Annotated in this window: 117 protein-coding genes and 1 tRNA gene (1 of these 118 cut by a window edge); 66 read left to right on the forward strand and 52 right to left on the reverse strand. The window is 64.3% G+C overall.

Going from position 1 to position 109995, the window contains the following annotated elements; genetic code table 11:
• Positions 1-27: 27 nt before the first annotated feature.
• Both phbB and J3474_RS16215 read left to right on the forward strand, forming a co-directional pair.
• Positions 28-750 (forward strand): acetoacetyl-CoA reductase, encoded by a 723-nt coding sequence (gene phbB, locus J3474_RS16210; RefSeq protein ID WP_013831536.1) that lies wholly within the window; start codon positions 28-30, stop codon positions 748-750.
• A gap of 165 nt (positions 751-915) precedes the next feature.
• Positions 916-1155: a ribbon-helix-helix domain-containing protein gene (locus J3474_RS16215; RefSeq protein WP_207094874.1), complete on the forward strand. Its 240-nt coding sequence runs from the start codon at positions 916-918 to the stop codon at positions 1153-1155.
• 160 nt (positions 1156-1315) lie between these two features.
• On the opposite strand, the gene J3474_RS16220 is transcribed toward J3474_RS16215, so the two are convergent.
• Both J3474_RS16220 and murA read right to left on the reverse strand, forming a co-directional pair.
• Positions 1316-1540, reverse strand: coding sequence for a hypothetical protein (locus tag J3474_RS16220; protein ID WP_207094875.1), 225 nt, complete (start codon positions 1538-1540; stop codon positions 1316-1318).
• A 67-nt stretch (positions 1541-1607) separates the two neighbouring features.
• Positions 1608-2891 (reverse strand): UDP-N-acetylglucosamine 1-carboxyvinyltransferase, encoded by a 1284-nt coding sequence (gene murA / locus J3474_RS16225; protein ID WP_013831534.1) that lies wholly within the window; start codon positions 2889-2891, stop codon positions 1608-1610.
• Between the two features lie 145 nt (positions 2892-3036).
• Here murA and J3474_RS16230 point away from each other — a divergent pair, with 145 nt between their 5' ends.
• On the forward strand, positions 3037-3918 hold the full coding sequence (locus tag J3474_RS16230; RefSeq protein WP_013831533.1) for a UTP--glucose-1-phosphate uridylyltransferase: 882 nt from the start codon (positions 3037-3039) through the stop codon (positions 3916-3918).
• A 70-nt stretch (positions 3919-3988) separates the two neighbouring features.
• Here J3474_RS16230 and J3474_RS16235 read toward each other — a convergent pair whose 3' ends face one another.
• The 4 genes from J3474_RS16235 to J3474_RS16250 form a co-directional block, all read right to left on the reverse strand.
• Positions 3989-4603 carry a lytic transglycosylase domain-containing protein gene (locus J3474_RS16235; protein WP_041558638.1) on the reverse strand — a complete coding sequence of 205 codons (615 nt, stop codon included), beginning with the start codon at positions 4601-4603 and terminating at the stop codon, positions 3989-3991.
• 110 nt (positions 4604-4713) lie between these two features.
• Positions 4714-5805: a phytase gene (locus tag J3474_RS16240; RefSeq protein ID WP_242528443.1), complete on the reverse strand. Its 1092-nt coding sequence runs from the start codon at positions 5803-5805 to the stop codon at positions 4714-4716.
• Positions 5805-8567 carry a TonB-dependent receptor gene (locus J3474_RS16245; protein WP_207094876.1) on the reverse strand — a complete coding sequence of 921 codons (2763 nt, stop codon included), beginning with the start codon at positions 8565-8567 and terminating at the stop codon, positions 5805-5807. The genes J3474_RS16240 and J3474_RS16245 overlap by 1 nt, the downstream gene beginning before the upstream one ends.
• A gap of 207 nt (positions 8568-8774) precedes the next feature.
• Positions 8775-8849: transfer RNA gene (locus tag J3474_RS16250), tRNA-Thr, on the reverse strand.
• A 128-nt stretch (positions 8850-8977) separates the two neighbouring features.
• On the opposite strand from J3474_RS16250, the gene J3474_RS16255 reads away from it, so the two are divergent.
• From J3474_RS16255 to J3474_RS16295, 9 genes are all read left to right on the forward strand, one after another.
• Positions 8978-9139, forward strand: coding sequence for a hypothetical protein (locus J3474_RS16255; RefSeq protein ID WP_173364722.1), 162 nt, complete (start codon positions 8978-8980; stop codon positions 9137-9139).
• Between the two features lie 135 nt (positions 9140-9274).
• Positions 9275-9967, forward strand: coding sequence for a 2,3-diphosphoglycerate-dependent phosphoglycerate mutase (gene gpmA / locus J3474_RS16260; RefSeq protein ID WP_013831529.1), 693 nt, complete (start codon positions 9275-9277; stop codon positions 9965-9967).
• A 31-nt stretch (positions 9968-9998) separates the two neighbouring features.
• Positions 9999-10454 (forward strand): 5-(carboxyamino)imidazole ribonucleotide mutase, encoded by a 456-nt coding sequence (gene purE, locus J3474_RS16265; protein WP_174888124.1) that lies wholly within the window; start codon positions 9999-10001, stop codon positions 10452-10454.
• Positions 10455-10512: 58 nt separating this feature from the next.
• Entirely contained in the window at positions 10513-11571 is a 1059-nt protein-coding gene (locus tag J3474_RS16270) for a 5-(carboxyamino)imidazole ribonucleotide synthase (RefSeq protein ID WP_207094877.1), read from the forward strand.
• Positions 11572-11585: 14 nt separating this feature from the next.
• Positions 11586-12071, forward strand: a complete 486-nt coding sequence (locus tag J3474_RS16275) for a dihydrofolate reductase (RefSeq protein ID WP_207094878.1) — start codon at positions 11586-11588, stop codon at positions 12069-12071.
• 11 nt (positions 12072-12082) lie between these two features.
• Positions 12083-13015: a bifunctional riboflavin kinase/FAD synthetase gene (locus J3474_RS16280; RefSeq protein ID WP_013831525.1), complete on the forward strand. Its 933-nt coding sequence runs from the start codon at positions 12083-12085 to the stop codon at positions 13013-13015.
• Positions 13016-13240: 225 nt separating this feature from the next.
• Positions 13241-16108, forward strand: coding sequence for an isoleucine--tRNA ligase (gene ileS / locus J3474_RS16285; protein WP_207094879.1), 2868 nt, complete (start codon positions 13241-13243; stop codon positions 16106-16108).
• Positions 16109-16116: 8 nt separating this feature from the next.
• Entirely contained in the window at positions 16117-16623 is a 507-nt protein-coding gene (gene lspA / locus J3474_RS16290; protein ID WP_007012678.1) for a signal peptidase II, read from the forward strand.
• A 4-nt stretch (positions 16624-16627) separates the two neighbouring features.
• Positions 16628-17044 (forward strand): DUF3035 domain-containing protein, encoded by a 417-nt coding sequence (locus J3474_RS16295; protein ID WP_007012677.1) that lies wholly within the window; start codon positions 16628-16630, stop codon positions 17042-17044.
• A gap of 104 nt (positions 17045-17148) precedes the next feature.
• On the opposite strand, the gene J3474_RS16300 is transcribed toward J3474_RS16295, so the two are convergent.
• On the reverse strand, positions 17149-18483 hold the full coding sequence (locus J3474_RS16300; RefSeq protein WP_041558636.1) for a hemolysin family protein: 1335 nt from the start codon (positions 18481-18483) through the stop codon (positions 17149-17151).
• Positions 18484-18678: 195 nt separating this feature from the next.
• Here J3474_RS16300 and J3474_RS16305 point away from each other — a divergent pair, with 195 nt between their 5' ends.
• The 6 genes from J3474_RS16305 (at position 18679) to J3474_RS16330 (ending at position 24073) form a co-directional block, all read left to right on the forward strand.
• Complete coding sequence (locus J3474_RS16305; RefSeq protein ID WP_013831521.1) at positions 18679-19353, forward strand: OmpA family protein; 675 nt, start codon at positions 18679-18681, stop codon at positions 19351-19353.
• Between the two features lie 164 nt (positions 19354-19517).
• On the forward strand, positions 19518-20765 hold the full coding sequence (locus tag J3474_RS16310) for a murein hydrolase activator EnvC (RefSeq protein ID WP_207094880.1): 1248 nt from the start codon (positions 19518-19520) through the stop codon (positions 20763-20765).
• A 144-nt stretch (positions 20766-20909) separates the two neighbouring features.
• Positions 20910-22274, forward strand: coding sequence for a S41 family peptidase (locus J3474_RS16315; RefSeq protein WP_207094881.1), 1365 nt, complete (start codon positions 20910-20912; stop codon positions 22272-22274).
• A 28-nt stretch (positions 22275-22302) separates the two neighbouring features.
• The gene (locus J3474_RS16320; protein WP_207094882.1) at positions 22303-22809 is read left to right on the forward strand and encodes a disulfide bond formation protein B; all 507 of its coding nucleotides are present in this window, start codon (positions 22303-22305) and stop codon (positions 22807-22809) included.
• A 22-nt stretch (positions 22810-22831) separates the two neighbouring features.
• Positions 22832-23356, forward strand: coding sequence for a demethoxyubiquinone hydroxylase family protein (locus J3474_RS16325; protein WP_007012671.1), 525 nt, complete (start codon positions 22832-22834; stop codon positions 23354-23356).
• 120 nt (positions 23357-23476) lie between these two features.
• Positions 23477-24073, forward strand: a complete 597-nt coding sequence (locus tag J3474_RS16330) for a hypothetical protein (protein WP_007012670.1) — start codon at positions 23477-23479, stop codon at positions 24071-24073.
• Between the two features lie 109 nt (positions 24074-24182).
• Here J3474_RS16330 and fabI read toward each other — a convergent pair whose 3' ends face one another.
• The 3 genes from fabI to J3474_RS16345 all read right to left on the reverse strand — a co-directional run bounded on the left by fabI (position 24183) and on the right by J3474_RS16345 (position 26998).
• Entirely contained in the window at positions 24183-24986 is an 804-nt protein-coding gene (fabI, locus tag J3474_RS16335; RefSeq protein ID WP_207094883.1) for an enoyl-ACP reductase FabI, read from the reverse strand.
• The gene (locus J3474_RS16340) at positions 24983-25966 is read right to left on the reverse strand and encodes a YihY/virulence factor BrkB family protein (RefSeq protein WP_013831517.1); all 984 of its coding nucleotides are present in this window, start codon (positions 25964-25966) and stop codon (positions 24983-24985) included. The genes fabI and J3474_RS16340 overlap by 4 nt, the downstream gene beginning before the upstream one ends.
• Before the next feature lie 72 nt (positions 25967-26038).
• Positions 26039-26998 (reverse strand): DnaJ C-terminal domain-containing protein, encoded by a 960-nt coding sequence (locus J3474_RS16345; protein WP_207094884.1) that lies wholly within the window; start codon positions 26996-26998, stop codon positions 26039-26041.
• Positions 26999-27242: 244 nt separating this feature from the next.
• Between J3474_RS16345 and pdxH the strand changes: the two genes are divergently transcribed.
• Complete coding sequence (gene pdxH / locus J3474_RS16350) at positions 27243-27869, forward strand: pyridoxamine 5'-phosphate oxidase (protein ID WP_013831515.1); 627 nt, start codon at positions 27243-27245, stop codon at positions 27867-27869.
• Between the two features lie 16 nt (positions 27870-27885).
• Positions 27886-28827 (forward strand): cation diffusion facilitator family transporter, encoded by a 942-nt coding sequence (locus J3474_RS16355; RefSeq protein WP_041559173.1) that lies wholly within the window; start codon positions 27886-27888, stop codon positions 28825-28827.
• 10 nt (positions 28828-28837) lie between these two features.
• Here J3474_RS16355 and J3474_RS16360 read toward each other — a convergent pair whose 3' ends face one another.
• Entirely contained in the window at positions 28838-29980 is a 1143-nt protein-coding gene (locus tag J3474_RS16360) for a serine hydrolase (RefSeq protein WP_207094885.1), read from the reverse strand.
• Between the two features lie 32 nt (positions 29981-30012).
• Between J3474_RS16360 and J3474_RS16365 the strand changes: the two genes are divergently transcribed.
• Complete coding sequence (locus tag J3474_RS16365) at positions 30013-30384, forward strand: hypothetical protein (RefSeq protein WP_207094886.1); 372 nt, start codon at positions 30013-30015, stop codon at positions 30382-30384.
• Between the two features lie 12 nt (positions 30385-30396).
• On the opposite strand, the gene mnmA is transcribed toward J3474_RS16365, so the two are convergent.
• Positions 30397-31587: a tRNA 2-thiouridine(34) synthase MnmA gene (gene mnmA, locus J3474_RS16370; protein WP_207094887.1), complete on the reverse strand. Its 1191-nt coding sequence runs from the start codon at positions 31585-31587 to the stop codon at positions 30397-30399.
• 136 nt (positions 31588-31723) lie between these two features.
• Between mnmA and J3474_RS16375 the strand changes: the two genes are divergently transcribed.
• The 6 genes from J3474_RS16375 (at position 31724) to J3474_RS16400 (ending at position 39158) form a co-directional block, all read left to right on the forward strand.
• On the forward strand, positions 31724-32056 hold the full coding sequence (locus J3474_RS16375) for a hypothetical protein (protein ID WP_041558632.1): 333 nt from the start codon (positions 31724-31726) through the stop codon (positions 32054-32056).
• Between the two features lie 2 nt (positions 32057-32058).
• Positions 32059-32358 carry a DUF1153 domain-containing protein gene (locus tag J3474_RS16380; protein ID WP_007012660.1) on the forward strand — a complete coding sequence of 100 codons (300 nt, stop codon included), beginning with the start codon at positions 32059-32061 and terminating at the stop codon, positions 32356-32358.
• 300 nt (positions 32359-32658) lie between these two features.
• A complete protein-coding gene (locus J3474_RS16385) occupies positions 32659-33858 on the forward strand; it encodes an efflux RND transporter periplasmic adaptor subunit (protein WP_207094888.1) in 1200 nt (399 codons plus the stop codon).
• Between the two features lie 9 nt (positions 33859-33867).
• Positions 33868-37308: an efflux RND transporter permease subunit gene (locus J3474_RS16390; protein WP_207094889.1), complete on the forward strand. Its 3441-nt coding sequence runs from the start codon at positions 33868-33870 to the stop codon at positions 37306-37308.
• Between the two features lie 96 nt (positions 37309-37404).
• Complete coding sequence (locus J3474_RS16395; protein WP_207094890.1) at positions 37405-38625, forward strand: DUF445 domain-containing protein; 1221 nt, start codon at positions 37405-37407, stop codon at positions 38623-38625.
• The gene (locus tag J3474_RS16400; protein WP_207094891.1) at positions 38616-39158 is read left to right on the forward strand and encodes a GNAT family N-acetyltransferase; all 543 of its coding nucleotides are present in this window, start codon (positions 38616-38618) and stop codon (positions 39156-39158) included. The genes J3474_RS16395 and J3474_RS16400 overlap by 10 nt, the downstream gene beginning before the upstream one ends.
• Before the next feature lie 81 nt (positions 39159-39239).
• Here the strand turns inward: J3474_RS16400 and J3474_RS16405 are convergent, their stop codons facing one another.
• The 3 genes from J3474_RS16405 to sucC form a co-directional block, all read right to left on the reverse strand.
• Complete coding sequence (locus J3474_RS16405; RefSeq protein ID WP_207094892.1) at positions 39240-40169, reverse strand: electron transfer flavoprotein subunit alpha/FixB family protein; 930 nt, start codon at positions 40167-40169, stop codon at positions 39240-39242.
• Positions 40170-40171: 2 nt separating this feature from the next.
• Positions 40172-40918, reverse strand: coding sequence for an electron transfer flavoprotein subunit beta/FixA family protein (locus tag J3474_RS16410; protein ID WP_207094893.1), 747 nt, complete (start codon positions 40916-40918; stop codon positions 40172-40174).
• A 236-nt stretch (positions 40919-41154) separates the two neighbouring features.
• Positions 41155-42354, reverse strand: a complete 1200-nt coding sequence (gene sucC / locus J3474_RS16415; RefSeq protein ID WP_013831504.1) for an ADP-forming succinate--CoA ligase subunit beta — start codon at positions 42352-42354, stop codon at positions 41155-41157.
• A gap of 174 nt (positions 42355-42528) precedes the next feature.
• Here sucC and J3474_RS16420 point away from each other — a divergent pair, with 174 nt between their 5' ends.
• Both J3474_RS16420 and J3474_RS16425 read left to right on the forward strand, forming a co-directional pair.
• Positions 42529-43323 (forward strand): 3'(2'),5'-bisphosphate nucleotidase CysQ, encoded by a 795-nt coding sequence (locus J3474_RS16420; RefSeq protein ID WP_013831503.1) that lies wholly within the window; start codon positions 42529-42531, stop codon positions 43321-43323.
• A gap of 17 nt (positions 43324-43340) precedes the next feature.
• A complete protein-coding gene (locus J3474_RS16425; RefSeq protein WP_041558631.1) occupies positions 43341-43520 on the forward strand; it encodes a hypothetical protein in 180 nt (59 codons plus the stop codon).
• A gap of 6 nt (positions 43521-43526) precedes the next feature.
• Here the strand turns inward: J3474_RS16425 and J3474_RS16430 are convergent, their stop codons facing one another.
• The 4 genes from J3474_RS16430 to J3474_RS16445 all read right to left on the reverse strand — a co-directional run bounded on the left by J3474_RS16430 (position 43527) and on the right by J3474_RS16445 (position 46606).
• Positions 43527-43952, reverse strand: coding sequence for a 23S rRNA (pseudouridine(1915)-N(3))-methyltransferase RlmH (locus tag J3474_RS16430; RefSeq protein WP_207094894.1), 426 nt, complete (start codon positions 43950-43952; stop codon positions 43527-43529).
• Positions 43953-44076: 124 nt separating this feature from the next.
• Positions 44077-44475: a ribosome silencing factor gene (gene rsfS, locus J3474_RS16435; protein ID WP_369799491.1), complete on the reverse strand. Its 399-nt coding sequence runs from the start codon at positions 44473-44475 to the stop codon at positions 44077-44079.
• A gap of 113 nt (positions 44476-44588) precedes the next feature.
• Positions 44589-45353, reverse strand: a complete 765-nt coding sequence (locus J3474_RS16440; RefSeq protein WP_013831501.1) for a nicotinate-nucleotide adenylyltransferase — start codon at positions 45351-45353, stop codon at positions 44589-44591.
• Positions 45317-46606 (reverse strand): glutamate-5-semialdehyde dehydrogenase, encoded by a 1290-nt coding sequence (locus J3474_RS16445; protein WP_207094895.1) that lies wholly within the window; start codon positions 46604-46606, stop codon positions 45317-45319. The genes J3474_RS16440 and J3474_RS16445 overlap by 37 nt, the downstream gene beginning before the upstream one ends.
• Before the next feature lie 294 nt (positions 46607-46900).
• Between J3474_RS16445 and J3474_RS16450 the strand changes: the two genes are divergently transcribed.
• Both J3474_RS16450 and J3474_RS16455 read left to right on the forward strand, forming a co-directional pair.
• Positions 46901-48049, forward strand: coding sequence for a peptidoglycan DD-metalloendopeptidase family protein (locus J3474_RS16450; RefSeq protein WP_207094896.1), 1149 nt, complete (start codon positions 46901-46903; stop codon positions 48047-48049).
• Position 48050: 1 nt separating this feature from the next.
• Entirely contained in the window at positions 48051-48461 is a 411-nt protein-coding gene (locus J3474_RS16455) for a polymer-forming cytoskeletal protein (RefSeq protein WP_207094897.1), read from the forward strand.
• A 52-nt stretch (positions 48462-48513) separates the two neighbouring features.
• Here the strand turns inward: J3474_RS16455 and J3474_RS16460 are convergent, their stop codons facing one another.
• From J3474_RS16460 to J3474_RS16475, 4 genes are all read right to left on the reverse strand, one after another.
• Complete coding sequence (locus tag J3474_RS16460; RefSeq protein WP_207094898.1) at positions 48514-50199, reverse strand: long-chain fatty acid--CoA ligase; 1686 nt, start codon at positions 50197-50199, stop codon at positions 48514-48516.
• 127 nt (positions 50200-50326) lie between these two features.
• Complete coding sequence (locus J3474_RS16465; protein ID WP_007012643.1) at positions 50327-51028, reverse strand: DUF1013 domain-containing protein; 702 nt, start codon at positions 51026-51028, stop codon at positions 50327-50329.
• A 203-nt stretch (positions 51029-51231) separates the two neighbouring features.
• A complete protein-coding gene (locus J3474_RS16470) occupies positions 51232-51849 on the reverse strand; it encodes a glutathione S-transferase family protein (protein WP_207094899.1) in 618 nt (205 codons plus the stop codon).
• A gap of 57 nt (positions 51850-51906) precedes the next feature.
• Entirely contained in the window at positions 51907-52908 is a 1002-nt protein-coding gene (locus J3474_RS16475) for an NAD(P)H-quinone oxidoreductase (RefSeq protein WP_207094900.1), read from the reverse strand.
• An 87-nt stretch (positions 52909-52995) separates the two neighbouring features.
• Between J3474_RS16475 and J3474_RS16480 the strand changes: the two genes are divergently transcribed.
• From J3474_RS16480 to J3474_RS16495, 4 genes are all read left to right on the forward strand, one after another.
• Entirely contained in the window at positions 52996-53214 is a 219-nt protein-coding gene (locus J3474_RS16480; RefSeq protein WP_007012640.1) for a DUF1192 domain-containing protein, read from the forward strand.
• 125 nt (positions 53215-53339) lie between these two features.
• Positions 53340-55712: an ATP-dependent Clp protease ATP-binding subunit ClpA gene (gene clpA, locus J3474_RS16485; RefSeq protein WP_007012639.1), complete on the forward strand. Its 2373-nt coding sequence runs from the start codon at positions 53340-53342 to the stop codon at positions 55710-55712.
• A 180-nt stretch (positions 55713-55892) separates the two neighbouring features.
• Complete coding sequence (locus J3474_RS16490; protein ID WP_207094901.1) at positions 55893-56312, forward strand: group II truncated hemoglobin; 420 nt, start codon at positions 55893-55895, stop codon at positions 56310-56312.
• An 85-nt stretch (positions 56313-56397) separates the two neighbouring features.
• Positions 56398-57045, forward strand: coding sequence for a YoaK family protein (locus J3474_RS16495; protein WP_013831492.1), 648 nt, complete (start codon positions 56398-56400; stop codon positions 57043-57045).
• Here J3474_RS16495 and J3474_RS16500 read toward each other — a convergent pair.
• The 6 genes from J3474_RS16500 to J3474_RS16525 all read right to left on the reverse strand — a co-directional run bounded on the left by J3474_RS16500 (position 57029) and on the right by J3474_RS16525 (position 63391).
• On the reverse strand, positions 57029-57310 hold the full coding sequence (locus tag J3474_RS16500; RefSeq protein ID WP_041558630.1) for a DUF167 domain-containing protein: 282 nt from the start codon (positions 57308-57310) through the stop codon (positions 57029-57031). The genes J3474_RS16495 and J3474_RS16500 overlap by 17 nt on opposite strands.
• A complete protein-coding gene (locus J3474_RS16505) occupies positions 57310-57873 on the reverse strand; it encodes a gamma carbonic anhydrase family protein (RefSeq protein ID WP_013831491.1) in 564 nt (187 codons plus the stop codon). Before J3474_RS16505 ends, J3474_RS16500 begins: the two co-directional genes overlap by 1 nt.
• The gene (locus J3474_RS16510) at positions 57870-60083 is read right to left on the reverse strand and encodes a fused MFS/spermidine synthase (protein WP_207094902.1); all 2214 of its coding nucleotides are present in this window, start codon (positions 60081-60083) and stop codon (positions 57870-57872) included. Before J3474_RS16510 ends, J3474_RS16505 begins: the two co-directional genes overlap by 4 nt.
• Positions 60084-60093: 10 nt before the next feature.
• A complete protein-coding gene (locus J3474_RS16515) occupies positions 60094-60669 on the reverse strand; it encodes a GNAT family N-acetyltransferase (RefSeq protein WP_013831489.1) in 576 nt (191 codons plus the stop codon).
• A complete protein-coding gene (gene hemB, locus J3474_RS16520) occupies positions 60662-61657 on the reverse strand; it encodes a porphobilinogen synthase (RefSeq protein WP_207094903.1) in 996 nt (331 codons plus the stop codon). Before hemB ends, J3474_RS16515 begins: the two co-directional genes overlap by 8 nt.
• 72 nt (positions 61658-61729) lie before the next feature.
• Entirely contained in the window at positions 61730-63391 is a 1662-nt protein-coding gene (locus J3474_RS16525) for a M23 family metallopeptidase (protein WP_207094975.1), read from the reverse strand.
• 166 nt (positions 63392-63557) lie between these two features.
• Here J3474_RS16525 and J3474_RS16530 point away from each other — a divergent pair, with 166 nt between their 5' ends.
• The 5 genes from J3474_RS16530 to J3474_RS16550 all read left to right on the forward strand — a co-directional run bounded on the left by J3474_RS16530 (position 63558) and on the right by J3474_RS16550 (position 68166).
• A complete protein-coding gene (locus J3474_RS16530) occupies positions 63558-66122 on the forward strand; it encodes a helicase-related protein (protein WP_207094904.1) in 2565 nt (854 codons plus the stop codon).
• Between the two features lie 29 nt (positions 66123-66151).
• The gene (locus tag J3474_RS16535) at positions 66152-66445 is read left to right on the forward strand and encodes an RNA-binding S4 domain-containing protein (protein ID WP_013831485.1); all 294 of its coding nucleotides are present in this window, start codon (positions 66152-66154) and stop codon (positions 66443-66445) included.
• 19 nt (positions 66446-66464) lie between these two features.
• Positions 66465-66803: a ferredoxin FdxA gene (fdxA, locus tag J3474_RS16540; protein WP_007012628.1), complete on the forward strand. Its 339-nt coding sequence runs from the start codon at positions 66465-66467 to the stop codon at positions 66801-66803.
• Between the two features lie 325 nt (positions 66804-67128).
• Entirely contained in the window at positions 67129-67662 is a 534-nt protein-coding gene (locus J3474_RS16545; protein WP_013831484.1) for a CarD family transcriptional regulator, read from the forward strand.
• A 144-nt stretch (positions 67663-67806) separates the two neighbouring features.
• The gene (locus J3474_RS16550) at positions 67807-68166 is read left to right on the forward strand and encodes a hypothetical protein (protein ID WP_376706540.1); all 360 of its coding nucleotides are present in this window, start codon (positions 67807-67809) and stop codon (positions 68164-68166) included.
• An 18-nt stretch (positions 68167-68184) separates the two neighbouring features.
• Here the strand turns inward: J3474_RS16550 and J3474_RS16555 are convergent, their stop codons facing one another.
• Positions 68185-69150, reverse strand: coding sequence for an L-threonylcarbamoyladenylate synthase (locus J3474_RS16555; RefSeq protein WP_207094905.1), 966 nt, complete (start codon positions 69148-69150; stop codon positions 68185-68187).
• A gap of 91 nt (positions 69151-69241) precedes the next feature.
• On the opposite strand from J3474_RS16555, the gene J3474_RS16560 reads away from it, so the two are divergent.
• Positions 69242-70066 (forward strand): DUF815 domain-containing protein, encoded by an 825-nt coding sequence (locus J3474_RS16560; RefSeq protein WP_207094906.1) that lies wholly within the window; start codon positions 69242-69244, stop codon positions 70064-70066.
• A 10-nt stretch (positions 70067-70076) separates the two neighbouring features.
• Here the strand turns inward: J3474_RS16560 and J3474_RS16565 are convergent, their stop codons facing one another.
• Positions 70077-71540: a sorbosone dehydrogenase family protein gene (locus J3474_RS16565; protein WP_207094907.1), complete on the reverse strand. Its 1464-nt coding sequence runs from the start codon at positions 71538-71540 to the stop codon at positions 70077-70079.
• A 62-nt stretch (positions 71541-71602) separates the two neighbouring features.
• On the opposite strand from J3474_RS16565, the gene J3474_RS16570 reads away from it, so the two are divergent.
• Both J3474_RS16570 and J3474_RS16575 read left to right on the forward strand, forming a co-directional pair.
• Positions 71603-72085, forward strand: a complete 483-nt coding sequence (locus J3474_RS16570; RefSeq protein ID WP_207094908.1) for a GAF domain-containing protein — start codon at positions 71603-71605, stop codon at positions 72083-72085.
• A 136-nt stretch (positions 72086-72221) separates the two neighbouring features.
• Positions 72222-72833 carry a glycine zipper 2TM domain-containing protein gene (locus tag J3474_RS16575; protein ID WP_207094909.1) on the forward strand — a complete coding sequence of 204 codons (612 nt, stop codon included), beginning with the start codon at positions 72222-72224 and terminating at the stop codon, positions 72831-72833.
• Positions 72834-72947: 114 nt separating this feature from the next.
• Here the strand turns inward: J3474_RS16575 and J3474_RS16580 are convergent, their stop codons facing one another.
• From J3474_RS16580 to J3474_RS16605, 6 genes are all read right to left on the reverse strand, one after another.
• Positions 72948-73934 (reverse strand): ParB/RepB/Spo0J family partition protein, encoded by a 987-nt coding sequence (locus tag J3474_RS16580; protein ID WP_174888121.1) that lies wholly within the window; start codon positions 73932-73934, stop codon positions 72948-72950.
• Positions 73931-74707, reverse strand: coding sequence for a ParA family protein (locus J3474_RS16585; RefSeq protein WP_007012619.1), 777 nt, complete (start codon positions 74705-74707; stop codon positions 73931-73933). Before J3474_RS16585 ends, J3474_RS16580 begins: the two co-directional genes overlap by 4 nt.
• Complete coding sequence (rsmG, locus tag J3474_RS16590) at positions 74704-75345, reverse strand: 16S rRNA (guanine(527)-N(7))-methyltransferase RsmG (RefSeq protein WP_207094910.1); 642 nt, start codon at positions 75343-75345, stop codon at positions 74704-74706. The genes J3474_RS16585 and rsmG overlap by 4 nt, the downstream gene beginning before the upstream one ends.
• Positions 75342-77189 carry a tRNA uridine-5-carboxymethylaminomethyl(34) synthesis enzyme MnmG gene (gene mnmG / locus J3474_RS16595; RefSeq protein ID WP_207094911.1) on the reverse strand — a complete coding sequence of 616 codons (1848 nt, stop codon included), beginning with the start codon at positions 77187-77189 and terminating at the stop codon, positions 75342-75344. The genes rsmG and mnmG overlap by 4 nt, the downstream gene beginning before the upstream one ends.
• Before the next feature lie 69 nt (positions 77190-77258).
• The gene (mnmE, locus tag J3474_RS16600; RefSeq protein WP_207094912.1) at positions 77259-78536 is read right to left on the reverse strand and encodes a tRNA uridine-5-carboxymethylaminomethyl(34) synthesis GTPase MnmE; all 1278 of its coding nucleotides are present in this window, start codon (positions 78534-78536) and stop codon (positions 77259-77261) included.
• A 44-nt stretch (positions 78537-78580) separates the two neighbouring features.
• On the reverse strand, positions 78581-78850 hold the full coding sequence (locus J3474_RS16605; RefSeq protein WP_013831472.1) for a DUF6489 family protein: 270 nt from the start codon (positions 78848-78850) through the stop codon (positions 78581-78583).
• Between the two features lie 120 nt (positions 78851-78970).
• Here J3474_RS16605 and J3474_RS16610 point away from each other — a divergent pair, with 120 nt between their 5' ends.
• Genes J3474_RS16610 through J3474_RS16620 form a run of 3 tightly spaced genes read left to right on the forward strand, consistent with a single transcriptional unit; the run spans position 78971 to position 82267 of the window.
• A complete protein-coding gene (locus J3474_RS16610; RefSeq protein ID WP_207094913.1) occupies positions 78971-79672 on the forward strand; it encodes a dienelactone hydrolase family protein in 702 nt (233 codons plus the stop codon).
• Between the two features lie 17 nt (positions 79673-79689).
• Positions 79690-81276 (forward strand): FMN-binding glutamate synthase family protein, encoded by a 1587-nt coding sequence (locus J3474_RS16615; RefSeq protein ID WP_207094914.1) that lies wholly within the window; start codon positions 79690-79692, stop codon positions 81274-81276.
• A 22-nt stretch (positions 81277-81298) separates the two neighbouring features.
• Complete coding sequence (locus tag J3474_RS16620; protein ID WP_207094915.1) at positions 81299-82267, forward strand: quinone oxidoreductase; 969 nt, start codon at positions 81299-81301, stop codon at positions 82265-82267.
• Positions 82268-82287: 20 nt separating this feature from the next.
• Here J3474_RS16620 and J3474_RS16625 read toward each other — a convergent pair whose 3' ends face one another.
• The 4 genes from J3474_RS16625 to hemE all read right to left on the reverse strand — a co-directional run bounded on the left by J3474_RS16625 (position 82288) and on the right by hemE (position 86023).
• Positions 82288-82992: a YjbE family putative metal transport protein gene (locus tag J3474_RS16625; RefSeq protein WP_207094976.1), complete on the reverse strand. Its 705-nt coding sequence runs from the start codon at positions 82990-82992 to the stop codon at positions 82288-82290.
• Positions 82993-83025: 33 nt separating this feature from the next.
• A complete protein-coding gene (gene rho, locus J3474_RS16630) occupies positions 83026-84282 on the reverse strand; it encodes a transcription termination factor Rho (RefSeq protein WP_013831467.1) in 1257 nt (418 codons plus the stop codon).
• A gap of 219 nt (positions 84283-84501) precedes the next feature.
• Positions 84502-84945 (reverse strand): CopD family protein, encoded by a 444-nt coding sequence (locus J3474_RS16635; protein ID WP_013831466.1) that lies wholly within the window; start codon positions 84943-84945, stop codon positions 84502-84504.
• Between the two features lie 46 nt (positions 84946-84991).
• Positions 84992-86023, reverse strand: a complete 1032-nt coding sequence (gene hemE, locus J3474_RS16640; protein WP_207094916.1) for a uroporphyrinogen decarboxylase — start codon at positions 86021-86023, stop codon at positions 84992-84994.
• A gap of 339 nt (positions 86024-86362) precedes the next feature.
• On the opposite strand from hemE, the gene J3474_RS16645 reads away from it, so the two are divergent.
• The 10 genes from J3474_RS16645 to J3474_RS16690 all read left to right on the forward strand — a co-directional run bounded on the left by J3474_RS16645 (position 86363) and on the right by J3474_RS16690 (position 92857).
• Positions 86363-87208 (forward strand): pyruvate, water dikinase regulatory protein, encoded by an 846-nt coding sequence (locus J3474_RS16645; RefSeq protein ID WP_013834565.1) that lies wholly within the window; start codon positions 86363-86365, stop codon positions 87206-87208.
• Between the two features lie 25 nt (positions 87209-87233).
• On the forward strand, positions 87234-87818 hold the full coding sequence (locus J3474_RS16650; RefSeq protein ID WP_013834564.1) for a Maf family protein: 585 nt from the start codon (positions 87234-87236) through the stop codon (positions 87816-87818).
• Complete coding sequence (aroE, locus tag J3474_RS16655; protein WP_207094917.1) at positions 87815-88687, forward strand: shikimate dehydrogenase; 873 nt, start codon at positions 87815-87817, stop codon at positions 88685-88687. The genes J3474_RS16650 and aroE overlap by 4 nt, the downstream gene beginning before the upstream one ends.
• Entirely contained in the window at positions 88684-89283 is a 600-nt protein-coding gene (gene coaE, locus J3474_RS16660) for a dephospho-CoA kinase (protein ID WP_013834562.1), read from the forward strand. The genes aroE and coaE overlap by 4 nt, the downstream gene beginning before the upstream one ends.
• Positions 89284-89336: 53 nt before the next feature.
• Positions 89337-90020: a DNA polymerase III subunit epsilon gene (gene dnaQ, locus J3474_RS16665; protein ID WP_013834561.1), complete on the forward strand. Its 684-nt coding sequence runs from the start codon at positions 89337-89339 to the stop codon at positions 90018-90020.
• A gap of 25 nt (positions 90021-90045) precedes the next feature.
• Positions 90046-90615 carry a ribosome hibernation-promoting factor, HPF/YfiA family gene (hpf, locus tag J3474_RS16670; RefSeq protein WP_007012601.1) on the forward strand — a complete coding sequence of 190 codons (570 nt, stop codon included), beginning with the start codon at positions 90046-90048 and terminating at the stop codon, positions 90613-90615.
• 126 nt (positions 90616-90741) lie between these two features.
• Positions 90742-91203, forward strand: coding sequence for a PTS sugar transporter subunit IIA (locus J3474_RS16675; RefSeq protein ID WP_207094918.1), 462 nt, complete (start codon positions 90742-90744; stop codon positions 91201-91203).
• A 1-nt stretch (position 91204) separates the two neighbouring features.
• Positions 91205-91690, forward strand: a complete 486-nt coding sequence (locus J3474_RS16680) for a PaaI family thioesterase (protein ID WP_013834559.1) — start codon at positions 91205-91207, stop codon at positions 91688-91690.
• Between the two features lie 3 nt (positions 91691-91693).
• Positions 91694-92023, forward strand: coding sequence for a DUF1491 family protein (locus tag J3474_RS16685; protein ID WP_013834558.1), 330 nt, complete (start codon positions 91694-91696; stop codon positions 92021-92023).
• Between the two features lie 195 nt (positions 92024-92218).
• Positions 92219-92857, forward strand: coding sequence for a cell wall hydrolase (locus J3474_RS16690; protein ID WP_013834557.1), 639 nt, complete (start codon positions 92219-92221; stop codon positions 92855-92857).
• A gap of 33 nt (positions 92858-92890) precedes the next feature.
• On the opposite strand, the gene xth is transcribed toward J3474_RS16690, so the two are convergent.
• The 3 genes from xth to J3474_RS16705 form a co-directional block, all read right to left on the reverse strand.
• Positions 92891-93664: an exodeoxyribonuclease III gene (gene xth, locus J3474_RS16695; RefSeq protein WP_207094919.1), complete on the reverse strand. Its 774-nt coding sequence runs from the start codon at positions 93662-93664 to the stop codon at positions 92891-92893.
• Between the two features lie 37 nt (positions 93665-93701).
• On the reverse strand, positions 93702-94034 hold the full coding sequence (gene erpA, locus J3474_RS16700) for an iron-sulfur cluster insertion protein ErpA (RefSeq protein ID WP_013834555.1): 333 nt from the start codon (positions 94032-94034) through the stop codon (positions 93702-93704).
• 106 nt (positions 94035-94140) lie between these two features.
• On the reverse strand, positions 94141-94566 hold the full coding sequence (locus tag J3474_RS16705) for a CBS domain-containing protein (protein ID WP_013834554.1): 426 nt from the start codon (positions 94564-94566) through the stop codon (positions 94141-94143).
• Between the two features lie 135 nt (positions 94567-94701).
• Here J3474_RS16705 and J3474_RS16710 point away from each other — a divergent pair, with 135 nt between their 5' ends.
• Complete coding sequence (locus tag J3474_RS16710) at positions 94702-94995, forward strand: hypothetical protein (RefSeq protein ID WP_013834553.1); 294 nt, start codon at positions 94702-94704, stop codon at positions 94993-94995.
• A 9-nt stretch (positions 94996-95004) separates the two neighbouring features.
• Here J3474_RS16710 and J3474_RS16715 read toward each other — a convergent pair whose 3' ends face one another.
• The 4 genes from J3474_RS16715 to J3474_RS16730 all read right to left on the reverse strand — a co-directional run bounded on the left by J3474_RS16715 (position 95005) and on the right by J3474_RS16730 (position 98076).
• Positions 95005-95394: a ferredoxin gene (locus tag J3474_RS16715; protein ID WP_013834552.1), complete on the reverse strand. Its 390-nt coding sequence runs from the start codon at positions 95392-95394 to the stop codon at positions 95005-95007.
• Between the two features lie 66 nt (positions 95395-95460).
• Positions 95461-95919 carry a DUF2497 domain-containing protein gene (locus tag J3474_RS16720; protein ID WP_013834551.1) on the reverse strand — a complete coding sequence of 153 codons (459 nt, stop codon included), beginning with the start codon at positions 95917-95919 and terminating at the stop codon, positions 95461-95463.
• Between the two features lie 82 nt (positions 95920-96001).
• Positions 96002-97459, reverse strand: coding sequence for a TolC family outer membrane protein (locus tag J3474_RS16725; protein ID WP_207094920.1), 1458 nt, complete (start codon positions 97457-97459; stop codon positions 96002-96004).
• Positions 97460-97461: 2 nt separating this feature from the next.
• On the reverse strand, positions 97462-98076 hold the full coding sequence (locus J3474_RS16730; RefSeq protein WP_207094921.1) for a protein-L-isoaspartate O-methyltransferase: 615 nt from the start codon (positions 98074-98076) through the stop codon (positions 97462-97464).
• Positions 98077-98293: 217 nt separating this feature from the next.
• Here J3474_RS16730 and J3474_RS16735 point away from each other — a divergent pair, with 217 nt between their 5' ends.
• The 3 genes from J3474_RS16735 to J3474_RS16745 all read left to right on the forward strand — a co-directional run bounded on the left by J3474_RS16735 (position 98294) and on the right by J3474_RS16745 (position 101978).
• Complete coding sequence (locus J3474_RS16735; RefSeq protein ID WP_207094922.1) at positions 98294-99817, forward strand: fumarate hydratase; 1524 nt, start codon at positions 98294-98296, stop codon at positions 99815-99817.
• Positions 99818-99922: 105 nt separating this feature from the next.
• Positions 99923-101230, forward strand: a complete 1308-nt coding sequence (locus J3474_RS16740) for a sensor histidine kinase (RefSeq protein ID WP_207094923.1) — start codon at positions 99923-99925, stop codon at positions 101228-101230.
• Entirely contained in the window at positions 101217-101978 is a 762-nt protein-coding gene (locus tag J3474_RS16745) for a LytTR family DNA-binding domain-containing protein (protein ID WP_207094924.1), read from the forward strand. The genes J3474_RS16740 and J3474_RS16745 overlap by 14 nt, the downstream gene beginning before the upstream one ends.
• Positions 101979-102104: 126 nt before the next feature.
• On the opposite strand, the gene J3474_RS16750 is transcribed toward J3474_RS16745, so the two are convergent.
• Positions 102105-102413, reverse strand: a complete 309-nt coding sequence (locus J3474_RS16750; protein WP_041559165.1) for a UrcA family protein — start codon at positions 102411-102413, stop codon at positions 102105-102107.
• Positions 102414-102704: 291 nt separating this feature from the next.
• On the opposite strand from J3474_RS16750, the gene J3474_RS16755 reads away from it, so the two are divergent.
• From J3474_RS16755 to J3474_RS16765, 3 genes are read left to right on the forward strand one after another with little or no spacing between them, the layout of a single operon-like run.
• Positions 102705-102974 carry a hypothetical protein gene (locus J3474_RS16755; protein WP_013834545.1) on the forward strand — a complete coding sequence of 90 codons (270 nt, stop codon included), beginning with the start codon at positions 102705-102707 and terminating at the stop codon, positions 102972-102974.
• A gap of 36 nt (positions 102975-103010) precedes the next feature.
• Positions 103011-103865 (forward strand): diacylglycerol kinase family protein, encoded by an 855-nt coding sequence (locus tag J3474_RS16760; protein WP_013834544.1) that lies wholly within the window; start codon positions 103011-103013, stop codon positions 103863-103865.
• A gap of 10 nt (positions 103866-103875) precedes the next feature.
• Complete coding sequence (locus tag J3474_RS16765; RefSeq protein ID WP_013834543.1) at positions 103876-104736, forward strand: metallophosphoesterase; 861 nt, start codon at positions 103876-103878, stop codon at positions 104734-104736.
• A gap of 154 nt (positions 104737-104890) precedes the next feature.
• On the opposite strand, the gene J3474_RS16770 is transcribed toward J3474_RS16765, so the two are convergent.
• From J3474_RS16770 to J3474_RS16780, 3 genes are read right to left on the reverse strand one after another with little or no spacing between them, the layout of a single operon-like run.
• Positions 104891-105604: a GIN domain-containing protein gene (locus J3474_RS16770; protein WP_207094925.1), complete on the reverse strand. Its 714-nt coding sequence runs from the start codon at positions 105602-105604 to the stop codon at positions 104891-104893.
• Between the two features lie 25 nt (positions 105605-105629).
• Positions 105630-106196 carry a DUF1700 domain-containing protein gene (locus J3474_RS16775; RefSeq protein ID WP_013834541.1) on the reverse strand — a complete coding sequence of 189 codons (567 nt, stop codon included), beginning with the start codon at positions 106194-106196 and terminating at the stop codon, positions 105630-105632.
• A complete protein-coding gene (locus J3474_RS16780) occupies positions 106186-106545 on the reverse strand; it encodes a PadR family transcriptional regulator (protein WP_013834540.1) in 360 nt (119 codons plus the stop codon). The genes J3474_RS16775 and J3474_RS16780 overlap by 11 nt, the downstream gene beginning before the upstream one ends.
• 251 nt (positions 106546-106796) lie before the next feature.
• Between J3474_RS16780 and J3474_RS16785 the strand changes: the two genes are divergently transcribed.
• The 3 genes from J3474_RS16785 to J3474_RS16795 form a co-directional block, all read left to right on the forward strand.
• Positions 106797-108155, forward strand: a complete 1359-nt coding sequence (locus tag J3474_RS16785) for a hypothetical protein (protein ID WP_207094926.1) — start codon at positions 106797-106799, stop codon at positions 108153-108155.
• A 180-nt stretch (positions 108156-108335) separates the two neighbouring features.
• Positions 108336-109676 (forward strand): M48 family metalloprotease, encoded by a 1341-nt coding sequence (locus tag J3474_RS16790; protein ID WP_207094927.1) that lies wholly within the window; start codon positions 108336-108338, stop codon positions 109674-109676.
• 66 nt (positions 109677-109742) lie between these two features.
• Positions 109743-109995, forward strand: partial view of a DsbA family protein gene (locus J3474_RS16795; RefSeq protein ID WP_007012576.1) — the start only. Its footprint extends 434 nt past the window's final position; only the first 253 of its 687 coding nucleotides appear in the window; it begins with the start codon at positions 109743-109745; the stop codon falls past the right edge of the window.

Below are 109995 nucleotides of genomic sequence, written 5' to 3' on the forward strand. Positions count from 1 at the left end.
GAGCCAAACTCATGCGAAAGGCACTCTATGGCACGCGTTGCAATCGTTACTGGCGGAACTCGGGGTATCGGAGAAGCAATTTCACTCGCATTGAAGGATCGCGGGCATAACGTCGTTGCGAATTACGCGGGCAATGATGAAAAGGCGAAGGCTTTCACGGAACGGACTGGCATTCCAGCATATAAATGGGACGTAGGCGACCACGAGGCCTGTCTCGAAGGTTGCGCGCAGGTCGCCGAAGAAGTCGGCCCGGTCGACATCGTCATCAACAACGCCGGCATCACCCGCGACGGCGTTCTCCACAAGATGAGCTTCGAAGACTGGAACGAGGTGATGCGAATCAACCTCGGCGGTTGCTTCAACATGGCCAAGGCCACCTTCCCCGGAATGCGTGAGCGCGGTTGGGGCCGTATCGTCAACATCGGCTCGATCAACGGCCAGGCCGGTCAGTACGGCCAGGTCAACTATGCCGCCGCCAAGTCGGGCATCCACGGCTTCACCAAGGCGCTGGCGCAGGAAGGCGCCAAGTACGGCGTAACCGTCAACGCCATCGCCCCCGGTTACATCGACACCGACATGGTCGCGGCCGTACCGCCACCGGTGCTGGAAAAGATCATCGCCAAGATCCCGGTAGGCCGTCTTGGCCATGCCTATGAGATCGCCCGCGGCTGTGCGTTCCTCTGCTCTGAGAACGCCACATTCGTCACCGGCTCGACCCTGAGCATCAACGGCGGCCAGCACATGTACTGATCCGGCTCTTGCGGGACGGCCGGCCTTCGCCGGCGCGTCCCGCACGACGTCTGCGGTTCGGGTGCCCTCGGGGAAAACCCGGAGGGCTGCCGCGAATGGCGCGCCATCCCGCGACCGCGCCGGGAACCGATGGTTTTCATCGAACCGAGCAACTAGGGTCGCGCGATGTCCTCCCCCTATCATCCCCCCATCAAGCGATCGGTCGAGATCGCCGGGCACAAGACCTCGATCAGTCTCGAGCCGGTATTCTGGGACTTGCTCAAGGACAGGGCCGCAGCGGAAAAGATCCCGGTGAATGCCCTTATCGCCCGTATCGATGCCGAGCGCCTCGAAGCCGAAACGCCCCCGGGGCTGGCCAGCGCCGTGCGGGTCTGGCTTGCACTGAACTACCGGCGCACGCCCTAGCCTCTCCCAGCCGCACCCCATTTCGCGTTCCTGCGATTAGTGAGGGCACCTAAGCCTTCGGGCATGCCCATGCGCAGAACGGCAAAGGGCGGCAACCTTGCGGCACCGCCCTTCGGATACCTCCCGAGTGCCATCGGGAGAAGTTGTTTCACGTGGAACTTCAGTAATTTGCCGGGGGGTCGCTGGCAGGGAAGCTCTCGTCGCTGGCCTCGTCCACCTTGTTCCATGTCGACGGCCGATTCGTCATCGCACTCGGCCCTGCTTCGCGAACTTGCGAGAAATTCTCGTCGCCACCGGCGTAGGCCGTCTCTTCCTTGTCGCGTGTCGCGTATTTGTAGAGCGCGTAACCGGCCGCGCCGGCTGCAGCCATCTTGATCAGGCCCATTGTTCAACTCCTCTCGTCTATACAAGGAAGTAATGCATGGGCACTGGCAGTGGTTGCAGCCTGCGGCTCAGTCGCCGCCGACCCGTTCGACCTGAGCGCCGACCAGAGCAAGCTTTTCCTCGAGCCGCTCGTACCCGCGATCGAGGTGATAGAGGCGGTGCACCTGGGTCTCGCCCTCGGCTGCCAGGCCGGCAATGACGAGACTCATCGAGGCGCGCAAGTCGGTCGCCATGACTTCGGCCCCGGTCAGCCTGGGAACGCCGTGGACGATGGCCGTGCGGCCCGAAGTCTCGATATGCGCGCTCATGCGGTTGAGTTCGGGAACGTGCATGTAGCGGTTCTCGAAGATCGTCTCGTTCAGAACGCTGGTACCCTCGGCCCGGCACAGCAGCGCCATGAGCTGGGCCTGCATGTCGGTGGCGAAGCCGGGATAGGGCGCAGTGGACAGGTTGACCGGGCGCAGCTTTCCGTCGGACGCAACATGGATGCCGCCCGCGCGCGGCTCGACGGAAACGCCGGCATCGCGCAGTGCCTGCACGGTCGCTTCCATTTCCTCGATCCGCGCGCCCTTGAGCATGACTTCGCCGCCAGTGATCGCCGCGGCGCAGGCATAGGAGCCGGCCTCGATGCGATCGGGCATGACCATGTAAGTGGCACCGTGCAGGCGCGGCACGCCATGAATGGTGAGGTCGGAAGTGCCGATACCCTCGATCTGCGCGCCCATCGCCACGAGCAGGTTGCACAAGTCGACGATTTCCGGCTCGCGCGCGGCATTGTGCAGCGTCGACTTGCCGTTCGCAAGCACTGCCGCCATCAGCGCGTTCTCCGTCGCACCGACCGAAACGACCGGGAACGAATAGCGGCCGCCGGGCAGGCCGCCGTCGGGCGCGATCGCCTTCACGTAGCCTGCAGCCAGTTCGATCTGCGCGCCGAAAGCCTCCAGCGCCTTGAGGTGCAGGTCGATCGGGCGATTGCCGATGGCGCAGCCGCCCGGCAGCGATACGGTGGCCTCGCCCATGCGCGCCAGCATCGGCCCGAGGACGAGAATCGACGCGCGCATCTTGCGCACGAGGTCATAGGGGGCGACCGAGCTGGTGATGCGCGTCGCCTGCAGGGTCATGACGCGGCCGAAGTCTTCCGGACGCGATCCGGCGATCATCGTCGAGACGCCGAACTGGTTCATGAGGTGCTGGAAACCGTCGATATCCGCCAGACGCGGCAGATTGCGCAGGGTCAGGGGTTCGTCGGTCAGCAGCGCGCAAGGCAGCAGCGTAAGCGCGGCGTTCTTGGCACCAGATACGGGAATCGTTCCGGAAAGGCGCTTTCCGCCTTCAATGATGATCTTGTCCATTTATTGCCATTTAGTGGAATTCGTCAGGGCGGCAAGCATCGCACGCAACCTTCCGGTCGCCGAAGAATTAGGCTTACTCATGTTGCACTGCCACATCCAAGGCGCTTTAATCGGCCTGCAACAAAGCGAGGCGAAGACTTAGTCCATGTCAGACAACAATTTCCGCAAGCCCGTCCGCAAGGCCGTCTTTCCTGTTGCCGGTCTGGGCACGCGCTTCCTGCCCGCCACCAAGGCGATCCCCAAGGAACTGCTTCCGGTGGTCGATCGCCCGCTGATCCAGTACGCCGTGGATGAGGCGCGCGAGGCGGGGATCGAGGAGTTCGTCTTCGTCACAGGTCGCGGCAAGACCGCGATCGTGGAGCATTTCGATACCGCCTACGAACTGGAAGCGACGATGAATTCGCGCGGAAAGTCGCTCGATCCGCTGGATCCGACGCGCATCCAGCCGGGCAATCTGGTCACCGTGCGCCAGCAGGTGCCGATGGGACTGGGCCACGCGATCTGGTGCGCGCGCGCCGTCGTTGGCGACGAACCCTTCGCGATCTTCCTCCCCGACGAGCTGATGTACGGCTCACCCGGCTGCATGGCGCAGATGGTCGAGGCCTACAACAAGGTCGGCGGCAACCTCGTCTCGGTGATCGAGGTCCCGCATGAGGAAGTCTCGAGTTACGGCGTCATCGCGCCGGGCGAAAGCAAGGGCAACCTTACCGAAGTGAAGGGCCTCGTGGAGAAGCCCAGGGCAGAAGACGCCCCTTCGAACAAGATCGTCTCCGGCCGCTACATCCTCCAGCCCGAGATCATGGGCCTGCTCGCCAACCAGGGCAAAGGTGCAGGCGGCGAAATCCAGCTGACCGATTCGATGGCCAAGCTGATCGGCGAACAGCCTTTCCACGCCGTGACTTTCGATGGCCGCCGCTTCGACTGCGGATCGAAGGTCGGCTTCGTCGAAGCGACCCTCGCCATCGCGCTCGACCGTGAGGACATGGGCGCCGAAGTGCGCTCGATGATGCAGGCCATGCTCGGCTGAGAGACAGGACGGGCGCGCTGCAGCTGCGGCGCACCGCCTAGGCCGTCACGGCCTGAACCGCCTAGCAGATTTACTGGCGGACCGGATCGGCCAAACGCGCCATGATCGCCGCGACATAGGCCTGCGTCTCGCGAATGCGCGGGATGCCACCGGCCTGCTGCACGCGCATCGGCCCTGCATTGTAGGCCGCCAGCGCCTTCTCGATATCGCCGCCGAAAGCGTCCAGCTGCATGCGCAGGTATCGCGCCCCGCCTTCCAGATTCGCCATGGGATCGGCGGCATCGACCCCCATCTGCCGCGCGGTGCCGGGCATGAGCTGGGCGAGACCGCGCGCGCCGACGGGGGAAACCGCCTTTTCGTTCCAGCGGCTTTCCTGCCAGACCACGGCTTCGAGCAGGCTGGGGCTGATGTCGTACTTCGCCGCCAGCTCGGCCACGCGTGTCCGCCAGCGCGAAGGCCCGGCGGCATCGAGGGCATGGGTGATCGACTGGGGCTCCAGCCCGGCGTCGAGATGCTCGGGAACCGCGAGTGCTTCGCCGGCCAGGGCCTCCTGCCCGGGAAGCTGGACCGGACCGCCTGCAATCCAGGTGAAGCCGCCCTCGCCCACTTGCAGGACATCGGCGCAGGCAACGCCCGGCATGGCCAGAAGCGCGGCACCCAGGGCAGCACTGATCGCATTACGCATGTCCAAAGGTCACGGTTCCCTCGCCAGTCCCGGCCCCATACCGCAATTGCCGCCCGAGCCTCAAGCGGATTGCACCATGGTGGCCGGGTGCGGCGAGCGCCCGGTTCGGGTCAGTCGAGGCCGAGCGCAGTGCGGATCGCGCGCCAGGAGAGCAGCTTGAAGTTCTGCGCATCGGGGGCGTTGTCCCCGTCCTGCGCAATGAACAGGCCTTCCGGGAACTGCGGACCGAAATCGCCGAGCACCACCTCGATCCCGTCGGTATCGCTGGTCCCGTCGATCGCCCCGCCATCGATGCGGAAGCGGCCTGCGAGCTTGCCCGAAGCCGGATCGAACACGGCATAGGCATTGTCGCCCTGGCTCGAAGCCACCAGCCAGCTGCTGCCACCGCCCGGTTTCTGGGCAATGGCAAGTCCCTCGACATCGTCGACCAGCCCGTCTTCGGCCCCGACGCGCGCGAACGGTTCGGCTTTCAGTTCGCCCGTCAGAGGCACGCGCCAGATGCCGACGTCCTCTTCGGCGATGTAGAGCGTGTGTGTCGCATCGTCGACGACGCAGCCTTCCGACTGGCTGGCGAACTTCACCTGCCGCAGATAGTCCGGCACGATCCGGCCATCCTTTTCGTACAGGCCGCTTTCGGCGACGGTCCCATCCTTGAGCACGACATAGGCCCGCGCCAGCTCGTTCGGGCCGAGCGCACCGCCAAGGCAGAACCCGTAGGCCTCGGCCGGTGCATGACCGGCAGGCAGGAAGGTATCCGAACCGATTTCCGTCAACTTGCCCGTCGCACCATCGAGCCAGAACAGGGCAATGCGCGGCTGCGCCTTGTCGGTGCGGTCGCTGGCAGCCACGAGGATACGCGTGCCGCCATCGGCCATGCGCACCTCACGCAGGTCGACATTGTTGATCGCCCCGGCAGCAAGGAAATCGCGAACCTTGCCGTCAAGACCATAGACATAGAGACCGGCCTTCTTGTCGGTGCCGACGATCAGGCTCGCCGCGGGATCGGCCGCATTGCGCCAGATTGCCGGGTCGTCGGCGGCATCGGCATGGGCCGTACCCACCGGCAGGGTTTCGGCCTGGGCCGGAACGTCGATGGCAGGCAGGTAGGGGCGCGGCGGCGCGCCGGTTGTCGCGCAACCGGCGAGGAGGACGGCCGGGAGCATCACTCCCGACCCGGCCCCGAGGATGGTCCGCCAATCCATCAGAAGTTCATCCTTGCACCGAACTTGAAGGTCGGGCCGTACTTCTCGAACTGCAGCAGGCGCTGCGCACCGGCGAAGTTCTGGTAGGCGAAGTACTTCGCGTTGTTGATGTTGATGACGTCGAGCGTCAGGCGCAGGTTGTCGGTCACCTTGAGCTTGCCCGAGAAATCGAGCTGGAAGTGATTGTCGACGAACCTGTCTTGCGTCGCATCGTCACCCACTTCATCGAGGTACTTGTCACGATAGGTCCCGGCCAGACGCAGGTCCACCGGCCCCTTCTCATAGCCAAGCACGACGTTGAAGGTGTTCTTCGAAGAGCTGGGCAGCGAGATCTTGCGACCGTCGGCCAAGGTGCCGTTGGCGTAAGTGTAGGTGTAGTTGAGCTGGGTCAGCAGGCCGTCGAAGGGCGCCGGCAGCATCGAATAGACCTGGCTGAAGCTCGCTTCGAAACCGACTATTTGAGCGCTGTCGCCGTTGATGGTGGTCTGGAACTGGTCGTAGAGCGTGCCGTTGTAGGTGAAGTCGTCGAAGGTCTGCTTGACCGCGTAGTTGCTGATATCCTTGTAGAAGCCCCCGAACGAGATCGCCCCGTTGCCCGAGAAGTAGTACTCGAACCCGACGTCGGCGTTCCACGCTTCGTAGGGCTTGAGATCGGGGTTGCCGAATTCGGCCTCGTTGTCCTCGTTCACCGTGTTGCGCGGCGCCATTGCCGAGAGCTTGGGACGCACGAGGCTCTTGTAGCCCGCAGCGCGGAACACGAGGTCGTTCTGCGGAGCCCAGCGGACCGTCAGGCTTGGCAGCCAGTCAGTGTAACTGCGCTTGAACCGGACCGGATCGACGGCAACGGTATCCCCGTCATCCGTGACGATGTTGCCGTTGAGCACATTGCGGGTGTGCTCCATGCGCACGCCGCCGATGACGCGCAGGGCATCGCTGTCCCAACGGGCCAGGGCATAGCCCGCGGTGATGTCTTCCTTGACCGAATAGTCGTCCGTCGCCGAAGCGAGCGCGGTCTCGTAGCCGTCGATCTCGAAACCGTCGCGGTTGGCGAGCAGGAAGTCCTTGGGGCCGGTCTTGCTGGCGACGGGGCCAAGGCTGATCCCGTCGAGCCGGTAGGTCTGCTCGCCCAGCACGTCGGCAAGCGTGTAGTCGCCGTCGTAGTCACCGTAGTAGATCATGTCGAAGTTGTAGGACTTCTTGCGCCAGCGTGCCTTCGCGCCCGCCTGGATCGTGAAGTCGCCGCTGTCGGTCGCGAAAGTCCGCGCCAGGTCGGCCTTCACCGCATATTCCCGGTCCTGGCTGTCCGAATTCGTGGTCAGCTCGGTGCGGTTGAACTTGTAGAGCGTAGGGTCGTTGACGAGGTCGGCCCCGCTGGCAATCGAGTAGTGCGGAACCCGCGGATCACTGTAATCCCAGTCGATCGCCACGCCATCGTCGTCGAAACGGGCGCGGAAGCGGGTCGGGTCGACGGAGAAGTCTTCCTTCTCGGTCGACTTGGCATAGCTGGCCGACCAGTTGAACTTCCAGGTCCCGGTATCGGTGTCGCTGCCGATCGCGACGGTGCGGATGCGCTGGCGCTCGAAACGATCCTTGAGGTCGCGGCGCACTTCGATGCGATCGTCTGAATCGCGGAACGATGCACTGGCATCGTCGCCGGCAAAGGGCTCGGCGTCGAAGATGAAGGTCGTGCGGCGGCGATACTCGTGATCGTCGAACTGGCTCCAGTTGCCGCGCACATAGGCGGTCGTCGTGTCGGACACGCGCCAGTCGAAGTTGAGCGTCGCGTTGAGGCGCTTACGCGTGACGTCGTAGTCGCGGTATTCCAGTTCGGGCGAATAGGCGATGCCGCCGTCGGTAGCGTCCCAGTTGTCCGATTCGACGTTATCCGTCTCGAACTTGCGCTCGTAGTAGCTCACGCCGCCCGAAACGCCGAAGTCGTCGCCGATGCGCGTCGAGAAGTCGAAACCGCCCTTGGGCGTGACCTCGCCCGAGTAGTCGTTGTAGCTGCCCTCGGCGCGGACCGCGTAGTAGTCCTTCTTGCGGTCGAAGGCGCTGGTGGTCTTGATCTCGATCGAGGCGCCGATGGTGTCGGCGTCCATGTCCGGGGTCAGCGACTTCTTCACTTCGATCGATTCGATCGTGTCGGAGGAAATGACGTCCAGCGCGACCTGACGGGTATCCGATTCCGGCGCAGGCACGCGCACGCCGTTGAGCGAGGTGGCGTTGAGTTCGGGATCGAGGCCGCGCACGGAAACGAAGCGGCCTTCGCCCTGGTCGTTGAGAATGTTCACGCCCGGCAGGCGGCGCAGCGATTCGGCGACGTTCTGGTCCGGGAACTGGCCGATGGCATCGCGCGTCAGCACCGATTCCACCCCGTCGGCGGCCTTCTGGCGCGAGAGCGAGCTGGACAGGTTGGCCGCCTGGCCGACGACGAGGATGTCGCCCCCGCCGATGCCGCGCAGGTCGAAATCGCCCGAAACGCTGCCCGTCTCCGGCACTTCGATCGTCCGCGATTCGATCTCGGCGCCGACATAGCGCGCTTCCAGCGTGTAGGTGCCCGCCGGAATGTCGGCGATGATGTAATTGCCGCTGCGGTCCGTCTCCACCGAACGGTCCAGTTCGACAATACTGACCGAGGCCGACTGCAGAGCGCGCGTGCCGGTGGCGTCATAGACGTTACCGGAAATTTCGCCTGCATGGGCAATCGAGGCAAAAGAGGCCGAAGCCAGCAGCCCCGCAAGGAGGCGAGCAGTGGAGTTCATGGTGGAGAGTTCCCTGTGACTTTTCTGATGTCGCGGGGCGCCCACTAGGCACGAACGATGACACTGCCGTGCCAATCCGACGACAGTTTGATGACAATGGGTTGCAAAACAGCAACTTAGGTTAAATCTCTGGTCAGGGAAAAACGGCGCAAGTCTGCGCCTTCAGCACCGACAGCACTTACATTCGACATGGCGATGAAAGAATAATGGTGCTGCTGGGGAGGATTGAACTCCCGACCTCACCCTTACCAAGGGTGCGCTCTACCACTGAGCTACAGCAGCGCCTGCAACCGGCAAAGTCCGGCGCCGTCTCCCCGTCGATGCGGGGCAGGGGCGCGCTATTGTCTGCGAGCGGACCAATTGTCAAGCGTCGCTTGCGCTTTCCCGAACATGGAGGCATTGCGATGGCCATGAACGACGATGTCCGCAAGCCCCAGGCATCCCCCGCAGCCGCGCAGACTCGAGAGGAAAGGCTGGCCGCCAAGCTGCGCGAGAACTTGCGCCGCCGCAAGGCCCAGGCCCGGGCCCTGGGCACCCCCGGCAATGCCGCGAGCGATGCGCAGCCGGACTGAGCCGGGCGCGAAAACGAATCGGGCAGGCTTTCCAAATCGCCCCCGGAAAGCTAGGGGCTGCGGCCTGAAAGTTCAGTCCGACCCTTTCGAAGGTACCGCCACGGCCAAGACGCCGCCAAATAAAGGATATCCGCCTTGCCTCGCCTGATCCTCGTTCGCCACGGCCAGAGCCAATGGAATCTCGAGAACCGTTTCACCGGCTGGTGGGACGTCGACCTCACCGAGAAAGGCGAAGCAGAGGCCCGAGCGGCCGGCGCGCTGCTGAAGGAAAAGGGCATCCTGCCGACCGTCGCGTTCACCTCGCTGCAGACCCGCGCGATCAAGACGCTGCACTTCGCGCTGGAAGCCGCGGGCATCCTGTGGATCCCGGAAACCAAGGACTGGCGCCTCAATGAGCGTCACTACGGCGGGCTCACCGGCCTCGACAAGGCCGAGACCGCGGCCAGGCACGGCGAGGACCAGGTGAAGATCTGGCGCCGCAGCTTCGATACGCCGCCGCCGGTCCTCGAACGCGGCAGCGAGTTCGACCTGTCCTCCGACCCGCGCTATGCCGGAATCGACGTGCCGCAGACCGAGAGCCTCAAGGACACCATCGCGCGCGTCCTGCCCTATTACCAGAGCTCGATCGTCCCCCACCTGCGGACGAGCTCGGATGCCACCGTGATCGTTTCGGCCCACGGCAATTCCCTGCGCGCGCTGGTGAAGCACCTCTCCAACATCTCGGACGAGGAAATCACCGGACTGGAAATCCCGACCGGCCAGCCGATCGTCTACGACCTCGACACCGACCTCAACGTGGTCGACCGTTACTACCTGTCGGAGCGTTGAGGTGAGCGAACAGCCGACTGTCGCGATCATCATGGGCAGCCAGTCCGACTGGCCGACCATGCAGCGCGCCGCCGCCATGCTCGACAAGCTGGGCGTGCCCTACGACGCGCGCATCGTTTCCGCGCACCGCACTCCCGACCGTCTCGTCGCTTTCGCCAAGAGCGCCGAGGACGAAGGCTTCAAGGTGATCATCGCCGGAGCGGGCGGCGCGGCGCACCTGCCGGGCATGGTCGCATCGATGACGCACCTGCCGGTGCTGGGCGTGCCGGTCCAGTCGAAAGCGCTTTCGGGGCAGGACAGCCTGCTCTCGATCGTACAGATGCCCGCCGGCATTCCTGTAGGCACACTGGCGATCGGCGAAGCGGGCGCGGCCAACGCCGGCCTCCTTGCTGCCTCGATCCTGTCCACCGGCGACGCCGAGCTGGCCGAACGCCTCAAGGCGTTCCGCGCCGAGCAAACCGAGAGCGTGGCCGAGCGCCCGTCCTGACCGGCAAGCGAAACGCATTCCTCCCAACCCAAGACCAAGAAAGCACAGTCCCGGGCCAATGATCCCACCAGGCGAAACGATCGGAATTCTCGGCGGCGGCCAACTGGGCCGGATGATCGCGGTGGCGGCCGCGCAGCTCGGCTATCGCTGCCATATCTTTGCGCCCGAAGCCGATTCGATCGCTGCAGAAGTAAGCGCGGCGTTCACCTGTGCGGACTGGCACGATGCCGAAGCCCTCGCCCGCTTCGCCGCGGACTGCGCAGTGGTGACCTACGAATTCGAGAACGTGCCGGTCGCGCCGCTGCTGCAGCTTGGCGATACCGTGCTCCATCCCCACCCGCGCGCCCTGGAAACCGCGCAGGACCGCCTCAACGAAAAGAATTTCGTCACCGATCTGGGCGGCGCTCCCGCGCCCTTCGCCCCGGTCGATTCGGCGGCCGACCTCGACGCGGCCATTGCCGCCATCGGCGCGCCGGGCATCCTCAAGACCCGCCGCGACGGCTATGACGGCAAGGGCCAGTGGCGGATCATGAAGGCCGAGGACGCCAAGGGCCTGGACCTGCCGGCCAAGCCGCTGATCTACGAAGGGTTCGTGAACTTCTTCGCCGAATTCTCGGTCATCCTGTGCCGCGGCGAAGACGGCGACATCCGCTATTTCGATAGCGCCCAGAACGTCCATGAGGGCGGCATTCTCTCACTCAGCACGGTCCCGGCCAGCGCCGAAGTCGAGGCGCAGGTCCCCGCCGCGCGCGAACTGGCGGCCAGGGTCGCCGACGCGCTGGGCTATGTCGGGGTGCTCACGCTGGAATTCTTCGCGACCAGGGACGGCCCGGTCTTCAACGAGATGGCGCCGCGCGTGCACAATTCGGGGCACTGGACCATCGAAGGCGCGGTCACCAGCCAGTTCGAAAACCACGTCCGCGCGATCTGCGGGCTGCCGCTGGGCGGCACCGGCCTTGCCGCCAGGGCCGTGGAGATGCGCAACCTGATCGGCGACGAGGCGCACGACTGGCCTGCGATCCTCTCCGATCCGGCCAACCACCTGCACCTCTACGGCAAGGCCGCCGCGCGCCCAGGCCGCAAGATGGGCCACGTCACCCGCCTGACGCTCGACTGAAGGCAAGAAACGGGGTGAAGCAGGACATCTTCCTCATCTATGCCCGCAGTGCCAATGGCGTGATCGGACGCGACGGCCAGTTGCCGTGGCGCCTGCCCGCGGATCTCAAGCGCTTCAAGGCCATGACCATGGGCAAGCCGATGATCATGGGCCGCAAGACCTTCGAGAGCTTTCCCAGCCCCCTGCCCGGCCGTCGTCACATCGTCCTGACCCGCGATGCAAGCTGGCAAGCTCCCGGCGCCGAAGTCACACACTCGGTGGAAGAGGCGCTTGCGGCAGCGGGCGAAGGCGAAGTCGCGGTAATTGGCGGCGCGGAAATCTACGCCCTGCTGATCGATAGGGCCACACGCATCGAACTGACCGAAGTCCACGCCGATTTCGAAGGCGACACTTTCATGCCGCAAGCCGGTCCACAATGGCGCGAGACGTCGCGCGAAGAGCACCCCGCTGAAGGCGAGCGTCCCGCGCACGCTTTCGTGACGCTGCTCCGCCACGTATAGGCCCTGACGACATGATTCGCCTCGACAACCGCGACCCCATCCCCGAATCCTGCCGCGGCGCGATCATCGCGCTGGGCAACTTCGACGGATTCCACCAGGGCCACCAGGCCGTGGTCGGCGAAGCGATCGCCTGGGCCCGGGCGGAAGGCCGCCCGGCCGTCGTGGCGACATTCGATCCGCATCCGGTGCGTTATTTCCAGCCCGAAGCCGAACCGTTCCGACTCACCACCCTCGCTCAGCGGCAGGAACTATTCGCTGCAGCCGGGGCCGATGCCATGCTGGTGTTCCACTTCGACGCGGCAATGGCGAACACGACGGCTGAGCACTGGATCGAGGAAATCCTCGCCGGTCAACTCGGCGCTGCCGGCGTCGTGACCGGCGACGACTTCACTTTCGGCAAGGGCCGCGGCGGCAATCCCTGCATCCTGCGCGAAATGGGCCCGCAATTCGGCATCTCCTCGCGCTCGGTCGGCGCGGTGCACGACGATGAAGGCCCGATCAGCTCCAGCCGCATCCGCGACGCTCTGCGCGCGGGCGAGTGCGAGACGGTCAAGCGCCTGCTGACCCGCCCCTTCGCCATACGCGGCATCGTCCAGCACGGCGACAAGCGCGGCCGCGTGATCGGCTTCCCGACCGCGAACCTCGACCTCGGCACATACCTGCGCCCGCGGTACGGCATCTATGCAGTGACCGGACACCTTCCCGACGGCCGCACGGTGCTCGGCGCTGCCAACATCGGCGTGCGCCCTACCTTCGATCCGCCGCGCGAACTGCTCGAGCCGCATTTCTTCGACTTTTCCGGCGACCTCTACGGTCAGGAAATCGAAATCGCCTTCCACCATTACCTGCGTGCCGAAGCAAAGTTCGACTCGCTCGATGCGCTGATCGCGCAGATGACGCTCGATTGCGCGAAGGCGCGCGAGCTGCTGGCCGGCGTGGCCTGAAGGGCTCCTGCGAGCTGATCTGAGGGGCTCGCCGAGGTTTTCCCGGCCCGAGACCAAGCGCTCCGCGGATCGCGGGCGAAGTCGATAAGACCGGTCACAAGCCGCCATCTCCCCGCGAAAGGTCGCGCAGGCCTGTCCGATTCTGCTCCAATCTGGCGGAACTGGCGCCCGACACGAATGCGCACCCTTTTCCGATGGCGCAGATTGCTCTAACGCCCGCCGATCATGACCGAACAGCGCGATTATCGTAGCACCGTCTTCCTGCCGAAGACCGATTTCCCGATGAAGGCCGGACTCCCCCAGAAGGAGCCGGGCATTCTGGCGCGCTGGCAGGAACAGGACATTTACGCAAGAACGCGCGAGGCCCGCTCGGGCCGCGACAAGTTCATCCTTCATGACGGCCCGCCCTACGCCAATGGCGACATGCACATCGGCCATGCGCTCAACCACATCCTCAAGGACATGGTCGCGCGCACCCAGACGCTGCTGGGCAAGGACGCGCCCTACGTTCCGGGCTGGGACTGCCATGGCCTGCCGATCGAATGGAAGGTCGAGGAGCAGTACCGCAAGAAGAAGAAGAACAAGGACGAAGTCCCGGCCGAGGAATTCCGCGCCGAATGCCGCGCCTATGCACAGAGCTGGGTCGACGTGCAGCGCGAACAGCTCAAGCGGCTGGGCGTCAACGGCCACTGGGACAAGCCCTACCTGACGATGGACTTCGCCGCCGAGGCGACCATCGTCACCGAACTGCTCAAGTTCGCCGAGAACGACATGCTCTACCGCGGCGCCAAGCCGGTGATGTGGAGCCCGGTCGAAAAGACCGCGCTGGCCGAGGCCGAGGTCGAGTACGAGGACATCGTCTCCACCCAGATCGACGTCGCCTTCGAGATCGTCGAAGCCGAGGACGAGGACCTGCTCGGCGCCTCGGTGGTGATCTGGACGACCACGCCCTGGACGATCCCGGTCAACCAGGCGATCGCCTATGGCAAGCACATCGATTACCACATGATCGAGGTCGAGGGCGGCGCGCGCTACATGGTCGCCGAACCGCTCGTCGAGAACTTCCTCAAGCGTATCGGCGCCGAAGGCCACAAGCTGCACTTCTTCATCAAGGGCGCCTCGCTTGCGGGCACCAGGGCGCGCCATCCGATGCACGCGCTGGGCGGCTTCTTCGCCGAACCGCGCCCGCTGCTTGACGGCTCCAGCTTCGTTACCACCGAAAGCGGCACCGGCTTCGTCCACATGGCGCCCGACCACGGCGAGGACGACTTCGACCTGTGCAAGGCGAACGGGATCAGCCCCAAGTTCGCGGTCGAGGGCGACGGTCGCTATCGTGAGGACTGGGGTTGGCTCGGCGGCCAGGGTTCGGTCATCAACCCGAAGTTCAACGCGCCCGACGGCCCGATCTGCAGCGACCTTCGCGAAGCCGGCGGCCTGCTGGCGGCCAGCGCGGACTACAGCCACTCCTATCCGCACTCGTGGCGGTCCAAGGCCAAGGTGATCTTCCGCTGCACGCCGCAGTGGTTCGTGCCGATGGACAAGGCGCTGGGCCACCTGCCCGCCACCACCCGCGCTGAGCAGCGCTGGGAAGGCGAAGGCGGCGCGGTCGACCAACTGGACGAGAGCGAGGGCGCCGCCCCGACGCTGCGCCAGGCCGCCGTGCAGGCAATCGCCGCTACCCGCTTCGTTCCCGAAAAGGGCCGCAACCGCATCGGTTCGATGGTCGAAGGCCGCCCCGACTGGGTCCTATCGCGCCAGCGCGCCTGGGGCGTGCCGATCACACTGTTCGTCAACCGCGAGACCGGCGAATACCTCGTAGACGCCGAAGTCAACGCCCGCATCATCAACGCGATCCGCGAATCGGGTGTTGATGCCTGGAGCGAAGCGCGCGCGCAGGAATTCCTCGGCCCGGACTACGAGGCCGACGACTACGAGCGGGTCACCGACATTCTCGACGTCTGGTTCGATTCCGGCTCGACCCACGCCTTCGTCCTCGAAAGCGGCAAGTGGCCCGAACTGGCCCCGCACGAGGATCACGTCGGCCCGATCGCCGATCTCTACCTCGAAGGATCGGACCAGCATCGCGGCTGGTTTCAGTCCTCGCTGCTCGAAGCCTGCGCGACGCGCGGCCATGCGCCCTACAAGGCCATCCTCACCCACGGCTTCACGATGGACGCCAAGGGCATGAAGATGTCCAAGTCGCTGGGCAACACGGTCAGCCCGCTCAAGGTCATGGAGCAGTACGGCGCCGACATCATCCGGCTCTGGGCGCTTTCGGTCGACTTCACCGAAGACCACCGCATCGGCGACGAGATCCTCAAGGGCGTGGCCGACCAGTACCGCCGCCTGCGCAACACGTTCCGCTACATGCTGGGCGCGCTCGCCGACTTCGACGAAGCCGAACGCCTGCCGGTTGCCGAAATGCCGGAACTGGAGCGCTATGTGCTCGCCCTGCTCGGCAAGCTCGACAGGAAGCTGCACGAAGCGGTCCGCGACTACGACTTCAACGAGTACGTGCGATCGCTGATCGACTTCTGCAACGAGGATCTGTCGGCCTTCTTCTTCGACATCCGCAAGGACTGCCTCTACTGCGATGCGCCGACGGATCCGAAGCGGCGCGCCTATCGCACCGTCCTCGACACGCTGTTCCATGCGCTGATCCGCTATGCCGCGCCGGTGATCGTCTTCACCGCCGAGGAAGTCTGGGGCACGCGCTATCCCGATGGCGACAGCGTCCACCTGCTGGAATGGCCCAAGGTGCCCGAGGTCGAGGCCGACCTGGCGCGCTGGGATGCCCTGCGCGACCTGCGCGAGAAGGTCACCGAAGCGATCGAGCCGCTGCGCCGCGAGAAGATCGTCGGCTCCAGCCTTGCCGCCGAAGTGACTGTACCGGCATCGGCTCCCGAAGCGGACTTCGCCGAGTTGTTCATCACAGCGACAGTGACCCGGGGGCAAGGCGAAGCAGTGTCCGCGTCCCCGACCTCCCACCACAAGTGCGGCCGCTGCTGGCGCCACCTTCCGGAAGTGTCCGAGGACGGCGCGCTGTGCGATCGCTGCGACGATGTCGTCGGCGCGATGGAAACCCCTGTGTGAGCAGTCCCATGCGCAACCGGCTGCTGGGCCTGCTGATCGCGGCCGTGGTCTTCCTCATCGACCAGGGCTTCAAGTCATGGGTGGTGAACGGCCTCAACCTGCGCGAAGTGCGGGTCATCGAACTGTTGCCGTTCTTCGACCTCAACTGGACACAGAACTTCGGCGTCTCGCTGGGCCTGTTCACTGCCGGGTCGACCGAGGGCCGCTGGGCGCTCGTGGCGATGACCGCGGCAATCGCGACTTTCGTGTTCGTCTGGCTGCTGCGCGAGCGCAAGATGGCCGACATCGCCGCCCTGGCCCTCGTGCTCGGCGGTGCGCTCGGCAATATCCGCGACCGCTTCCTGCTCGGCTACGTGATCGACTATGCCGACTTGCATTTTGGGGAATTTCGCCCCTTCCTGATCTTCAATATCGCCGATGCCGCGATTACCATCGGCGTCCTGATTATCCTTGCCCGATCCCTGCTTTCGCGCGAGAAGCCTGATTCAACGGTCGAAACGGCCCCGGAGAGTTGATTTGATGCCCAAGATGAAAACTGGCGCCCTCGTTCTCGTCACTGCAGGCGCCGTGTTCCTGTCCGGCTGCGGCAGCACCGGCCTGTTCAATCGCAATCGTCCCGACGAATTCGCGGTGCAGCGCCAGTCGCCGCTGGTCGTACCGCCCGATTTCTCGCTGAGCCCGCCCAAGGAAGGCCAGCCGCGCCCGACCGACGGCACCCTGCAGCAGCAGACGCTCGACGCGATGTTCGGCGGCCCGCAGGCCCGCAGCGAGATCGAGAAGACCACGCTGGGCATGGCCGGCACGCCCGACCCGGCGATCCGCTCGACGGTTGGCGATCCCTCGACCTACACGGTCGCCAAGGGCCAGGTCACCCGCCAGATCCTTTCCGCCCCCGAAGGCGACGGACGCGACGCGCAGACCGCCATCGGCGGCTGATTTGCCACGACAGATCGCGAAAGGGCCGGGGCGATTGCTCCGGCCTTTTTGTTTGCGGATGGCCGATTGTGCTCCGGCGAAGGCATCCAAGGCCCGGCCGAGCGTCAGCCGTCGCCGGAAACCCCGTCATCCCCGCCGTCGACCGCCTCCATCTCGACCAGGAGCTTGTCGATGCGCAGGCCGTCCATGTCGACGACCTCGAAGCGCCAACCCTGTTCGGTGAAGACTTCGCCCTCGCGGGGGACTTTCTTGAGAACCGCAAGCACGAAGCCGGCCACGGTCGCATATTCGCGGTCGTGGGACAGATCTATGTCCAGCCGCTCGGCAAAGGCGTCGGCCGGCATCGAGCCGGAGACGAGCAGCGAACCGTCGGCGCGTTCGATGACCATCGGCTCGTCGCCTTCGTCCTGGTGGCTGACGAAGTTGCCGGCAAGTGCCGCAAGCATGTCCGAGGGCGTCACCACGCCTTCGAGATGGCCGTACTCGTCATGGACCACCGCCATCGAGACTTCCGCCACCTGCAGCTTGCGCAGCGCATCCATAGCATCGAGCTGGTCGGGAATGACCTCGGCCTTCTTCATCATGGCGCGGATATCGACCTCGCGCCCCTCGACGAGCGCGGCCAGAACCTCGCGGACCTTGAGGATGCCCAGCACCTTGTCGGGCACGTCCTCATCCGCCACGGGCAGCAGCGAGTGCGGCGATCCGGCAATCCGCGCGCGCAGTTCCTCGCTGGTGGAATCGACGTCGATCCAGTCGATCTGGTTACGCGGGGTCATCAGTTCGCGCACCGGCCGGTCGGCCAGCTTCATGACCCCTGCCATCATTGCCCGCTCGTCCTCGTCGATCGCGCCCGAACGGGTCGCCTCGGCGAAGATCATGTGCAGTTCCTCGGCGGTCAGCTGCTCTTCCCCGCCGCGGCGCACCGCCAGCAGGCGCAGGATAAGGCCCGAGGACTTGTCGAGCAGCCAGACGAAAGGCGCCATGATCTGCGCCAGCAATGCCATCGGCCGGGCCATGATGATCGCCACCGGCTCCGCGGCGCGCAGGGCCAGTTGCTTGGGCACCAGTTCGCCGATCACGAGGCTGCCGTAAGTCGTCGCGATAATGACGAGCGCGAAACCGATCTGGCCCGAGAGATGGCCCGGAACGCCCAGCATCGCCAGCCTCTCGCCCACCGGCTCGCCCAGGCTTGCCCCCGAATAGGCGCCCGCAATGATGCCGATCAGGGTGATGCCGATCTGCACCGTGGAGAGAAACTTGCCCGGGTCCGAAGCAAGATCGAGCGCAGTCTGCGCAGCCCTGCTGCCCTTGTCCGCGGATACCTTGAGACGGGCCGGCCGAGCGGACACGATCGCCAGTTCGGACATGGAAAACAGGCCATTGATCAGGATCAGGCCGGCGATGATGAGGAGGTCGGTCCAGGGAAAGGGCGTCACAATGTCCCTGCGCTAGCAGAGATTTCCGCAATAGCGAAGCGCTGCGTGAAGCGGCAACAAATGCTCACAAGCGAACGTGCCTCTGGAACATAGGCGGGCAACAAGCGTTTGGCCGACATCATCAATTTGCCATTCATGTTCACTATCACACAGATGAATGCGCAGACAGAGATATACAGAGGAAGGGCCAAGACCATGAAACGAACTCGCCTGTTCACGGCAACAGCCGCCGCCATTTCGCTGATCGCAGTGTCCGGCTGCGTCACCGATCCGAACACCGGCGAACGCAAGGTCTCGCGCACGGCCATCGGCGGCGTGGGCGGCGCCGGGCTCGGCTATCTTCTGGGCAGCGTGATCGGCGGCAAGACCGCGCGCATCGTCGGCGCGGGCATCGGCGGCGTCGCCGGTGGCGTGGTCGGCTACCAGATGGACAAGCAGATCAAGGAACTGAAGGAACAGACCGCCGGTTCCGGCGTCGACGTCAGCCAGGAAGGCGACGGTATTCTCGTCAACCTGCCCGACGTGACTTTCGCCGTGGATTCCACCGCGATCAGCCCCTCGTTTCAAGCAACGCTCGACAAGGTCGCGCAGAGCATGATCCAGTATCCCAACAGCCTGATCGACGTGTACGGCCACACCGATTCAACCGGCTCGGACGCGTACAACATGGACCTGTCCAAGCGCCGTGCCGATTCCGTCGGGCGCTACCTGATTTCGCGCGGCGTGTCGTCGGCTCGCATCCAGACCCAGGGCATGGGCGAGAACTACCCGGTAGCCGACAATTCGACCGCCGAGGGCCGCGCGCTCAACCGCCGCGTGGAAATCAAGATCACCCCGGTGACGACCGACGAGGCCGCCGCCGCACGCTGAGTGCACACCCCGTAGACGGGATCGGTAGAGGGGTCGGCGCGTGGGAACGCCGGCCCCTTCTTCGTTGGCACCCACTGCACGATGGGCAGCCCGCGTGAATCTTCCCCAGCTCGGCCTTGCGCCGATCATTTCCTTTTGCGCATGGGCGCTCTAGTTAACCGGGTGTGACGCCCGCTTCGCGCAAGATCCTGCTCGTTTCCGCTGCCGGCCTGGGGCTGTGCGCCGCCATGGTGGCAGGCCGCGGGCTGAGCCAGGTGGGTGCATTCGCGGTGCTCAATCCCGCGGTCGACGCCACCCGGGCGCAGGAAGACATGCTGGCCGCGCGCCGCGAGGGCGATGCCGCTCGCGAGCGCGCCGAAAAGCTCGAAAAGCAGGCGCGGCAGGTAACCCAGCAGGCCGAGAAGACCGCGCGCGAGGCCGCTGCGGTCGCCGCCCGCATCCAGCAGACCGAAGCCGCCATTGCGGTACAGACGGCGAAAGTCCGGCTGGTCGCCTCGCAGAGAGCCGAGCTGCGCGCGCGTCTGGCCGAGCGGCAGGCACCGCTGGCCGGGCTGACCGGTGCACTGCAGCGCCTGTCGCGCCGCCCGCCCCTGCTCGCCCTGCTGCGCCCGGGATCGGTGCGCGATGCCGTTTACCTTCGCGCCCTGCTCGATACGATGTTGCCCGAAGTGCAGCGCCGTACTGCCTCATTGCGCAGCGAGATCGAGCGTGGCCGGGCGCTGGAGCGCAATGCCCAGGCCGCGGCCAACGACCTGAAGATGGCCGAGGCCGAAATGCGCCGACGGCGCGGCGAACTGGCAACCCTGGAAGCACGCCAGCGGCTGGCCAGCCGCGAGGCTACCGGCGTCGCCGCGCGCGAAAGCGAACGCGCCCTGGCCCTGGCCGAAAAGGCCCGCGACCTGAGCGATCTCGTCGACGAGATGGGCCGGCAAGGCGAACTGCGCCAAGAGCTGGCCGCACTGCCCGGACCGATCATGCGTCCGCCGCGCCCCGAGGAAGCGCAAGTGATCGCCTCCTCGCAGTTCGTCACCCCGCCCGAGGGTCTTCCCACCTACATGCTTCCCGTCACCGGCCGCGTCGTGACCGGATTCGGAGAGGATGCTCCCGGGCTCAACCGTTCGCGCGGCATCACCCTGGCGACCCGGGCCAATGCCCAGGCCGTCGCCCCCGCGCCGGGACGCATAGCCTATGCCGGGCCCTACCGCGGCTACGACCGCATCGTCATCATCGAACACAGCGGCGGCTGGACCTCGCTGGTCACCGGCCTCGCCCGCCTTGACGTCGATGTCGGCGAACGGGTGGTGGCCGGATCGCCGCTGGGCATGACAGGGCCCGGCCAGCCGCAAGTCCTCGTCGAACTGCGGCGCGAGGGCGAACCCGTTAATCCCCTGCAATATATCCGCTCGCTATAGTGCAGTGACGAGGATCGCTGCTTCACACCGCGCCGAAGGCCAAGGCCGCATCGCTGGCAATTGGCGCAAAGGCCCGGTAATATGCGCGATCATGTGCCAAGACCGGCTGCGGCCGGCGTGACGAACGAGAGGCAGTCAAGCCCGATGAAGATCAGATCCATCCTGCGCGCGACCATGCTGGTTTCCGCCGTAGCGGTCCTGCCGGTGGCAACGTCCGGCCTGTCGGCCGTAGACAGCCGCGTGAATCCGGGTTTCGACAAGCTGTTCACCATCTACGAACTGGTGAAGCAGAACTATGTCGACCCGGTCGACGACGACAAGCTGCTCAAGGGCGCCATCGACGGCATGCTCGCCAGCCTCGATCCGCACTCCAACTATCTCGACGGCCCTTCGCTGCAGCGGCTCGAGACGATGATCGACGGCAACTATTCCGGCCTCGGCCTTTCGGTCGTGGAGGATGACGGCGCGGTCAAGGTGGTCTCGCCGTTCAAGGGCAGCCCGGCGGAAAAGGCCGGAGTGAAGGCGGGCGACTACATCACCCACCTCGACGGCGTGCTCTACTACGAGCGCGACCTCGACGAGGCCGTGTCCAAGATGCGCGGCCCGGCCGGCACTTCGATCCGCCTGACGATCTATCGCCCCGGGCGCAACGAACCCTTCGACGTCACCGTGACTCGCGGCGTCATCGAGCTCGAGCCGGTGACCTGGGAGCTCAAGGACGACATCGGCGTCATCTCGGTCAACGAATTCTCGCGCGATGTCGGCAACGACGTGAACAAGGCGATCGCCGACCTCAAGAAGCAGGCGGCAACGGCGGGCGGCAAGCTCGACGGCCTGGTGCTCGACCTGCGCTCCAACCCGGGCGGTTCGCTCGACGAAGCCGTGGCGCTCTCGGACCTGTTCCTCGACAAGGGCGTGATCGTCTCGCAGCGCGGCCGCATCGCCAGCGAGAACCAGTATTATCGCGCCGAAACCATGTTCCGCGGCGACGTCGTCAAGGGCATGCCGGTGATCGTCCTGGTCGACGCGGGCTCCGCCTCGGCCTCGGAAATCGTGGCCGGCGCGCTGCAGGACCAGCACCGCGCTGTGGTGATGGGCGAGCGCACCTTCGGCAAGGGGTCGGTCCAGTCGTTCATCCAGCTCGACAAGAACAGCGCAGTCAAGCTGACGACGGCGCGCTACTTCACGCCTTCGGGCCACTCGGTGCAGGAAGGCGGCATCGTGCCCGACATCAAGGTGCCGCAGATGTCAGATCCCGATGCAAGGGCTCGCGCCGAACGGGCTGTGCGCGAGTCCGACCTGCGCGGCCACCTGATCAACGAGGCCGCGCTTGAGGACAAGGACCTCGAGAACGACAAGATGGACGATCCGCGCTTCAAGGTTTCGGCCGAGGAGCTGAAGGAAAAGGGCATCGACGACTTCCAGCTTCACTACGCGATCGCGACGCTGCAGCGCACCGCCGGCAAGCCGGCGCTCGCAACCAATGCGCCATCCGACAAGAAGAACTGAGCGGGCCGGACACGGGAAAGCTGAACATATGACCGTCGCCGTCGCCACGCCCTTGCGCGCCGCCCGCCTGCTTGCGCTCGCCATTCCGCTGGCTTTGCTGGGCGGCGCCTACCTCAGCCAGTACGGCTTCGGCCTCTACCCTTGCGAGATGTGCTGGTGGCAACGCTATCCGCACATGATCGCGATACCGTTCGCCCTGCTTGCCTTTTTCTGGCGACCGGTCGCGCCGCTGGTGGCGATCGCCGCGCTGGCAGTGCTCGTTTCAGGCCTGATCGGCGGCTTTCACGCCGGAGTCGAATATGGCTGGTGGCATGGCGTCACCGCCTGCACCGCCAGCGTGTTCGACGGCGGCGGCGATCCCCTTGCCGCGATCATGAAGGCCCCGGTGATCCGCTGCGACGTGGCGCCCTGGGACCTGTGGGGCATTTCGCTGGCGGGCTGGAATTTCCTCATTTCCACCGGCGGGGCCCTGCTTGTCTTCGCGCTGATCGCGATGAACGGCAAAGTGCAGCTTACGGCGCCCGAAAAGGTATAAGGCACAAGGTTTGGACACAGGCATGGACGCGAAATCGGAACGCAACGCCCGGATCCTCAGGGTCGATCAGGCCGGCGAATATGGCGCCACGCGCATCTACGCAGGCCAGCTCGCGGTCATGGGTACCCGCGCCGAGCATTCGAGCGAGATCGCCGGCATGGCCGAGCAGGAAGCCGATCACCGCGCCCGCTTCGATGCGATGATCGCCGAGCGAGGCGTGCGCCCCACCCTGCTCCAGCCGGTGTGGTCCGTCGCCGGTTATGCGCTGGGCGCGGCAACCGCACTGCTGGGCCCCAAGGCCGCGATGGCCTGCACCGCCGCGATCGAAACCGAGATCGACCGCCACTACACTCAGCAACTCGAAGAGCTGGAAGGCGACGACGACACTGAACTGCGAGAGACGATCCGCGAATTCCGCGATGACGAGCGCGAGCATCGCGACGCCGCACTGGCCGCCGGGGCCGAGCAGGCGCCCGCCTATCCCCTGTTGTTCAACGCCATCCGGCTGGGCTGCCGCGCGGCCATCAAGCTGTCCGAGCGCATCTGACGCTTCGCAGGAGAAATTGATACGCGTTAGGGCTTTCTTCCTGGCTTCACCTACCGTTCAAGGCCGGTCTGGCCTATATCCTGACCGATAACGATCAATCCGATGCATGGAGCATAACCGATGGCCCGCCTCCTGACTGCCGCCGCAGCCCTCGCCGCCCTTTCCGCGGGCCTGACTTTCGCAGCCGCTCCTGCCACCGCGCAAGAGGACGATGGCGAGAAGGTCAACCAGGTCATCGTCTTCGGCGACGATCCCTGCCCCGAATCGTCGGGCAACGAGATCACCGTCTGCGCGCGCAAGGCCGAAGCGGAACGCTACCGCATTCCCGAACCTCTGCGCGGTGTGGATTCGCCCAAGTCCGAAGCCTGGACCAACCGGGTGGAAGCCTACGAAACGGTCGGCGCGTTCGGCACGATGAGCTGCTCTCCGGTCGGCGGCGGCGGCGCGCTAGGCTGCACCCAGAAGCTGATCGACCAGGCCTATGCCGAGAAGGCCAACGCCTCCGACGTGAAATTCAGCGAACTGATCGCACAAGAACGCGCCAAGCGGCTCTCGACCATCGATGCCGAAGCGGCCGCGCAGCAGAAGCGGGTCGAGGCGGCCGAAAAGGCCTATCTCGAGCAGAAGCAGCGCCAGCAGGCAGAAACCGACGCCGCCGAAGACAAGAGCGGCACCGCGACCATTGCCACGCCGGTTGATGAATCCGAAGACAAGTAAACGCGGCCGGTCCGCCCTTCGCGGCGGGCTGCGGCGTCGAACATGAAAAAGGCCGGGATCGCTCCCGGCCTTTTTACTCTTCGGTTCGCGTTCCGATCTTGCCCGAAACTCAGGTCAGGGCAATGTCGGGAGCATCTTCCTGCTTCATGCCCACGACGTGGTAGCCGGCATCGACATGGTGCGTCTCGCCGGTCACGCCCGAGGAGAGGTCCGAGAGGAAATAGAGGCCCGAACCGCCGACGTCCTCGATCGTGACGTTACGGCGCAGCGGCGAGTTCAGCTCGTTCCACCTTAGAATGTAGCGGAAATCGCCGATGCCGCTGGCAGCCAACGTCTTGATCGGACCGGCCGAGATCGCATTGACGCGGATGTTCTGCGGGCCGAGATCGTTGGCAAGGTACTGTACCGAAGTCTCGAGAGCGGCCTTGGCCACGCCCATGACGTTGTAGTGCGGCACGACCTTTTCCGCGCCGTAATAGGTCAGCGTCAGGATCGAGCCGCCATTCGGCATCATTTCCATCGCCCGCTTCGTCACCGCGACGAGGCTGTAGGCGGAAATGTTCATCGTCATCAGGAAGTTTTCGAGGCTGGTATCGACGTACTTGCCGCGCAGCTCGCTCTTGTCCGAAAAGCCAATGGCGTGGACGATGAAGTCAATCGTGTCCCAGCGCTCACGGATCTGGTCGAAGCACACATCGACCGCTTCCATGTTCGCCACGTCGCATTCGACGAGAAAATCGCTGCCAAGGCTTTCAGCCAGAGGCTTCACGCGCTTGGCGAGTGCTTCCCCCTGATAGGAGAAGGCCAGCTCGGCGCCGTGTTCATGCAGCTTCCTGGCAATGCCCCAGGCCAGCGACTTGTCATTGGCTAGGCCCATGATCAGGCCGCGTTTCCCCTGCATCAGACCGGTCATTCGTGTTCATCCTGTACTTCGTTATCGTCCTGGGCCGAGGACGCCCGCGCCCGCCTGAGCAATTCGCGCTCTTCCGGCGATTCCGCGAGCGCCGCATTGAGTTCGGCGCCCACGACCATCCCTAGTCCGACAAGCCAGAAAAAGAAAAGCGCGATCATCACTCCGGCGAGACTTCCGTACGTCAGATCGTAAACGAAGAAATTGCGCAACACCTGCGGGAGCAACCAGACGACCAGCAGCCACCAGATGGTAACGAGCGCGGCGCCGGGCCACTTGGGATAGATCCCGCGCTGGTAGGCCCGCGGCGTCAGCAGGTAGAAAAGCGTGTAAATTGAACCGAATAGCGTGGCAGTCGAGATCGTGCGCGAGACCATGATCTGGTCGATCACCGAATCGAGGCGGGGAAATAGCACAAGCAGGACTTCCTCGATCGCCCCGATCAGGACCTGCGATGACAGCGAAACCAGCAGCAGGATCACCGATCCGAAAATCAGACCGGTGGAAAACAGGCGATAGCGCCAGAAGGCCCTGTCCTTTGCCATGCCGTAGGCGCGGTGGAGAATGTCGCGGATCGTCTCGATCAAGCTGGTCGCGGTCCACAGGCCGAACAGCCCGCCGACCCAGAGCAGCCAGCCGTGCCGGGCCGCCACGACGTCGCGCGCGACCGGGTCGATCACTTCGGCCACGCGCGGCGGCACCGCGATCAGCAGGGCATCGATCGAAGCGTCGAGCCGGGCCTGCTCGCCAAGCGCCGAGAAAATGGCGGCCAGGGCGATGAAGAAGGGAAACAGCGCCAGCAGGGTCATATAGGCAAGGTTGCCGGCGTGGATGAAGCCGTCGTGCCACGCCCCCGACAAAACCCTGCGCAGGACGGCGAAAAAGCGCGAGCCCGGCCCGGCCCGGCGCCGCAGCTCATCCTTGATCCGGTCACGGCGCCGCAGCGCCTCGCGCCGCCGGGACTCTGGCGAGAGGTCCGCCATGACCCGGTCCAGCGGGTCATCCTGTTCTATAGGCTGTTCGACCTGCACCGGGCAGTCATAGGTCCTGGGCCGTCACACGCCAAGTTTGCCGCGCACGTCACGGGTGTCGCGCCAGCCCTCCAGCCGCTTGGCAAGGTCACTGTCGTTTTCCGGCAGTACGATCTCGAGCGTGATGAGCTGATCCCCGCGCGAACCGTCCTTGCGGCTGAAACCCTTGCCCTTGAGACGCAGGACCTTGCCGGAGCTGACCCCGGGCGGAATCGAGAGCATGACCGCGCCCGATGCCGTCGGTGCCTTGACCTTGGCTCCGGCGATGGCCTCGTCGAGCGTGATCGGCAGATCGATCCGCAAGTCGTCGCCGTCGCGGCGGAAGAACGGGTGATGCTGGATATGCACCGTCACGGTCGCATCGCCGGGGCCACCCGGCCCCTGCTCGCCCTTGCCGGCAAGGCGCATCTGCGTGCCTTCCTCGACTCCGGCGGGCAGCTTGAGGTCGATGGTCTTGCCATCGGAAAGGGTAATGCGCTGGTCCTTGCGTTCGGCCGCGTCGGTCAGCGAGACGGAAAGCCGGTAGGACACGTTGGCACCGCGCGGCGCCCGCCCGCGACCTCCGCCCATTCCTCCCATGCCGCCCATACCGCCCATACCGCCGGCGCCGCCGCGTGGGCCGCCACCGCCGAAGATCCCGCCGAACAGGTCTTCGAGGTCAATGCCGTCGTTGCTGCCGAAGCCTCCGCCGAAACCGCGCTGGCCGCCCGGTCCGCCGCCGAAACCACCGCCCGGGCCGCCGAAGCCGCCCATCGTCGGATTGCCGTCGGCATCGATCTCACCGCGATCGAACTGCGCGCGCTTGGCCTTGTCGGAAAGCAGGTCATAAGCCGCGGTGACCTGGCTGAAGCGGTCAGCGGCCTTCGGATTGTCCTTGTTGGCGTCGGGATGAAACTCCTTCGCAAGCTTGCGATATGCGGACTTGATGTCCTTCTCGCTCGCCCCGCGCGAAACGCCTAGAATGGTATAAGGATCTGCTGCCATGGTGACATTTAGCTAGGTGTCCAATTGGATTACGGCAAGCGCTGTGTGAACGGTTGCGTCTCTGGCGACTTTCCCACGGGGGGACAGGCCGCTATTGGCATTCCCATGGTATGCATTGCGCGCCCCGATTGTCCCCGATCAAGGCAGGATGGCCGCGCTTGCTTCACACGCGCGGGGGCCGGGACAAGCCCGGTCGCAATCGACGCAGCCGCATTCGATGAATTCAACCCGACAGGATATTTCCATGGAAGCTGAACAGGCCCGCGAGGTCATCCCCCACGGCGACCCCTTTGCGCTGTTCACGGCGTGGTACGACGAGGCCCGCGAAGCCGAGCCCAACGATTCCAATGCCATGGCGCTGGCTACTGCGACCCCCGAGGGCCTGCCGTCGGTGCGCATGGTCCTGCTCAAGGGCTACGGCCCGGATGGCTTCGTGTTCTACACCAACGGCCACAGCCGCAAGGGCCAGGAGATCGCCGCCAACCCCAACGTCGCGCTGCTGTTCCACTGGAAGAGCCTGCGCCGCCAGATCCGCATCGAAGGCCGGCTCCAGCCGGTCAGCGATGCCGAGGCCGACGCCTATTTCCACTCGCGCGCGCGCGATTCCCAACTGGGCGCGGTTGCGTCCGACCAGTCGGCCCCGCTCGACAGCCGCGAGACCTTCCTGGCCCGCTACGAAGCCGCGCGCGACAGGTTCGCGCATGGCGAAGTCGACCGCCCGCCGCACTGGGGCGGTTTCCGGGTGGTGCCCAGCGCCATCGAATTCTGGCATGATCGCCCCTATCGCCTGCACGAGCGCCGCCGTTTCGTGCGCAAAGTAACGACGGACGGCCATGCCTCGGCATGGTCCAGCACCCTGCTCTACCCGTGAGGTCCAGCACTTGAGCCTGAATCACGATCACGAATCGGCCGGTCTGAACCGCAGCGCCGCTCTTGCCAGCATCAGTGCGGCCCTGTTCCTGCTGGCACTCAAGTCATGGGCCGCCTGGTCAACCGGTTCGATCGCGATGCTCGGCAGCCTTGCCGATACGACGCTCGACCTCGTAGCCAGCATGGCCACGCTGCTGGGCGTGTGGATCGCCTCGCAGCCGGCGGACGACAAACACCGCTTCGGCCACGGCAAGGCCGAAGCCATAGCCGCCCTGTTCCAGATCCTGCTGATCTCGATCTCGGCGCTGGGCATCGCCGCCCGCGCGATCGAGGAATTCCTGTCCGGCGGGCGGGTCGAAGCGGCCGACATGGGCATCGGCGTCTCGGCGGTAGCGATCGTCGTCACTTTCGCGCTGCTTTCCTGGCAACGCTACGTGATCCGAAAGACCAAGAGCCTCGCGATCCATACCGACAGCGTCCACTACCAGTCGGACCTGCTCCTCAACGTCGCGGTGATCGCAGCGCTCGTGCTCGACCAGTACGCGGGACTGCGCGGCGCTGACCCGGTGTTCGGCCTGGGCATCGCCCTCTGGCTGGGGTGGGGCGCCTGGAACGCTTCGAAGGCCGTCCTCAACCAGCTGATGGACCACGAATGGCCCGAGGAAAAGAAGCAGCGCGTGCTGGAGCTGATTGCCCACAATCCCGATATCAGCGGGGTCCATGACCTGCGCACGCGCGTTTCGGGCAACAAGCACTTCGTGCAGTTTCACGTCTGGGTCGATGCCAACATGACCGTGCGCCAGGCCCACCGCGTGATGGACGACATCGAGGCGACCATTCACGCCGAATTCCCCGATGTGGAGATCCTGATCCACACCGATCCCGACGGCCTTGTCGATGAAGTGGGCGCTGCGGGCAAGGACGTCCTGCCCCCGATCCGGGTCGAAGCCTCGAAATAGGCGGCCTGCCTCAGTTCGAGGGGAACAATGCCAGCAGAGCGCCCAATTCGTAATGCAGCGCCTGTTCCTGCTGCACGTCGCTGGCTCCCAGCCGCACCACCGTCAGCAGCTGGCTCGGCGAACCGATGACGTACTGGCCATGTTCGCCAAGGCAAGCGAAGACGTCGGACTTGGCTGTGCCGGGATAGAGCCTTGCGTTCTCGCCCGGTTCGGCCCGGTTGAGCCAGACCCCGGCGCCATAGCCCGGATTGCGCGGGCTCGGCGCCAGCATGAACTGCACCCAGCGGCGCGGCAGGATCTGTGCGCCCTTTACCGAACCGTTGTGGCGCAGGAACTCGCCCAGGTTGGCCCAATCGCGCGCCGAGGCATCGACCATGGCCGCACCGATCATCGTGCCCGCCCGGTCATATTCGACGCGCATGGTCTTTAGCCCGAGCGGGTCGAGCACGCGGTTGTCGAGGTATTCCTCGACGGCCCGGCGCCGGCGGCCCGGATCGCTGTCGGGCGAGAGCACCCGCGCGGCGAGGTCGGACAGGATCACCGCGCTCGCGGAGGAATTCTCGAAGACCTGTCCGGCCGGCGCTTCGAGCGGCTGCGCTTCGGCATAGGCCGCCATGTCGTCGCGGCCATCGAGGAACAGCATCCGGATGCGATCCGACTGGCGCGCGACGTCGCCTTGCCCGGCATCGCCGGTTTCGCTGTGGCGCAGGCCCGAACGCATCTGCAACAGCTGCTTGAGAGTGATTTCGCCGCGCGGATCGCCCGGGCGCTGCCATGCAGGGACCGGGGCCGATTCGTTCAGCCGCAGGCGTCCGTCACTGACGAGCTGGCCGATCATCAGCGCCGTCACGCACTGGCCCATGGCCCAGCCCTGCAGCGGCGTCCTGGCAGAAACGCCTTGCCCATAGCGCTCGGCAATCACGGCGCCGCGTTTCATGATCACGAGCGCATCGGTCCGCCCGACCGCCTGGTTGTCGAACAGGCGGTCGATCGCGCGGCCAAGGGCATCGCGGGGCGCCCCGCCTTCGTTCTTGATCGCGGCCAGCGCCTCGGCGCTGGCCGGCGGCGGCGCATCTGCTCCACTGTTACTACATCCCCACAGGGTTGGCAGGGCAAGGAAGGCGAGGATATGGGGAAGGCGGCGCACCGTCATGATGCGCGGTGTAGTGTGCGAGGCGCGAGCGGATGGCAACAGCCAAGGTAAATACGACTGGTGACAGGCAGCCTGCGCGCTGGAAGCGCAATCTCGTGCTGCTGGTGCTGGCCGTTGCGGGGACCGCCATCGCATTTTCGTGGAACAGTCTGGGTGCGCAGGCGCGGGTCAGCGCGGCCTATGGCGCGCGCGTCGGCTGCGTATGCCGCTTCGTCTCGAATCGCGACCTGAACAGCTGCAAGGGCGATATTGCCGCTGCGGGTCTGGGACGCACCGCCAGCCTGATGTTCCTCTCCGACGATGCCGAGACCAAGTCACTGACCGCCAGAGTCCCGCTGCTGGCAAGTTCGAGGGCAACCTATAGCCAAGAACGCGGCTGCCAGCTGGAACCGTGGGACGACTAGGCCGTCTGCAGGTCAGGCCGGAATGACTTCGGCCGCCTCGGTTTCCTCGATCCAGCCGCCACCGACGACGCGCTCTCCGCAATAGATCACCGCGGCCTGCCCGGGGGCGACGCCATATTCCGGGCTGGCGAAACGGATCACGGTGCCCGCGCCTTCGCCCAGCGGACCTTCCAGCGTAACCGGAACCGGCTTGGCCAGCGAGCGGACTTTAGCGGTCAGCGGCGCGTCGGTCAGCGGCGTGTCGGGCAGCGGTCCGATGCGGTTGGTCTCCGAAATCCGCGCCGCAGCAACGCCGAGCAGCCGGCGCGGGCCGACCAGGACCCGGCGCGTCTCGGCATCGAGGCGCACGACATAGAGCGGCTCGGGCTGGCCGCCGATCTCGAGCCCCCGGCGCTGGCCGACGGTATAGTGAATGATCCCGCGATGCTCGCCCAGCACTTCGCCGCTGGTTGCGTGTACGATCTCGCCCGGCGCTTCGCCCTCGGGACGCACCTGGCGCACGATCCTGGCGTAGTCGCCGTCGGGAACGAAGCAGATGTCCTGGCTGTCCGGCTTGGCCGCCACGCGCAGGCCCGCCGCCTCGGCCAGCCGGCGCGTCTCTGTCTTCGGCAAGCCGCCCAGAGGAAAGCGCAGGAAGTCGAGCTGTGCCTCGGTCGTACCGTAAAGAAAATAGCTCTGGTCGCGTGCCGGATCGACTGCGCGGTGCAGCTCGGACCCGGCCGGGCCGAGGACGCGCTGGACGTAGTGCCCGGTCGCCAGACAATCGGCGCCCAATTCGCGCGCCATCGTCAGCAGGTCGGTGAACTTGGGGCCCATGTTGCAGCGGATGCAGGGGATCGGGGTCCGCCCCGCAAGGTAATCGTCGGCGAAGCGCTCGACCACTTCCTCGCGAAAGCTGCTCTCATGGTCGAAGACATAGTGGGCTATGCCCAGCCGGTCTGCCACCGCGCGCGCATCGCGGATATCGTCGCCGGCGCAGCAGGCGCCCTTGCGCCCGGTCGCCGCGCCGTAATCGTAAAGCTGCAGGGTGACGCCGATGGTCTCCGCGCCCGTCGCAGCCGCCAGCGCGGCCACGACCGAACTGTCCACGCCGCCAGACATCGCCACGACGATACGGCGCTCGGAAAGCGGTTCGGGCAGCTGGAACAGGACGGACGGATCGAGCCTGTCGAGCAGTCCGGCAATATCGGGAGTCGCGTTCATGCGTGGCCCCATACAGGGGTATGCGCGGATTTCCTACCTTTCAGCGCGAATTCGAAACCGCTGGACCGGAAACGGGAGGTAACTGCGCAGAGGCATCTTTACCCTCCTTTCACCATGTCTAGCGTATGGCAGTTCCATGAACATCGCCTTTGATCATGAAACCTGCACAGCAGGGCATGCGCTGGGTCGCACGAGCGAGGAGTTCACGGGGTTCCCATCGGCTCCCGACTGGAACGACCTGCGAACACGTCTGTTCGCGGCCCATGAAGTGCGGACGATCCTGAACGGTGAAGGCACACCGGTCCGCTTGCGGACTCGCGGCAGTTTTGCAGGTGAAGCTGCATCGTTGCTGAATACTTACGGGCTACGCTCAAGGCCTGTTAACCTTGAAGTTTCAGCCAATGGCAAGCCTGACGGGGCCAAGGTCGCACCAGTTGCCGGCGACAACAATACCGGCGGACGAGGGTAACGATGATCGAGAACCAGAAGATTCGCCCAGCCCAGGTGATCGGGCCGCTTGGTGAGCCGCTGACGATTGAGTCGCTGCCGCCCCCAAACACGACGCGCTGGGTCGTGCGCCGCAAGGCCGAGGTCGTCGCTGCCGTCAATGGCGGCCTGCTGACGATCGACGAGGTCTGCGAACGTTATCAGCTCACGCTGGAAGAGTTCGCATCCTGGCAACGGGCGGTGGACCGCTCGGGCATGCAGGGCCTTCGTGTGACAAGAATTCAACACTACCGCGACCTCTACGAGCGTCAGCAGAAGTATTGAGGCACGGCTTTCAGCGTGGCTGAAACCAATCGAAACGGCGGTAAACGGTCTGTTTACCGCCGTTTTTGATTCCGCCGAGCCAATTTCCGCTTCCATCGCAACGCATTAAGCTCTCGACGCTCGTCGGACGATATATGTCGTGAACCGACTGCAAGTTGCCAGTCGGTCGGCGCACGTATATGTCGGCACGCATGAAATTCTGCCGCAAGTGCGGCCCGGATCGTCGTATCCGGGACCAATGGCGGCAAATCACTCCGCACCGGACGGAAGTGTTCGGAGAGGAGTTATTGCGGTGAACCGATGAATTACGACACCAAGATTGAATCCGTGCCGGAAGATGACGCGCTCGCTGCTGGCGAGTTGATGTCTGGCGCCGACGAGCAGGACCGCGTCCTGCGCCGCCGTATCTGGGTCGCTTCCGCCATTGCGCTTGTCCTGATGATCGGAATCTGGGCGCTAACCCACTTGCGCGGCGGCAACGACCTCGCCGACGAGTCCGACATCCAGACTCCCGTCGTCACCGTGGTCGTCCCGGGAAAGACCACGGTGCAGGGTGAGATCAGTGCCACCGGCACGCTTGCCGCGCGCCGCGAAATGCCGGTCGGCTCGGTCGGCGAAGGCGGCGAGATCCGCCAGGTCCTCGTGGAGCCGGGCGACTGGGTCGAACAGGGCCAGGTCCTCGCCGTCGTCGATCGTTCCGTCCAGAGCCAGCAGATCGCCAGCCAGGCCGCACAGGTCGACGTCGCCCGCGCCGATGCCCAACTGGCCCAGTCCAATCTGGATCGCGCCCTCAAGCTCGTCGACCGCGGCTTCATCTCCAAGGCCGACGTCGATCGCCTGACTGCCGAACGCAATTCCGCCAATGCCCGCGTGCGCGTGGCGCAGGCCACGCTCGGCCAGCTCAAGGCCCAGGCCGCACGCCTCAACATCGTCGCCCCCGCAGCGGGCCTTGTGCTCGAGCGCAATGCCGAGCCCGGGCAGGTCGTCGGCGGCGGCACCGGCGTGCTGTTCCGACTGGCCAAGGGCGGCGAGATGGAGCTGCTCGCCGATCTGAGCGAAGACGATCTCGCCAAGCTGAGCGTGGGCGTGACCGCGCAAGTCATCCCGGTGGGCTCGAACAAGACCTTCACCGGACAGGTCTGGCAGATCTCTCCCGTCATCGATCCCGACAACCGCCAAGGCACCGCGCGCATCGCGCTGTCCTATGCCAAGGAACTGCGTCCCGGCGGATTCGCCTCGGCAACCATCGAGACCGGCGCGGTCGTCGCGCCGATGCTGCCGGAATCGGCGATCCAGAACGATGACAAGGGTGCGTTCGTCTATGTCGTGGGCAAGGACAACACGGTCCAGCGCCGCGACGTGAAGACCGGACTCGTCACGGCCGACGGCATTGCCATCAGGTCGGGCCTCAACGGCACGGAGAAAGTCGTGCTGCGCGCCGGCGGGTTCCTCAACAACGGTGACAAGGTCCAGACCAAACTTGTCACCGAGAAGAACTGATCCGGACGCATGAGCCTGCGCAACATCTCGGCATGGTCGATCCGCAATCCGATCGTCCCCATCGTCTTCTTCATCGGCGTGATGATCGCCGGCATGGTCTCGTTCTCGCGCATGGACGTGAACAACATGCCGGACGTCGAATTTCCGGGCGTCCACGTTTCGGTCTCGCAGCCCGGCGCAGCGCCAAGTGAAATCGAAACCCAGATCACCCAGAAGATCGAGGCGGCAACACGTTCGGTCCCGGGCGTTGAGGAAATCCAGTCGACTGCGTCGGAGGGCAATTCCTCCACATTCGTGATGTTCTCGATCGGCACCGATCCGGACGTCGCAACCAACCAGGTCAAGAACGCGGTCGACCAGATCCGCAGCGACTTGCCCGACGGCATCCTCGAACCGCAGGTCGCCAAGGTCGAAGCGGGCGGCGGGGGCAACCTCGCGCTCTTCGCGGTCAGTGCCGATGACATGACGATGGAGCAGCTCAGCTGGTTCATCGACGACACCATCGCCAAGAAGCTGCTGTCGATCGAGGGACTGGCCTCGGTCTCGCGCCAGGGCGGCGTCGACCGCGAAATCCGGGTGGTGATCGATCCCGACAAGATGGCTTCGCTCGGCGTGACCGCCCGCGACGTCAACAACGCACTGCGCGCGGTCAACACGGACGCGGCCGGCGGCCAGGCCGAGATCGCCGGTTCACGCCAGTCGGTCCGCGTCCTGGGCAATGCCGACACCGCCTTCGACCTCTCGCAGACCCGCATCAACCTCGGTAACGGCCGCTCGATCAAGCTGTCCGACGTCGCCAATGTCTATGACGGGTACTCGGAACAGACCCGCATCGCCAAGCTGCACGGCCGCGAAGTGGTGACCTTCGGCTTCGAACGCGCGCTCGGCGCTTCGGACGTCACCGTCTACGATGCGGCGGTCCAGGCGCTGGAACAGATCAAGCAGGACAATCCGCGCGTTCACATCACGCAGCTGTTCTCGCAGGTGGACTACACCAAGGACCAGTACACCAGCTCGATGGAAGCGCTGGTCGAAGGCGCGGTGCTGGCGATCGTCATCGTCTACCTGTTCCTGCGCGACTGGCGGGCGACCTTCATTTCCGCCATCGCGATCCCGCTTTCGGCGATCCCGACCTTCTGGTTCATGGACATGATGGGCTTCACGCTCAACTTCCTGTCCCTGCTGGCCCTCAGCCTCGTCGCAGGCGTGCTGGTCGACGACGCGATAGTCGAGATCGAGAACATCGTGCGGCACATGCGCATGGGCAAGTCGGCCTACCAGGCCTCGATCGATGCCGCCGACGAAATCGGCCTCGCGGTCGTCGCCACCACCTTCTCGATCGTCGCGGTGTTCCTGCCCGTCGGGCTCATGCCCGGCATTCCCGGCCAGTTCTTCAAGGCTTTCGGCCTGACCGTCGTCGTTGCGGTGCTGATGAGCCTTGCCGTCGCGCGCCTCATCACGCCGATGGTCGCGGCCTATTTCCTCAAGGCCCATGGCCACGCCGAACACGGCGAAGGCCGCGCCATGGACCTCTACATGAAGGTTCTGGCCTGGACCCTCGACACCAGAGAGGCCAAGCGCCGGCGTGCGCAGATCGCAGATGTCCCCGCGCAACTGTGGTATTACCCTGTGGGCGCGCTCGCCATCACGCTCATCATCGCCCTGGGCGCCGGTGCCGCCGCCCTCATCTATTACGGACTCCACGAAGTACTCGCTTCGGTCGGGCTCAAGAATGGCGCGGTGATCTTCGCCGCGCTGATCGCGCCGATCGCCGTGCCGATCATCGCGTTCTTCGCAGGCCGCTTCCTGCATGGCGCTGCGGCGGCGCTCGGGCATTTCGGCCGCTGGTATCGGTACCTGTCGGAGCGCCTGGCCGCCCGTTCGCGCGACCACCGTTTCTACGCCTTCTGCGCTGGCATCTATGCACTCGTTGTCACGGCCGCACTGCTCGTCGGTTCGCAGCAGCAGTTCCAGCCCAACGAGAACAACGACACCAGCCAGGTCAACATCGAGATGGTCCCGGGCACGACCATCGAGCAGACCGCCGCCGTATCCGACCAGGTCACCGGCCTGCTGGAAAGGCAGCCCGAAGTCGAACGCGTGCTCGAAACCTCGCGCGAGGCGGCGGCCACGCTCTACGTCTCTCTCAAGCCTGCCAAGGAGCGCGAGACGACCAGCAAGCAGTTCGAGCAGCGCATGGCGCCCCAGCTCCAGAAAATAGCCGATGCGCGCGTGACCTTCGCCAGCCAGGCAGGAGGCTTCGGCACCGGGCGTGACATCTCGGTCATGCTGTCGGGCAGCGATTCCGAACTCCTCAATGCCACTGCGCAGAAGCTCGTCGAGGAAATGCGCGGGGTCAAAGGCGTCGTCGCTCCGCGCATCGCCGCAGACCTCAAGCGTCCGGAACTGGTCGTCGTCCCGCGGCTGGACCTGGCCGCACAACTGGGCGTGACGACAACGGCGCTGAGCCAGGCGATCCGCATCGCCACCTTGGGCGAAATCGACCAGAACGCCGCCAAGTTCTCCCTGAGCGACCGCCAGATCCCGATCCGCGTGATCATGCCGCGCTCCTCGCGCCGCGATCTCTCGACGATCGAGAACATGCCGGTACCGACTGCAAGCGGCGGCTCGGTCCCGCTCAAGCGCGTGGCGGAGATCCGCTTCGGCGCCGGGCCCACCCAGATCCAGCGCTACAACCAGTCCCGCCGCGTCTTCGTCGGCGCCGACCTCGGCCAGGGCCAGGTCAAGGGGCCGGTGATGGAGCAGATCCAGAAGCTGCCGATCATGCAGAACCTCCCGGCTGGCGTTTCGAACGCGCCGGTAGGCGAGGACAAGTGGCAGCAGGAAATGGTCACCAGCTTCATCATCGCCGTCATCAGCGGCATCTTCCTAGTCTTCGCGGTGCTGGTGCTGCTCTACAAGCGCTTCGTTTCGCCGCTGGTGAACATGGCCTCGCTGTTGCTTGCCCCGCTTGGCGGCATGATCGCCCTCACCATCGTCGGCCAGCCGGTGTCTATGCCGGTCTATATCGGTATCCTCATGCTACTGGGCATCGTCGCCAAGAACTCGATCCTGCTGATCGACTTCGCGATCGAGGAAATGGCGAGCGGCGTCGACAAGCTCCACGCGATCATGGACGCAGGCCACAAGCGTGCCCAGCCAATCATCATGACCACAGTAGCCATGACCGCCGGCATGGTACCTACCGCCGCCTCGCTTTCGGGTGACGGTGCGTGGCGTGCGCCCATGGGCATCACCGTGATCGGGGGCCTGCTGCTTTCGACATTCCTGACGCTGATCATCGTCCCGGCTGCGTTCAGCCTTGCCGACGGCTTCGAAAAGCGGATCGGACCGCGTCTGCGCAAGTCCCTGCTCACGTTCGAACCGCATCATGCGCATGGAACCGGCCATCCCGACGACAAGGGCGGCGCGTCCGTCCCCGCGGAATAGTCGGCCTGGGCAGGGAAGCGGGGAACCTTGCAGAGCGCGGCGCGTAAGACTGGAGTGGTGACGCAGGAGATACCGAGGCAGGATCGCGCAAGGCGCATGCGCCTTTTCGCGACAGGGCTGCTCTTGCTGATGGCCCTGTCCTTCATGGCCCTGCGGCGTCTTGCTGTCCTCTATCCGACCTGGGACCCGATGCTGGGATATGCGATCGCCTTCACCGAGGCCGCGATGGTCGGCGGGCTCGCCGACTGGTTCGCCGTCACCGCACTGTTTCGCCGACCGCTGGGGCTGCCGATCCCGCACACCGCGATCATACCGGTCAACAAGGACCGTATCGCCGATTCGATGGCGACCTTTCTGCGCGACAACTTCCTGACGCCGCAGGTGGTGGCCCGCCGCCTGCACGGCTTCAACCTCGCAGCAAGTGCCGGGGCCTTCCTCGCAGATCCGCGTCGCGACGAGCAGTCGCGCCTGCGGGCCGGCGCCGCGGGCCTCTTCGCCGACATCCTGGAGTCGCTCGACCCCGACCAGATGGGCGGCATGATCAAGGCCGGCCTGCGCAAGCAGCTCTCCCGCATCGATCTCGCCCCCCTGCTCGGCCAGATCCTCGCCAACGCCATTGCCGACAAGCGCCACCTGCCGGTACTGGCGTCGGTCCTGCGCAAGATCGGCGAGGCCATCGAGGCAAACGAGCCGATGATCCGCGACATGATTCACCAGCGCGCCAACGCGATCATGCGCTGGACCGGGCTGGACGAACGCCTTGCCAATGGTGTGCTCGACGGCGCCTACCGCCTGCTGGCCGAAGTGATCGTGCAGCCGGACCATCCTTTGCGCGCCAGGATCGACGAGTCGCTCACGCGCCTTGCCGACGATCTGCGCCACGATCCGGCAGTGCGCGCCAAGGTGGAGCGTATCAAGAGCGAGCTGATCGAGAACCCGGCCATGGCGGCCTGGCTCGATGCCATGTGGGAACGCGCCCGCGAGGCGCTGCTGCGCGCGGTCCGTAATCCGGACAAGGCGCTTTCGGGCAGCCTAGGCGATTCGATTTCCCAGCTTGGCCTTGCCCTCGCCGAGGACCGGCGCCTCCAGGCTCTCGTCAATCGGTTCGCCCGCAGGACGCTGGTCGGCGTGGCCTCGCGCTATGGCTCGGAGATCGTACGACTCGTATCCGAAACCGTGAAGCGGTGGGATGCCAAGACCGTTTCGGACCGCATAGAAGGGGCCGTGGGCCGGGACCTGCAGTTCATCCGCATCAACGGCACCCTTGTCGGCGGGCTCGTCGGCATGGCAATCCACACCGTGGAGCGATGGCTGTGAACGCAGGGAAACCCCTTCTGACCACCCGGCGCTACGAATTGTGGCAACCCGGGCCGGGCGATCTCGAGGGGCTGGTGCGCCTGCTCGAAGGCAAGGACATGACCCGCTACCTTGGCCCGGCGCGCGCAGATCACTTCTCGCAGTTCGAAAGGCTCAGCCGCAACACCGGAAGCTGGGCGCTCTACGGCTACGGCACGTTCTACGTCCGCAAGCGCGGCGAGGCCGACCTCATCGCCAATTGCGGCATTTTCCATTCATGGCGCGGCTTCGGCAAGGGCATGGACGATGTGCCCGAAGCCGGCTGGATCGTGCGGCAGGACCATTGGGGCGAAGGCCTCGCCGGCGAAGTCATGGCTGCAGTTCTGGCCTGGTTCGACCGGGTCCACGGCAAGCGCCGGATCGCCTGCATGATCGAGGAAGGCAACACCCCTTCCGAACGCCTTGCCGCCCGCCTCGGCTTCAAGCCGTGCGGGCAGCACTTGGCGGAAGACGACAGGACGGTACTCAACCTCTTCGAGCGCCTGCCTGCCTGATCCGGCACTCTTGAGCAGGCAAACAAAAACCCCGGAAGCGAGCCTTCCGGGGTTTCTGCAATCATTGCAGGAGGTAGGTTCTCACAGCTTTTCGGTGAGCTCCGGCACGGCCTTGAACAGGTCGGCAACGAGGCCGATGTCGGCGACCTGGAAGATCGGTGCATCCTCGTCCTTGTTGATGGCGATGATGGTCTTGGAATCCTTCATGCCGGCCAGGTGCTGGATTGCGCCCGAGATGCCGACGGCGATGTAGACTTCCGGCGCCACGATCTTGCCGGTCTGGCCGACCTGGTAGTCATTGGGCACATAGCCGGCATCGACTGCAGCGCGCGAAGCACCCACGCCTGCGCCGAGCTTGTCGGCGAGCGGCATGATGTATTCCTCGAAAGTCGCCGCATCCTTGAGCGCGCGGCCACCCGAGACAATGATCTTCGCGCTGGTCAGTTCAGGACGTTCCGACTTTGCCAGCTCGGCGCCGACAAAGCTCGACAGACCCGCATCGCCAGGCCCGGCGACGTCTTCGATAGCAGCCGAACCGCCGGTGGCTGCGGCCTTCCCGAAGGCGGTACCGCGCACGGTGATGACCAGCTTGGCATCGGTGCTTTCGACCGTCGCAATCGCGTTGCCGGCATAGATCGGACGGGTGAAGGTCTTCTCGCCTTCGACCGAGAGGATGTCCGAAACCTGCATCACATCGAGCAGGGCGGCGACGCGCGGCGCCACGTTCTTGCCGGTGGTGGTCGCCGGGGCGAGGAAGGCGTCGTGATCGGCCATGAGATCGGCGATCAGCGGCGCGACGTTCTCGGCGAGGCCATGCTCGTAGGCCGCATTGTCGGCGAGGTGGACCTTGCCCACACCAGCGATCTGCGCGGCCGCTTCGGCGACGGCGCGGCAGCCCGAACCGGCGACAAGGAGGTGGACTTCACCCAGCTTGGCAGCCGCGGTGACAGTGGCGAGCGTCGCATCCTTGAGCGACGCGTTGTCGTGTTCGACCCAAACAAGCGTCTTCATGATCAGGCGACTCCCATTTCCTTGAGCTTGGCAACCAGCGCATCGACGTCGGGCACCTTGATGCCCGCCTGGCGTACCGGCGGTTCGGAGACCTTGAGGGTCTTGAGCCGCGGAGCGATCTCGACGCCGTAGTCGGCCGGCGACTTGCTATCGAGCGGCTTCTTCTTCGCCTTCATGATGTTCGGCAACGAAGCGTAGCGCGGTTCGTTGAGGCGCAGGTCGGTGGTGACGATGGCCGGCAGGGCGAGCCTCACGGTCTCCAGACCGCCGTCGACTTCACGGGTCACAGCCACGCTGTCGCCGTCGATCTCGACCTTGCTGGCGAAAGTGCCCTGCGGGCGGCCCAGCAGCGCAGCGAGCATCTGGCCGGTCTGGTTGCTATCGTCGTCGATGGCCTGCTTGCCGAGGATGACGAGGCCGGGGTTCTCTTCAGCGACGATCGCTTTCAGGATCTTGGCAACGGCCAGCGGTTCGACTTCGGCGTCGGTTTCCACCAGGATCGCGCGGTCCGCACCCATGGCGAGCGCCGTGCGCAGCGTTTCCTGTGCCTTGGCCGGGCCGACCGAGACCGCAACGATCTCTTCGGCCTTGCCGGCTTCCTTCAGACGGATGGCTTCCTCGACGGCGATTTCGTCGAAGGGGTTCATGCTCATCTTGACGTTGGCAAGATCAACGCCGGTGCCGTCGGACTTCACCCGCGGCTTTACGTTGTAGTCGATCACCCGCTTTACCGGGACGATGATTTTCATGCGATTCGGTCCTCTCTAAGGTCGGGACGGCAAATTTAACCGCGCAATTAAACTATACCGAGCCCGCTATTGCGCCCCCCGAACCTCGCGTCAAGCCCCTCGAAACGACAGAGGTTCGAGAGCACGTGAATGCGATGCCATTCAAGATGAGCCGGTAACGCCAGATGCAGAAACGGCGGGGGTCGCGAAACCCCCGCCGTCAAATCATTCGTCATGCGATAGTTCGCCGGGAACTATCAGGCGGCACTCTTCACTTCCGCGACGATCTTCTTGGCTGCATCGCCCAGGTCGTTGGCGGGGACGATCGGCAGGCCCGAGTTGGCCAGGATGTCCTTACCCTGCTGGACGTTGGTGCCTTCGAGGCGAACCACGAGCGGCACGCCCAGGTTCACTTCCTTGGCCGCAGCGACGATGCCTTCCGCGATGACGTCGCACTTCATGATGCCGCCGAAGATGTTCACGAGGATGCCCTTCACGTTGGGGTCCTTGAGAATGATCTTGAATGCCGCAGTCACCTTCTCGGTGGTGGCGCCGCCGCCCACGTCGAGGAAGTTGGCCGGGAACGAGCCGTTGAGCTTGATGATGTCCATCGTCGCCATGGCAAGGCCCGCGCCGTTGACCATGCAGCCGATGTCGCCGTCGAGCTTGATGTAGGCGAGGTCGTACTTGCTCGCTTCGATCTCGGCCGGGTCTTCTTCGGTCTCGTCGCGCAGGGCGAAGACGTCGGGGTGACGGTAGAGGGCGTTCGAGTCGAAGCTCATCTTGGTGTCGAGGACGAGCAGCTGGCCGTCCTTGGTTTCGACCAGCGGATTGATCTCTAGCATGTCGCAATCGAGCGCCATGAAGGCCTCGTAGATCTGCTTGGCGATCTTCTGGGCCTGCTTGTTGAGGTCACCGTCCAGCTTGAGCGCATAGGCTACCGCGCGGCCGTGGTGCGGCTGGAAGCCTTCGGCGGGGTCGATCGTGACGGTGGTGATCTTTTCGGGAGTCGAGTGCGCGACTTCCTCGATGTCCATGCCGCCTTCGGTCGAGGCGATCATCGCGACGCGGCCCGAGGCGCGGTCGACGAGCATCGAGAAGTAGTATTCCTTGGCGATGTCGACGCCGTCGGTCACGTAGAGACGATTGACCTGCTTGCCAGCTTCACCGGTCTGCACGGTGACGAGGGTGTTGCCGAGCATTTCCTTGGCGAAGGCTTCGACTTCCTCGATCGACTTGGCAAGGCGAACGCCGCCCTTCGCGTCGGGGCCGAGTTCCTTGAACTTGCCCTTGCCGCGCCCACCGGCGTGGATCTGGGCCTTCACGACATAAAGCGGACCAGGCAGCTGCTTGGCGGCGGCAACCGCTTCTTCGACCGTGAGAGCGGCGATGCCGGCGGGAATGCCCACGCCATACTTCGCAAGCAGTTCCTTCGCCTGATATTCGTGAATGTTCATATGAAGAATCGCTTTCTGCTGGAGTGTCCTAGGGAAGGCGCGGGGAGCCCCGTATTTTGCCGGGCCGCATAAGCACATCCCTGCGCGCTTGAAAAGTCCCGATCCCTGCGCAATTTCATAGGTGGGACGCAACACACTCGGGAAACTTGATTCCCGCCAACCGATTGCTTGACGATGATTGACCGCAGCAAACTCGAATCGATCGTGCGTGAGGCAGGACGCCTCGCCCTGGCCGGCTGGCCGGGTGACGGGCATGCGCTCAAGCACTGGGAAAAGACGCCGGGAAGTCCGGTCTGCGACGCCGATTTGGCGGTCGACGCCTTTCTCAAGAAGGAGTTATCTGCCCTGCTCCCGTCCGCTGGATGGCTCTCCGAGGAAACGGCGGACGCGCCCGATCGCCTGCAGGACCAGCTGGTGTGGCTGGTCGATCCGATCGACGGAACGCGCGATTTCATCGCCGGACGGACCGGCTGGGCCGTCTCGGTCGCGCTCGTCAACACGCGCCGTCCGCTCTTCGGCTATCTCTACGCCCCTGCCCGCCGCCGCGATGAAGGCGGCGAGTTCTGGCATGCCGAAGCCGGCAAGGGCAGCTGGCGCAACGGCACGCGACTCGCCGCAAGCGAGCGCGATTCCCTTCCCGGCGCACGGGTTCCGGCCAAGAAGCTGGCCTGCGAAGACGCCGATCTGACGCTCGTAGAACAGCCCAACTCGATCGCCCTGCGCATGGCGATGGTTGCCGCTGACGAGGCCGATCTGCTCGCCTCGCTGCGCTGGGGCTACGAATGGGACATCGCCGCCGCCGGTCTCATCGCCCGCGAGGCCGGCGCGACGGTCACCGACGCTTTCGGCAAGGCGCTCAATTACAACAAGCACGACCCGCGCGCTTTCGGCGTGCTCGTCACCTCGTCTGCGATTCACCGCGATGCCGTGTCCCGACTCGCGGATCGCGCCCGGCGGTTTTCGGCCTGAGGCGCCATAGCCGGCTTATGTTCGCTATCGGCTGCCTGCTGCCCGTCCTGCTGTTCGTTGCCGGCGCCATTCTCGGGGCCATGCTCGGAGGCAACACCGGTTCCATCTGGGGCGCGGCAATCGGCTTTTCGCTTGGGCTGACGGTCCCGATTGTCTTCCTGCTCATCGCCCGCAAGGGGCACAAACGCAGGGGCTGATGGTCCTCACCCCGAGCGGTGATAGGGGTGCCCGGCGAGAATCGCGGTCGCCCGCCAGAGCTGTTCGGCCAGCATCGCCCGGGCCATAAGATGCGGCCAGGTCATCTTGCCGAAGCACAGCAAGTGGTCCGCCCGGGCCCTCGCCTCGTCGCCATGCCCGTCTGCGGCGCCGATCAGGAAACGGCATTCCCGCACGCCTTCGTCACGCCATCGACCGAGCAGCGCGGCAAATTCTTCGGACGACATCACCTTGCCCCGCTCGTCGAGCAGAACCTCGCGCACGGGGGTCTGCACCGGGGGCGGAACCTTGCCGCCGGTGTCGGGCAATTCGCTGTGCTTGAAAGGCCAGGTGATCCGCTTGGCATAGCGATCGAGCAGCTCGGCTTCCGGCGAGCGGGCGATCTTGCCGCGGGCGATGATATGCAAAAGCATGGCGTCGGCGCGCCCTGTCCCAAGGGACGTTGGCGCGTCTCAAGTTCCTTTCGCGAGCCCGGCCGGTTGTTCTTACGGGCCGGGTCTATCCTCTCAGACCGTCTTCAACGGACCGAATCGACCCTCAAGCCGCACCCGAGGGACCATCGAAGCCCCACATCCGTTCGAGGTTGTAGAAGCTGCGAACTTCCGGACGGAAGAGATGGACGATCACGCCGCCCGCGTCGACAAGTACCCAGTCGGCTGCCGGCAGGCCCTCGACGCGAGGATTGCCGAAGCCGCCCTGTTTGAGGCGTTCGCCGAGTTTCTGGGCCATCGCGGCCACTTGTCTCGTCGACCGGCCGGAAGCGATCACCATGTAGTCGGCGATGCTCGACTTGCCTTCGAGATCGATCGTAACAAGGTCCTGCGCCTGGTCGTCATCCAGAGACTGCAGGACCAAGGCCAATTGCGGGTCGTCGCTGTCGACCATGGCCGGGGGCGTTGCGCCGGTTGTAGCCGGCTGTATCTGTGCCTGTGGCATCTAGTTCGGTACTGCTCCTTTCAATGACCGTCCCGGCGCGATGGCAAACATCCCGCCGCAGACAATCAGGTTTTCGAGGGGATGGATTCGCAGCAGAAAAGGGCAATGCCCAGTCACGCTGCATCTCCGGGAATCGGGCGGTGCGTGACACCGTCCCGATAGCGACCGTTGCGCGAAAGTCCGTTCGACGGCTTCCGGGCCCAGTCCGGATCGGCCCGGCGTATCGCCGTTGCCGACCGCGTATCGGGGTCGAATCGCAATGTCACCAGCGCAGGCGCGCTCCACCTTTCCGGACCTCTGAGACTGGATTGGGGTCTCCGGAACTTCCCCAGCCAGGCCATCGCGGGGCTCGCGAAGGCGGGGCCATCATACCCCGGACGCGCAATTACCGCAATCGGCATGAGTCGGGCGAGATTGCGCCAGTCCTTCCAGCGGTGCAGCTGGGCGAGATTGTCGGCACCCATGAGCCAGACGAACCGGCGTTTCGGATAGCGCTGGAGCAGCTTGCGGAGCGAGTCGACGGTGTAGCGAGTCCCCAGTTCCCGCTCGATCGCGGTCACGCGGATTCGCGATCTGCGCGCCTGCCGCCGGGCCGAGGCGACACGCGCCGCCAGCGGCGCCATGCCCGCCGTCGGCTTGAGCGGATTGCCCGGAGAGACCAGCCACCAGACCTCGTCCAGCCCCAGCGCGTCCATTGCGAAGAGGCTGATGCGCCGATGACCGCCATGCGCGGGATTGAAACTGCCGCCCAGCAGACCGGTGACCGGCCCCCTGCGTCGCGCCAGGATTGCGCTGCTCAGGGCGGTCTCGCTCAGGTTCGTCTCATTCAGGGGCGTCGCACTCAGGGCCGGGCCTGCCCGGTCCCGCGCACCTGCCACTTGTAGGTCGTCAGCCCTTCGAGCGCGACCGGACCGCGCGCATGGAGGCGGCCGGTGGCAATGCCGATCTCTGCGCCGAGACCGAACTCGCCGCCGTCGGCGAACTGGCTCGAGGCATTGACCATGACGATGGCGCTGTCAACTTCAGTAAGGAACCGCTCGGCCACCTCCTCGTCGGCAGTGATGATCGCATCGGTGTGATGCGAGGAATGCGCCGCGATGTGATCGAGCGCAGCATCGAGGCCGTCGACGACGGCAACCGAGAGCACCGCGTCGAGATACTCGGTATCCCAGTCTTCCTCGGTCGCGGGCAGGATCCGCGGATCGAGCGCGCGCGCGCGCGCATCGCCGCGCAGTTCGCAGCCGGAATCGAGCAATGACGTCACGACGTCGCGCGAACCGGGGAACTGCGTATCGAGCAGCAGGGTCTCCATCGCCCCGCAGATACCGGTCCGCCGCATCTTGGCGTTGAGCGCGACGCTGCGGGCCATTTCCGGATCGGCAGCGGCGTGGACGTACGTGTGGCAGATGCCGTCGAGGTGGGCGAGCACCGGCACGCGGGCGTCGGCCTGGACCCGCGCGACGAGGCTCTTGCCCCCGCGCGGCACGATCATGTCGATCAGGCCGGCCGCTGTCAGCATGGCACCGACGACCGCACGGTCCTGCGTCGGTACGAGTTGGATCGCCGCCGCAGGTATGCCGACACTCTCCAGCCCCTTGGCCATCGCGGCCTGGATCGCTCGGTTGGAATGGAGCGCCTCGCTGCCGCCGCGCAGCAGCACGGCATTGCCGGAGCGCAGGCACAGGGCCGCGGCATCGGCGGTCACGTTGGGACGGCTTTCGTAGATGATACCGATCAGGCCGATCGGGATACGCACGCGGCTGAGCTGCAGGCCGTTGGGCCGCTCGGTCCGTTCGATGACCTGCCCGACGGGATCGGGCAAGGCGGCGACCTGCTCGAGGCCATGGGCAATGCCTTCGAGACGCGCCGGGTCGAGACGCAGGCGGTCGAGCAGGGCACCGGTCAGGCCCTTGGCTTCACCTGCAGCGATGTCGAGAGCGTTTGCCTCGAGGATTGGCTCTTCCGCTTCCCGCAGAGCTGCAGCCGCGGCGCGCAGGGCCTCGGCCTTCCTGGCATCGCTGAGCCGGGCAAGGACGCGCTGGGCAGCGCGTCCGTCACGGGCAATGCGCGCAACAAGCATTTCGGGCGATTCGGTATCGGTCGTACCGGCTATCGTGGTCTCTACGGTCATGGGCGCGAACTAGCACCGAAGCGGCCGCCTGTCACCGATCCGGATTACTAACCAGATCGGTGCGACTCGGATCAGTGGTTAACCGATTGCGGAAACAGCGCAACCATTCTTGACAAGAACCGCGCAATTGAGGGCGAAGGACCAAAGGTGGGTTCCATCAAGTCATCGCACTGAACGCTCGACTCACCCCGATTCCGCAGCCCTTTAAGGCCAGTCGATTCGCATTTTGACCCCTCCCCTGCTACCTGCCGGCACCGGGACTGGGAAAACAATAGTTTAGCGAGCGGGGTCGTCTTGAACTTCACATCAGCCGGGGCGTGGCTTTCGCGCCTCAGGGCCAAATTTCCGGATCGCGAGTTTATCATGCGGTCTGACGGACAGGTCCGTTTTATCCGCATTTCCTCCGCAATGCAGCTCAGCGCTGTGGGCGGCGCAGTGTTACTGGCAACGGCCTGGTGCGGCTCGATGGGCGCAGTGGCGTTCGAACGCTGGTCCGCGACGAGCGAGCAGGCGCAACTGCTCGACCGCGAAGCCAAGGTCGCCACGGCCGAGAACCGAGTCGCGAAGTATCGCGACGGCATCGATGAAGTGACCTCCGACCTTTCACGCCGCCAGAAGTTCATCGAACAGATGGTCGAAGCGCACATCGGCGACCTGCCCGAAGACGCCAAAGACAAAGCCGATGGCGAAACCATTTCCGACAGCACGCAGGAAACCGCGAAGGCCGTCTCCAAGGTCAGCGCCGTCCTGCCCGAGGCTTCGCAACTGGCTGATATCGAAGCCGAGCAGCTTGCCTTCGTCGAACGCCTGACCCGTTATGCCGACCGCCGCGCCGAATCGGCCTCCAAGGCCATTCGCAAGCTCGGTCTCAATCCCAACACGATCATCGCCGGCTCGCGCCGCGCCGAAGGTGGTCCGCTGCTGCGCCTCGCCACCGGCAAGGACGGATCGCTGGACCCGCGCTTCAAACGCCTGGGCGTCAGCCTTGCCCGCATGGACGCGCTGGAAAACGGCCTTGCATCCATCCCGCAGGTGAAGCCGGCCAAGGTCGCCTACGTTTCGTCGAGCTATGGCTACCGCTCCGACCCGTTCACCGGCGGTGCAGCGTTCCACGCCGGCCTCGACTTCCCCGGCCCGAAGGGATCGCCGATCTACGCCGCTGCCAAGGGCAAGATCACCTTCGTCGGTCGCCGCCAGGGCTACGGCAACTGCATCGAAATCAGCCACGGCAATGGCCTGATGACCCGCTACGGCCACCTTTCGGCCTTCAAGGCCAAGGTTGGCCAGAAGGTCGATGCCGGCACCGTCATCGCCGCCATGGGCAGCACCGGTCGCTCGACCGGATCGCACCTCCACTTCGAAGTCCGTGTCAACGGCCGGCCGGTCAATCCGCGCCCGTTCCTCGAGGCTGCCACCAATGTTCAGCAAGAAGCCCGCTCATAATATGGCCAAGTCGAATGCAGGCCCGCGTCCGTCGAACGGTTCGACGTTCTCGATGCTGGGCGCCGACACCAGTATCGTCGGTAATGTCGAGGCTTCGGCGGACCTGCACATCGACGGTCGGATCGAAGGCGACATCATCTGCAATGCCCTGGTTCAGGGCGAGGCGAGTGAAATCGTCGGCGCCGTGAAAGCGGAAACGGTCCGCATCGCCGGTACCGTACGCGGAACCATCGCCGCACGCGAGGTCGTCATTCTCAGGACCGCGAAGATCGATGGTGACGTGGCCTACGATGCCCTCACCATCGAGCAGGGCGCCCGCCTCGATGGCCGCCTGAGCCCGAGCGGCGGCCACATGCCCCCCGCTTTCGGCTCTGCCAACGAAGCGCAAGTCGCGCTCGAAGCGGCCGAATAACCGCAATTCCATTATGTGAGGCAGGCCGCTCCAACACGAGCGCCTGCCCTTTCTATTGGCCCATCACCTCGGCACGCAGCGCCTTGCGGTCGAGTTTGCCGACCATCGTCTTGGGCAGCGAATCGCGCAGCACCACCTTGTCGACGCGCTCATGCTTGCCGACCCGCTCGTTGAGCCAGGCGGCGATGTCTTCGGCACTTGCAGCCTCACCCCTTTCGGGGACCACATAGGCGCGCGGGACTTCGCCGTGATAATCGTCGGGCACACCCAGCACCATGGCCTCGCGCACGGCTGGGTTGGCGAGGAGGACTTCCTCCACCTGGCTGGGAAAGACCTTGAAGCCGCCGACGGCGATCATGTCCTTGCTGCGGTCGATCAGGTGAACGTAGCCATCCTCATCGATCGTCGCGATGTCACCGGTGCGCAGCCAGCGCTTGCCGTCCAGTTCGACGAAAACCCCGGCCGCAGCCTCCGGTCGGTTCCAGTAGCCGATCATGACCTGCGGTCCGTCGATCGCCAGTTCGCCCGGCTCGCCTGGGGCTGCCGCTCGCGTGGGATCGTCCTTGTCGAGCAGCCGCAGGTCCGTGCCGGGCATGGGGTGGCCGATGGTGCCCGGTCGTTCCGGCCCGTCGAAAGGATTGGTGGCGACAACCCCGGCGGCCTCGGTCAACCCGTAGCCTTCGACAAGGGTCGCACCGCTCGCCCTCTCAAAGCGCGCCTTGACCGGAGCCGGAAGCGGCGCCCCCCCGGAAATGCAGGTAAACAGGCTGGAGAAATCGGTGCGGGCCATGTCCGGGTGGTCGAGCAGCGCCTGGTACATCGTCGGCACGCCCGGCATCGCCGTCGCCCTGACCCGCTGCAGGGTCGCGAGGCATTGGCCGGCATCGAAGCGCGGCAGCATCGCGATGGTTCCGCCATCGTAGACCGTACGATTGAGCACCGTCGCATTGGCAAAGACATGGAAAAACGGAAGGACGCCCACGATCACGTCGCGCGCATGGGCGTGGGGATCGATTTCCTCGATCTGCCGGGCGTTCGCAGTCAGATTCTGGTGGGTGAGCATCGCGCCCTTGGGCGTTCCGGTCGTGCCCCCGGTATATTGCAGCATCGCCAGGTCGGTCATCGGGTCGATCTCGACCGGCGCGGGTTCGCCATGGTGCAGCAGGTCGGTGAATTCGAACACGCAGTCTTCGCGCGGGATTGCAGCGATGTCCTTGCGGCGTAACAGACGCAGGCCCAGGCTCTTCCAGAACGGCAGCATGCTGGAAAGACGGGCGACCACCAGCCATTCAAGCGCCGATTCGCGGTGCACCTTGCAAGCCGTCGGCAGGAGAGCCGGAACGTCCAGCGTCACCAGCAGGCGCGTCCCGGAATCGGCAACTTGCGCCTCCAGTTCGGTAGCGGTGTACAGCGGCGAGAAGTTGACGACCGTGACGCCGGCCATGAAGGCGCCGAAATAGGCTGAAAGGTAACAGGGCACGTTGGGCAGGAAGAGCCCAATCCGATCGCCCTTGCCGAGGCCGAGCGACTGCAGCCCTCGGGCGAAGCGGCGGGCCTCCGCGTCGATCTGCCGATATGTGAATTCGCGACCGAGAAAGTCGGCGAGGACGCGTTCGCCATAAGCGGCGACGCTGGCGGCAAACATCTGCGGCATCGCAAGCGGGGCGAAGTCCTGTTGCCAGTCGCACGGGTGCGCGTAGCGTTCCTGCCAGACCTTGGGGCCGATCCTCTCATCCATGATCGGAGTGTGAAGCGTCGCCGGTCCCGCGACAAGGGCACTTCAGGCTATGCAAACGAATGCAGCGGGGACGACCGGCCAGTCATCCCCGCTGCTCGTATTCTCATCCCCTTGGGGAGAACTGGGCTTATTCGCCGTTTTCCGCTTCGGCGGCGCGCTTGGCCTCGAGCCAAGCAGCGGCTTCGGCTTCCTGCGCGGCTTCGCTGGCGGCCTTGGTGGCGGCCTCGCGCTCGGCGCGCAGTTCCTCGATCAGCGCCTCGCGATCGTCGACCAGACGCTCGTCGCCGGCGACCTCTTCCTCGATGCCGGCCTTCTTGGCCGCCTTGGCTACAATCGCGTCAAGCTCTCGCTGCGAGCACAGGCCCAGCGTGACCGGGTCCTTCGGCGTGATGTTGGCGATGTTCCAGTGCGAACGGTCGCGGATCGCGGCGATGGTGTTGCGCGTCGTGCCGATCAGCTTGCCGATCTGCGCGTCCGACACCTCGGGATGATTGCGCAGGATCCAGGCGATACCGTCCGGCTTGTCCTGGCGCTTCGAAACCGGGGTGTAACGCGGGCCCTTGGTGCGGCTTACGGTGACGGGCACCTTGTGCATCTTGAGCTTGTACTCAGGGTCCTGCTGACCCTTTTCGATCTCGTCCATGGTCAGCTCACCAGCGCGAACGGGGTCGCGCCCGGTGTACTTGCTGGAGGCCAGGTCATCGGCCATCGCCTGCACTTCGAGCATGTGCAGGCCGCAGAATTCAGCGATCTGCTCGAAAGTCAGGGCAGTATTATCGACCAGCCACGAGGCGGTCGCATGCGGCATGAGCGGTGTCGGCTGGCTCATTGTTCTGGATCTCCGACGAACTTTGGCAAGTAGCGCAAATAATAAGGGCCGCCCCTTCGCGGAGCGGCCGTTCCGGACCCGATTTAGGTGAAAGTTCCGGATTCGGCAAGCACGATGCCCGAGAATCGCGCATTCTCGGCTCAAGGCTTGCAAGCGGGGTCGGCAAGGCGGTCCGATCAAGCCGGCGTCGACCTTGTCAGAAGTTAATCCATCCGAACGTAACCGGGAAGCCCAGAGATGCGTTCGAGCCAACGGCAGATTGCCGGATAATCGTGCAGGCGAAAGCCGCCTGCCTCGCAGACGTGGGTATAGGCATAGAGCGAAACGTCGGCGAGACTCGCGCTGCTGCCGACAAACCAGTCGTGCACGCCGAGGTGCTGTTCCATCACCGAAAGGGCCGCCTCGCCCCCTGCCCGCTTCGCCATGATCTGGTCGCGCTGCATGGGTGTGAGATTGGCCTCGCCGACGAAGCAGAACCAGAAGCGCAGGGTCGCGATATTGGGTTCGTGAGTATATTGCTCGAAGAACATCCAGCGCAGCATGTCAGCCCGTTCGAACCGGTCTGCGGGCACGAGGCTTGAGCCCTCGGCCAAGTACCAGCAGGCCGCATTGCTTTCCGGCAGGAACCTGTCGCCGACCTGGAGAACTGGAATCCGGCCATTGGCATTGACGTTCGCCAGAAACTCCGGCGTGCGGGTTTCGCCGTTCATGATGTCGTAGAGGCGCCGCTCCAGCGGCACGCCGAGCATGGCCGCAGTAAGGCGGATCTTGTAGCAGTTGCCGCTGCGCGGATCCTCGTGAAGGATCAGATTACCGCTCAATCCCGCCTCCTTCCTGTCTACGAGAAGCGGCGCTGCCCACTGCGCGATGTCATGACGTCACGCAGCGAGGACGATCTTCCCGATATGGTCTCCCGATTCCATGTGGGCATGGGCCTTGGCAGCTTGGGCCAGCGGAAACTGCCTGTCCATGATCGGCCGCAAGGACCCGTCAGCCACCAGCGACCAGACGTTCGACAGGATTTCCTGGGCCAGCAGCTCCTTGAACGTGTCGGACCGCGGCCGCAGCGTCGAACCCGTCAGGGTGTAGCGGTTGCGCATGACGAAGCCCATGTTGATCTCGGCCTTGACCCCGCCCTGAACCGCGATCGTCACATGCCGCCCGTCCGGGGCAAGGCACTTGAGATTGCGCGCGACATAATCGCCGGCAACCATGTCGAGCACGAGATTCACGCCCTTGCCGTCAGTGATCCGCGCGACCTCGGCGACGAAGTCCGACGCCTTGTAGTCGATCGCGTGATCGGCGCCGATCTTGAGCGCCTCGGCGCATTTCTCCGCCGATCCGCAGGTGACGATGACGGTCAGGCCGAAGAGCTTGCCGAGCATCGTCGCCATCGTCCCGATGCCGCTGGTGCCGCCATGGACGAGCAGGGTTTCCCCCTCGCAGGCGTATCCGCGCTCGAACACGTTGTGCCAGACGGTGAACAGAGTCTCGGGCAAGGCCGCAGCCTGGTCGAGCGGCAGGCTGGCCGGCACGGGCAGGCAGTGTCCGGCGCGGGCGATGCAGAACTCGGCATAGCCGCCGCCGGAAACGAGCGCGCAGACCCGGTCCCCCTCGCCGATTTCCACGACCCCTTCCCCGACCGCAACGACCGTGCCGGAAACCTCCAGGCCCGGAATCGGCGAGGCGCCCGGTGGCGGAGGATAATGTCCCTGCCGCTGCACGACATCGGGTCGGTTGACGCCTGCGAAGGCAACCTGGACGAGGACTTCTCCCGGGCCCGGAACAGGCACGGATAGCTCCTGCGGCTGCAGCACCTCGGGACCTCCCGGTTCGAGAAATCCCATGGCGGTCATGATCTTGGGCAGTTTAACTGACATGGCTGACTAGTTGGCACAGTCACTGGCCACAAGGAAACCACTTTGATGCATTGACATGGAGAAATTCCCGTCCGATGCTGCAGTGCAATGGACGATGATGATCGACCGCGGCGGCGGTCGTCCGGGGACAACCTCGGCGCTGCCAGCCTCCTCGCCAGCGAAAGCCTGGATCGCTATTCGCTGGACGAACTCGATGCACGTGTCGCGCTTCTCCACGAAGAGATCGACCGCATAAAGGCGCACCGCCAGAAAGCCTCGGCGCACATGCAGGCGGCCGAGTCCCTGTTCAGGCCAAGGACATCGTGATGGCGGCAGGTTCCCAACGTGAACCTCGCAAGCGCCCTGAGTGTTCCTATATGGAACCTGAAACCAGTTTTCGTCCAAAAACTCCCCTGCAAGGAGAGTCCCACTTCGCAATGAAAGTGTCCTAGATGCCCAGTTTCGCGCAAAGCCTAGAAAAGACCCTGCACTCCGCGCTGTCACACGCGTCCGAGCGGAGCCACGAATATGCGACTCTCGAGCACTTGCTGCTCGCGCTGATCGACGATCCGGACGCGGCCCAGGTCATGCAGGCTTGTGGCGTGGATCTCGGCGATCTGGGCGATGTCGTGCGGCAGTACCTCGACCAGGAATACCAGTCGCTGAAAACCGAGGAAAAGGGCGACCCGGCCCCGACCGCCGGGTTCCAGCGGGTGATCCAGCGCGCGATCCTGCACGTACAGTCGTCGGGCAAGGACACGGTGACAGGCGCCAACGTCCTTGTCGCACTTTTCTCAGAACGCGATTCCTACGCGGTCTATTTCCTGCAGCAGCAGGACATGAGCCGTCTCGACGCAGTCAGCTACATCAGCCACGGCATCGGCAAGGGCGGCAAGCGAATCGAGGACCGCAGCCCCAAGGGATCGGAGGAACAGACGCCGACTCCGGAGGAGAAGGCCGAGACCAAGGCCGCCAACAAGAAGGACTCCGCGCTCGACCAGTTCTGCGTCAACCTCAACGAGAAGGCGCTAGCGGGTAAGGTCGACCCGCTGATCGGGCGCGGCCCGGAAGTGGATCGCACGATCCAGATCCTGTGCCGCCGTTCCAAGAACAACCCGCTCTACGTGGGCGATCCCGGCGTCGGCAAGACCGCTATCGCGGAAGGCCTGGCGCGCAAGATCGTCGAAGGCGAAGTGCCTGAAGTCCTTTCCGAAGCGGTGATCTATTCGCTCGACATGGGCTCGCTGCTCGCCGGCACGCGCTATCGCGGCGACTTCGAGGAACGCCTCAAGCAGGTGGTCGCCGAGCTCGAAAAGATGCCGCACGCGATCCTGTTCATCGACGAGATCCACACGGTGATCGGCGCCGGCGCCACCAGCGGCGGCGCGATGGACGCCTCGAATCTGCTCAAGCCGGCACTTTCGGGCGGTACGATCCGCTGCATCGGTTCGACCACCTACAAGGAGTTCCGCAACCACTTCGAAAAGGACCGCGCACTGCTGCGCCGGTTCCAGAAGATCGATGTGAACGAGCCCACGGTCGAGGACACCGTCAAGATCCTCAAGGGCCTTCGCACGGCGTTCGAGGATCACCACGGCGTGCGCTACACGCCCGACGCGATCAAGACCGCGGTGGAGCTTTCGGCCCGCTACATCAATGACCGCAAGCTGCCCGACAAGGCGATCGACGTGATCGACGAAGTCGGCGCGATGCAGATGCTCGTGCCGCCCAGCCGCCGCAAGAAGACGATCACCGCCCGCGAGATCGAGCAGGTCATCGCAACGATGGCCCGCATCCCGCCCAAGTCGGTCTCTTCGGACGACAAGAAAGCGCTCGAGAATCTCGAGCGCGACCTGAAGCGCGTGGTGTTCGGCCAGGACAAGGCGATCGAAGTCCTGTCGACCGCCATGAAGCTGAGCCGCGCCGGCCTGCGCGATCCGGACAAGCCGATCGGTTCGTTCCTGTTCTCCGGCCCGACCGGCGTGGGCAAGACCGAAGTTGCCAAGCAGCTTGCCACGATCATGGGCATTCCGATGCAGCGCTTCGACATGTCCGAGTACATGGAGCGTCATTCGGTCAGTCGCCTGATCGGCGCGCCTCCGGGCTATGTCGGGTTCGACCAGGGCGGTCTGCTCACCGATGCCATCGACCAGCAGCCGCACTGCGTCCTGCTGCTCGACGAAATCGAGAAGGCCCACCCCGACCTGTTCAACATCCTCCTGCAGGTAATGGACAACGGCAAGCTGACCGACCACCACGGCAAGACCGTCGACTTCCGCAACGTCGTCCTGATCATGACGACCAATGCGGGCGCTTCGGACATGGCGAAGCAGGGCATCGGTTTCGGCGACACCTCCAAGGCCGACGCCGGCGAGGAAGCCGTAAAGCAGATGTTCAGCCCCGAGTTCCGCAACCGTCTCGATGCCATCGTGCCCTTTGCCTATCTGGCCAAGGAGACGATCAGCCGGGTCGTGGACAAGTTCATCCTCCAGCTCGAACTGCAGCTGGCCGACCAGAACGTCCACATCCAGTTCGACTCCGATGCGCGCGAATGGCTCGGCCACCGCGGCTACGACCGCCTCTATGGTGCCCGCCCGATGGCACGGGTCATCCAGGAGCGGGTCAAGCAGCCGCTGGCGGAGGAGCTGCTCTTCGGCAAGCTCGCCCATGGCGGCGAGGTCCACGTCTCGGTGAAGGAAGATGCGCTCAACTTCGAGCTGACGCCTGCACCGCCGAAGGAAACGAAGTCCAGGAAGAAGAAGGCACCTGCCAAGAAGCCGGTCCGCAAGACCGGGCCCCAGCCGGAAGAGAACACCGACGACTGAGGCCGCACGGCACAAGCGATATGAAGGGGCGGGCGCCGAGAGGTCTCCGCCCCTTTTCTGTGCGCCCCTCATTTCGTCCAGTCCCGGTCTGCGAGACGATCCTCCACGGTTTGACCGCGATCAAGTTCCACGTGAAACGCATCGGCTATGCGACGAGGATAGCCCCCACTTGCGGAGAAGATGTCAGTGTCGAGCCAAGCCCCCGTCGTCGATGAATCCCAAACTCCCGATACCCCATTCTATCGCCTCGGCGGCGCGGCGGTGTTCGAAGCCATCTGCAACCGCTTCTACGACCTGATGGACGAAGACCCGCAATATGCCGAGCTGCGCGCGATGCATGCCGAGGACCTTGGCCCGATGCGCAAGGCCCTGCCCCAGTTCCTTGCCGGTTGGGCCGGCGGCCCGCGCGACTGGTTCGAGGCCGTCCCCGGACGCTGCATGATGAGCGTGCACAAACCCTTCGCCATCAACAGGGGCGTTGCCGAGCAATGGGCCGATGCAATGAACCGGGCCGTCTGCGATGTCGCACCCGAACCGGCGGACATGGCCAAGGCGATGGGCGAAGTTCTCGGCAATCTCGCGCGCGGCATGGGGCGCTGAGCCGAATCTGGGGGTCGCGCCTGCGCACATCGCCTCCTTTCAGATCACACTCGCCAGACGGACAGGCACGCGATAGGTTGCGCAGGTGAACTCGCTAGACCCACCGCGACAGGCCCTCGCTACCGCGCTTGCCGCGCTCGCCGGATACGTCGATGCCGTGGGGTTTCTGTCGGCAGATCGCTATTTCGTATCGTTCATGTCAGGCAACACGACGCGCCTGGCCACCGACCTCATTGCCGAAGGACCGCACCGCGCGCTTGTCCCGGCGCTGCTGATCCTCGGGTTCGTACTGGGCGTGGCGATGGGCAATATAGTCGCACACAAGGCGGGCCGATGGCGCAAGCCCGCCGTCCTCTCGCTCGTTACCGCGCTCCTCGCATTGGCCGCGCTTCTGGCACTGTCGGAATATCTCGAAGCGATGATGGCCATGCTCGTCTTCGCCATGGGCGCGCTTAACAACACGATGCAGCGCAACGAGACGCCCGTGGCGCTGACTTACCTCACCGGAGCGCTGGTCCGCATCGGTCAGGGCCTGGGCGGCATGCTAACCGGACGCGGAGCGAACGGCATTGCCGGCTTCCTCGCCCTTTGGCTGGCACTGGCCGGCGGCGCGGCGCTCGGCGCGACGATGTTCCTGCGGGTCGGTGCAGCCTGCCTGCCCCTCGCCGTACTCGCCGCAGGGTTGCTCTCGGTTGCGGGTTGGCGAATCGCCCGCGTCAGTCGCGAATCCTGAACTGCTTCTCGCGAGAAGTTGCGCCGCGCAACAACTCCAGCCGCGACGGGGCCAGGCCAAGGGCGCCCGCAAGCAGTTCGCGCACGGCATCGTTGGCCTTGCCGTCCTGCGGCTTGGCCCGAACCTTGGCGAGCAGCCTGCCCGCCGCGATTTCCAACCCTTCGACCTTTGCGCCGGGAGTAACACGGACCGCCAGGCGATTCTCCGCATCGACCAGCGCCCGAAGCGCCTGTGCATCGGGGAGTGCCGGCCTGGGCCTTGCCATCAGCCCGCGACGCCGAGCGCCTCGGCGTGGTTGCGGCCATTGATCACATAACCGGCGACGCTCTTGCGGTTAGCGGCAATCGCCTCATCAGACAGATCGCGCATGAACTTGGCCGGACGCCCAATCCAAAGCTGGCGGGCGCCGATGCGCTTGCCGGTCAACTGCGCCCCGGCGGCGAGCATGCCGTCGGTCTCGATATGGCTGCCGTCCATCACGATCGCGCCAAGGCCGACGAAGGCGCTGTCTTCCAGCGTGCAGCCATGGACCATCGCCATGTGGCCGATCAGCACGTCCTCTCCGATCAGCGTCGGATAGCCTTCGGGTCGCCCCGCCTTGGGGCTGTCGCAATGAACGACGGTACCATCCTGGATATTGGTGCGCGCGCCGATGACGATGCGGTTCACGTCCGCGCGGATCACGCAATTGTACCAGATGCTCACGTCGGGGCCGATTTCGACATCGCCGACGATCCGGCAGCCCGGCGCGATGAAGGCGCTGGAGTGGATCTTCGGAGCCTTGCCGTGGATGGCGGCGACGGTGATGTCGTTGCGGTTCTCGATCATGGGTATCCTATCAGCCTGGACCAGCGGATGAACGGCAGGATAGAGGCATGGTCGTCCGTCCAGGGCCTCTGTGCCGGTGCTTGAAGCCGACTCCATGGGCTATCAGGATGCATCTTCGCAAGCTCGTTGATTGAAGAGCTGTCGCGCGAAAGGGCGATCCAGTGCGACGGCGTATAGAGGTCGAGGTTCTCCGGCCAGTCCTGGCGCACACGCGCGGTCAGCCCTTCGCTGCGGGCCAGGGCCGCGATGACCGGCTCCAGTTCCACGTAGCGGTTCGAGATATGCATGAGCAGGACCCCGCGCTCGCTCAACGCGCGCAAGTACACCTGCAGGGCCTCTTGGGTAAGCAGGTGAAGCGGGATGGCATCGGACGAAAAGGCATCGATCACCAGCATGTCGAACCGGCGCGGCGGCACCGCTTCCAGCTCCAGCCGGGCATCGCCCAGGATCACCCGCGCCCGCGGCGCGCAGTCGCGCAGGTAGGTGAACTTGCCCGAGGTCGAATAGTGCAGGATGACGGGATCGATCTCGAAGAAGGTCCAGTCCTGGCCCGGCTTGGCGTAACAGGCCAGCGACCCGGTGCCGAGGCCGACGACCCCGATCCGCGCCGATTCACCCTCCAGCCGATCCGCCGATGCCAGCGCCAGGCCGACGCCGGACCTTGGTCCGTAATAGGTCAGGGGCATGCGCCGCTTGTCCGGTTCGAGCGACTGCTGGCCATGCAGCGTCGTGCCGTGGCTCAGTATGCGAAGGCCAGAGGAACGATAGTCGCGCACGGTATAGATGCCGAAGTAACTGCGCGTACGCTGGCCCTCGTAGCTCGACATGATCGTGAGCAGGCCGCCCTGCCCGAGCATCGCCAGCAGCAGCACTGCCACGAAAGCCCAGCGCCAACCCATGACCATCACGCCGGTCCCGGTGAGGAAGACCGTCAGCAGCATCGCGGTCATCTTCGTGCCGGGTTCGGTAAAGAGATCGAAGAGCTGGACCGAAAGGAACAGCGCCAGCAGCAGGAGAAGCACGAGCGCGATCCGGGCCAGCCTCTGGTCGAGGCCTTCCACGCGGCGCCAGCGCAGGATTTCATCGAGCGGGACAAGCAGGGCCGCACCGAGAATCAGCAGGGGATGTTCCCAGGACCAGTCGAATACGAGCGGCGCGACAAGAGCCGTGAACAGGCCGCCCAAGGCCCCGCCGGCCGACATGATCAGGTAGAAGCCGGTCAGGTGCCCTGCATCCGGGCGCAAGTCATAGAGCCGGGCGTGGAGCGCGACCGAAACCACAAAGAGCAGCACGCAGCTCCCGCCTGCCAGCAGCAGCGCCCCCGACCCGTCGGCCAGCATCGCGTAGCTTCCGGCGAAAAGCAGGACGACAGGCGCGACGAATGTCAGGACGCCAGCGAGAGCGCGGCGATCGGCAAAGGCGACGACGAAACTGAGCAGGTAGAGCCCAAGCGGAATCACCCAAAGCAGCGGTGACGCGAAGATGTCTGTGGTCAGATGGGTCGTCGTCGAGAGCATCAGTCCCGAGGGGATCGCCGCCAGAGCAAGCCAGTGCAGCTTGCGACGCCATGACGTCACCTCGCTTGCGCGCAGCAGCGGTGCGCTCGGTCTTGCGGCGTCGACAGTCTTGCGGCGGGACCATGCGCAGGCAGCGACCAGGAGGATCAGCAGGCCATATCCCATGGCCCAGACGAGGCTCTGGCCGTGCAGCGCCAGCAAGGGTTCGACCACGAGCGGATAGGCGACCAGTCCGGCGAAGCTGCCGAGATTCGACGCGGCGTAGAGCGCCCAGGGCTGCCCGGCGCGGGAATCGGCAGCGAACCAGCGCTGCATCAGCGGCGCCTGTGCGGCGATGAGGAAAAATACCGGGCCGACCGTCAGCAGGAGCAGCCAGGGCACCCAGATCGCCTCCCAGCCGGGCGCGGGCGAAGCCACTTGCGCCAGCGCGATCGGCAGGGTCGTGGCGGCGATGCACAGGGCGATCAGGTGGATGACAGCCTGCCGCCACAAGGGCTTTCGCGAAAGCCAGTGCGCATAGCCGTATCCGGCAAGAAGGAGCGCCTGATAGACCAGCATCGCGCTGTTCCAGACATTGGGCGCACCGCCCAGCCGCGGCAGGGCCATGCGTGCGACCATCGGCTCGACCATGAACAGCAGGAAACTGCCGACAAGGATCGTCAGGATGAAGAGCGCGCGGTCGGACCTGCCCATGGCCTGCGTCTCAATCGTGGCGCGCGCGCCACTCCCCGGAAGTGATCGACCAGGCAAGCGTATCGCAAAGGGGCGGGTCGAACCGGCTGTCGACATAATCGAGGTCGGTGCGGCGGCGCATCCCCAGGCGTTCCATCAGCCCCCAGCTCGCCGTGTTTTCGCTGACCGTGATCGCCACGATCTCCTGCGCGCCGAAGCGCTCGAAGCCGGCATCGAGCGAGGCAATGGCCGCTTCCTTGGCATAGCCCTTGCCCCATGCCTCCTCGCGCAGACGCCAGCCGATCTCGAAGCCGCCGGGGAACGTACTCTCGGGAGCATTACCACGCTTGAGGCCGCAAAAGCCCAGAAGCTCTCCGGACAGATGGCCCCCATCGGCCTTGCGCTCGACCAGCCAGAAGCAGTGACCATGCTCATCTTCGCAGCCGATCACCGCGTCATAAAGCTGTTCGAGCCGCTCATCGGACAGCAGTCCTCCCAGCCAGCGCATCACCGCAGGCGTATTGGTGACCTGCGCAAAGCGCGCGAGATCGGGTCTCGTCCAGGAACGCAGGACGAGGCGCCCGGTCTCGAGGCGAAAGTCAGCCATGGAGCAATCGCGCCGCATGGGCGGCGTGATAGGTCAGCACGCCCGAGCAGCCGGCACGCTTGAAAGCCATGAGCGTCTCCAGCACCAGCGCGTCGCGGTCGCCCGCCCCGGCTGCCGCGCTGGCCTCGATCATCGCGTACTCGCCCGAGACCTGGTAGGCAAAGACGGGGACTTCGAATGCCTCCTTCACCCGGCGCACGATATCGAGATAAGGCAGCCCCGGCTTTACCATCACGCTGTCGGCGCCTTCGGCCAGGTCCAGTTCGACCTCGCGCAACGCTTCCTCGCCGTTGGCCGGGTCCATCTGGTAGGTCTTCTTGTCGCCCTTGAGCAGGCCGCGCGAACCCACTGCATCGCGGAACGGACCATAGAAGGCCGAAGCATATTTCGCTGCGTAGGACATGATCTGCACGTTGGCGTGCCCTTCGTCCTCCAGCGCATCGCGGATCGCGCCGATGCGTCCGTCCATCATGTCCGACGGCGCAATGATGTCCGCCCCGGCCGACGCCTGGTTGAGCGACTGGCCGACCAGGACCTCGACGGTCGCGTCGTTGAGGACATAGCCGTTTGCATCGACGAGACCATCCTGGCCGTGGCTGGTATAGGGATCGAGCGCAACGTCGGTGAGAAGGCCGACCCGGTCGCCCAGCGCATCGCGCACAGCCCGCAGCGCGCGGCACATGAGGTTGTCGGGATTGAGCGCTTCCTTGCCATCGTCGCTGCGACGCTCGCGCTGGGTATTGGGGAACAGGGCAAGGCAGGGAATGCCCAGGTCCGCCGCTTCCCTGGCCCGCTCGACAATGCCGTCCACCGACCAGCGCGACACGCCGGGCAGCGAGGCGATCGGTTCTTCCACGCCCTGCCCTTCGGTCACGAAGAGCGGCCAGATCAGGTCGGCCGGAGTGAGTACGTTCTCGCGGTGCATCGCACGGCTCCAGGCCGTGGCGCGGGTGCGGCGAAGTCGGGTGTGGGGATAGGATCCAGTCATCACCGGTGATTGCCGGAAAATGCCCGAAGGTTCAATCTGGGCAAAATGTCCCGCAGCACCGGCGCAGTGCGATCAGCCGACCTTCTTCGGCTCAAGCCGGTCGATCTCGCGGGTGTCCGCAGCCTGCTCCGCTTCGGGCTTTGCGAAGCTGTCGAGCGCCGCGCCGGGTTCAACCATCAGCAGCGCCTTCATGCGATGCCTGAACTCATCGCGTTCCTTGCCGTCGATTTGGGGGCGGGTGACGAGACGGATCGACAGGGGATCGACGGTCCTGCCGCCGCGATAGGCTTCGAAATGCAGGTGCGGCCCAGTCGACAGACCGGTGGACCCAACGTAACCGATCACCTGCCCTGCTTTTACGTGGGTACCGTTCTTTACCGCGATGCGGCTCATGTGGCCATAGCCGGTGCCGAGGCCGCCGCCGTGGTTGATCCGCACATAATTGCCGTGGCCGCCATGGCGCCCTGCATAGGTGACCGTACCATCGCTCACGGCATAGATCGGCGAGCCGTAGGCGGCGCCGAAATCGACGCCCGCATGCATGCGCGTGTAGCCGAGGATCGGGTGACGGCGCATACCGTAGCGTGAGGTGATCCGTCCCGCGACCGGCATCCCGATCGGCGCACTGCGCGTCTCGGCAAGGCCAGAGGCGGAGAACATCTGCCCGTCCTTGCCCCAACGCATGAGCTGGAGGCGCGGTTTCCCGTCGCGTTCGACACCCGCATAGAGCAGCTCGCCCACTTGGCGTTCGCCCTTGGCCGAACGCTTGTAGGAGAGGATCAGGTCGAATTCGTCATTCGCCGAAATGTCGTTTTCGAGCGAGAGATACTTGTCGACAGCACGCAGGTAGCTCTGGATCGCGGCGACCGGTGCCCCGGCATTGCGCGCCGATCGATAGAGGCTCGACCCGACGGTGCCGCGAATGCGCAATGGGGTCGTATCGACGGCAATGGGATGGCGCACCAGAGCCAGCGCACCGTCATGGCGTTCGACCGAGAGATCGAGGTCGAAACGCGCGCGAAAGGCCATTTCGTCCAGCGGGCGCGAGGCGCCTTCGGTCGGGCGCTTGCCCAGAGTGATGTCGAACTGTGTACCCGAAGCGATGTCGGACAGCGGCACCGCACCGGAAATGAGATCGGAAACCTGAGAAATGTCGGTGTTGCCGACACCCGCCCGCTCCAGCATGCGGCGGAAGCTGTCGCCCTGCCCCAGTGTGGAGACCAGTTGGATCATTGGCCGTTCGGGCACTTTCGCCAGGGGGCGGACCAGCGGACTTGCCCCCATGTGGCGGCCGCTGTCGGCACCGAAGGCAAGCGGCGCGATGGTCTGGCTGCGGAATTCGTCGCGAACCCGGTCGTTGACCGGCATCGGCGTCGCCGCCTCTACTGACGAAAAGCTCGGTGAAAGGGCAATGGCGGCTGCGCTCAGGCCGAAGAGCGTAGCAAGACCGCGATACCAGCGCGGACTGCCGATGTCGGTGGCAAGATCGGGCGCAAGCTCGACCTTTTCGCACCACGATTCGATATCCTGCTTCCACGCCTGAATGCGCTCTTGCAGGCCCGGACCGTCTGAAGCGGTTTCGCCGGAAGGAGTCGGAGTTGCAGGCTCGGCGCTCTCGGGCAAAACCTGGGCATGCGAGAGCGAGGCAGCCGATGCCGCACCGCCTGCATAGTCCCCTTCGGCCGAATTTCCGCCGTTCTCGTCAAGCGCCTTGAACAAAGGCCCCTTCCTCATCGCAACCCACAGGCTCAAGCCGAACCTGGCGCCCACCCCGGGCACTTTCTGCAAAAACCATGCCTGCTCAAGGTTAAGACCCCCCTAACTCTGTGGATTTCCACCCCCATACAGGACGAGTCGACCCTTGTACGCGGCCAGCGGCGATGCCACATTCGCTGGTGAAATGGTTCAGGACCGGAATGTAACGGCGCGCGGTGACGCTCCTTCAGGGGTGAAGGCCGTGCTCGGGCCGACCAACACCGGCAAGACTCACCTCGCCATCGAGCGGATGTGCGCCCATTCCAGCGGCGCGATCGGCTTTCCGCTGCGCCTGCTGGCGCGTGAGGTTTACGGCCGGGTCTGCGCCATCAAGGGTGAACAGAACGTCGCCCTGATCACCGGCGAGGAACGGATCGAGCCGAAGCACGCTCGCTACCTGCTGTGCACGGCCGAGGCGATGCCGGTGCTCGATCGCAGCCTTGCCTTCGTCGCCATCGACGAAGCGCAACTGGGGGCGGACCGCGAACGCGGCCACGTCTTCACGGACCGCCTGCTCCATGCCCGCGGCCGCGAGGAGACGATGATCCTCGGTTCCTCGACACTCGAACCGATGGTCAGGGCGCTCGTACCGCGCGCCGAGATCGTCACCCGGCCCCGCTTCTCCACGCTCAGCCATGCCGGCGCGAAGAAACTCAGCCGCATTCCGCCGCGCAGCGCCATCGTCGCCTTCTCGACCGAGCAGGTCTATGCGATCGCCGAAATGCTGCGGCGCTTCCGGGGCGGGGCGGCCGTCGTCATGGGCGCGCTCAGCCCGCAGACGCGCAACGCGCAAGTCGCGCTCTACCAGTCTGGCGAAGTGGATTACCTTGTCGCCACCGACGCCATCGGCATGGGGCTCAACCTCGACGTCGAGCATGTCGCTTTCGCCGGGCTTTCCAAGTTCGACGGCGTCCGCCATCGCCGCCTCACCACGTCGGAAATGGCGCAGATCGCAGGACGCGCCGGGCGTCACCAGAAGGACGGCACGTTCGGCACCCTCACCGGTTCGGGCACGCACGATTCCGAATTCGATCCCGAAGAAATCTTCGCCATCGAAGAACACCGCTTCCCGCCGCTGACGAAACTGTTCTGGCGCGATGCGGAGCCGCGTTTTGACAGTATCGCCACCCTGATCGGCGACCTGGAGACCCCGCCCGACCTGCCCGAGCTGGTTCCGGCGCCCGAGGCCATCGACCTTTCCGTCCTCAAGCGCCTGTCCGAAGACCCACAAGTCGCCGATTCGGTTCGCGGCGCGGCGATGGTGCAGCGATTCTGGGACGTGTGCCGCCTGCCCGATTTTCGCCAGCAAGGGGCAGAGACCCATTCACGCTTCGTCGCCCGCCTGTGGCAGGATCTGCGCCACGGCGAACTGGGCGCCGACTACGTCGCCAATGCCATTGCCCAGCTCGACCGCACCGGCGGCGACATCGACACCCTGCAGGGCCGCATCGCCGCGATCCGGTCCTGGGCCTATATCGCGCAGCGCCCCGACTGGGTTCTCGCGCGCGACGAAATGGCCGCAAGGGCCCGCGCGGTGGAGGCGCGTCTGTCCGATGCCCTCCATGGCAAACTTACCGAACGATTCATCAACCGACGGACTGCCGTACTCATGAAGAAACTGGGGCCCGATGCCGGGCTGCTCTCTGTGCGCATGGAAGACGAGGAAGTACTCGTCGAAGGCGAACACATCGGCTCGCTGCGCGGATTCGCCTTCCATGTCGATCCCGGCGCCCGCCTGTCCGACCGCAAGCTGCTGCTCGCCGCCGCGGAAAAGCACCTCACCGCCTTGCTGCAGAAGCGCGCCGACGAATTGACCGAGGCGATTCACGCGGGAAGCGCGGCCATCACGCTTGATCGCGGCAAACTCAAATGGGACGGGGAATCGCTTGGCACTCTCGCCCCGGGCCGCTCGCTCCTGTCGCCTGTCCTGGTCCCCGACCGCACACTCGATGCGGTACCCGGACCCGCGCGCAAGGTGCTTGTGGCGGCGCTTGAGGCATGGCTCGACAATGCGCTGCAACCGCTGGCTCCATTGCTCAAGCTCGATGAAGCCAGCCGTTCCGAGGAAGCCGGCCCCGATCTCAGGGCCCTGCTGATTGCACTGGTCGAAGCCGGCGGCATGACGTCACGCGAGGATTCGGGCGTCGACAAGCTCGACAAGCAGCGCCGCACGATGCTCTCGCGGCTCGGCGTGCGCGTGGGTGCGCTCGATGTTTTCGTACCTGCGATGCTTCGCCCGGGCCCGATCGTGCTGTGGCGCGAACTCGCGCAGGTCTTCGGCAAGTCCCCGCGCGATGGGGCTCCCGAGGACGCGATGCCACCCGCCCTGCCCGCCAAGCGCCGCCAGCGCACGCCGGGCTATCGCAGCCTGGGCAAACAACTCGTACGTCTCGACATGGCCGAAAAGCTCCTGCGCGAAGCCCACGAGGCGCGCGGCGGCGGTAAGCCCGCGGGAAGCGGACGCAGCTTCGCGCTCGACCCGGCCAAGGCGGTGTCGATGGGCCTGACCACCGAAAGTTATGCCCGGCTGCTTCGGCTTGCAGGCTTCCAGCCGATCATGCCCCGCCAGCTGGCCGAAGGCGCCCATGGCCCGCCGGCGCCGGTGCGCTGGCGCTGGCGTCCGCCGCGCCGTCACGTCGAGGAAACAAGACCTCAGCCGGTGCGCAAGGACAATGCCTTTTCCATTCTTGCGGATATGGTGCGCAACTAGAGGGGATTCGGGGAGATGGAGGCCACCGCATGAGGATCGACAAGCTGATCTGGTTCCTGCGTCTCGCCAAGACCCGCACCATCGCCCAGACAATGGCCGAAGAGGGCCATATGCGCCTTAACGGCAGGCGCGTGGAGCGCGCGCACCAGAAGGTTTCGACGGGCGATGTGCTCACCCTTGCGACCCCTTCCGGGGTGCGGGTGATCGAGATCGTGACCCTGCCGATCCGCCGCGGCCCCGCCCCGGAAGCGCAAGCCTGTTACAGAGTGCTTGACGGCGGGGCAGATAATCCCATAGCAGCGGCCTTCCGTAACGAGGCCTGATGAAGAGGATACCGCCTCCATGACCTATGTCGTCACCGACGCCTGCATCAAGTGCAAGTACATGGACTGCGTGGAAGTCTGCCCTGTGGACTGCTTCTACGAAGGCGAGAACATGCTCGTCATCAATCCCAGTGAATGCATCGACTGCGGCGTCTGCGAACCGGAATGCCCAGCCGAAGCCATCCTTCCCGACACCGAAAGCGGTCTCGAGCAGTGGATGGAACTGAACACGAAGTACTCGGCCGAATGGCCGAATCTCACGTCCAAGAAAGATTCGCCGGAAGATGCCGACGAGTACAAGGGCGTGGAAGGCAAGTTCGAGAAGTTCTTCTCGCCCGAGCCCGGCGAGGGCGACTGAGGCCCGATCTTTCCGGGGGTTCGCCCCCGGAAACAGACGTATCCGCCTGAGGATACGTCGTTCATCGGCATGCCGGGGGCTCGCTGAACCTAATGGTTCGCGCCCCTCTGGCAATTTTGTCACATGTATGCTATATAATAGCCCAACTGCCCGGGCCGTCTGCCCGTTTGGCAGGCGTTTCAGTGCGAGGCAGGGATTCGAGAGCAAGCGGTTGGGGGAGTAATCTGACCGGGCGGCGGAGGCGGCTGACACGCTTCCAAGTCGCACCCCCGGTTATCTCCCGACAAAGGTATGGCGCTCGGACCTGCAGGTGAAAGGACGATACATGGCAACCAAGGCCGATGCCTTCGATGTTGGAGATTACGTCGTTTATCCAAAGCACGGCGTAGGCCGTGTGATCGAGTTGCAAAAGCAGGAAATTGCCGGAATGCAGCTCGAGCTTTATGTGCTGCGTTTCGAAAAGGAACGCATGACGCTGCGTGTTCCCGTGAACAAGGTTGAATCGATCGGCATGCGCAAGCTGTCTTCGGACAAGACCCTGCGCGAAGCACTCGATACCCTCAAGGGCAAGCCCAAGGTGAAGCGCACCATGTGGTCGCGGCGTGCCCAGGAATACGAAGCCAAGATCAACTCGGGCGATCTCGTCTCTATCGCGGAAGTCACGCGCGACCTGTTCCGCGCCGACGACCAGCCGGAGCAGAGCTATTCCGAACGTCAGATCTTCGAGGCTGCGTCCTCGCGTCTGGCCCGCGAACTCGCGGCCATGGAAAAGACTGACGAGCCGGCCGCTCTGCAGAAGATCCTCGCGATCCTCAACGAGTACGCTCCGAAGTACTACGAGAGCGCCGAAACCGCCTGAGCGGGTGGTTCGACACTGACGAAGGGGCCGCTTCCGCAAGGAGGCGGCCCTTTTCGCATGACGGGTCGCGCGGTCACCCCTCCCCCTTCCAAAGTTGCGCGGCGCAATTTCTGTCGCTTGTCGCGCGGCGTTCATTGCGATGACATGCAGAACATGACAGGTTCCGCGCCGATGACCTTGCGCCTCATGCCCTCTGCCCTGCTCACCCTTGCCACGGCCCCGCTGCTGGGCGGGTGCGTGTCCACCGTCGCCAAAGTGGCAACCGCCCCCGTACGCGTTGCCGGCAAGGGAGTGGACATGATGACGACCAGTCAGTCCGAAGCCGACGAGAAACGCGGCCGCGAACTACGCAGGCGTGAGGAACGCCTCGGAAGCCTGCAACGCGAATACGATCGCCACTTGCGCGAATGCAACGAGGGCGATAGCCGCTCGTGTCTCAAGGCGCGTGACGACTATGCGGAGATCCAGCAGATACTCCCGACAGTCCCGGTCGAACGCCGCTGATTCCCGCAACAGGGGCCGTCAGGCAGCGGCCCGGCGCAGGCGATCGTTGATGGCCTTGCCTATTCCATCCTCGGGTATCGGCGCCACGGCAATTCTCGGCTGCGGCGCAGCGGCACCCTCATGCAGCAACGCATAAAGCCGCGATGCGGCCTCCAGGAGATCGCCCGCGGCCGATAGCGTGACCTCACCTGGAACATCCGCGAAACCGATATGGAACTCATCCGCTTCGGCGGCTTGCGCGTCGAGCCGCACTGGCTTGCCCGGCGCATAATGGCTGGCCAGCTGCCCTGGCGCCTCGATTGCATGTGACGTCACGACGTCACTGTTCGAACCCAGGACGGCGAAAATCTCCGACTCCGGGATCGGACCGGGACGCAGTACCTGCCAACGCCCACCTTCGCGCAAGGCGATGATCGTCGATTCGAGCCCGGCCTCGCACGCTCCGCCATCGAGAACGGCATCGATCCTGCCCCCCAACGATTCCACCACGTGAGAAGGTGTCGTCGGGCTGACCCCGCCACTGCGATTGGCCGAAGGCGCGGCAAGCGGGAGGCGAGTCTCTGCAATCACCGAACGCATGACGGGATGCGCCGGACAGCGCAGCGCAACGGTCGGCAGGCCGGCGGTCACGGCAGCGGCAAGCGGCGCGTCGTCCTGCACCGGCAGCACCATGGTCAGGGCGCCCGGCCAGAATCGCTCGGCCAGCAACAGGGCACGCTCGTCGAACACGGCCAGTCGCCGGGCCGAGTCCAGATCCGCGACGTGCACGATCAACGGGTTGAAGCTGGGCCGTCCCTTGGCGCAATAGATCGAGGCCACTGCTTCATCGCGGTCTGCGCGGGCCGCGAGCCCGTAGACCGTCTCGGTCGGCAGCGCGACAAGGCCCCCCTCGCGCAGCAGGCATGCCGCCTCGGCAATACCATGCGGATCTGAAGACAGCAGGGCAGGCCGACCTGCCGGACTATGCTCGCTGGATTGGGCCATGGACCGCCGCTATAGGCGGTTGTGCAAAATGCCAAGGAAAAGCGCACCATGTGGTGCGCTGCTCTCGCAAACGAAGCAAAGAAATGACGTCATGACGCAAACCGACCTGCTTGTCCGTATCGCCGACGCACTGGAGCGCATTGCCCCGCCGCCCGCCCCCGAAACCGACTGGCTGGCCCATCCCGCCTATGTCTGGACTGGGCAGGCGGCACGCGCCGTCGATACGCTCGAGGCCCCTGCCCTCGATCTCCTGCGCGGAATCGACGATCAGAAGCAGCGGGTCGTCACCAATGTCACGCGTCTGGCTGCCGGCTTCGCATCGCACGACATGCTCCTGTGGGGATCGCGCGGCATGGGCAAGTCAGCCGTGCTGCGCGCCGCGATCCGGGCCGCACAACAGGATCATCCAGGCCGCATCGCCCTCGTCCAGGTGGCGCAGGAGGCCCTTTCAGGGGTTACAGGACTGTTTTCGACGCTAGGCAAGATCGATCGCCAGTTCCTCGTCTTCGTCGACGATCTCGGCTTCGAAGAAAGCGAAACCAGCGGGCCCCGACTGCTGCGCTCCTGGCTGGAAGGCGGGGTGGAGGCACGCCCGGCCAATGTCCGCCTCGCGGTCACGTCCAATCGCCGCGCCATCGTCGCGCGCACGATGTCCGAGCAGGACGACCCGATCAATCCGCGCGACGCCGTGGACGATCGCCTCGCTCTGGCCGACCGATTCGGCCTATCGATCGGCTTCCACAAATGCGATCAGGACGCCTATCTCGCGATCATCGGCGGCTATGCCGATGAATTCGGACTGCAGTGGGATTCGGGCGACGCGCTCGAGTGGTCGCGCCGTCGCGGAGCCCGTTCTGGCCGCGTCGCCTGGCAATATGTCAACGAGCTTGCCGGACGCGCCGGCAAGGCTCTCTGAGCGTTCGCTTTCAGTTGTCCATCATTCCCCCGAGCAGCGCCTCGGGGGTAAGCTGGGTAGGATCCTTGAGATCGGTCTGCGGCTCGAGGTGGTCTGTTTCGACGCGCTTGATCCCTTCGGAAGGCTTTGCGCCCGGCGCCATCACCCGCCAGATTACACCTGCGGTATCATCGCTCACCAGCAGCGCGCCGGTCTTGTCCCAGGTTACCCAGGTCGGACGGCCATGAGTCGAACCTTCCTTGTCGAGGAAGCCGGTCAGGACCCGCACCGGCTTCACGTCCTTGGGATTGCCGTTGGCATCGAAGGGAATGAAAACGACGTCGTAGCCGACTGCGGGGCGGCGATTCCATGAACCGTGGCGGGCGATAAAAGCGCCGTTCGCGAAGTCCGGCCCCATGATGTTGCCGCCATTGGCGAAGACCATGCCCAACACGGCCGTATGGGCGCCCATCGCATACTCGGGCTTACGGGTATAGTCGCCCATGCCGTACTGCATAGGCCAGCTCACACGGTCGTCGTAGACGTTCTTCCAGTAGATCCAGGGCCAACCGTACTGGACGCCGACGGGGACGTTCGTGAAGTAGTCGGGAACGAGGTCCGGCCCGAGCATGTCACGCTCCTGCACCGTGGCCCACATTTCCTCGGTCGAGGGGTTCCAGGCCATGCCATTGGGATTGCGCATGCCGGCGGCGAACTGGCGGCGATGCCCGGTATCGGTGTCGATCTCCCAGATCGCAGCGCGTCCAGCTTCCTCCTCCATCCCGTTATCGGCGATGTTCGTGGCCGAACCGACCGCAACATAGAGGTGCAGGCCATCCTCGCTGAGCAGCAGGTTGCGCATCCAGTGATTGCCGGCCGGCGGCAGGTCCATCAGCTTCTTCGGCGTGCCTTCCAGCCTGGTGGCACCCGCTTCAAAGGAAAATTCCAGCACAGCGTCATGATCTGCGATGTAGAGCTTGCCGTTGCCGTAGGCCATGCCGGAAGGCGAATGCATGTCTGCCGTACGGAAGTCGAAACGCTGATCTGCCTTGCCGTCGCCATCCTCGTCGCGCAGCAGGACGATCTTGTCGGGCGAAGGCACGCCCGCACCGACGCGGTCCATCATCCAGGTCATCACGGCACCGGTGATGCCGCCCGGCTTGTTGCCGGCAGGCGCATTGGTCTCCGCTACTAGAACGTCACCGTTAGGCAGCGTGATCATCGTGCGCGGATGGTCCAGCTTGTCGGCAAACCGGCTGACCGACAAGCCCTTGGCCGCGATCGGCTTTTCACCCTCTGCCCAGCCGATGGTCTTGGGCAGGCTGACGCTGGGGATCCACTGCGGATCGGGATCGACCAACTTCGGGTCCGTGCCTGCTGTCGCATCGCTGGGCAGATCCGAGCTATTTGAGTACTGCGCCCAGGCTATCGCCCCGACAAGGACGACAAGGAGCACGGCGAGGACCACGAGGGCCTTTATGAGAAAGGAGCGCATGTTCTGCGAGATAGGCTGCTGCCGGCTATGCGGCAACCTCGTGTTGAGCTAACGGAAGGGCCATGTTCGATTTCCAGACCGATAGCGCCCTAGACAAGCCCGAACTGTACGATGCCCTCGCCCAGGCAGCACAGGCGCTCGTCGAAGGCGAGAGCGATTCCATTGCCAACATGGCCAATCTGGCCGCCGCGATCTGGCAATTCCTGCCCGACCTCAACTGGGCCGGATTCTACCGCAGCGTGGGTGACGAACTCGTCCTCGGCCCGTTCATGGGCAAACCCGCCTGCATCCGCATTCCATTCGGCCAAGGGGTCTGCGGCACCGCTGCGGCAAGCGGACAAACGCAAGTCGTGACCGATGTCCACGCCTTCCCCGGTCATATCGCCTGCGATGCCGAAACCCGGTCAGAACTGGTGGTGCCCGTCATCGTCGAAGGCAATGTCATTGCCGTGATCGATCTCGACAGCCCGATCCCGAGCCGTTTCGACCAAGTGGATGCCGCCGGACTTGAGCGCCTCGCCCGGATCGCAGCAAAGGTGATCTGAACCGCTATCCGGTGCATCGAAACGGGACATGATCGAAGGAGGTATGCCCAGACCCTTGGTTTTACAGGCAAGACGATGCTAAATTTCGCGTTAACTAACAGGGCCATCCTTCCGGTCCTCGCGAAAGGGCATCCCGATGCGACTGCAACTCCTCGCCGCCGTAGGCACGGCACTGGTACTTTCGATTCAACCTGCCCTCGCCCAACCTGACGAAGTTTACGATGACGGCATGGCAGCGGCGATCCCCATGCATCAAGCCGAGAGGCGCTACGCTTTCGATCCCGCGGCGCGCGATGCATGGCTCGCCGATTGCCGCACCCGGGTCGCCCATCGAGACTCCGGCCTGGGCGGCGCGTTGATTGGCGGAGCAGTCGGCGGACTGGCTGGCAATCGCATTGCCGGTCGCGGAAACCGCACCGTCGGGACGATTGCCGGTGCAGTCGTGGGCGCTGCTGTCGGCGCCGCAATCGACAAGGCCGAGGATGCCGGCCGCTACCGTGACGAGTGCGAGGGCTATCTGGACGACTACTACGCCTGGTACACCCGGGGTAGCAGCTATGCACCCGGCTATGCGTCCGCAACTTACGTCGCGCCCATGTCGCTACCCGAACCGGAATGCACCGAGACAGTCGAATATGTCTACGAAGATGTCCCGGAACGCCCCGCGCCCCGCAAGCGCTACATCCCACGGCCTGCGCCGGACAAACGTATCAAGGTTGTTCCCGACAAACGGGTTCCGATCAAGTAAGCGCAGTCGCAAGAAAAAGGCGGGACCGAAAATCTTCCGAACCCGCCTTTTCAACATGAATTTCAGTAACTTGATAGCCTTCCACACAGGGCGGCCCCACGCGGCTGCCCCACCTCAGATCGACCCGCCGGTCAATCGCTGGCAGATCAGATCGAGCTGATCGAGCGTTGCGTACTTGATCGTCACCGTACCCGACTTGGGATCGGCATCTGCATTGATCTTCACCGGCAGACCGAGAAATTCCTCGAGGTGATTCTGGACGGCCGCAATGTCGGCATCTTCCGAAGCGCTGCGGGCCGTGCGAACCCGGCGCGGCGCCGCATCCCCGCGCGCCTTCTTGCGCACCAGCTTCTCTATCTCGCGGACCGACATCTGTTTGGCGATCGCCGCTTCGGCGATCTCGGCCGCTCCCTCACAACCGATCAGGGCGCGCGCATGCCCCATCGAAAGATCGCCCTTCTCGACCATCACGATCACATCGTCCGGCAGCGCGAGCAGGCGCTGGAAATTGGCGACATGACTGCGGCTCTTGTCGACCATGCGGGCGATCTCGGCCTGGGTCATGCCTTCCATCTCGGAAAGCCGATTATAGGCCCGCGCCTCTTCGATCGGGTTCAGGTCTTCGCGCTGGAGGTTCTCGATCAGCGCCAAGGCCATGACTTCGCGTTCGCTCAGATCGCGAATCAGCGCGGGGATCTCGTGCAACTGTGCCTTCTGCGCCGCGCGCCAGCGACGTTCACCGGCGACGAGCTGGTAGCGGCCATTGGCCATAGGCCGCACGATGATCGGTTGGATCACCCCGCGCTGGGCAATCGATGCAGCCAGTTCTTCGAGCGCCTCTTCCTCGAAAATGCGGCGCGGCTGATCCGGGTGCGGGGTGATATCGGATATCGAAAGCGTGGCGAGACCACCGACGCGCGGTGCGTCCGCCGCCGATCCGCCCGCTTCATCCGAATGTGCGAGCGGTTCCTCGCGGCGTGTCTCACCCAGCAAGGCACCGAGGCCGCGTCCCAGACCCTTGGGCTTCTGCTTCATCGGCTTGGCCCCCACGGAGCTCAATCCCTGGGGAGCACTGATACGGACAACAGAATCTTCGCTCATGCCGCTTTCCTCTTCTCGGGCAGTCGGGTGATCAGTTCCCGGGCCAGCGCCATGTAGGCGCGACTGCCGGCACAGGCGTGATCGTAAATCAATGCAGGAACGCCATGGCTGGGCGCTTCGGACAGACGGACGTTGCGCGGGATCGTAGTCTCGAACACCAGTTGGCCAAGGCACGAGCGCACATCGTCAGAGACCTGCTCGGTGAGGCGATTGCGCCGATCGAACATGGTGAGCGCGATGCCGATGATGCCGAGGTCTGGATTGAAGCGCTGCTGAACCCGCTCCACCGTCTGGAGCAGCTGGCTCAACCCCTCGAGCGCGAAGAATTCGCATTGCAGCGGTACCAGCAAGGTATCGGCAGCAGTCAGCGCATTGAGCGTCAGCAGCCCCAGCGAGGGCGGACAGTCAATCAGGCAGACATCGTAGCCGATATCCTTGCGAAGCGCGTGCTGGAGACGGTGAGCACGATCCTCGGCGCCGACCAGTTCTACTTCGGCCCCGGACAGGTCGACTGTGGCGGGCAGAAGATCGAGTCCGGGAATACGCGTCGGGATGACGCAATTCTCGACCGGTGCCTGATCGACCAGCACATCGTAGGTCGATGCATCGCGCTCGGATGCCGAAATGCCGACTCCGGTCGATGCATTGCCCTGGGGATCGAGGTCGATAAGCAGGGTCTTCCAACCCGTGGCCGCGAGCGCAGTCGAGACATTGATCGCTGTGGTCGTCTTGCCGACGCCGCCCTTCTGGTTGGCAATCGCGATACGGATCACTTGGTCTTACCCTTCCTGCCGGTCAAGTTGCCGACAATAATGCCTGCCTGCGGGTCCGTAAGAGACTGTTCCACGTGGAACACATGCCGCCACTTGCGAAGGTCATCCAATTCTTGCTGTGCAGACCGCCCTTTGGGCAACAGCCAGATCGTGTCACTTGTGGAAAATCGCGCGGATAATGTCAGAAGTCGGTCCAACGGTGCAAATGCACGCGCGGAAATGACCCCCACCTGACATGTCTCGACCATTTCGAGACGCTGACCGACGATCCTTGAGCGCTCCAGACCCATGGCGATTCGCGCGCGGTCGAGCCATTCGATTCGGCGCGTGCGCGATTCGACCATCAGCACTTCAAGTTCGGGCCGAAGTGCTGCGATGACGAGACCGGGGAACCCCGCCCCTGTTCCCAGGTCCATCCATGACAGCGATGTTTCACGTGGAACATGCGGCAACAATTGCGCGCTATCGACAATGTGGCGAAGCCAGACCTGATCGAGGCTTGCCGCTGAAACGAGGTTCTGCCGCTGATTCTCCTCGACCAGCAAATCCACCAGCCTCTCGAGCCGGGTCATGGCCGCATCGTCACATTCGGGCAGCGCTCGCAACCAGGCGCGCGCTTCATCTTCCGTGGTAATCAAGCAGCCTCCCGACGGGCATGAACAAGCAAAGCAGCCAGGGCTGCAGGGGTAATTCCGGGTATGCGACCGGCCGCCGCCAAGCTCTCCGGTCGGGCCCGCGTCAGGCGCTCGACCATCTCGCGAGAGAGACCCGGGATCTCGGCATAAGGAAAATCTTCGGAGAGTGGCAGGGCATCGCTCGCCCGCAGCTCGCGCAGTTCCCGCTCCTGCCGTTCGAGATAGGGAGCATAGGCAGCGTCTTCCGTGACTTCCTCAAGAAGCGACTGGTCATCCAACAGCGCGGGGCCGACCCATTCGGTCAAACCGGTGATTTCCACACCATCGAAACGCAACCACTCCCGGATCGGCATGCGTCCGGCATCGCTGCGAACGGGAAGTCCCGCCGCTACCAATTCGGAAGCCGAAGGCTTCTGGTCCATCGCACCGTTGAGGGCCGCCCTCGCCTGCTCGCGGCGCGCGAACCAGGCGCGACGTGCTTCACCGACGGCACCGACGGCAAGACCGAGCGGCGTCAGACGCGTCGAAGCATTGTTCGCACGCAGACGCAGACGATACTCCGCGCGCGCAGTGAGCATGCGGTAAGGTTCGCTGACACCATGCAAGGTCAGGTCGTCGATCATCACCGCCATGTAGCTGTTGGCCCGATCAATGGCCGGGGCCTCTTTTCCAAGAACAGCCGCGGCAGCATGCATGCCCGCCACAAGTCCCTGGGCAGCCGCTTCCTCGTATCCAGTCGTCCCGTTGATCTGGCCAGCGCAATAGAGCCCGGGCATCTCGCGCAACTCGAGGCTTGAACGCAGGGCGCGTGGATCGATGTGATCGTACTCCACGGCATAGCCGGGCACGACCATCTCTACCGTCTCGAGGCCTTCCATCGTGCGCAACATTTCAAGCTGCACGTCCGCCGGAAGCGAGGTGCTGATCCCATTGGGATAGACGAGGTGCGTCCCCAGCCCTTCCGGCTCGAGGAAAATCTGATGGCCATCGCGATCGGCAAAGCGATGAATCTTGTCCTCGATGGAGGGACAGTAGCGCGGCCCCAGGGCCCCTATCGCACCCGAGAAGAGAGGCGAGCGATGGAGATTCGCGCGAATGACATCATGGCTGCGAAGGTTGGTACGGGTAATCGCACAGAACACCTGCGGGTTAAGGCGACGCGCACCCATCGCCGACATCGTCCAGAACTCACCGTCCGAGGGCTGCTCATCGAGACGAGCCCAATCAATCGTGCGGCCATCGAGCCGGGGCGGCGTCCCGGTCTTGAGCCGTGCCATGGGCAGCTGAGCACCGCGCATCTGCGCTGCCAGCTTCTGGGCCGAGGCCTCGCCGATGCGCCCACCGACAATACGCTCCTCCCCCCGGAACAGGGTCCCGCCCAGGAAGGTCCCGGTGCACAGGATGATGGCTCGCGCCATGAGCCGCTCACCACCGGCAAGATCGATGCCGACCACACGCTCCCCGTCGAAGACCAGCGCCGCCGCCTCGCCCGCAACCAGAGTCAGATCGCCCTGCTCCTTGAGCAGACGATGGATCGCCGCTTTGAACAGGCGCCGGTCAGCCTGGATGCGGGGTCCCTGCACAGCACTGCCCTTGGAGCGATTGAGCATGCGATAATGGATCGCGGCCGCATCGGCTGCGCGAGCAATCAGGCCATCGAAGGCATCGACCTCACGAACGAGGTGCCCCTTGCCAAGCCCGCCGATCGCAGGGTTGCAACTCATCGCACCGACGGCGTCGAGATCGAAACTGACGAGGGCGACGCGCGCGCCCATGCGTCCGGCAACTGCAGCCGCCTCACAGCCGGCGTGGCCGCCGCCAATCACGATCACATCAAATGTATGCATGGTGATGCCGCTTACTCGAATGCGGGATTCGCGTCAAAGCGACTTGCACTGTTCCACGTGAAACATGCGCTATTTGCCAATGCAAAAGCGACCGAACAACGCATCGAGCATATCCTCGGTCGTCGTACGGCCAACCAGAGCATCGAATGCAACCCGGGCCAGCCGCAAGGCTTCCGCCACAAGAAGAGGATCGGTCTCGCGAACCGCAGTGGCAACTGCGGACGCCGCTTCGCCGACGAGCAGATGCTGCCGGCGATTGAGCGCTGCATCACCGGGCCGGGGCATCATCCCTTGCGCGGTCAGGATCAGGTCCCGTCGAAGATCATCCAGGCCAGAACCCGTCACTGCCGAAACCCGATGACGCGGTTCAGTCTTTCCGTCGAGATCCACACGGTCGCTCTGCGCGGCGATCTCCCAGGCACCGCGAGGCCCTTCTCCTTCCGGCCCCAACCAGAGTATGAGATCAGCACCATCCAGAGCCGCCCGGGCACGGGCTATACCGATCGCTTCGATCTCGTCCCCCGTCTCGTCGCGCAGGCCGGCTGTATCCGCAAACACGAAGGGCATCCCGCCAATGGCGACCGCTCGCGTGAGCACATCGCGGGTCGTACCGGCGAGCGGCGCAGTGATCGCCGCCTCGTCTTCGACAAGCGCATTGAACAATGTGCTCTTGCCCGCGTTGGGCGGTCCGGCGAGTACGACGCGGAAACCCTCCTTCAGCCGTTCGGCACGTGGGCGCTCCAGCCACTGCGAAAGTTCCACGTGGAACTTCGCAAGGCCTTTGAGGAAGTCCTCGGGCAAGTCGGCGACATCGTCCTCATCACCGAAATCTAGAACTGCCTCGACGGCAGCCGAAGCTGCGAGGACCCTGTCCCGCCAGATTTCGACCTGTCGGGAGAAGGCACCGTCGGCCATGGCCAGGGCGCTGCGGCGTTGCAGTTCGGTCTCGGCCGAGAGCAGGTCGGCAAGCCCTTCCGCCTCTGCGAGGTCGATCCGGCCATTGGCGAAGGCACGCCGAGTGAACTCACCGGGAGTTGCGCGGCGCAACTTCGGCATTTGCGCAAGCGCGGATTCGACGGCGCTCACCACTGCCCTGCCCCCGTGCAAATGGAACTCGGCAAGGTCCTCGCCCGTCGCCGTGTCGGGGCCGGGGAACCAGAGCACCAGTGCATGATCGAGGATGGCACCATCACCACCGCGCAGCTTGCGATAGCTGGCGCGGCGCGGCGATGGAATGGAACCGGCGAGCGCCGTCATCGCAGCGCCAGCCTCTGGCCCGCTCACGCGCAGGACCCCGATGGCAGCGGGCGGCGAACCACTCGAAAGCGCAAAAATCGTATCGGTCATGAAAGGCCCATGCCCCGTCGAACGGAGCGAGGGAAGAGGCTAGATCAACCGTCCTTCTTGGGCTTGTTCTGACCCGATCCGCTCATCGCCATCTGTGCCCCGCTTTCCATCAGCTGCTGAAACAGCTTGAGTCCGAACTGACCCATGGGAGCGATCTGCTTGGCCATCTCATTGAGTTGATCGAAACTGCCCACACCCTGCATCGCATTGGTGATCGCATCGACGTAGACCTCGTTGGCCTTCGTGACATCTGGCAGACCCAGGAAACGCCGCGCCTCTTCGGGGGAGCATTCCACCTCGACATTGACCTTCATGCGCGTCTCCCGCTTGAAATTTACTTGCCCTAGCTGACACATGCGCTTGGCAAAGTCCATTGCCCGTGCCTAACTCCACCCAAAGAACCGCTCAAACGAACTGCCGACGAGGAGAGTCCCATGACCACGACCAACACCGAAATTCCCACGCTGGATGGCGACGGCACGATTCCGGCCTATGTGGCCAGGCCCGAGGGAACACCCCGCGGCGCCATCATCGTCCAGCAGGAGATTTTCGGCGTCGACGCCGGCATTCGCAAGAAGGCCGACGGCTGGGCCAGCGAGGGTTATCTCGCTGTCGCGCCCGATACCTTCTGGCGCCAGAAGCCCGGAGTCGAGCTCGATGCCGACAAGCCTGAGGAATTCCAGCAGGCCATCGCATACATGTCGAACCACGATTTCGACCTCGGCATTCGCGACATCGAGGCCGTGATCCACTGGATCCGCCGCGAGGCTGGAGTCCCCAAGGTCGGGCTGGTGGGTTATTGCATGGGCGGCCGCATTGCCTACATGACCGCCGCGCGCACCGATATCGATGCCTCGGTCGGCTACTATGGCGTGATGATCGACCAGATGCTCAACGAGAAGCACGCGATCGCCCGCCCCCTCATGTTGCACATGCCGACTGCCGACGGATTCGTTCCGCCCGAAGCGCAGAAGGTGATTCATGAGGGGCTGGATGATCACCCCAAGGTCACCCTTCACGACTACGAAGGCCTCGATCATGGCTTCGCCGCAGAAATCGGCTCGCGCCGCGACGAGGCAGGTGCCGCGCTTGCGGACGAACGAACCACGGCATTCTTCGCGGAGCATATCGGCTGATCGCGCGTTAGCTCGGCATGCACCTGGCACCTCGCTATTTCGTGCCACTGGCGGTCGTGGTTCTCACGGCCGCCTGCTGGCTGATTCACCCCCTGCACTGGGCCCTGGCAGTCATGGTGCCAGTGCTATTGCTGACCTTGTGGGATTTCAGTCAGAACCGACATGCCCTGAGGCGAAACTATCCGCTCATAGCGCGTATCCGCTGGCTGTTCGAAGACCTGCGACCTTACTTGCGCACCTATATCGTCGAGAGCGACCGGGAAGGACGGCCTTTCACCATAGACGAGCGCAGCCTCGTTTATGCGCGCGCCAAGGGCGATATTTCCACGCACCCGATGGGGACCGAGCTGGACGTCTATTCCGACGAATATGAATGGCTCGGCCACTCGATCGCGCCGAACGAGGATGCACCCAAGAGCTGGCACGTGCGCATCGGCGCCGGCACTTGCGCCAAGCCCTATGACAGCGCCCTGCTCAACATCTCGGCGATGAGTTTCGGCTCGCTATCCGCCAATGCGATCGAGGCCCTCAACAAGGGCGCAGCGCTGGGCGGATTCGCCCACGATACGGGCGAAGGCTCCATCAGCCGCTATCACCGCAAGCACGGCGGAGACCTGATCTGGGAACTGGGGAGCGGCTACTTCGGCTGCCGTACCAAGGACGGCAAGTTCAACCCTGACCTGTTCGCCGAACAGGCTCAGGACGATCAGGTCAAGATGGTCGAGATCAAGCTCAGCCAGGGAGCCAAGCCCGGCCACGGCGGCATGCTTCCCGGCGCCAAGGTGACTCCAGAAATCGCCGAGGCGCGCAGGGTGGAGATCGGCGAGGACTGCATTTCGCCAGCGGGCCACTCGACATTCTCGACACCCATCGAGCTGCTTGAATGGGTTGTGCAACTGCGCGAGCTATCGGGTGGAAAGCCGGCAGGCTTCAAACTCTGCGTCGGTCAGCCGCACGAAGTCATGGCCATCGTCAAGGCGATGATCGAGACCGACATCACTCCGGACTTCATCGTCGTCGACGGCGCAGAGGGCGGAACCGGCGCAGCGCCACAGGAACTGACCGACAACGTGGGCATGCCGCTGCGGGAGGGACTCATCCTGATGCGCAATGCTCTCGTCGGCGCCAACCTGAAGAATCGCATCCGCGTCGGCGCCTCGGGCAAGGTGCATAGCGGTGCCGGCATGGCCCGGTCCTTCGCGCTCGGCGCCGACTGGTGCAACGCCGCGCGCGCCTTCATGTTCTCGCTAGGCTGTGTGCAATCGATGAAGTGTCATACCGGCGAATGCCCGACCGGTGTTGCCACCCAGGTTCCCTGGCGTCAGCGCGGACTCGTGGTCGACGACAAGGCGGAGCGCGTCGCACGATTCCAGAGCGAAACGCTCAAGGCCCTGCGCGAGATCGTCGTTGCCATGGGCTATGAAAGCCCCTGGGAACTGACCCAGCACGACATGTACCAGCGCATCGACAGCGCCAAGGCCGGTCCGCTCGACGAAGTTTACGGTTTCGTGAAGCCCGGCCAGCTTGTCGAAGATCCCGATTCCACCCAATATGCCCATGCTTGGCGCGTGGCCCGTGCGGATACCTTCCGCCGCGTTTTCTGAATTCGTTCCAAGGACCAGGACAATGACCACCGGATACCGGATGATCGTACCCGCCCATGGTGGCCCCGAAGTCATCGAGCGGGAGGACTTCGAGGTCCCCTCTCCCGGTCTCGGGGAAGTACTGATCGAGACCGAAGCCGTCGGCCTCAATTTCATCGACACTTACTACCGCAAGGGACTCTACGACGATCCCTTGCCGATTACGCTGGGATCGGAAAGCGTCGGACGGATCATTGCACTCGGTGACGGGGTCTCCGGATTTTCTATCGGCGATCGCATAGGCTGCACGCAGAACGGCGGTGCCTATGCCACGCATCGCATCATTCCCGCTTCCAGAGCCATTCCGGTGCCCTCGGCCATCGAACCGCAGATTGCCGCCGCAGTGATGCTGAAAGGCTTGACCGCCTGCTATCTGGCCGAGGACACATTTCCGGCGAAGGCAGGAGACATTGTCCTCGTCCACTCGGCTGCGGGCGGCGTAGGTTCCCTGTTGGTGCCCTGGCTACTCGACAAGAACGTTACCGTGATTGCCCACGCCGGTTCACCCGAAAAGGCTGCAAGTGTTCCCAGTGAACACAATCTCTCTTGCGCCTTCGCTGAATTGCCCGAGGCCGTGCGAGAATTGACATCGGGCCGGATGTGCAATGCCGTCTACGACGGTGTCGGTGCTGCCAGTTGGTCCGCCTCGCTGGCCTGCCTGCGGCGGCGCGGGATGATGGTGAGTTATGGGAATGCATCGGGCCCCGTACCGCCGATTGCCGTCCTGGACCTCATGAAAGGCGGCTCGCTCTATCTCACGCGCCCTACCCTGGCCGACTACATCGCCACGCCGGAGATGTTGGCGACCAATGCCGCCAAACTGTTCAATCGTATCGGCAGCGGCATTCTCAAGCCGCAGATCGGAGCGCACTTTGCACTGCCCGATGCGGCCGAAGCCCACAGGGCCCTGGAGAACCGCGCGACCACGGGGTCTACTGTTCTCCTTCCCTGAAGGCTAAGACAAAGCGGATTTCAGACGAGAGAGACGATGCCGAGGTGCGGGTCGATCCAACCCTCGTAGATCATCTTGAGAGCCACGTAGAGGATCACCGCAAGGCCGATATAGCCGATCCAACGGTAGCGCTCGATATAGCGGGCGATGATATTGGCTGCGACGCCCATCAGGACGACGGAGAGCAGCAGGCCGACGATCAGTATCCCGGGATGCTCACGCGCTGCACCGGCGACGGCAAGCACGTTGTCGAGGCTCATCGATACGTCAGCAATGGCCACGGCCCAGGCAGCGCCTGCAAAGCTCTTGGCAGAGCGCAAGCCACTGTGCTCGTCACCCTCGATCTCGGGAGAACCGCCGCTTTCACCGGCACCATCCCGCAATTCGCGCCAGAACTTCCACGCGACCCACAGAAGCAGCAGGCCACCTGCGAAAATCAGCCCGACAATGCCGAGCAGCCAGGTTACGGCCAGCGCAAAGGCGATACGCAGGACGAGTGCGGCACCGATACCGATGAGGATCACCTTCTTGCGATCGGCCGCAGGAAGACCCGCCGCCAGCGCGCCGACAACGATAGCGTTGTCGCCGGCCAGCAGCAGGTCGATCATCAGTACCTGACCGAAGGCAGCAAGGGCTGCCGCCTCGGTGATGTTCGAGAAGTCGTTGACGATATGCTGCCAGATTTCTGCCGGTCCACCGATCGAACCGCTGGCAACAAGAGTCATCAGGATACTCACGGAAAGCTCCCTTCGACGGCCTTACTGGTTCATTGTCGCGAAGAAGTCTTCGTTGGTCTTGGAATCCTTCATCTTGTCGAGAAGGAATTCCATCGCATCGACCGTGCCCATCTGCATCAGGATGCGGCGCAGGACCCACATCTTGGAGAGCTGGTCCTTGGGAACCAGCAGCTCTTCCTTGCGGGTGCCGGACTTGCCGACGTCCAGAGCCGGGAAGATGCGCTTGTCGGCAACCTTGCGGTCGAGGACGATTTCCGAGTTACCGGTGCCCTTGAACTCTTCGAAGATGACTTCGTCCATGCGGCTGCCGGTATCGATCAGGGCGGTGGCGATGATCGAGAGCGAACCACCCTCCTCGATGTTGCGCGCCGCGCCGAAGAAGCGCTTGGGGCGCTGCAGGGCGTTTGCGTCGACACCGCCGGTCAGCACCTTGCCCGAGCTGGGCACGACGGTGTTGTAGGCGCGGCCGAGGCGAGTGATCGAGTCGAGCAGGATGACGACATCGCGCTTGTGCTCGACGAGACGCTTGGCCTTCTCGATCACCATTTCCGCGACCTGCACATGGCGCTGGGCCGGCTCGTCGAAAGTCGAGGAGATGACCTCGCCCTTCACCGAGCGCTGCATGTCGGTCACTTCTTCCGGGCGCTCGTCGACGAGCAGCACCAGCAGGAAGACTTCCGGATGGTTGTCGGTGATCGCCTTGGCGATGTTCTGCAGCAGCACGGTCTTACCGGTGCGTGGCGGCGCGACGATCAGGGCACGCTGGCCCTTGCCCTGCGGGCTGATCAGGTCGATCACGCGGGCCGACTTGTCCTTGACCGTAGGGTCGAGGCTGTCCAGCTTGAGGCGTTCGTCGGGATAGAGCGGCGTCAGGTTGTCGAAGTTGACGCGGTGGCGCACCACGTCGGGATCGTCATAGTTGACGCTCATCAGCTTGGTGATGGCGAAGTAGCGCTCACCGTCCTTGGGAGCGCGGATCTCGCCTTCCACGGTATCGCCTGTGCGCAGGCCCCATTTGCGGACCTGGTTGGGCGAGACGTAGATGTCGTCGGGACCGGCGAGATAATTCGCTTCGGGACTGCGCAGGAATCCGAAACCGTCGGTCAGCACTTCGATCGTGCCCTGGCCGATGATTTCCTCACCGTCTTCGGCGACTTCCTTGAGAATGCCGAACATCAGGTCCTGGCGGCGCATCGTCGAAGCGCCTTCTACTCCCATTTCCTCGGCCATCTCCACGAGCTCGGCCGGGGTCTTTTTCTTCAGTTCTTTCAGATGCATCTTGCTTGGTTTCCGAATGGAAAAGTTTGGATACGGCCGGCTGATCGAGGGGCTTGGGGAAAGCAGATCCGGGCTTGCGGACGGGCGTCGCAGCCCAATGCCGGTGGTCTGCCCAGATAAGGCCTGCGCGGCCCCCGGTCAACGGAACACTTCTCCCAGGCCGTGCAAGCGGGACAAACTGCCTCGCCCGCACGCCGGACCATCATTCGGAGGTAGGATTCAGAACGGCTTGACGACCACCAGGACGACGATGATTGCGGCAGCAAGCCCGGGAATTTCGTTCAGCAGACGCAGCGTCTTGCCCGTAAGGCTCCGCTCGCCACGCGCCAGCTTCTTGCCGTAAGCGACAAGCCAGCCGTGATAGCCGCTCAGCGCCACGACGAAGAGCAGTTTGGCATGCAGCCAGCCCTGGCTCCATGCGCCGATCGAGCTGGCCAGCGCCAGTCCGAAGAGCCAGACCATGATCAGTGAGGGAGTCAGGATGATCTTGCGCAGCTTGGCTTCGCGATCGACCCACTTCGCCTCCTCTTCAGAGCCGGGTGCCGACTCCTGATGATAAACGTAGTATCGCGGGAGCATGAAGAGCCCGGCCATCCAGAAGATCACGAAAATGATGTGGCCGGCTTTCAGCCAAAGGTAGGTGGTCTGCAAAATCTGCTCCATGAGTCACCTCTGGCGCGTGAAGGCCGCGCCCTCCTTCCTTCTACACTTACGCTTGGCGCTGCCAGGCTCGAACGACCCGCAGCAGGTCCTCGACATGGGCAATCGGCGTATGTTGACCGATCCCGTGGCCGAGGTTGAACACGTGGGGACGCCCGGCGAAGGCATCAAGAACCGCATGGGCCTGTTTCTCGAGCTCCGCACCGCCCGAAAGCAGCAGCAGTGGATCCAGGTTGCCCTGCACGGGCATGCCTTCGGGCAATTCGCGCGCGGCCCAGATCGGGTCTATCGTCTCGTCGATCCCGACGGCGTCGACTCCGGTCTCGCGGGCATAGGCGGCCAGCTTCTCTCCGGCGCCCTTGGGAAAGCCGATGATCGGTGTCTGCGGGTGCAGGGCCCTGATGCGCTCAACGATGCTCGCATTGGGCGCCACTACCCATTTCTCGAACTGCGCGGGGGCAAGGCTGCCCGACCATGAATCGAACAGCTGGATGGCTTCGGCGCCGGCCGTGATCTGGCCGCTGAGGTACTCGACTGTCACGTCGACGATTCCCTCGATGATCGCCTCGAAGGCCGCAGGATCGCGATAGGCCATGGCCCGGGTCTCATGCTGGTCCCGGCTCCCCTCGCCTGCGACCATGTACGTCGCGACGGTCCAGGGGCTTCCTGCAAAGCCCAACATCGTCTTGTCGGCATCGAGCGAGGCCCGAACCTTGGCGACGGTATCGTAAATCGGGGAAAGCCGCTCGGGCACTGCGGTGAGTCCATCGAGCATATGATCGACGAGGCGCGGGCTCAGTTTCGGCCCTTCGCCTGCAAGGAACTCGAGATTCTGTCCCATCGCGTAAGGTACGATGAGGATGTCGGAAAACAGGATCGCTCCATCGAATCCGAAGCGGCGGATTGGCTGCAGGGTAATCTCGGCCGCGGCGTCGGTGTCGTAGACCAGCGCGAGGAATCCGCCCTTCTCTGCACGCAAGGACCGATACTCCGGAAGATAGCGTCCAGCCTGCCGCATGAGCCAGATTGGGCGTTTGCCGGAATTTTCGCCACGGAGCGTGTTCAGAAGGAGGCCTGGCATCGCGTTTCGGGTCCGATCAAAAAAATAAGAGATTTTATAAAAGGATGATGGAGTCTGTTGGCCCTGTGGATATCGGGGACGGGCGACCCTTGCCCGATTTGTCCCGGATTGAACAGGGTGAAGTGGCCGATGCGACTCTCCCTCGCTGCAGAGTCAATCAAACGTTTTGCGCCTTATCCCCAGCCTGTGGAATGACTCCGCGGACTGTCCACAAGTACCCCCTGTGGAATCTGGACGATGGGGACGGAATCGCCGTCGCGAGTTGTCACCGGATCGCTCCCGTGGTTTATGCCGCTACATATCCACAGGCCGCCACAAGGACCTCGCGAGATCGCATTCATGGCGCGAATTCACCTACATCTGCTTTCGGATTCCACTGGCGAAACCTTGGAAATGATTGCCAAGGCAGCGCTCGCCCAGTTCGATGACAGCGAAGTCCTGCGCCATTTCTGGCCAATGGTCCGCTCGCAGCAGCACCTCGACCGCATCATGGGGGAAATCGCCGCGAATCCCGGTCTCGTCTTCTTCACGCTGGTGAATGAAGAAACGCGCGGAAGGCTGGAAGAGCGGTGCCACACGCTGGGGCTTCCCGCCCTTGCCGTGCTCGACAACGTGACCGACGCGCTCGAGGCGCATCTGGGACAGGAAGCGAAGGGACGTCCCGGCCGCCAGCACCGCCTCGACGAAGCCTACTTCGCGCGCGTCGACGCGATCCAGTTCACGATTGCCCACGATGACGGGATCGCATGGGAAGACTGGGAAGATGCCGACATCATCCTCGCGGGCGTATCGCGCACGTCCAAGACGCCGACGAGCATCTATCTCGCCAACCGCGGCTACAAGGTCGCGAATATCCCCATCGTGGTGGAAAGTCCGCCGCCCCAGGCCCTCTTCGGTCTGCGCCGGCCGATGGTAGTCGGTCTGACGACGGCGCCGGAGCGCCTCATCCAGGTGCGCCGCAACCGCCTGCTTTCGCTGAGCCAGTCGCCCGATACCGACTATGTGCAGGCGGAAAAGGTGGAAAGCGAGGTCAAGTACGCGCGCCGCATGTTCGCCGATAATTCGTGGCCGGTCATCGACGTCACCCGCCGTTCGATCGAGGAAACGGCTGCGGCGATCATCAACCTGTACAACGAGCGCAAGGCCTCGGGCATCAAGGGCCCGGTCGGACCCAAGCCGATCTGACTTTTCGGGAAGCACAGCAAAGACAATGATCGTTCTCGCATCCAAGAGTGCATCGCGTCGCGCGATGCTGGAAGCTGCCCAGATTCCCTTCTGCACGCAGCCGGCACATGTCGACGAACGTGCGATCGAAGCAGATCTTGGCGCGGTTCCGGCTGGTGAAGTCGCGCTCGCCCTCGCCAGGGCCAAGGCCCTTGCGGTTTCGCATAATGCACCCGGTACGCTGGTGCTGGGCAGCGACTCCCTCGTCACCTGCGACGGTTTCCGGTTCGACAAGCCCGGAACGCGCGAGGCCGCGACCGAACATCTCCGCTTTTTTTCCGGCAAGGTCATGAAGCTGCACAGCGCGGCAGCCCTGGCGCGCGATGGAGAAGTGGTCTGGGCCGAAGGCGGCCTCGCCGAACTGCACGTGATCGCCATGTCCGATGGCTTCATCGCCGATTACCTCGAGGCCGAATGGCCCGAAGTGTCAGGCTGCGTCGGTGTCTTCCGCTTCGAAGGCCGGGGCGTGCAGCTGTTCGAGAAAGTCGATGGCGACTATTTCACCATCCTGGGCATGCCGCTGCTCAAGGTGCAGGCGGCACTGCGCGAACTGGGAGTGATGAAGAAATGACTTTTTCCTCCCGGCCCCAGCCCTATGCCGAAGTGATCGGCGATCCCATCGCCCAGTCCAAGTCCCCGGCGATCCATAATTTCTGGCTTGGCAAGCAAGGGATCGATGCGCGCTACGAGGCCTGCCGCGTCGCTTCCGGCGGCTTGCCGGATTACCTCGCGGCTCGCCGCGCCGATGCCGGTTGGCGCGGTTGCAACGTGACGATGCCGCACAAGGAGGATATCATTCCGCTGCTCGACCGGCTCGATCCGCTCGCGCAGAGCATCGGTGCGGTCAATACTGTCGTGCGCGAGGAAGACGGGACGCTGGTGGGCTACAATACCGATGTCCCCGGCTTCCTAGAACCGCTTCGGGAGCGACTCGATCAGCAGCACCTATTCCGCATGGCGCGTGTCCTCGGCACCGGCGGAGCTGCCCGCGCGATCATTGCCGCGCTTTCCCGCAAGGGCTTCGTGCTCGTCCTCGCCGGTCGCAATCCCGAAAAGGCGCGCGCCCTGCTCGAGGAACTGGCAACCGGAGACGACCACCACGCGATCGACCTCGCCCATTTCAGCCAGGCGACCGATTTTGCGTTTGACGACCGCAAGGGCATCATGGACCTCGTCGTCAATGCCAGCCCCTTGGGGATGACCGGTCAGGCACCGCTGGAATTTGATTTCAGTCATGTCCCTCCCGGCAGCGTGATCTATGACATTATCACCAGCCCGCTGGAGACTTCTTTTCTGAAGGAGGCGCGCGAGGCCGGGTTCGAGACGGTGGACGGCCTGTCCATGCTTATCGGCCAGGCTGCTTTCGCCTTCGAGAAGTTCTTCGGCACATTTCCACTGCGCGACTCGGATGCCGAGCTTCGGGAGATCCTGCTCAAGTGACTGCGACTCGACCCCGGATCCTCGGTCTGACCGGCTCGATCGGCATGGGCAAATCGACAGTGGCACAGATGCTGCGCGAACTGGGCGTTCCCGTGTTCGATGCGGACGCGGCGGTGCATGCGCTGCAGGGCCCGGGTGGCCGCCTGCTTCCGGCGATCGAGGAAGCCTTTCCCGGAACCACCGGCGCGCGAGGCGTGGATCGGCCGAAGCTGGGCGCCGCGGTCTTCGGGGACAAGGAAAAGCTCGCCCGGCTCGAAGCCATCGTGCATCCTGCCGTGGCCGAAATGCGGCAGGAATTCCTCCGGGAAAACTCAGATAAACCTCTGATCGTATTCGATATCCCCCTCCTTTATGAAAAAGGCGGAGCGCAAGGGCTCGATGCCGTGGCCGTCGTTTCCGCCCCCTCCGGGGCCCAGCGCGAAAGGGTCCTGGCGCGGCCGGGCATGACGGAGGAAAAGTTCGAGCAGATCCTGTCCCTGCAGGTACCGGACTGCGAAAAGCGGGCGCGGGCCGACCATGTCATCGACACCGGTACAAGCCTTGCCGAAACGCGCGAACAGGTCGCCCGATTGGTTGCTGCGATGGCTAGCGCATAATTTCCTTTGTCAGCCCCTTGCACACGGGCCTCAGCAGGCAGATATGAGAAGTGATGAGAGAGATCATCTTCGATACCGAAACGACGGGGTTCGACCCCAAAAACGGTGACCGGATGGTCGAAATCGGTTGCATAGAAATGGTCAACCGAGTGCTCACTGGACGCACCTTCCACGCCTATTTCAATCCCGAGCGGTCGATGCCGGCCGAAGCGGAGGCCGTCCACGGTCTTTCCGATGCTTTCCTGGCCGACAAGCCGCTGTTTGCCGAAAGGGCGCACGAGTTTCTCGACTTCATCGAAGACAGCCCGATGGTGGCGCATAACGCCGGGTTCGACTTCAACTTCATCAATTTCGAATTGCAGACCTGCGGTCATGCGGAAGTCAGCCGCGATCGGATGGTCGATACCGTGGCCCTGGCCAAGGTTCGCCATCCCGGCGCGAAGCTTTCGCTCGATGCGCTGTGCACACGCTATGGCATCGACCGCAGCCACCGCACGAAGCATGGCGCCCTGCTTGACGCGGAACTGCTGGCACAGGTCTATGTCGAGCTTCGCGGAGGCCGCCAGATCGGCCTCGAGCTGGGAGCCGAAATCACCGAGATCGTGACGGAAACGAAGATCCTCACACGAAGGGATCGACCTTTCCGTCAGCCGCGTTCCCACGCGGCCACCGAAGAGGAACTCGCCGCACATGCGGAATTCCTCAAGTCGGTCGATACCCCGCTCTGGGGTGCCTGAACTCTAGCAAGAGGAGAATACGCCCATGGATATCCGCGTCTCCGGTCACCAGGTCGATACTGGCGAGGCCCTTCAGGTCCACGCTGGTGAACGTCTTACGGCGATCATCGAGAAGTATTTCAGTCGGGCCTTGTCCTCGCACGTGACCTTTGGCCGAGCGCCCGCCGGCGCGTTCCGGTGCGATATCATCATGCATGTCATGCAGAACCTGGTTCTCAAGGCCACCGGTCTTGCCCATGACGCGCACGTTGCCCTCGACCAGGCCGCGGAAAAGATCGACAAGCAGCTGCGCCGTTACAAGCGCCGTCTGAAGGACCGCCACGAGCAGTCCGCCCATGCGATCGCTGCCGAGGAAGCAGCTTATACCATCTTCGAGGAAACGCCGGTCGAGAACGAGGACGAGATCGAGGCCGATGCGCCGCTGGTCATCGCCGAGACTCGTGTCGACGTTCCAGAGGCAACGGTATCCGATGCGGTCATGATGCTCGACCTGCGCAATACCACGGCCTTGTTCTTCAAAAACGCTGGTACTGGTCGGCATAATATGGTTTACCGCCGCGGCGACGGTTCGATCGGCTGGGTCGAACCTCACTGACGCCGAGCAGTGACGTCACCAGGCGTTTGAATTCCTGATCGGAGGAGAGGACGTAACCCCCGGATTTTCCGGGGGTTATGAGCGTATAATAAATGGCAACCGGTCAAGACTAGAATCAGATTTGAAATGAATGGTCTTTTTACTCTTCTGCCTGAGGCCGTCGTTGCGACCGCCGCAGACAGCAAGGATCTTATCCTCAGCGAGCTCGCCGCCCTTTTCGCGCAGGTCTATGACCTTGAGCGCGATGCGGTGCTGGCACGCATGCTCGAACGCGAGGAACTGGGCAGTACCGGCTTTGGCCGTCGTATTGCGATTCCGCATGCCCGCATTTCCGGTCTGAAGCGTCCGGTGGCTGCATTCATGCGGCTCGAATCTCCCGTGGAATTCGATTCTGCCGACGGAATGCCGATCGATCTGGTTTTCGGCCTGCTGTCGCCGGATGGCGCCGGTGCCGCGCATCTCCATGCCCTCGCCGCGATCTCGCGGATGATGCGCGATGAACGCATGCACGATGAATTGCTCGAAGCCCCGGGGCCGGAAGTCCTCTACAGCCTCCTGAGCAACGTCATCGACCGCGACGCTGCCTGACATGACAGAGGCCGACAACGCCGATGCGGCCGGTGCGAGCCTGCACTGGCGGGCCCTGGAAAACCTCTATGCATCCGCGGCCATCAACGAAAAGTTTCGCTCGGCTCTCCAGATCACCGGCGAAGGACTTTCGTGCATCACGTTCGATGTAGGACCCGATTGCTTTCATGCCGCCGGCGCCGCGCATGGCACGATCTATTTCAAGATGCTCGACGACGCGGCGTTCTACGCAGCGAACACGCTCATCACCGATCGCTTCCTGCTGACCACTTCGTTCAACCTGCTGCTCAGCAAGCCGATCAAGGGTGGAACCGTTCGCGCCGAGGGGCGCTGGGTGAGTGGCCGACGTCGTGTGCTCGTGGCGGAATCGCGGCTGATCGACGAGGAAGGCGACGAAGTCGGACGCGGAACCGGCACCTTCATGCGTTCGCGCATCCCGCTTTCCGGCCTTCCCGGATATTCGGCCGCCTTTACGGCCCAGGGCTGACCGGTGGAAGCGCGCCTGCCTGCACACCTCGAAGTCTCGAGTCTGCTTCGACGGGTCCAGGCCGAAGGAGGTTTCGCAACCGTTCTCAACAAAGGTGAACGCGACGCCGGAACGATCATGGTCGTCCTTACCGAAAATGGAGCGAATACACGCGCTTACGAGCGCATGCCGCAATTGGACGGAACCCGCCAATGGACTTGTTCAAAGAAGCAAGACATTGAAAAACCATGGGAAATATCAGAGTTCATCGCGCGTCGGGCGGATCAGGACCCCGATCTCTGGGTCATCGAGCTTGATATCGCGCATGGTGAGCGTTTCATCGGAATTGGGTAACGAATCCGGTTGACTTGCAAGGAATGCAAGGTAAGGGGGCCGCAAACGCGAAGGCGGCGCGGGAGGCATTTCGGCCACACCAGCTAGCACGCAGCCGGGGGATCGTCGGCAGGCGCGGTACAGTATTTCAATGCCGGTAACGGCATTCTGTTCCCGCTTGTGTCAGATGGGTCCACCGCTTTAGACCAAGGCTTGATGCGAACCAAATTGCAGTGGGCGAGCGCAGTGGCGCTGGCCGCAACGGTGTTTACCGCATTATTCAGCGCCCAGGGGTCGGGCGCGGCCACGTCGGACATCGTTCCGATCCTGGCAAAACCGGAACCCCAGGTGAGTTTCGTCTCCGAACCGGTGGTTCAGGCGCTCCCGTCCGAAGATGACGGGATCGTTACGGACGATGACGGTGACGACCAGGTCATCGCAGCCGACACCTTGGCTCAGCTCGTCGCAGAGCAGGGCATGCCCGATGCAATCGGCAAGCAGCTGCGCTGCCTAGCCGGTGCGATCTATTTTGAATCGCGCGGCGAGTCCCTCGAGGGGCAGCTTGCCGTCGGGCGCGTGATCATCAATCGCGCCAAATCGGATCGCTTCCCCGATAACTTCTGCGATGTCGTGTTCCAGCGTTCGCAGTTCTCCTTCGTGCGCGGAAGCCGCATGCCGAAGATTCGCGAACAATCGAAGGATTGGCGCCGCGCGCTGGCTATCGCCACCATCGCGATCGACGGCAGCTGGAAAAGCCCGGCCAAGGGCGCGCTGTTCTTCCACGCCGCCCGTGTGTCGCCGAACTGGCGCCTCACGCGCCTCGCCCAGGTCGACAACCACATCTTCTATCGTTGATGGCCCGCCCGCCCCTACGGGCGGGCTCTTGCCTCACTTCCTCAGTTCGACCCAGACCGGTGCATGGTCGCTGGCCTTTTCCCGGCCGCGATGCGCCTTGTCGACGCCGCAGGCGACCAGTCGATCGGCCAGCTCGGGCGAAAGCAGGGCATGGTCGATGCGAAAGCCATGGTCGCGCTGCCAGGCCCCTGCCTGGTAATCCCAGTAGGTCCAGACGCCGCCGCGCGGATTGTGGGTGGCGATCGCATCGGTCCAGCCGTCGCCGAGCAGGCGGAAGTAGGCATCGCGCGATTCCGGCTGCATCAGGGCGTCGGCGGCCATGGCCGATGGCGACCAGACGTCGCGGTCATGCGGGATGACGTTGAAGTCTCCAGTGACGATGGCGGGAACTTCCTCGGCCCTGATCGCGGTCATACGCTCACGCAGGCGCTTCATCCAGCGCAGCTTGTAATCGAACTTGGGTCCGGGCACCGGATTGCCGTTGGGCAAGTAGATGCACACGACCCTGACACCGAAGACATCGGCTTCCAGATAGCGTGAGTGATCGTCCTCGGGCTCCCCGTCGAGGCCTCGCTGGACTTCGACCGGCGCTTCGCCATCGGCAAGGATGGCGACGCCGTTGAAGCTCTTCTGGCCATGCCAGATGCCTTTGTAGCCCAGCTTCTCGAACTCGGCGATCGGGAAGCCCTCGTCCTGAGACTTGATTTCCTGCAGGCAGGCGACGGCCGGGCGCGTCTCCTCGAGCCATTCGAGCAGACGGGGCAGGCGCGCCTTGACGCCGTTGATATTGAAGGTTGCGATTTTCATGGCGCCTTCTCGGCAGTCAGGCGCCGGTTCGTCAAGCTCAGATGCTGAAGCTGGACCCGCATCCGCACCCGGCGGCGGCATTGGGATTTTCCACCCGGAAAGCTGCCCCGCCCAGAGATTCCACGTAATCCACGATGCAGCCGCTGACGAGATCGAGGCTGACCGGATCGACCACCAGTTTCACGCCGTCGGTTTCGGTCACCGAATCCTCGCTTTCGGGGGCGTCGGCAAGGCCGAACTTGTACTGGAACCCGGAGCAGCCTCCTCCCTCTACCGAGAGGCGCAGGATCGCGGCCTTGCCCTGTTTGGCGGCAATGGTGGCCACGCGCGCGGCGGCGGAAGGGCTGAGAGTGAGGTTCTGCTGGTCCATATCCCGGATGTAGGCTTCCCTGCCCCGTGCGGCAAGGCGTCGAGGCAGGAGCGACGCAGTGCCGAAAGACAGGGAACGGTGGCTGACCGGCCGATTTCTTCGGCGATCAGGCCATCTGGATATATTCGCGCATTGCTGCGGCTTCCGACTCGACCTTGTCGATGCGGTATTTCACGAGGTCGCCGATCGATACCATGCCGACCATGCGCGCTCCGTCCATGACCGGGAGGTGGCGGATGCGCCGCCGGGTCATCATGGCCAGCGCGGTCATCACCGAGGTCTCGGATTCCACGGTCACGGCCGGCGCCGTCATGACTTCGCTTACCGGTTTGTCGAGAACGCCGGGGCCGAATTCGCGCAAGCGGTAGATCACGTCGCGTTCGGAGAACATGCCGGCAAGGCCTTCGCCATCCAGAACCGGCAAGGCGCCGATGCGACGTTCGGCCAATATTTCCACGGCCTCGCGAACCGTGGTGCTGACCTTGCAGGTAAGAACAGTATCGCGGCCTTCGATAATGCGCCCGATCGTCATCGTCGTATTCTCCCTGTTTTGCTTTGCAGGCGCAGAATATCACAGGTTTCGGGGACTAGCCACTTCGACTGACAGATGGCGCTGACTGTCACGAGGGCCTTGCGACAGCGGCCCGCAAGGCGCAAATGAGACGCAATGATACCACGCTCCCCCCTCGAAGATCCGGTCAATGCAACCCATGCCTGGAACCGGTTCAGGCGTATCATGCGCTGGATGATGACGATCACGGTCGGCCTCGTCCTGGCCTCGGTGATCCTGCTCTACCGGTCGAACGGCATGGTTTCGGTGCATCTCTACATCGCGACCGCGCTTGGCATCGGCTTCACGATGCTGTTGGCATCGGCGCTGATGGGGCTTGTGTTCCTCTCAAGCGGCACCGGCCACGACGAATCGATTATCGATCCGCTCGATGACGATACCGAGCTCTGACCCGGCCGTTCAGTTAGCCGCAGGGCGCAGGCGATAGTCCTCGACCGGCGCGCCGCCGATCAGGTGCTCCTGGATGATCCGTTCCAGGACGTCCTCGTTGCAGGAATGATACCAGACGCCGTCCGGCCATACGACCGCGATGGGGCCGGATGAGCAGATGCGCAGGCAGTCTGCCTTGGTGCGCGCAACGCCGCCGCCGCTGTCCGTTTTCGGGCCGTCAAGGCCGAGCTGCTTGAGCCGCTTTTTCAGGTACTTCCAGCTGGCTTGCCCCTTTTCAGGACTGCAGCATTCACCTTTCTGCGGCTCGGCACAGATGAAGATGTGGCGTTCGATGGAAGCGCCGCCTGCCTTGGCGAGGGCTTCTTGGGCCTTGTCGAGTTCGTGGCGGTGCTTGCTCATGCCCGCCAAGTAGGAACCGAAAGGGCGCAGGTCCAGTGCGCGCGAAGCCGCAGCGAACCTTTGGCCTCAGCCTTTCTTGCCGACGATCCGCGAGATTTCTGCCGCAACCATGCGCTCCACCAGCGGGGGCAGGTTCTTCTCGAGCCATTCGGCAAGTGCGGGACGCAGCAGCTCGCGGGTAAGTGATTCCAGCGAGGTTTCGCCCGAGCGCACGATCTGCGGGGGCGCGCTGGGCTCGGACAGCATGGCCAGGGCCGCAAGGGATTCGCGCATCGATGCGCGGACATTGTCCTGGATCAGCGAAGGTTCTTCGTCATCCTTGTCCATATCGGGCTCCAGCTCGGCGGTTTCCTGCAGTTCGAGCACGTCTTCGAGGCCCTCGTCCTCTTCTTCCTCAAGCTCGATGACGCCGGCAGTGGCGCGACGCGTGCGCTCGACCTTGGCGCCCGCGCGATTGTCGCGCGCGATTACCTGCTTGATCGACTGCAGGATCTCGTCGACCGAGGGTTCACCGTTCTGACGCATCGTATAGGCCCCTTCGCATACCTTGTGACAAGGCAGACACATGCGCGGCCGAATCACTTTGGCCCCGATTCGCCGCACATGCTTAATTCTGTGGAATTTCACCGTCCTGCAGCGGCGTGTCAACGGTCCGTGTCGATTGAGCGACCGGCGCGGGATCGTCGTCCCAGTCGAAGACCTTGCCCCTCACCCGCTCATAGTTGAGTTCGGGATCGTAGAGAATGCCGCCATCGAGGTTGAGATCGCGCGCTTCGGCACGGCCCATGGCGGCAAGCAGGGAGAAGCCCGCGACATAAGCATTGCGCTTGGCGGTGACGAACTGGACTTCCGCATTGAGCAGTTCCTGCTCGGCATTGAGGATGTCCAGGATCGTGCGATTGCCGACCGTGTTCTCGGCCCGCACGCCTTCGAGGCTGAGCTTGGCGGCATCGACCGCGACCTGGGTCGAACGGATCAGATCGTTGGACGCGACCCATGACGTATAGGCCGAGCGAACCTGCGCGATAACCTGGCGCTCGATGCCGATCTCGTTCTCCAGCGCGGAGGAAGCCGATGCCTGTGCCTGCCGCCGGCGCGCCGCGGGGAGGCCGCCCTGGAACAGGGGAATCGAGATCGAGGCACCGGCCTGTGCCGAAGTATCGGTCTGGGGCACGGATTCGGTGCCGATACCGCCGAGGGTGCCAAGGTAATTGTTGTAGCTGCCCGAGGAAAATAGGCTGACCTGGGGCAAGCGGCCCGCCCCGGCTACGTCGATGTCCTTTTCGGCGGCCTTGGTCCGCTCACGCGCGGCGATCAGGTCGGGATTGTTTTCGAGGGCCTGGTCGACGGCTTCCTGCGCCGTGTTCGGCAGGTTCGGAAGCGGCGGCGGGGCCTCGAGCGCCTCCGGAGCCTTGCCGATGAGCTGGATGTAGGTCTCGCGCGCGGCGGCCAAGTTCGCCTCGGCCGCGCGGGCATCGCTTTGTGCCAGCGCCAGACGCGACTGCGACTGGGCAACGTCGGTGCGAGTGACGTCGCCGATTTCGAAACGGTCGCTCGTCGCCTGGAGGTTGACCTTGAGGACATCGACCTGGTTGCGGTTGAGCCCGACGATGGCCTCGTTGCGGATCACGTCCATGTAGGCCGCCACGACCGAGGAAAAGACCGAGCTTTCCGTACCGCGCAAGTCGGCCTGCCCGGCTTCGACGCGTATCTTCGCGGCCTTGATCTGATTCTTGACTGCGCCGCCCGAATAGATCGGGACGCTGAGGTCCGCTCCTGCGTTGACCAACCGCTCGGGGGCGGTGAAGGAAGTTGCGCTTTGCTTGACGAATTCGGTGTAGCGCCCGCTCGTGCTTACGCTCGGCAGGCCGGAGGCCTTCGCGATGGGCACGTTTTCGTCCACGCCGCGCTGCTGGGCTCGCGCGGCCTGCAGCGTCGGGTTGGTCTGATAGGCAAGGACGAGGGCCTCGCGCAGCGTGTCGGCGCGCGCGCACGGAGCCTGCATCGCGGCGATGCAGGCCATTCCCGACAGTAGCCCGGCACGCCCCCACACGAACCGGGTCATGGTCAGAAGCTCCAGCGTTTCGGAGCCGCCAGTTCGGGGAGCGCAGGAATGCCGATTTCGGCGAGCGGGAGCAGCGACACGACGCCAGCGGCCTTGCGGCCCGACGCGAGGCGCGAGACGCCGCGCACCATGAGGCCGGTGACGATGCGGCCGTCTTCGGCAAGCTGGGCGGCGATGCCGACAGGCAGTTCCTCGATCGCACCGTCGATCACGACGAGCGTATAACCGCCCTCACCCGCCATCGCGCCGGCTTCGGCCGGGTCGACGGCGTCGAGCGAACCGACCAGCGGACGCAGCAGCGCGGCAAGGTAGCCGGCACCGTCGCCGATGAGCAGCGCCTTGTCCTGGGCGGTGGGTTCGGCCTCGGCCAGCATCTTCGCTTGCACCAGCGGCGCGGCGAGCGAGCGGCCATTGCCGAGCGGGATCGCACGGTCGATATAGGCGGCATCGCGCATGGTATCGGGAACGAAGTCCTCGCGGGCGATGCCGGCCATTGCCGCAAGCACCCAGGGCTCGTTGACCCCGCTGGTGCGCAGCTGGCTGGTGATCATGGCGCGACGGGCCGCGCTCACGGAATTCTGGGCGGACGGGGCGGACCGATCCTCGGTCAAGGTCATTTCGTGCTGTTCCCTCGATACTTGCAGGGCCGATGCGTGCCATTTGCATGGGTTGCAAATTCGGCATTTGTGGGGCGCCTTCTAGGACAAGGTGCCTGCGAGGCCAAGCGCTTTGACAATACGCTCGTCGAGTTGTCGTAGCGCTTTGACGATCACCCCGTCCCGCCGTATGGGGACCGGCAAATCCACGATTTCCGCGAACCGGGAGCGCAATTCCATGGCCGATATGGTGACAATCCGCGAAGACGACCTGATCGACAGTGTCGCCGATGCCCTTCAGTACATCAGCTACTACCACCCGATGGACTACATCCGCGCGCTGGGCGACGCCTACGAGGCCGAGCAGGGCGCAGCAGCGAAAGACGCCATCGCGCAGATCCTGACCAACAGCCGCATGTGCGCCGAAGGCCATCGTCCGATCTGCCAGGACACCGGCATCGTCAACGTCTTCATCGAGTGGGGCCAGAATTGCCGTCTCGAATCCGACCGTAGCCTGCAGGAAGTGGTCGATGAAGGCGTGCGCCGCGCTTACGGCAACAAGGAAAACAAGCTGCGTGCCTCGGTGCTGGCCGACCCGGCCTTCACCCGCCGCAATACCAAGGACAACACCCCGTCGGTCCTGTCCGTCTCGATGGTTCCGGGAAGCAAGGTCTCGGTCGACGTCGCGGCCAAGGGCGGCGGTTCGGAAGCCAAGTCGAAGTTCAAGATGATGAATCCCAGCGATTCGATCGTCGACTGGGTGCTGGAAATGCTGCCGCAGATGGGTGCCGGCTGGTGCCCGCCGGGCATGCTCGGCATCGGCATCGGCGGCACCGCCGAACACTGCGTGAAGCTGGCCAAGCAGAGCCTGATGGAACCGATCGACATGGCCCAGCTCAAGGCTCGCGGCCCGCAGAACGACATCGAGAAGCTGCGCATCGAGATCTTCGATGCAGTCAATGCCATGGGCATCGGCGCGCAGGGCCTTGGCGGCCTCGCCACCGTGCTTGACGTCAAGATCCTCGACTGGCCGTGCCATGCCGCGAACAAGCCGATCGCGATGATCCCCAACTGCGCGGCGACCCGCCATGCGCACTTCACGCTCGACGGTTCGGGCCCGAGCTTCCTCGAGACTCCCAAGCTCGACGAGTGGCCGCAGGTCGAATGGGCACCGAGCAGCGAGGCCAAGCGCGTCAATCTCGACACCCTTACCGCCGAGGACGTGCAGAGCTGGAAGCAGGGTGACCGCCTCCTACTCAACGGCAAGATGCTCACCGGACGCGATGCCGCGCACAAGCGCATCCAGGACATGCTCGCCAAGGGCGAGGAACTGCCCGTCGATTTCAAGGGCCGCGTGATCTACTACGTCGGCCCGGTCGATCCGGTGCGTGACGAAGTTGTCGGTCCGGCCGGCCCGACCACCGCGACGCGCATGGACAAGTTCATGGACATGATGCTCGACCAGGGCCTGCTGGCCTGCGTCGGCAAGGCGGAGCGGGGTCCGGCGGCGACCGATTCCATCGCGCAGCACAAGTCGGCCTACCTCATGGCGGTGGGCGGCGCGGCCTACCTCGTTGCCCGCGCGATCAAGGAAGCCAGGGTCGTCGGTTTCGAAGACCTGGGCATGGAAGCGATCTACGAGTTCACCGTCGAGGACATGCCGGTCACCGTGGCCGTCGATTCCGAAGGCAAGAACGTCCACCAGCTCGCCCCGCTGGTCTGGAAGGAAAAAATCGCCAAGGAGCATCTGCTCGCCGACTGATCCCGGCGGGCAAGGCCGTGGGCATCCGGAGCATCGACGAACGACGCACCGGATTCGATCGGGGAACTGGCGCGGAAGGGAACTTTCGCGCTATTCCAACCGTGCATGACGGATCTTTCCAACGAACCCAGGGTTCCGGCGCGGCTGGTACTGCTCTCGCTCGCGGCCCTTTGGGCGTGCTATTTCACGGTCGCGACGCTGCGCGGCGTGGTGATCGGCTTCGACTTCGTCTGGCCGATCATCTCGCGCCGGCTGACGATCTGCATCCTGTCCATGCTGGTCATGGTGGCGGTCTGGCCGCTGCTGCAGATGCTCGACCGCAAGTCGGCCGGGGTGCGTCTGGCTGTGGTGCTGATGGGCGCCCTGCCCCTGTCGCTGGTCCTCAGCCTGATCAACAATACGATCTTCTCCGACATCGAATATGACGAGGACCAGGGCGGCAAGCACGAGACCTCGGTGACGACGGACAAGGGTAACGTGCGCATCTCGCGCGACGAGGCCGGAAACATCCTGGTCGACCTGCCCAATTTGCGCGAAACGGGAGGGCCCCTGGACGATGGTACCGGGGCTGCGGGGGAAGAGGCGGTCCCGGATGTTCAGGTACGCCCCACTCGGCGCAAGGACGGCGAATCCGCCATCACCATTCATACCGAAATACCCAAGGATGCCGCGTTCAAGCGCTGGGCGTCCATCGCCGACACCGCATTCGGCCGCTACTTCCTCGTCCTTGCCTGGGCGGCGCTCTACTTCGCACTGGCCAAGGCGGAGGAAGCGCGTGCGGCTGAGCGGCGCGAAGGCGAATATCGCCGTGCGGCCGAAGCGGCGGAGTTGCGCTCGCTGCGCTACCAGGTCAATCCGCACTTCCTGTTCAACACGCTCAACTCGCTCTCCGCGCTGGTGATGACCGGAAAGCAGGACGATGCCGAAACGATGATCCAGACGCTTTCCACCTTCTATCGGCGGACCCTGTCGGGCGATCCGACCGGCGATCTGCCGCTCACGGAAGAGATCGAGCTGCAGCAGCTGTACTTCGCCATCGAGGCGGTGCGTTTCCCCAATCGTTTGCTGACGAAGATCGATATTGACGATGCCGTCGTCGATGCGAAGGTGCCGGGCATGATCCTCCAGCCGCTGGTCGAAAACTCGGTCAAGTACGCGGTCGCCGCCACCCAGAGGCCGGTGACGATCGCCATTGCTGCGCATCGCGAAGGGAATGAACTGGTGATTTCGGTAAGCGACGACGGCCCCGGTGTCGAAGCGGGCAAGGCGCAAGGCTGCGGTATCGGTCTGGGCAATGTCCGTGACCGGCTGCGCGCGCGCTATGGCAGTGCGGGCAGCATCGATTTTGGAAAGACCGCCGATGGCGGCTTCGCCACGGTCCTGAGAATGCCGCTGGAGCATGGCCGTGGCTGAACTGGACGCAGGAAACGGCGCTGCGCAAGGTCCCCTGAAGACGCTGATCGTCGACGACGAGCCGCTCGCGGTCGAGCGCATGCAGGTGATCTGCGCGCGCATGGAAGGGATCACCGTGACCGGTACCGCAAGCGACGGAGAAGCCGCGCTGCGTCTGATCGATGCGCTGAGGCCGGATCTTGTGCTGCTCGACCTGACGATGCCGGAAACCGATGGCCTTACCGTTGCCCGCAGGCTTTCCGGCAAGGCCGAGGCGCCTGCGGTGATCTTCGTGACGGCGCACGACGAATTCGCGGTCGAGGCCTTCGATCTCGATGCGGTCGACTACGTGCTCAAGCCCGTCGCCCCCGATCGGCTGCAGCGTGCTATCGGCCGGGTCATGGCAAGGCGCGGTGAACGCACTGTCCCGCCTAGCGAGTGGCTGGAGGAATTCTGGGTGCCGCACCGCTCCGAACTGGTCCGGATCCCGGCAAGCGACGTGCAGCGTATCGATGCCGAACGCGACTACGTGCGCCTGCACGTGCCGGGGCAGAGCTACCTGCTGCTCCAGACCATCACCAGCCTTGAGCAGAAGCTCGATCCCGAGCATTTCATCCGCATCCACCGCAGCTGCATCCTGCGCCGCGATTTCGTGGCCGGACTCAAGCACGAAGGGCTGGGCGTTTGGGCCGCCGAGACGGGTGATGGAGAGGCCCTGCGGATCGGCCGGACCTACCTGCCTGCCGTGAAGAAGATGGCCGGCCGCTGAGACTCGCGCCTCCAACTTCCCGCATTGTCCGGAGGTGCAAAGAAAACGGCGGGCCGTGAAGCCCGCCGCAGGTATTTTTCCGGGTCTTATTTTTTTGGGACCTCGTTGGTTCGCAAGGCATCCGCCTCAGCCGCCGAGCTGCGCTTCCTGAGCGGCTGCGATCTTGCTCGCCATCAGCGTCTTCGCGCTCTCCAGGGCCTGGCGATAGCACTGGGTCTTCTCGCGTGAGTGGATGCGCGAACCGGTATCGTAGCGATCGTATTCGCAGGCGCTGCGGGCGGCACGGTCGATGCGGCGCTCAAGGGTCTGCTGGCCTTCGACAGAAGCCAGATCGAGATCGGAATAGCGGACCTCGACATCCTTGGCGTAAGTCGGGGCTGCGGTCATGGCCAGGCCAAGAAGTGCGGCGGCGGCGAGCGGGGCAGTCGTGAACATCGTGTTTCCTCCTCGGGTCTGAGCCGGGGCGGAAGGTGTTCCGGGCGGCTCGATGTGATCGTTCTGCCGCCGATTCCCTGCGCCTTCACGCGCACGTCGACCGCGGGTCGTTCGATCTCGACGAAGGGGGTGCCGTGGGGACGAACGACATATGCACTCGACGAACGGCGAGCATCTGCCCGGACGAAACCGTCCAATCTGCCGGTAAACTGTCGGAAGGCGCGCGATTCGGCCCCGCGATTCGCGCATGTGCTGGCAAGTTGGCTGCGCGCGATGTAGGGTGCGAAGGCAATGGTGGGCCTGATCATCGTCTTCTGTCTGGGCGTTCTCAACTTCGCTGCGCACAAGGCCGTTCTGGAAAGCGGGCACCCGATGCTTGCGCAGGTGCCCTGGTTCTTTCAGCCGTTGGGGGGGCGTCTCAGCCTGATCGTCGAATTCGCGATGTTGCTCGGCGCGATGGTCATGGCCGCGGCGGGATCGTCCGGCTGGGCCTGGGTCTACGCTGTCTATACCGTGCTCAACGGCTTTTCCGCATGGCTCATCTACAGCGGCAAGCTGTGACGGGAACCGCAGGGCCGCGGCCCGGTTTTTCGATACATGGGAAACGCGAAGAAAACTTGGCTCGTCTGCAACGCGGCGAGCGGCAGCAACGACGATGAAGCCGTAGCCGAACTGGTCAGCGCGCTGGACAAGGCTGGCATGTCGCCGGCCCGGCGTATTCGTTTTCCGGACGAAAGCGCGCCCAGCCCAGAGCAGCTTGACGCGCAAGGCGTCGAGCTGCTGGTCGTGTTCGGAGGCGACGGGACCACCCATAGCGTCGTGACCGAGGCCTACGGCTGGGGCGGCGCTCTGCTGGTCCTGCCGGGCGGAACGATGAACCTGCTGTCCAAGCGCCTGCACGGTGATGTTCCCGCGGCCCAGATCGTCGACAGGCTGGCGAAGGGCAACGCCCGTCGCGTCCGCCCGCGCGTAATCCGCTCGCGTCATGGCGAAGGGCTGACGGGAGTGCTGGCCGGTCCGGGCGCCATCTGGAACGAGGTGCGCGAGGCGATGCGCTCTTCCAACATCCTCGAAGTGGTGACGACGACCCGTGAGGCCATCGCCCATTCCACAAGCGCGCCCAAGGTGGTCTGCGAAGGTGTCGACTGCGGACGCAAGGAGGGCTATGCGGCGATCACCGTGAACCCGCATGACACCGGCCTCGAAGTAAAAGGCTATTATGCCGAGACGCTTGGCGACTTTGCCGGGCAGGGTATCGCGCTGCTCAACCGAAACTATCGCGATGGCCCGCATGACCAGTTGGGCATGCACGAAACCATCCGGCTCGTCTGCCCCGAGGGAGAACCCATGGGCCTGTTGATCGACGGCGAACCTTTCGACGGGGGAGCCGAGGACCAGTTCACTCTGGCAAATTGCGAAGTAGACCTGTTGGCGACTGCCGATGCACGGTAAGGTCTCGAACATGTATTCCGGGCCGATCAAGCTCTTCCACCTCAGCGACATCCATTTTGGGTTGGAAGATCGCGAGGCCCTCGCCTGGGTGGAGCAGTGCATTGCGCGCGAGAAGCCGCATGCGGTCGCAATCACCGGCGACCTGACGATGCGCGCGCGGCATCGTGAATTCGCTGCGGCGACCGACTGGATTTCCGCGCTCGACGTGCCGGTGACGGTCGAAGTGGGCAATCACGACATGCCCTATTTCAACCTGCTTGAGCGTTTCACCACGCCCTACAAGCGGTTTCACAAGATCGAACGCGTGGTTGAGGCGCAGCTGGACCTGCCCGATCTCGCCATCGTGCCGCTCAAGACGGCGACCCGGGCGCAGTGGCGCTTTCCCTGGTCGAACGGCTGGGTGACGCCCAGGGCACTGGAAGAGACTCTGGCCGCGATCGACGCGCATCCTCCTGGGACCCGCATTCTGGTCACGGCGCACCACCCGCTCACCGAACGTGGACCCGGCGGCAAGCTCCTCACGATTGACGGAACGCGGGCGATGGAAGCGCTGGCCGAGCGCAAGGTCGCTGCGATCCTGACCGGGCACATCCACGATCCGTTCGATCTTCTCGAGCAGACCGCGCGCGGGCCGCTGCGCATGATCGGTGCCGGCACCCTTTCGCGCCGCATCCGTTCGACGCCGCCGAGCTTCAACGAGATCCTGATCGACGGGGACGAGATCCGGGTCACGGCCCGCAATCTCGAGCAGGTCCCCACGCCCGACATGCAGATCCGCGAAGTGCCGGAGAACGCAATGCCGCCGCGCGAAAGCGACGAACCGGTGGCGCCGGTCCGCGCCGTCCCTCCTGTCGATCCGCCGGTGCACTGAAGGTCGGCAGGGCGTTCCTTCCGGGATGGTGCCTGCGATCCGAGACGCAGAAAAGGCCGCACCGTCTCATGACGATGCGGCCTTCTTCATGGATCGACCGCCGCACGGCGGGGGGTGTTCGGTGCGGCGGAAGGCTCCTCCGTCTGCGATATTCTCAGTAGTCGTGGTCGACCGAGCCAATGCCGTTGATCTGGCTGCGCAGGGTCGCCGGCTTGCGGACCAGGCTGACGTTGCCTGCACCATTGATCACGATATCGACGAGATTGCGGGCGCCGACGGTCACGTCGCCAACGCCGTCGATCCGCACCACGGCATCTTCGGCGTCGACTTGGCCGACGTCGATCGAGCCTGCGCCTGCCGAGGTGATGAACAGCTTGCGAACCCGGCCCTTGGCATCGAGATCGACTGCACCCTCAGAGCGCAGCGTGAACTTCTCCTGGTCGAGACCGGCGAGAGTCACGTCGCCCGGCGCGTCGAGGTCGAGACCGTTGATCTCGGGCGCGGTGATCCGGACCTTGATGCCGCGGCTGGAGCGATACTTGCCCTCGATGCCGAGGCGACCGTTCACCCAGGTCAGGCGCTCGACGATCTTCTGCGGGCCGGTGACGATCATCTCGGACGTATCACCGCGGGTGAAGCTGAGCTGGACCGGGATCTCCATGGCCAATTTCGCGCCGGGCTCGACGGTGAACTTGCGGGTCCTGTCGGGCCCCTGGTCCTTGTCGTCCTCGCCGATGGTCCAGCTCCAGCCATGGCCTTCGGCAAAGTCCCGATGCAGCTTTTCGCCGCCGATAACCCATGCCGAGCCGAATGCGACGATCGAAAGGATCACGCCGCTGGCGAATACGATGAGCAGTTTCCTGAGCATCTCAGTCTCTCCTTCCTACGTCTTTTCAGTCTTCTGCGTGGATGGCGGGCTCGATCACCCGGTAGTGCAGGCGGCCGAACCACATCAGCGCGTTGACGATCCAGATGCTGATCAGCGTCAGCAGCGCGCCGGCTGCGACCGAGGCGCTCATCATGCCCAGCCCTGCGAGGATCGCGACCAGCCAGCCACCGGGAAAGCCGTTGAAAGGCCCGACGATCAGCACGAAGCCGCCGGAAACGAAGATCGCCAGGACCGCCACGAACAGGCCGAAGACGACGCCGATGATCGGCAGGACGATCGGCAGCAGTATCAGGATGTCGATCGTGGCAAGTCCCATGAAGGCCAGGATTGCGGACCAGGCCGAAGACGGCGAGCGGGCGCTTTCCCAGTTGCGGAAACCGGCCTCGAAGCGCAGTTCGCGGGCGAGGCGGACGGGATTGCCGAGGGCGGCGGCGACTTCTTCCTCGCTGCGCCCGTCTGCGGCGCCGGCGTCGAAATGCTCTTCGTAGTCGGCGACGATCTCGGCGATGTCGTCCTGAGGCATGCCCTTGAGGCCGGCCTTCAGGCGCTTGATGAACTCGTTACGCTTCATGGCTGGTCTCCCCTTCCTTCATCGGCGCTTCACTGCCGAGGATGAGGCCGTTCACGGCGGTGGTGAAGGTGCGCCAGTCGCCAACCTGTTCGGCCAGGCGTTCGCGACCGGTATCGGTGATGCGGTAGTACTTGCGCGGCGGACCCGAGGGCGATTCCTCGAGGTAGGTGGTCACGAGACCTTCCGACTGCATGCGGCGCATGAGCGGATAGATCGTGCCTTCGCCCATATCGACCGCGTCGGCCATGCGGCTCGCGATCTCGTAGGCGTAGCTGTCACCGCGCGACAGCAGCGCCAGGACGCATAGCCCCAGCACCCCTTTCTTCAACTGGATTTCGATTTCGGACATCGAATCATCTCCTGCGGATGCCCAGTGTATATCGCAAGCTACTGTGTGATGCAAGGTACCATGTTAAAGGTAGTACATGTGCATTGATTGGTACCTCTCTATAAGAAGGTATCGGGTAATGTTCTGCGTGGGAAAAATCGCGTGTTCGCTGCAGCTTGGAAGGCCCCGGCATCGCGGGCGGCGCAACTTAAGCGTTAATTTACCATGTTGCGCCAGAAGGGAGGTCAATTCGACTTGCTGGGGATTTCCGCATGGACAGTTTGCGCGGTCAGTTTTCTGGAGAGGACCAGCCCGAGGAGGGCTCCTTCCACGAACAGGACAGCGGCCGGGAGCCGCCCGCCATCATCGGCAAGGATGAGCGGCGCATGCAGGTGCGCGCCTACAATTTCTGGGCGAGTCTGCTGGATAACCGCCAGTTTCCTGACATTGCCGACCTCGATCCGGAAAGCCTCGGCGATTTCGGGCCCTATAGCGTGCTGCTGGACTTCACCCATGGCGCTGACGATCCGGCGATCGTCTATCTGGGAGCGGAACTGGCCGACGAATGCGGTACGACCGGTGCGATTCGCGCACTGAGCCAGGTCCCCACACGCTCGCTGCTGTCGCGTATCACCGATCACTACATGCAGATCATCGCCAACCAGGCGCCGATCGGTTTCGAGGCGGAATTCGTCAACCAGCGCGGCGCGACGATTCTCTACCGCGGGATTCTCCTGCCCTTTTCGCGCAACGACGACCAGATCGATCACATCTACGGTGTCATCAACTGGAAGGAGCTGGCCGACCAGACCAGCACCGACGCGCTGATGAAGCAGATCGACGAGGCGGTCGAGACGCGCCCTGCCATGCTGCGCAGCACGATGCCGCTGACCGGCTGGGCTGACGGCCCGCTCGATCTCGGCATGGTCGAACCTGTCGAGGGACCGGCCGGGATGGACCTGTCGCTCGAAGGGTACGAAATCGACGACGACGACTATTTCGAAGATGCGCCGATGCCGGCTGTCCACCGCGAGATGGAACTGGGCGACTGGCTCGCCTCGGCCCGCGAACAGGCGATGCTCGCGCGCAGCAGCGAGGAACGCTCGCGCCATGCGCTCTACGAGGCGATCGGCCTCGCCTACGACTTCGCCCTTGCTGCCGAGAGCGCGCCCGACGATTTCGCCGAACTGGTGGAAGATGCCGGTCTCAAGGTGCAGGACCGCGCGCCGTTGATCCCGCTGGTCAAGCTCGTCTTCGGTACCGACTACGACAAGACCCGCCTCACCGAATTTGCGACCGTCATCGCCCACGGACGCCGTCTCGGCCTCGAATGCGGGGCGCTTGGGGCGTTCCTGTCCGATGCACCCGGCGGCCTCAAGGCTCTCGTCAAGGAAGAGCGCCGCCTGCGCCGTGAGGAAAGCGGAAAGGGCAGCGGGCCGCTTTCGCGTCACGAGACCCTGATCGAGGGACTGCGTGGTCTCGACCCCAAGCCGATCGAGGACGTCGCTCGCAAAAGCGAGTTCACCGTCCTCGTCGCGCGGCGCCTGGATTCGGGCGAAGTGGTGCTGCTGGGCGAGGTCTGCGACGACGAGGCGCTGTTGGACCGCGCGGCCCGGCAGATCCTCGGATAGGAACCGACCGGGGGCGTTCGACCGGCATTCCTCAGGCGGCGCCCTTGGAAACGGCATCGGCGCCCGCTAGGCTGGCGGGCCAGCGCGCGACAACTGGCCATCCCCGGCGCTTCAGCGGGGGTTAAGGCCGCAAGGGTTCCAAGAGAGACGATGCCGTTTCAGCGAATTGCCGCCCCCCTGATGAGGTTCCTGGCCTTCCTCGCCCTGCTCGGCTGGGCGGCCGCGCCGGCTGCGGCGCAATCGATCCTGCGCGATGCGGAGACCGAGGCCCTGCTCAAGGACATGTCGGCGCCGCTGATCAAGGCATCGGGTCTCGATCCGGCCAATGTCGATATCGTCCTCGTCAACGACCCTTCCGTGAATGCCTTCGTTGCAGGCGGCCAGGCCGTCTATGTCAACAGCGGCCTGATCAACGAGGCGGATACCGCAGGCGAAGTGCAGGGCGTGATCGCCCACGAACTGGGTCACGTCACCGGCGGGCATGCGGTGCTCAATCTGGGTGCCAGCAGCGCGACCAATATTTCGCTGCTTTCGCTCCTGCTCGGTGCGGCTGCGGCGGCAGCCGGTGGCGGTGAAGCGGCGATGGGCGTGATCATGGCCGGCCAGCAGGCCGCCATGGGCAAGTACCTTGCCTATAACCGTTCGCAGGAGGCTTCGGCCGATGCCGCCGGGGCGCAGTACCTTTCCGCAGCCGGGATCAGCGGCCGTGGCTCGGTCGAATTCTTCAAGAAGCTGCAGAACCTCGAGTTCCGCTATGGCTATCGCCCCAAGGACGGCGACGAGTTCTACAGCACCCACCCGCTCACCGGCGACCGCATCCAGACGCTGCAGGATACCTATGAGAAGGACCCGGCCTGGAACAAGCCGGACGATCCCAAGCTGCAGCAGCGCTTCATGCGGATGAAGGCGAAGCTGTTCGGCTACCTTGCCGAACCCAAGGACGTCCTGCGGCAGTACCCGCTGACCGACAATTCGATTCCCGCCCACTATGCCCGCGCCTACGCCTATCACAAGGACGCGCGGTTCGATCTTGCCACGGCCGAGACCGATGCGCTGATCGAGGCCGATCCCGAGGACCCTTACTTCCTGGAGCTGGAAGGTCAGATCCTGCTGGAATCTGGCCGTCCGCAAGAAGCGCTGGCGCCGCTGCGCAAGGCGACCGAACTGACCGGAAACCAGCCGTTGATCGCGACCCTCTTCGGCCATGCCCTGATCGCGACCGAGGACCCGTCGAACTTCAAGGAGGCCGAACGGGTGCTGCGCAATGCCGTAGCCCGCGACCGCGAGAATCCGTTCACCTGGTACCAGCTCGGCGTGATCTATGCGGCCAAGGGCGACATGCCGCGCGCAAGGCTGGCCAGCGCGGAGCAGCAGGTGCTCTCCGGCAACATGAATGCCGCCCTGATGAGCGCGCAGGCGGCCGAGGCGGGCCTGCCGACGGGCACGCCGGACTGGATCCGCGCGCAGGATATCGAGATGCAGGCACGCGCCGAACTGGAACGCGAGAAGAAGCGTCGCTAGGACAGCGCGCAGAAAGCGGCGGCGCGCTTTGCCGCAACGAGGCAGGATCTACGAATGGCTACAGGCATGAAGTACGCATTTTTCGCTGTGCTGATCGCGGTTCTCGGTGTCGGCGGCTGGTTCGGCGGGCGCATGGCGATCGAAAGCGTGGTGCACGACTATATCCTCGATCATCCCGAAATCCTGCCGCAGGCGATGGAGAATCTCCAGAACCGGCAGAGCAGCAAGCAGCTCGCCGGCGTGCGTCAGGCAGTGGAAACGCCCTTCCCCGGCGCGGTGCTGGGCAACCCCGAGGGCAAGGTCACGCTTGTCGAATTCA

This window comes from Novosphingobium sp. PY1, from assembly GCF_017312445.1.
Lineage (GTDB): Bacteria > Pseudomonadota > Alphaproteobacteria > Sphingomonadales > Sphingomonadaceae > Novosphingobium.

What these genes read in the sequence shown, in the direction of transcription:
- phbB (WP_013831536.1), top strand. Translation starts at nt 28, where the DNA reads ATGGCACGCGTTGCAATCGTTACTGGCGGAACTCGGGGTATCGGAGAA.
- J3474_RS16215 (WP_207094874.1), top strand. Translation starts at nt 916, where the DNA reads ATGTCCTCCCCCTATCATCCCCCCATCAAGCGATCGGTCGAGATCGCC.
- J3474_RS16220 (WP_207094875.1), bottom strand. Translation starts at nt 1,540, where the DNA reads ATGGGCCTGATCAAGATGGCTGCAGCCGGCGCGGCCGGTTACGCGCTC.
- murA (WP_013831534.1), bottom strand. Translation starts at nt 2,891, where the DNA reads ATGGACAAGATCATCATTGAAGGCGGAAAGCGCCTTTCCGGAACGATT.
- J3474_RS16230 (WP_013831533.1), top strand. Translation starts at nt 3,037, where the DNA reads ATGTCAGACAACAATTTCCGCAAGCCCGTCCGCAAGGCCGTCTTTCCT.
- J3474_RS16235 (WP_041558638.1), bottom strand. Translation starts at nt 4,603, where the DNA reads ATGCGTAATGCGATCAGTGCTGCCCTGGGTGCCGCGCTTCTGGCCATG.
- J3474_RS16240 (WP_242528443.1), bottom strand. Translation starts at nt 5,805, where the DNA reads ATGGATTGGCGGACCATCCTCGGGGCCGGGTCGGGAGTGATGCTCCCG.
- J3474_RS16245 (WP_207094876.1), bottom strand. Translation starts at nt 8,567, where the DNA reads ATGAACTCCACTGCTCGCCTCCTTGCGGGGCTGCTGGCTTCGGCCTCT.
- J3474_RS16255 (WP_173364722.1), top strand. Translation starts at nt 8,978, where the DNA reads ATGAACGACGATGTCCGCAAGCCCCAGGCATCCCCCGCAGCCGCGCAG.
- purE (WP_174888124.1), top strand. Translation starts at nt 9,999, where the DNA reads ATGGGCAGCCAGTCCGACTGGCCGACCATGCAGCGCGCCGCCGCCATG.
- J3474_RS16270 (WP_207094877.1), top strand. Translation starts at nt 10,513, where the DNA reads ATGATCCCACCAGGCGAAACGATCGGAATTCTCGGCGGCGGCCAACTG.
- J3474_RS16280 (WP_013831525.1), top strand. Translation starts at nt 12,083, where the DNA reads ATGATTCGCCTCGACAACCGCGACCCCATCCCCGAATCCTGCCGCGGC.
- ileS (WP_207094879.1), top strand. Translation starts at nt 13,241, where the DNA reads ATGACCGAACAGCGCGATTATCGTAGCACCGTCTTCCTGCCGAAGACC.
- lspA (WP_007012678.1), top strand. Translation starts at nt 16,117, where the DNA reads ATGCGCAACCGGCTGCTGGGCCTGCTGATCGCGGCCGTGGTCTTCCTC.
- J3474_RS16295 (WP_007012677.1), top strand. Translation starts at nt 16,628, where the DNA reads ATGCCCAAGATGAAAACTGGCGCCCTCGTTCTCGTCACTGCAGGCGCC.
- J3474_RS16305 (WP_013831521.1), top strand. Translation starts at nt 18,679, where the DNA reads ATGAAACGAACTCGCCTGTTCACGGCAACAGCCGCCGCCATTTCGCTG.
- J3474_RS16315 (WP_207094881.1), top strand. Translation starts at nt 20,910, where the DNA reads ATGAAGATCAGATCCATCCTGCGCGCGACCATGCTGGTTTCCGCCGTA.
- J3474_RS16320 (WP_207094882.1), top strand. Translation starts at nt 22,303, where the DNA reads ATGACCGTCGCCGTCGCCACGCCCTTGCGCGCCGCCCGCCTGCTTGCG.
- J3474_RS16325 (WP_007012671.1), top strand. Translation starts at nt 22,832, where the DNA reads ATGGACGCGAAATCGGAACGCAACGCCCGGATCCTCAGGGTCGATCAG.
- J3474_RS16330 (WP_007012670.1), top strand. Translation starts at nt 23,477, where the DNA reads ATGGCCCGCCTCCTGACTGCCGCCGCAGCCCTCGCCGCCCTTTCCGCG.
- fabI (WP_207094883.1), bottom strand. Translation starts at nt 24,986, where the DNA reads ATGACCGGTCTGATGCAGGGGAAACGCGGCCTGATCATGGGCCTAGCC.
- J3474_RS16340 (WP_013831517.1), bottom strand. Translation starts at nt 25,966, where the DNA reads ATGGCGGACCTCTCGCCAGAGTCCCGGCGGCGCGAGGCGCTGCGGCGC.
- J3474_RS16345 (WP_207094884.1), bottom strand. Translation starts at nt 26,998, where the DNA reads ATGGCAGCAGATCCTTATACCATTCTAGGCGTTTCGCGCGGGGCGAGC.
- pdxH (WP_013831515.1), top strand. Translation starts at nt 27,243, where the DNA reads ATGGAAGCTGAACAGGCCCGCGAGGTCATCCCCCACGGCGACCCCTTT.
- J3474_RS16360 (WP_207094885.1), bottom strand. Translation starts at nt 29,980, where the DNA reads ATGACGGTGCGCCGCCTTCCCCATATCCTCGCCTTCCTTGCCCTGCCA.
- J3474_RS16365 (WP_207094886.1), top strand. Translation starts at nt 30,013, where the DNA reads ATGGCAACAGCCAAGGTAAATACGACTGGTGACAGGCAGCCTGCGCGC.
- mnmA (WP_207094887.1), bottom strand. Translation starts at nt 31,587, where the DNA reads ATGAACGCGACTCCCGATATTGCCGGACTGCTCGACAGGCTCGATCCG.
- J3474_RS16375 (WP_041558632.1), top strand. Translation starts at nt 31,724, where the DNA reads ATGAACATCGCCTTTGATCATGAAACCTGCACAGCAGGGCATGCGCTG.
- J3474_RS16380 (WP_007012660.1), top strand. Translation starts at nt 32,059, where the DNA reads ATGATCGAGAACCAGAAGATTCGCCCAGCCCAGGTGATCGGGCCGCTT.
- J3474_RS16385 (WP_207094888.1), top strand. Translation starts at nt 32,659, where the DNA reads ATGAATTACGACACCAAGATTGAATCCGTGCCGGAAGATGACGCGCTC.
- J3474_RS16390 (WP_207094889.1), top strand. Translation starts at nt 33,868, where the DNA reads ATGAGCCTGCGCAACATCTCGGCATGGTCGATCCGCAATCCGATCGTC.
- J3474_RS16395 (WP_207094890.1), top strand. Translation starts at nt 37,405, where the DNA reads ATGCGCCTTTTCGCGACAGGGCTGCTCTTGCTGATGGCCCTGTCCTTC.
- J3474_RS16400 (WP_207094891.1), top strand. Translation starts at nt 38,616, where the DNA reads ATGGCTGTGAACGCAGGGAAACCCCTTCTGACCACCCGGCGCTACGAA.
- J3474_RS16405 (WP_207094892.1), bottom strand. Translation starts at nt 40,169, where the DNA reads ATGAAGACGCTTGTTTGGGTCGAACACGACAACGCGTCGCTCAAGGAT.
- J3474_RS16410 (WP_207094893.1), bottom strand. Translation starts at nt 40,918, where the DNA reads ATGAAAATCATCGTCCCGGTAAAGCGGGTGATCGACTACAACGTAAAG.
- sucC (WP_013831504.1), bottom strand. Translation starts at nt 42,354, where the DNA reads ATGAACATTCACGAATATCAGGCGAAGGAACTGCTTGCGAAGTATGGC.
- J3474_RS16420 (WP_013831503.1), top strand. Translation starts at nt 42,529, where the DNA reads ATGATTGACCGCAGCAAACTCGAATCGATCGTGCGTGAGGCAGGACGC.
- J3474_RS16425 (WP_041558631.1), top strand. Translation starts at nt 43,341, where the DNA reads ATGTTCGCTATCGGCTGCCTGCTGCCCGTCCTGCTGTTCGTTGCCGGC.
- J3474_RS16430 (WP_207094894.1), bottom strand. Translation starts at nt 43,952, where the DNA reads ATGCTTTTGCATATCATCGCCCGCGGCAAGATCGCCCGCTCGCCGGAA.
- rsfS (WP_369799491.1), bottom strand. Translation starts at nt 44,475, where the DNA reads ATGCCACAGGCACAGATACAGCCGGCTACAACCGGCGCAACGCCCCCG.
- J3474_RS16445 (WP_207094895.1), bottom strand. Translation starts at nt 46,606, where the DNA reads ATGACCGTAGAGACCACGATAGCCGGTACGACCGATACCGAATCGCCC.
- J3474_RS16455 (WP_207094897.1), top strand. Translation starts at nt 48,051, where the DNA reads ATGGCCAAGTCGAATGCAGGCCCGCGTCCGTCGAACGGTTCGACGTTC.
- J3474_RS16460 (WP_207094898.1), bottom strand. Translation starts at nt 50,199, where the DNA reads ATGGATGAGAGGATCGGCCCCAAGGTCTGGCAGGAACGCTACGCGCAC.
- J3474_RS16465 (WP_007012643.1), bottom strand. Translation starts at nt 51,028, where the DNA reads ATGAGCCAGCCGACACCGCTCATGCCGCATGCGACCGCCTCGTGGCTG.
- J3474_RS16475 (WP_207094900.1), bottom strand. Translation starts at nt 52,908, where the DNA reads ATGTCAGTTAAACTGCCCAAGATCATGACCGCCATGGGATTTCTCGAA.
- J3474_RS16480 (WP_007012640.1), top strand. Translation starts at nt 52,996, where the DNA reads ATGGACGATGATGATCGACCGCGGCGGCGGTCGTCCGGGGACAACCTC.
- clpA (WP_007012639.1), top strand. Translation starts at nt 53,340, where the DNA reads ATGCCCAGTTTCGCGCAAAGCCTAGAAAAGACCCTGCACTCCGCGCTG.
- J3474_RS16490 (WP_207094901.1), top strand. Translation starts at nt 55,893, where the DNA reads ATGTCAGTGTCGAGCCAAGCCCCCGTCGTCGATGAATCCCAAACTCCC.
- J3474_RS16500 (WP_041558630.1), bottom strand. Translation starts at nt 57,310, where the DNA reads ATGGCAAGGCCCAGGCCGGCACTCCCCGATGCACAGGCGCTTCGGGCG.
- J3474_RS16505 (WP_013831491.1), bottom strand. Translation starts at nt 57,873, where the DNA reads ATGATCGAGAACCGCAACGACATCACCGTCGCCGCCATCCACGGCAAG.
- J3474_RS16510 (WP_207094902.1), bottom strand. Translation starts at nt 60,083, where the DNA reads ATGGGCAGGTCCGACCGCGCGCTCTTCATCCTGACGATCCTTGTCGGC.
- J3474_RS16515 (WP_013831489.1), bottom strand. Translation starts at nt 60,669, where the DNA reads ATGGCTGACTTTCGCCTCGAGACCGGGCGCCTCGTCCTGCGTTCCTGG.
- hemB (WP_207094903.1), bottom strand. Translation starts at nt 61,657, where the DNA reads ATGACTGGATCCTATCCCCACACCCGACTTCGCCGCACCCGCGCCACG.
- J3474_RS16525 (WP_207094975.1), bottom strand. Translation starts at nt 63,391, where the DNA reads ATGAGGAAGGGGCCTTTGTTCAAGGCGCTTGACGAGAACGGCGGAAAT.
- J3474_RS16530 (WP_207094904.1), top strand. Translation starts at nt 63,558, where the DNA reads ATGGTTCAGGACCGGAATGTAACGGCGCGCGGTGACGCTCCTTCAGGG.
- J3474_RS16535 (WP_013831485.1), top strand. Translation starts at nt 66,152, where the DNA reads ATGAGGATCGACAAGCTGATCTGGTTCCTGCGTCTCGCCAAGACCCGC.
- fdxA (WP_007012628.1), top strand. Translation starts at nt 66,465, where the DNA reads ATGACCTATGTCGTCACCGACGCCTGCATCAAGTGCAAGTACATGGAC.
- J3474_RS16545 (WP_013831484.1), top strand. Translation starts at nt 67,129, where the DNA reads ATGGCAACCAAGGCCGATGCCTTCGATGTTGGAGATTACGTCGTTTAT.
- J3474_RS16550 (WP_376706540.1), top strand. Translation starts at nt 67,807, where the DNA reads ATGCAGAACATGACAGGTTCCGCGCCGATGACCTTGCGCCTCATGCCC.
- J3474_RS16555 (WP_207094905.1), bottom strand. Translation starts at nt 69,150, where the DNA reads ATGGCCCAATCCAGCGAGCATAGTCCGGCAGGTCGGCCTGCCCTGCTG.
- J3474_RS16560 (WP_207094906.1), top strand. Translation starts at nt 69,242, where the DNA reads ATGACGCAAACCGACCTGCTTGTCCGTATCGCCGACGCACTGGAGCGC.
- J3474_RS16565 (WP_207094907.1), bottom strand. Translation starts at nt 71,540, where the DNA reads ATGCGCTCCTTTCTCATAAAGGCCCTCGTGGTCCTCGCCGTGCTCCTT.
- J3474_RS16570 (WP_207094908.1), top strand. Translation starts at nt 71,603, where the DNA reads ATGTTCGATTTCCAGACCGATAGCGCCCTAGACAAGCCCGAACTGTAC.
- J3474_RS16575 (WP_207094909.1), top strand. Translation starts at nt 72,222, where the DNA reads ATGCGACTGCAACTCCTCGCCGCCGTAGGCACGGCACTGGTACTTTCG.
- J3474_RS16580 (WP_174888121.1), bottom strand. Translation starts at nt 73,934, where the DNA reads ATGAGCGAAGATTCTGTTGTCCGTATCAGTGCTCCCCAGGGATTGAGC.
- mnmG (WP_207094911.1), bottom strand. Translation starts at nt 77,189, where the DNA reads ATGCATACATTTGATGTGATCGTGATTGGCGGCGGCCACGCCGGCTGT.
- mnmE (WP_207094912.1), bottom strand. Translation starts at nt 78,536, where the DNA reads ATGACCGATACGATTTTTGCGCTTTCGAGTGGTTCGCCGCCCGCTGCC.
- J3474_RS16605 (WP_013831472.1), bottom strand. Translation starts at nt 78,850, where the DNA reads ATGAAGGTCAATGTCGAGGTGGAATGCTCCCCCGAAGAGGCGCGGCGT.
- J3474_RS16610 (WP_207094913.1), top strand. Translation starts at nt 78,971, where the DNA reads ATGACCACGACCAACACCGAAATTCCCACGCTGGATGGCGACGGCACG.
- J3474_RS16615 (WP_207094914.1), top strand. Translation starts at nt 79,690, where the DNA reads ATGCACCTGGCACCTCGCTATTTCGTGCCACTGGCGGTCGTGGTTCTC.
- J3474_RS16620 (WP_207094915.1), top strand. Translation starts at nt 81,299, where the DNA reads ATGACCACCGGATACCGGATGATCGTACCCGCCCATGGTGGCCCCGAA.
- J3474_RS16625 (WP_207094976.1), bottom strand. Translation starts at nt 82,992, where the DNA reads ATGACTCTTGTTGCCAGCGGTTCGATCGGTGGACCGGCAGAAATCTGG.
- rho (WP_013831467.1), bottom strand. Translation starts at nt 84,282, where the DNA reads ATGCATCTGAAAGAACTGAAGAAAAAGACCCCGGCCGAGCTCGTGGAG.
- J3474_RS16635 (WP_013831466.1), bottom strand. Translation starts at nt 84,945, where the DNA reads ATGGAGCAGATTTTGCAGACCACCTACCTTTGGCTGAAAGCCGGCCAC.
- hemE (WP_207094916.1), bottom strand. Translation starts at nt 86,023, where the DNA reads ATGCCAGGCCTCCTTCTGAACACGCTCCGTGGCGAAAATTCCGGCAAA.
- J3474_RS16645 (WP_013834565.1), top strand. Translation starts at nt 86,363, where the DNA reads ATGGCGCGAATTCACCTACATCTGCTTTCGGATTCCACTGGCGAAACC.
- J3474_RS16650 (WP_013834564.1), top strand. Translation starts at nt 87,234, where the DNA reads ATGATCGTTCTCGCATCCAAGAGTGCATCGCGTCGCGCGATGCTGGAA.
- aroE (WP_207094917.1), top strand. Translation starts at nt 87,815, where the DNA reads ATGACTTTTTCCTCCCGGCCCCAGCCCTATGCCGAAGTGATCGGCGAT.
- dnaQ (WP_013834561.1), top strand. Translation starts at nt 89,337, where the DNA reads ATGAGAGAGATCATCTTCGATACCGAAACGACGGGGTTCGACCCCAAA.
- hpf (WP_007012601.1), top strand. Translation starts at nt 90,046, where the DNA reads ATGGATATCCGCGTCTCCGGTCACCAGGTCGATACTGGCGAGGCCCTT.
- J3474_RS16675 (WP_207094918.1), top strand. Translation starts at nt 90,742, where the DNA reads ATGAATGGTCTTTTTACTCTTCTGCCTGAGGCCGTCGTTGCGACCGCC.
- J3474_RS16680 (WP_013834559.1), top strand. Translation starts at nt 91,205, where the DNA reads ATGACAGAGGCCGACAACGCCGATGCGGCCGGTGCGAGCCTGCACTGG.
- J3474_RS16690 (WP_013834557.1), top strand. Translation starts at nt 92,219, where the DNA reads ATGCGAACCAAATTGCAGTGGGCGAGCGCAGTGGCGCTGGCCGCAACG.
- xth (WP_207094919.1), bottom strand. Translation starts at nt 93,664, where the DNA reads ATGAAAATCGCAACCTTCAATATCAACGGCGTCAAGGCGCGCCTGCCC.
- erpA (WP_013834555.1), bottom strand. Translation starts at nt 94,034, where the DNA reads ATGGACCAGCAGAACCTCACTCTCAGCCCTTCCGCCGCCGCGCGCGTG.
- J3474_RS16705 (WP_013834554.1), bottom strand. Translation starts at nt 94,566, where the DNA reads ATGACGATCGGGCGCATTATCGAAGGCCGCGATACTGTTCTTACCTGC.
- J3474_RS16710 (WP_013834553.1), top strand. Translation starts at nt 94,702, where the DNA reads ATGATACCACGCTCCCCCCTCGAAGATCCGGTCAATGCAACCCATGCC.
- J3474_RS16715 (WP_013834552.1), bottom strand. Translation starts at nt 95,394, where the DNA reads ATGAGCAAGCACCGCCACGAACTCGACAAGGCCCAAGAAGCCCTCGCC.
- J3474_RS16720 (WP_013834551.1), bottom strand. Translation starts at nt 95,919, where the DNA reads ATGCGTCAGAACGGTGAACCCTCGGTCGACGAGATCCTGCAGTCGATC.
- J3474_RS16725 (WP_207094920.1), bottom strand. Translation starts at nt 97,459, where the DNA reads ATGACCCGGTTCGTGTGGGGGCGTGCCGGGCTACTGTCGGGAATGGCC.
- J3474_RS16730 (WP_207094921.1), bottom strand. Translation starts at nt 98,076, where the DNA reads ATGACCTTGACCGAGGATCGGTCCGCCCCGTCCGCCCAGAATTCCGTG.
- J3474_RS16735 (WP_207094922.1), top strand. Translation starts at nt 98,294, where the DNA reads ATGGCCGATATGGTGACAATCCGCGAAGACGACCTGATCGACAGTGTC.
- J3474_RS16740 (WP_207094923.1), top strand. Translation starts at nt 99,923, where the DNA reads ATGACGGATCTTTCCAACGAACCCAGGGTTCCGGCGCGGCTGGTACTG.
- J3474_RS16745 (WP_207094924.1), top strand. Translation starts at nt 101,217, where the DNA reads ATGGCCGTGGCTGAACTGGACGCAGGAAACGGCGCTGCGCAAGGTCCC.
- J3474_RS16750 (WP_041559165.1), bottom strand. Translation starts at nt 102,413, where the DNA reads ATGTTCACGACTGCCCCGCTCGCCGCCGCCGCACTTCTTGGCCTGGCC.
- J3474_RS16755 (WP_013834545.1), top strand. Translation starts at nt 102,705, where the DNA reads ATGGTGGGCCTGATCATCGTCTTCTGTCTGGGCGTTCTCAACTTCGCT.
- J3474_RS16760 (WP_013834544.1), top strand. Translation starts at nt 103,011, where the DNA reads ATGGGAAACGCGAAGAAAACTTGGCTCGTCTGCAACGCGGCGAGCGGC.
- J3474_RS16765 (WP_013834543.1), top strand. Translation starts at nt 103,876, where the DNA reads ATGTATTCCGGGCCGATCAAGCTCTTCCACCTCAGCGACATCCATTTT.
- J3474_RS16770 (WP_207094925.1), bottom strand. Translation starts at nt 105,604, where the DNA reads ATGCTCAGGAAACTGCTCATCGTATTCGCCAGCGGCGTGATCCTTTCG.
- J3474_RS16775 (WP_013834541.1), bottom strand. Translation starts at nt 106,196, where the DNA reads ATGAAGCGTAACGAGTTCATCAAGCGCCTGAAGGCCGGCCTCAAGGGC.
- J3474_RS16780 (WP_013834540.1), bottom strand. Translation starts at nt 106,545, where the DNA reads ATGTCCGAAATCGAAATCCAGTTGAAGAAAGGGGTGCTGGGGCTATGC.
- J3474_RS16785 (WP_207094926.1), top strand. Translation starts at nt 106,797, where the DNA reads ATGGACAGTTTGCGCGGTCAGTTTTCTGGAGAGGACCAGCCCGAGGAG.
- J3474_RS16790 (WP_207094927.1), top strand. Translation starts at nt 108,336, where the DNA reads ATGAGGTTCCTGGCCTTCCTCGCCCTGCTCGGCTGGGCGGCCGCGCCG.